The organism is Streptomyces sp. NPDC026062, assembly GCF_055568375.1.
On record NZ_JBVHOQ010000028.1, the window covers coordinates 1 to 84,587 of the forward strand.

An 84,587-nucleotide genomic window follows, 5' to 3' on the forward strand; every position below is an offset into this window, starting at 1 on the left:
GGGCAAGGCCAAAACCCCCGATGCCGCCCGCCCGAGGGCCCCGCACCGAGCCCGTCCGGCGATTGAGGACAAAGACCCCAGCCCCGGACCGGGGCGAGGACAAAGACCCCCGCTGCCGCCCGCCCAAGGGCCCCGCACCGAGCCCGTCCGGCGATTGAGGACGGAACCCCCAGCCCGGACCGAGGCAACAGACGGGGTCCATGAGCCAAAGGAACCCCGCTGCCGCCCGCCCAAGGGCCCCGTCTCAGCAGGCGCCGAGGTCCTGCCAGACTCCCCATTCGCCGGTGGATCCGGGCGTGTCACCCTTCGTCCACCACTTGGCCTTCCACCGGTGCGAGCCGTGGCTCACCGTTGCCCCCGCACCGTACTCGGAGCCCGCGCTCCAGGCCGCCGCAGCGCAGGTACCGCCGCTCGGGTCCGGGCTCGGGCCGGTCGTTCCGGTCGGGTCGGGCGTCGGCGTGCCGCCGGTGCCGGGCTCGACGAGCGTCGCGCCCCGGGCCAGGTCGGCGGCCAGTGCGTAGGACTGCCCGCCGAAGGTCACCGTCCAGTTCGACGGGGTGGACGTCGGCAGGTAGTAGGTGAAGTCGACCTGGACCGAGGCGCCCGGCGCCAGCGTCTGCCAGGCCGGCAGCTTCAGCGAGACGCGGTTGTAGTCGCCCTTCAGCCCGCCGATGTTGTTGGCGGCGGTGTGGTCGCTGCGCACGATCGTGGTGCCGAAGCCCGACTGGTCCTTGGCGTTGGCGGGCGCCGAGGTCGCGTAGTCGAACTGGAACTCCGTGCCGCCGGGCAGCGTCGACCTGGTGTTGTTGGTGATCTTCAGCTTGGGGCTGATCGGGTAGTTGGAGTCACCCAGCGGGAACTGGTCGAAGGACACGTCGATGTCCAGTGCCTGCGTGGGCAGATCGATGGTGGAGCGCTTGGCTCCGTACGGTGCGGCCGACTTGAAGGTGTCGTACATCGTCGAGGTGAGGGTGGAGCCGGGTTCGTACTGGCCCTTCGCGGCGTTCCAGCCGTAGTCGCCCGCGAGCTCCCAGATCATCGTGCCGCCGATGCCCCGGTCGGCCACGTAGTCCGCCTTGGCCTTCACCGACTGCTCGTCCTCGGTGGAGAGGAACACCTTCTTCTCCGCGTTCCACAGCCAGGGCGCGACCAGTGTGGAGTCGTAGTTGCGGACGTAGGTGCCGGTCAGCTTCGTGTCGGCGGAGAATCCGTAGTCCGTGACGTAGTCGCCGACGACGCCCTTCTCCAGGTTCTTCGCGTGCCACATCGGGTTGGAGCCGGCCGGTGCCTCCTTGCCCGCAGTGTCCTGGTCGTGCCAGAGGTTGTCGATGCCGACGGCGCCGTCACCGCACTTGGTGAGTCCGGCGCCGGCCGGGCAGTCGGTGGAGGCGGCCTTGCCCCAGAGCCCGTCGGTGCCGCCCTGCACGTTCTTGAAGCCGCGGGTGTAGTACGGCAGCCCGATGTTGATGCGGCCCGAGGGCATGGAACCGCGGAAGTAGTGGTACGCCCAGTCGGTGTTGAGGTAGCCGGTCCCGCCGTACTGCGAGGTCGAGTACACGCTTGCCTGGGCGAGTTCGGCGTCCTTGCCGTCGTCGAACAGTGCGGCGTTCGGGCCGACGTACTCGTTCCAGGCGCCGTGCAGGTCGTACGACATGATGTTGACGTAGTCCAGGTACTTCTGGACCTGGAAGGTCTCCATGCCGCGCAGCAGATAGCCGGACGAGGGTGCGGCGACGCTGAGCAGGTAGTGCTTGCCGTCTGCGGCGGACGCCCGGTCGAGCTTCTCGCGCAGCGTCTTCATCAGCACGGCGTAGCCCTTGACCAGACCGGCCCGGCGGGCGTTGGAGAGCGTCCAGTCCAGCGGGTTGCCGGCGTCCTTCATGGTGGTCGGGTACTCGTAGTCGATGTCGACGCCGTTGAAGCCGTACTTCTTGACGAAGTCGACCGCGGAGTCGGCGAAGGTGTTGATGCCGCTCTCGTTGACCGAGCCGTCGGCGTTGGTCGCCATGGAGTAGAAGCCGCCGGAGTCGACCCGCTTGCCGCTGTCGTCGAAGTAGCCGCCGGTCTCGGCCCAGCCGCCCACCGACACCATCGTCTTCACGTTCGGGTACTGCTTCTTGAACTTGTTGAGCAGGTTGAAATGACCCTTGTAGGGGAGATCCGGGTCCATTTCGGCACCGGCGACTCCCGGCCATGTCATCCCGGTCGAGGCGTTGTCCGGCCCGTCGGTGCCGACGGAGAGCTTGTTGGCGCCGTCGACGTGGGCGAACGCGTAGTTGAGGTGGGTGACCTTGTCCCACGGGATGTCGGAGGCGAGGTAGGCGGGCTTGCCGTCCTTGCCGGTCCGCCAGTTGGTGAAGTAGCCGATGACCCGCCGAGGGTGGTCGGCGCCCATCTTCTCGCGGCCCTCGGAGTCGTACACGGAGCAGTAGGGGACGGCGACGCCCGGAGTCTGGTAGAGCCCGTCGGGGCGACAGGACTCCTGGTCGGCGGCTTGCGAGGGGGCTGCGGCGAGTGAGCCGATCAGCAGTGCGGCGACACTGGCGCCGGCTGCGAGCAGGGTGGCTCTCGCACGGGTGGGGGACAGCACGTTCGGTTCCTCCTGGGGAGGTCGGCAGAACACAACTGGCTAAGGGGGTGGGTCATGTTGGTCCCCGGGTGTGCGCACGCCCGGGACCGCTCCTCGGAGGTGACGCAGAGATTAAGAGGACTAGACCAGTGCGTCAATAGGTCTGGACCAATAGCGTGCGAGTGTCCGAAAAGAGCCCCAGTCACAGCCCGTTTGTGAGCCACTCCACAGGGTTCGCCCGTATGGGTCACGGTCAGTCGTGGCACACTGATCGTGTACCAGCAGCAGCGCACTCCGGGGTCGGTGCAATTCCGAACCGGCGGTTATAGTCCGCGACCCGTCCGCATCCAGCGGCCGGTTGACCAGGTGGGATTCCTGGACCGACGGTTAAAGTCCGGATGGGAGGCAGTGCGCGGCGGGCCGTTTCGCGGGTACGCCGCCGTCGGCGGATGGGTTTCGGGCAACCGGTCCATCCGTTTTTCGGGCATATCGGCGTTCCTGTTCCGCGTTCCGCTTCATCTGTCGTCATCGACAGGCCCCGGAGTCCGTGCCCGAAGAGGCAGGAGGACCCGGTGGACACCGCAGCCGACACCACCGCCATGCGCCGAGCCATCACGCTCGCCGCCCGCGGTCTCGGCTCCACCAGCCCCAATCCGGTCGTCGGATGTGTCGTCCACGACGCGGCGGGACATCTCGTGGGCGAGGGCTTCCATCAGCGTGCCGGAGGGCCGCACGCCGAGATCCACGCCCTGCGCGCGGCCGGCGAGAAGGCCCGTGGCGGCACCGCCTACGTCACTCTCGAACCCTGCAACCACACCGGACGCACCGGCCCCTGCGCCCAGGCGCTCGTCGAGGCCGGGATCGCCCGTGTCGTGTACGCGGTCGGCGACCCGAACCCGCAGGCCACCGGTGGTGCGGACACCCTCCGCTCAGCCGGGATCCCGGCCGAGCGGGGCCTCCTCGCCGAGGAGGCCGAAGCGGTCAACACGGCCTGGCTCACCTCGGTGCGCCTGGGCCGCCCGCACGTCACCTGGAAGTACGCGGCGACCCTCGACGGCCGGATCGCGGCCGCCGACGCCACCAGCCGCTGGATCACCTCGGCGGAGTCCCGCGCCGACGTCCACCGGCTGCGCGCCGAGGCGGACGCCGTCGTCGTCGGCTCCGGCACCGCCCGCACCGACGATCCCCAGCTCGGTGTACGGGGCGTCGACGGCGCCGTCCAGCCCCTGCGGGTCGTCGTCGACACCACCGCCACTGTCATACGGCCGGGCGCCCGGGTTCTCGACGCGTCCGCGCCCACCGTGGTCGCGGTCGCCGATGACGCCGACGCCGGCCACCTCCCCGGCGAGGCCGTCCTGCGGCTGCCGCGCGCGGCGGAGGGCCCCGGGCTGGACCTTCCCGCGCTGCTCGCCGCCCTCCACGGGCGCGGCGTCCGCTCCGTGCTCCTCGAAGGCGGTCCGACCCTGGCCGGGGCCTTCGTCGCGGCGGGGCTGGTCGACAAGGTCGTCGGCTACCTCGCCCCCGTACTCCTCGGCGCCGGCCCCGCGGCCCTCGCCGACGCCGGAATCTCCACCATCACCGAGGCGTTGCGCCTCGATGTGACCGAGACCGTACGCATCGGCCCCGATCTGCGCATCACCGCCGTCCCCGGCCCTGCCCCGAAGGGAATCTGAGTGTTCACCGGAATTGTCGAAGAACTGGGTGAGGTCACCGCCGTCGAGAACCTCGGCGACGCCTCCCGATTCCGCCTGCGCGGCCCCGTGGTCACCGAGGGCGCCAAGCACGGTGACTCGATCGCCGTCAACGGTGTGTGCCTGACCGTCGTGGACCTCGGTGAGCAGGACTTCACCGCCGATGTGATGGCCGAGACACTGAACCGGTCGAGCCTGGGCGTACTGCGGGCCGGCTCCCGGGTCAACCTGGAGCGCCCGATGGCGCTCGGCGGCCGGCTCGGCGGACACATCGTCCAGGGACACGTGCACGGCACGGGCCGCATCCTCGAACGGAAGATCTCCGAGAACTGGGAGATCGTGAAGATCTCCCTGCCGGCGGACCTGACCCGCTATGTGGTGGAGAAGGGGTCGGTCACCGTCGACGGCGTGAGCCTGACCGTGGTGGACGCCGGACCCGACTACTTCACCATCAGCCTCATCCCCACCACCCTCGCCCTGACCACGCTCGGCATCAAGGAGCCCGGCGACCCGGTCAACCTGGAGGTGGACGTCATCGCGAAGTACGTCGAGCGGCTGCTCGGCAACTCCGCGCAGGAACCCGGGGAGCCGGCGAAGTGAGCGCCCTGCACTGGCTGAACTCGGAGGCCTTCACCGTCTTCGACCAGCACATCATCTGGTCCGACATGCTCGGCAACACGATCGGTCTGATCGCCCTGACCCTGGGCTGGCTCCGCTCGATCTGGACCTGGCCCGCGCAGCTCCTGTCCGGCGTCGTGCTGGTCGCCGCCAACGTCTCCGTGCACCAGGCGGGCAGCGTCGGCAAGCAGCTCATCGTGATCGCCGTCGCCGTGTGGGGCTGGCAGCAGTGGACCCGCGGCCGGCAGCAGGCCCAGGACGGCTCCATCGCCGTACGGTTCGCCACCTGGCGCGAGCGCGGCTACCTGCTCGGCGGCGCCGCCGTCGGCACCCTCGCCGTCGGCGGCCTGTTCACCGCGTTCCCCTCGCTCTCCTGGAGCCCGTGGGCGGACGCGTACATATTCGCGGGAACCCTTGTGGCGATGCTCGCCCAGGCCCGGGGCATGGTCGAGTTCTGGTTCGCCTGGCTCCTCGTCGACCTGGTCGGCGTGCCGCTCAACTTCCACAGCGGTCTCGCCTTCTCCGGTCTCATCTACGTCGTCTACGGGGCCCTCGTCCTGTGGGGCATGCGCGACTGGTGGCTGCGTACGCGGACACCCGCTCTGGAAGGAGCCACGGCATGAATGCCCAGCCCACCTGGTTGCACCGGGAATACACCACATCCGCCGAGGACCTCTCCCTCGACCCCGTCGAGCAGGCCATCCGTGACATCGCCGCCGGCCGGCCCGTCGTCGTCGTCGACGACGAGGACCGGGAGAACGAGGGCGACCTCGTCATCGCGGCGGAGAAGGCCACACCCGAGATCGTCGCCTTCATGATGAGCGAGTGCCGCGGACTCATCTGCGCACCGATGGAGAACGACGAGCTGGAACGGCTCGAACTGCCGCAGATGGTCGAGCACAACACCGAGTCGATGAGGACCGCCTTCACCGTCTCCGTCGACGCCTCGGCCGCCCACGGCGTGAGCACCGGCATCTCCGCCGCCGACCGGGCCGCCACGCTCCGGCTGCTCGCGTCCGGCACGGCCGGCCCCGGCGACTTCGTCCGCCCCGGCCACGTCTTCCCGCTGCGGGCCCGCTCCGGCGGGGTACTCGTGCGCAACGGCCACACCGAGGCCGCCGTCGACCTCGCCCGGCTGGCCGGGCTGCGTCCCGCCGGCGCGATCGTCGAGATCGCGGGGGAGGACGGCGTCATGCTGCGCCTGCCCCAGCTGGTTCCGTTCGCCCGCAAACACGGGCTGACGATCATCTCCATCGAGGACCTGATCGCCTACCGCCGTACCTCCGAGCCGACCGTCCGCCGCGAGGCCGAGGTACGGCTGCCGACCGGCTTCGGCGCCTTCACCGCGTACGGCTACCGCTCCACCGTGGACGGCGTCGAGCACGTCGCGCTGGTCCACGGCGACATCGGGGACGGCGAGGACGTCCTGGTCCGGGTCCACTCCGAGTGCCTGACCGGCGACATCTTCCAGTCCCAGCGGTGCGACTGCGGACCCCAGCTGCACGCCTCCATGCGCCGTGTCACGGAGGAGGGCCGCGGCGTGGTCGTCTATCTGCGCGGCCACGAGGGCCGAGGCATCGGACTGCTGTCCAAGCTGCGTGCGTACGAACTCCAGGAGCGCGGCGTCGACACGCTCGACGCCAATCTGGAGCTCGGCCTGCCCGCCGACGCCCGGGACTACGCGGCCGGGGCCCAGATCCTCAAGGACCTCGGCGTCCGCAGCCTCCGGCTCATGACGAACAACCCCGAGAAGACCGCCGCGATCCTGCGGCACGGTCTGGCCGTCACCGGCCGTGAGCCGATGCCCGTCCAGGCAGGCGAGCACAATCTGCGCTACCTGCGGACCAAGCGCGACCGCATGGGCCACGATCTGCCCTGGCTCGACGCCGCCACCGCGTCGACCTGCGGCAACCAGTAACACCCCAGCACGCATCCGAACGAAGTAGGAGAGACATGAGCGGCAAGGGCGCACCCGAACTGTCCGTACGCAACTGCGGTGACCTGCGCGTCGCCGTCGTCGCGGCGCAGTGGCACGAGAAGGTCATGGACGGACTGGTCGACGGCGCACTGCGCGCGCTGCACGAGCTGGGTATCGACGAGCCGACCCTGCTGCGGGTGCCGGGCAGCTTCGAGCTCCCCGTCGTCGCCAAGGTGCTGGCCGGCCGCGGGTACGACGCGGTCATCGCCCTCGGCGTGATCATCCGGGGCGGCACCCCGCACTTCGAATACGTGTCCCACGGCGTCACCAACGGCCTCACCCAGGTCGCCGTCGACACCGGTGTCCCCGTCGGCTTCGGCGTCCTCACCTGTGACACCGAGGAACAGGCACTCGACCGGGCGGGTCTGGAAGGGTCCAACGAGGACAAGGGGCACGAAGCGGTCACCGCCGCCGTCGCCACCGCCACCACACTGCGCTCGGTCAGCGAACCCTGGCGCTGAGTGCGGGTCCGGGACCCCTTATTCTTGAGGACATCATGGCGAACAAAACCTTTGAAGAGCTCTTCGCCGAGCTGCAGCTCAAGGCCGCCAACGGCGACCCTTCCACCTCCCGTACCGCCGAACTGGTGGACAAGGGAGTGCATGCCATCGGCAAGAAGGTCGTCGAGGAGGCCGCCGAAGTCTGGATGGCCGCCGAGCACGAGAGCAAGGACGCCGCCGCCGAAGAGATCTCGCAACTGCTCTACCACGTCCAGGTGATGATGGTGGCGCGCGGAATCTCTCTCGACGACGTCTACGCCCATCTCTGAGCGCGCCGTCCACGACCTCTGAGCACGGCCGCCGCACCCGCCCGACGCATCCGACCCCTTTCGCAAAGGAAACCCGACCTCATGCTGCGCATCGCCGTCCCCAACAAGGGTGCTATCTCCGGGCCTGCGATGGCGATGCTCCATGAGGCGGGCTACAAGCAGCGCAAGGAGTCCAAGGAGCTCGTCCTCGTCGACCCGGAGAACCAGGTCGAGTTCTTCTACCTGCGCCCCCGCGACATCGCGATCTACGTCAGCTCGGGCCGCCTCGACATCGGCATCACCGGCCGCGACCTGCTGCTGGACAGCGGAGCCGATGCCGAGGAGATCCTCCAGCTCGGCTTCGCCCGCTCCACCTTCCGCTACGCCACCAAGCCCGGCGCCGCAGCGGGCCCGCAGGACTTCGACGGTATGACGATCGCCACCTCCTACGAGGGCATCGTCGCCAAGCACCTGGCCGAGACCGGCGTCAACGCCTCGGTCGTCCACCTCGACGGGGCCGTGGAGACGGCCATCGAGCTCGGCGTCGCCCAGATCATCGCCGACGTCGTCGAGACCGGCACCAGCCTGCGCAACGCCGGACTCGAAGTCATCGGCGAGCCGATCATGAAGTCGGAAGCGGTCGTCATCCGCCGCACCGGAGCCTCCGGCGACGACCCCAAGGTCCAGCAGTTCCTGCGCCGTCTCCAGGGCGTCCTGGTGGCCCGCAGCTACGTGATGATGGACTACGACTGCCGCGTCGAGCACCTGGAGCGGGCCGTCGCCCTCACCCCGGGCCTGGAGTCGCCGACCATCTCCCCGCTGCACCACGAGGGCTGGGTCGCCGTCCGGTCCATGGTCGCCTCCAAGGAGGCGCAGCGGATCATGGACGACCTGTACGACCTCGGCGCCCGCGCCATCCTGACCACGGCCATCCACGCCTGCCGCCTCTGACGGCGGGACACGGAAGAAGACCATGTCTGCCCCCGCACTCCCCGACCTTCCGGTCACCTTCCGGCCCACCCGCACCCGGGTGGTCCTGCTGAGCGTCGGGGCGGTGATGTTCGCCGTCATCACCGTCATCGCCTTCACCCTGGAACAGCTCAGCGGGGGAGAGCGGGCCAGCTTCGTCTTCACCGCACTGCTCTTCTTCGGCGTCCTGGCGCTCCTCAGCCGTCCCCGGGTCGTGGCGGACGACAGCGGGGTGACCGTGGTCAACCTCACGCGTACCCGGCGGCTGTCCTGGGCGGAGATCGTCCGCGTCAACCTGCGCGCCGGCGACCCGTGGGTCTTCCTCGACCTCAGCGACGGGACCAGCATGCCCGCCCTCGGCATCCAGCCCGGAATCGCCAAGGAACAGGCCATCCGCGACGCCAGAGCGCTCCGCGCGCTCGCCGAGGACCGGGGTACCGGCGAGGACAACCGCTGAGCCCCCTGCCCCGCACGGCCTCTTGTTGATTACTCTGGAAGGTGGCGGCGCCCTGTGCGCCCCGCCCCGCACCAGAGGCCTCCGAGGCCCGCGGGGCTTTCCTGCGACCCAAGGAGTGACTCCCTCCAGCAATGGACGGATCGTCCGGTAGTACCTGCGCCGCCCCTTCTGCGGAGGCGGCGGCATGACCACCCCCCTGCTGCTTCTCAGCGCGGCATTCCTTCTCATCCTCGCCAACGGTTTCTTCGTGGCGGCCGAATTCGGTCTCGTCACCGTGGAACGGGCGGACGCCGAGCGCGCCGCCGCCGAGGGCGACCGGCGGGCCCGTACCGTCGTCGACGCCCTGCGCGAGCTCTCCTTCCAGCTCTCCGGCACCCAGCTCGGCATCACCATCACCTCACTGGTGGTCGGCATGCTTGCCGAGCCCGCTCTCGCCCAGCTGCTGGAAGGCCCTCTCTCTCTGACCGGTCTGCCCGACGGTGCCGTCCCCGGCATCAGCGTGGTCATCGGCATGCTGCTCGCGGCCGCCGTCCAGATGGTCATCGGCGAACTCGTACCGAAGAACTGGGCGGTCTCCAAGCCGCTCCAGGTCGCCCGGTTCGTCGCCGGACCCCAGCAGGGCTTCACCCGGGTGCTGCGCCCGGTGATCGGCCTGCTGAACACCACCGCCAACCGGCTGGTGCGGCTGCTGGGCGTCGAGCCGACCGAGGAGCTGGCGTCCGCCCGTACGCCGGGGGAGCTGGTCTCCCTCGCGCGGCACTCGGCCGAGGCCGGCACCCTCGAACAGGACACCGCGGACCTCTTCGTGCGGACCCTCTCGCTCGCCGGGCTCACCGCCCAGCATGTGATGACCCCCCGGGTGAAGGTCAGCGCCCTCCAGTCCTCCGCGACCGCGCAGGACGTCCTCAACCTCACCCGTGCCACGGGCCTCTCCCGCTTTCCCGTCTACCAGGAACGCATCGACGAGGTCGTCGGCATGATCCACCTCAAGGACGCGCTGGCCGTCCCCGCCCGGGACCGCCTGCGGACCCCGGCCGGCCGGATCGCCGTCCCGCCGCTGCTGGTGCCCGAGTCCCTGCCCGTCGAACAGCTGCTCCAGCGGCTGCGCAACGAGCAGCCGATCGCCGTCGTGGTCGACGAGTACGGCGGCACCGCCGGCGTCGTCACGCTGGAGGACATCATCGAGGAGCTGGTCGGTGAGGTCCGGGACGAGCACGACGCCGAAGGCGCCGACCGTCCCGAGCTGGCCGCTGCCGCCCCCGAGGACGGGCGGCCCGCCTGGGACGCCGAAGGCAGCTGCCGGGTGCTGACCCTGCGGCGGATAGGCCTCGACGTGCCCGACGGCCCCTACGAGACCGTTGCCGGGCTGGTCGCCGACCTGCTCGGCCGGATCCCAGCCCCCGGCGACCGGGCCGAACTGCCCGGCTGGCGGATCGCCGTGCGCCAGGTCGGCCACTACCGGGCCGAGAAGGTCCGCTTCGTGCGCCTGGCCGAGTCACCCGCACCGGACGCCGAGCCGCAGGCGTCCCGCCGCGTCCTGGAGGCTGCGCGATGAGCCTGCTCCAGTTGGTCTTCGCCGGACTCCTGGTCCTGGCGAACGGCTTCTTCGTCGGGGCGGAGTTCGCCCTCGTCTCGGTGCGCCGCAGCCAGATCGAACCCCTGGCGGCAGCCGGGTCGGGCCGGGCCCGCAAGGTGCTGTACGGCCTGGAGAACCTGCCGCAGATGATGGCTGCCGCCCAGTTCGGCATCACCGTCTGCTCACTGACGCTCGGCGCCGTCGCGGAGCCGACCGTCGCCCGTCTGCTGGAGCCGGTCTTTCACACGGTTCACCTGCCCGAAGGACTGATCCACCCGCTCGGCTTCGTGCTGGCGCTGGTCCTCGTCGTCTTCCTCCACCTCGTCATCGGCGAGATGGTCCCGAAGAACCTGGCGATGGCCGCCCCGGAGAAGACCGCGCTCTGGTTCAGCCCCGGCCTTGTCGGGTTCGCCCGGCTCTGCCGTCCCGTCACCTCGGCGCTGGGTGCCTGTGCCCGGCTGGTGCTCCGGCTCTTCGGCGTCGAGCCCAAGGACGAGGTGGAGGCCGTCTTCACCAGCGAGCAGCTCAACAAGCTCGTCGAGGACTCCGGACAGGCCGGGTTCCTGGAGCCCGAGGCGCAGGAGCGCCTGGAGGACGCCCTGGAGCTCGGCAGCAGGCCCGTCACCGACGTGCTTCTCCGCCGGGCGAGCCTGGTGACGGTGGACCCCTCCGTCACCCCGCGCCGGATCGAGGAGCTCACCGTACGGACCGGCTACTCGCGCTTCCCCGTCTGCGCGGAGGGCGGCGGCCCCTTCATGGGCTACCTGCACGTCAAGGACGTCCTCGATCTGGAGGACGGGGAGAGGGCCGTTCCGCAGCATGTGTGGCGCCCGATGGCGACCGTACGGGCCGAGCTGCCCCTGGACGACGCCCTGACCGTGATGCGCCGCGCGGCGACGCATCTGGCCCAGGTCGCCGACGCGTCGGGCCGGGTCCTGGGACTGGTCGCCATGGAGGACGTACTGGAAATGCTGGTCGGCGAGGTACGGGACCCGGCCCACCGGGTCTCGGAGCCCCGCCGCACCGAGGAACGGCAGACCGGCGCGGGCGAACGCTCCGCCCTGGTCGGCTAGCGCCTGCCATCCGTGGCCGCCGGACGCCTCGGCTCCGGCGGCCACGGACGGAGCCGCGCCCCCCCAGGCGGCTCGTGCCGGCCGAGCCCCACCGGAGCCGGTGCCCACAGCCCGGGGCCGCGTCACAGCTCGGGCGGCTCCTGCCGGCCGCGGCCCACCGGCCCCCGCCCCGACAGCACCTCGCCGTAGGCCTGCATCAGATCGGGCAGCCGCAGCGTCGCCAGATCGTCCCGCGTCGGCACCGTCGCATAGCCGGAGAGCCGCAGATCGCGGTAGGCGCAGCTCTTCTCGTACAGCGTGCGCAGAAAGCGGCCGTTGCCGAGCTCGTCGAGCCAGCCCTGGTCGATGACGTGGCCGCTGATGGACCGCAGCTCCTCCAGCGACTCCTCGTCCCACACGTCCCCGTTCTCCGCGGCCAGCACCTCCCCGATGGCGGTCAGCTCCAGCGGCCGGTAGCTGGGGAAGTCCACCCGGGTGGTGAAGCGTGAGGAGAGCCCGGGGTTGGTGGCGAGCAGCCGGTCCATGCCCTCCGGGTATCCGGCCAGGATGACGACGAGATGGTCGCGGTTGTCCTCCGCGCGCTTGAGGAGGACCTGCAGCGCCTCGTCGCCGTACGCGTCGCCCTTGCTGTAACCGGTGTTGGACAGGCTGTACGCCTCATCGACGAAGAGCACCCCGCCCAGCGCCGAGTCGATCAGCTCGTTGGCCTTCACCGCCGTCTGCCCCAGGAACTCGCCGACCAGATCCGCCCGCTGGGCCTCGACCAGATGGTCCCCGCCCAGCAGGCCCAGGGCGTAGAACACCCGGCCCAGAATCCGCGCCACCGTGGTCTTGCCGGTCCCGGAAGGCCCCGAGAAGACGAAATGCCGCTTCGGCGGCTGTACGGGCAGCCCCTGGCCCGCCCGCAGCCGTGCCATGTTCAACTGCGCCGAAAGCGCCTTGACCTGACGCTTCACCGGCTCCAGGCCGACCATCCGCTCCAGTTCCGCCAGCGCCTCGGCGAGCAGCGCGGGATCGCTTGGTCCGGCCGGGAAGGGCTGCTGGACGGACTGGCCCGGGACCACCGTCTTCTGCCGCGCCCCGCCCGGTGCGGGGGACACCACGGCGACCGGCGGATCCGGCGGCTCGTCGCCGGGCCGCAGCTCCCGGCTGTCCACCAGATCGGTGCCCAGTAACGCATCGCTGTCCGGCTGCGCCTCCGCGAACGTGCCGTCGGTGTTCAGGCCGGTCAGCGAGACGGCGGCCAGCCCCGACGCCTCTTCGGAGCCGTCCAGCCCGTCGTAGTCCGCGATGGCGGCCAGCCGGGCCGAGGTGTCCATGAACGCCGGGTCGATCCGGTGCACCGCCCGGTACAGGGGCAGCGCCGCCGCGCTGCGGCCCGTGCCCTCGTGCGCACGGGCCAGCCAGTAGCGCAGCTCCTTGCGCTGCGGCTGCTCACTGCGGCAGCGCATCAGAGCGGTGGACAGCAGGGGTTCGGCCTGTCCGTACATCTCCAGCCGGACCCGCGCCATCCCGCCGAAGAGCCCGGCCTCGATGCCGAGCAGCGGATCGTCGATCAGCTGCTCCGTATGGCTGACGAGCTGATCCCAGTCCTTGACGAGGTAGGAGCGGCAGGCGTGCAGGAAGCGGACCTGGGGGTCGGTGTCCACCGGCGGCAGGCCGGCCAACGCCCGGTCGAGCTCGGGGACATGGCGGCCGTCCAGCCAGTGCGAGGCGTGCGCGAGCAGCAGGTCGCGCGGACTCTCCAGCACCGGCTGCACCCACCAGCCCAGCCAGTACCAGGAGTTGAGTGTGCGCCGGTAGCGCCCGCGCTGGTCGCCGAACCGGTCGCGATGGCGGTACATGTGCAGCAGTGCCGTCGTCGTGTCGACCCGCAGCGCATGGAGGCCGAGCCAGGCGTCCGCCATACCGGGATCGAGGCGTACCGCGGTTCTGAACTCCTCTTCGGCCTGCGGGTAGGCGCCCATCGTGCAGGCGTCCACACCGCGCAGCCACGCGAGGTCGGCCGGGGCCTGTGCGCCCTGCGTGCCGATATCCATCAGGTCCCCCACAAACCGTGCCCCCAGGATGTCCCGCCACGCGACAGCCCGCCGAGGCGCGCCGAATCACTGTGCCATGGACGGGAATTGACCGCACCGAGAGGCATCGTACCTGCGCAGGGAGTATGCGACTAAGGGCGCCGCAGGCCGAAGAAGGGTCGTGACCCAGGGTGAGCGGGAGGGGGTGCGGCGAGGCTTGAAACAGGTGTCGAGCACAGAACGAAGCCCCCGGTCACGGGGGAACAACCAGGGGCTTCGCGTCTGCGGGGGCTCCGAAAAGCCGCACATTGAGAACGTAAGACCTGTACCGCCCCCGGGTCAAGCAGAGCTGGGGCACTTCCGGTTCGATTTCCGACTGCTCAGTATGGCCGGGCCGGGTGATCACGGCGGGTGACGGAATCGTTCATTCCTGCTGATGTGGGGGCTCCCTCCAGCCACTCGTACCCCACAGGCAACTGGCGTACCAGGGCATCGGCCCAGGGGCGCGAGGGATCGGCCGAGAAGTGTGCAGCTTCGGCGTCCGTCCAGCCGTCCCAGAACGAGTTCAGCGCCGGGCCGTCCCGTCGCCGGCCCCGCTCCCAGGACTTCTCGGCCGGGAGGTCCATCCACAGCAGATACGCGAGGGAAGGGCGCAGCGCCCGCCGCCCCGCGCCGACGCCCTCGATCAGCACCAGCGGGGCCGGGGCGAGGGTGCGCGGCGGCCCGAAGCCGCGCGCGGTCCAGTCGTACGGCGCGTAGCGGGCGGTTTCGCCGCGCGAGAGCGGGCCGGTCACCTGCTCCCGCAGTCTTCCGGTCCAGCCGAACAGCTCCCCGTGGGTGGCCAGGTCGTCCAGATGCAGTACCGGGGCGTCGTCGAGCGCCGTCGCGAGCCGGGCGGCGAAGGTGCTCTTGCCGGAACCCGCGTGGCCGTCGACGGCGATCAGCCGGACCGGCCCGCAGGAGGGCGGCAGGGTGCGCAGCCGTGCGGCAAGGCGAGAGAGGTCGTTCATGGCCCCAGCCTACGAGCCGGTGGCCGGCGGGAAGCTGTCGCACGTCACGCCAGTGGTCCAGACCCATATTGGTCCGTCGGCGCGAGCCGAATCGCTGGCCGAACCGGGCAGTGACCCGCAATAGTTGGCGCTCTGTCGTGCACCTGAAGCCCCATTCCGCTGACGACCGGGGGTCTCGCCCATGCCCAGTCCGACCTCACGCAGAACCGTGCTCACCGCCGCGATCGCGGCAGCGGCCGGCGCCGGAGCGGTGTCGTCCGCCGCTTCCGCGTTCGCCGCCTCCCCGTCCGCCGCGGCACCGCCCCGTACCCGGCCCGGCTCACCATCGGCGGCAGCCTCTCCCGTGGACAACCGATTCTGGAACACCTACACCGACTGGCGCTGCGGGTCCGGCGCCGGGACCCTTGCCGTGGCGGGCCGCCGGGCAGGACTGGTGATCGGGCACTCCTCGGGGCGCACCGAATACACCGACCCGCACACCGGCACCACCGCCGCATGGGACTACGCCACCTGGACCTCACCGGTCCACCGCTCCACCGTCCCGGCCACCGAGGTGATCGCCTCCTGGAACGCGGACACGCCCGCCGGAACCTGGATCCAGACCGAACTCCAGGGCAGTTACTCGGACGGCACCGAGACCCCCTGGTACGTCATGGGCCGCTGGGCCGCGGGCGACGGCGACATCCGCCGCACCTCCGTCGACGACCAGAGCGACGGCAAGAGCTCCATCTGGACGGACACCTTCTCGGTGGACGACCCGGCGAGCGGTCTGCGCCTGCTGTCCTACCGGCTGAGGCTGACGCTGTACCGCACCCCCGGCACCCGGCTGACGCCCACGGTGTGGCGGCTGGGTGCCATGGCCTCGGACGTCCCCGACCGCTTCACCGTGCCCGCCTCCGTCCCCGGTCTCGTCCGGGAGCTGCCGGTGCCGCGCTACTCGCAGAACGTGCACGTGGGGCAGTACCCCGAGTACGACAACGGCGGTGAGGCGTGGTGCAGCCCCACCTCCTCGCAGATGATCATCGAGTACTGGGGCCGCAGGCCCAGTGCCGAGGACCTCGCGTGGGTCAAGCCGGAACTGGAGGACCCGCAGGTCTGCCACGCGGCGCGCTTCACGTACGACAACCAGTACGAGGGCTGCGGGAACTGGCCGTTCAACGCCGCCTACGCGGCGACGTACGAGGACATGAACGCCGTGGTGACCCGGCTCGGCTCGCTGAACGACCTGGAGACCCTGATCCGGGCGGGTATCCCGGCCATAACGTCGCAGTCCTTCCTCAAGACGGAACTGACCGGCGCGGGCTACGGCACGTCCGGTCACCTGATGACGGTGATCGGGTTCACCGAGGACGGCGATGTCATCGCCAACGACCCGGCGTCCCCGAGCAACGAGGCCGTGCGGCGTGTCTACCTGCGGAACGAGTGGGAGAACATCTGGCTGCGGACGAAGCGGTACGACGCGAACGGGCAGGTCAGGAGTGGTACGGGTGGCGTCTGCTACCTCTACTGGCCGTCCAGCCCGGCGCCGGCTCAGCGCCGTGCTCTGCGGTCGCTCGGCCTGCTGTGAGCACGTAGGCCCGCACGGCCACCTCGACCGCGCGGCGGCAGCGCTCATGGCCGTCCTGTGCGAGGTGGCCGTACCGGTCCCGGCGGTCTTCTTCACCGTGGCCGCGGTTCGCCGAGGCGGCGGTGACGGCCGGGGCAGCGGTGTCGGCCGGGCGGCAGTGTCGGACCGGTGCGCGAGGGTGCCGGGCATGCCGCGTCGCAGTGGCTCCATCTCGTCCGCAGGGGGCGCGGTGCCGACTCCCCGTGCAAGGCCGTCAGTACCGAGCCGATGTCCATCCGCCTCTCAAGACGCGACCGGGCCGGTGGAGTTCGTGGCTCCCGGACGCCGGTCTCGGTCATCGCGGCAGCCGGCCGCACTCGTCATCCCAGGCGGGACACTCGGCCTCCTCGCGGCACGGGGAACGAGAGCGGAGCGGCACGGTCTCCTGGATCAAGCCTGCCGGCCGGCCCGGCGAGGGTGTGTTCAATCAGCCGTCCGGGTTTCCCACCTGGGGTCTCAAGGGCAGCCTCGCGAAAGACCGGGACCGGTACGTCCCCGGCCGCTTCACCGCCTCCCGGCCCCGCAAGGTCCGCAGGGTGGCTTGACCGGCGCCAGAAGGGCAGCGAGGGAACAGGGCCGGTTGAAGGCAGTCGGTCGCTTCGAGAGCGGTGCGCGGAACAGGGAGATCGCGGCCGTTCCGCGGGTCGGTGAACGGTCGGTGGAGCCGGCGCCGTCAGCGGAGTGATTCTGGTGAGGAGGTGTCCGGTCGAAGGGTTCGCCAGGTCGCCCAAGGCTCATCCTCGGCCCAAATGGCGCTGTTTGAGCACGAGTTGGCGCGTGGTCCGCCTGCTCACGGATCCGGCCCGACCCTGATCAGCTGACGCGATCAGGCCGAGATCACGCATTCAAGTTCAGTAAGGGATCTGCCGACCGGCATATTCGCGCGGCACACGATGACCGCCACTTCGAAAGTCGTTTCTCCGGAGATTCCCGCCGGCGAGGCATCGGTTATGGGCGTGACGGAATGCATAACCGGTCTGCCCTTGGGGCTCGTTGGGTGTTCTGCCCGATGCGGACGGCAATGGTGTTCGGTGAAGTCGGGATGCGCTGACCGGAATCCGAACCGATCTCGTTACTCCATCGACGGTGATTGTGACTTGTTGTCACGGATGGCGATGACTTGCCCAATTGTTGCAAGCGGAGGAGTCTGGAAGTCGTGCCCGAAAGGTACCGCCGGCCACAGCTGCGGCGCCGGCACCTATTCATCGCTCGGACATCGGAACCCAATTGCTCAAGGCTGGAGGAAAATCGTCCATGGTGAAGCCCGGCCCCATGCCAGAAACAGCGGATTCGCAAACCGAGAAGGAAGAGACAGATCTGAAAAAGGTGTTTGCCTCGTCGCGCCGTACGGTCCTGCGGGAGCTCGAAGCCGCCCTCTACGCCGTGGACGAGGACAGGGTGGAACGTCTTGCCGAGGAGATCCACCAGGCGGCACGCATCTATGTCGTGGGCGCCGGACGTTCCGGTCTGTCCGTCGAGGGTTTCGCCATGCGTCTGATGCACCTGGGTCACCAGGTGCACTGCGCGGACGAGGTGACGGCCCCGGCGGCGGGGAAGGGCGACCTGGTGATCACCTGCTCGGGGTCGGGCAGCACACCGACCGTGGTGCAGTTGACGGAGGGCGCCCGCAAGGCGGGTGCGCGCATCGTCGCCGTCACCTCGCACACGGAATCCGAGACGGCGCAGCTTGCGGATCTGGTTGTGCCGCTGAAGGAGTTCAGCGCGGACCACGAGGAGGGCCGCTCCGCCCAGTTCGTCGGAACACTGTTCGAGCAGGCTGCTTACCTTCTCTTCGACTGCGTCGTGCTCGCACTGCAGCACACCGACCGGGTGGACGAGGGGGCGATGTTCGACCGGCATACCAACTTGGAGTGACGACGACGCCGGGAGCACCCTGGGCCATCAACCCGTTCACCCAGCAGTGGGCCGGCATGCCGCACGGAGAACGCCGCGTCAGAGCTGCGGCCTGGGCTACGACGGGCTGGAGACAGCCGCGTGCCCCCACCGCCCCGACATGGACGCGCCGCCGACGTCCGGTCCGCCTGGCACGGTTCAAGGCTCTCCTCTGCCGTGGGTGAACACCCCGCCACCGTCACGGACGTGACGTGGTGCGTCCTGATCGACGGCGCCTGCGTTGCCGTCTCAGGACCGGACGACGGCGACCGGTCGGCGAGGGAAGCACCTATGGGCGTGCACCCCGACGACCGCCGAGGACTGCCCCCTGACCGTGAACCCGGCCCTGGCCTCAACGTCGACGACCTGGCCGAACTTCTCCGGCCGGTCACCGCCCACGACGTCCCTGACCGCGATCCGCAGGCCCTCTCCTGAACTCTGGAGGATCCGCGGCGACATCTGGAGCGAAACATGGATGAGACCACCCTTCCGATCAGCCTCACCAGCACCAAGATGAACCTGGGCCGCGACCGGACCACTCGGTGGCTCGAGGAAGTCGTCCTTCCCCACGCGACCACACTGTCGAAGCTGTCGTTCTTCGCCTGTCTCCCCTATCCCCTCATCCCCGGTGCCCTGCGCCAATTGACGGGCAGCGGTGTCTCGGCGGGTGCCCAGAACTGCTGGCACACCGACGGCGCAGTCACAGGAGAAGTCTCGGCCGGCCTGCTTGCCGAACTCGGCTGCGACCGTGTCATGCTCGGCCATGCCGAACGCCGCCGCCTCTTCGACGAAGACGACGTGCTGATCGCCCGTAAAGCCGCCGCGGTCAGCCAAGCGGGAATGACACCGCTGATCTGTGTGGGTGAAAAGGACCATGTCCCCGCCGAGGCCGCAGCTGCCCACGCTGCCCGACAGGCGTACGGCGCCCTCGCCCGACTCGACCCGGAACGCCCTGCCCTCGTCCTCTACGAACCCGTCTGGGCCATAGGAGGCGACCGAGGCGCCGATCCCCACCATGCGGCCGGCGTTCTGCGGTCACTCCACGCAGCCCTTCCACGGCCGGCCACCCGTTTCCTGTACGGAGGTGCCGTCACTCCCGGCACCTACACCGCCCTGCGCACCGCCGCCCCATGGGACGGAGTCGCCGTCGGCCGAGCCGCCCAGGACCCCCACATGCTGCGTGAAGTGACGGCCGAACTCCTGACCGGCACATCCACCCGCCACATCGATACGGGGCGCCGCTGACCGACGACGCTCACGCGCATAAGGGTCGCCGGCCGACCGGCGAGCACGAACGGCCCATCCGAACAGAGGAGAGATTCATGGCGAAGCTTGTGCAATTCGACAGGACCGGCGGCCCTGAGGTGTTGGAGGTCAGAGAAGCCGATGTCGGTGAACCCGGCCCCGGCGAGCTGCGCGTTCAGGTGCACGCCATAGGTCTCAACCGTGCCGAGGTCATGTACCGAGAGGGCGCCTACTTGTACCCGCCCACACACCCCTCCGGCCTCGGCTACGAAGCGGCGGGCCTGGTCGAAGCCGTCGGCGAGGGCGTGTTGGGGTTCGCCGTCGGCGATCCCGTCAGCGTGCTTCCCACCTTCCTGCAGACCGAGTACGGCACCTACGGCGACCATGTCTTGATTCCCGCAGCTGCCGCGGTCGCCCGCCCTCCGGACTCGGCCCCCGAAGAGGCCGCCGCCGTGTGGATGGCCCACCTCACCGCCTACGGCGCCCTCGTGGAGGAAGACCGCACCCGGCCCGGAGACCACGTACTGGTCACAGCCGCGTCCGGCAGCGTCGGGCTCGCCGCGATCCAGACCGCCCGGCGCATCGGGGCCGTCCCCATCGCCACCACCCGCACCCCCGGTAAGAAGGCGCGCCTCCTCGAAGCCGGAGCGGCCCATGTCATCGTCACCGACGACGAGAGCCTGCCCGATCGCGTCCGGGAAATCACCGGAGGCGAGGGGGTGGGGACAGTGCTCGACCCCGTCGCGGGGCCCGGGGTCGACACCCTGGCCGAGACCATCAGCCCCGGCGGACGCCTTTTGGTCTACGGAGCGCTCGACCCCCGCCCGACCCCGCTCCCGAACGCGAAGAACTTCCCGGCCCTGAGCACGCGCACCTACGCCGTCTTCGAGATCACCACCGACCCCGCACGCCTCGCGAGAGGGGTCGCCTTCGTCAATGCCGGACTGGCCACCGGTGCGGTCACCCCGACCATCGACACGACCTTCGATCTGGCCGAGATCGCCGACGCCCACCGGCACATGGAAGGCAACTCCCAGATAGGCAAGATCGTCGTCACTGTCCCTCACTGAGGCCGGACCGAGGCCGGACGGGGATCACAGGACGGTCCGGCTCCGTGCCCCTCCCACTCGCCGACCGGAACTCGCGCGTGCGGGAAACACAGGGTCCGGCACTGGCATCTGCCGGACCCCGCTACGACAGCGCCGTCGGTGAACTCTCCCGCGCAGGCGGGCTTCTCCACGACCGTCGCCCCCCATTCATCGGGGCGTTGACGCCCGGAGACCGCTCCGGGCCTCCACCTCGACCAAGGACGACCGGCGGGGTGGGGCCGATGACCGGTTGCCGGCGCCAGGCCGGACGGGCCGGCGCGTGCGCCGCATCCCACGGGCTGGAAGTGACGAAGTGGGCCAAGGCCTGCCGGTTCCCGTCCCCGCCCAGGCGGGCGGCCATCGGCTCCACCGTCTTACGCGGTCCACCAGCGGGCCCGCGGACAGACCCCGCCGATCTGCCCGCGCCAACGGCTCGAACAACTCCGCTGTGAAGTCCTCCCGATCGGACCGCAGCCGTTTCCCCACTCAGCATTCGGTCGCCGGCACGACCAATCGAGAAGGCGCCTCTGCCGCACGCACATGACCAAGCCCCATCAGGTTCGTATAAGGCCCCATAGATTCGGCCAGGGGAATTCTCTTCTGTGCGAAACCCGCATTTATGGTGAGATCGGGAGGGAGGTACCGGGGCGGCCCACTTGCCAGGCTTCGGTGCCCGAAGGATGAACGTCCCCCAGATACTTCCCGTCTCGCGCGCCCTCATTCCTCCGTCGTACCGAAGACGGTCAGTAAAAGGCGTGAGGACAAAAGAGCTGCGAAAGGTGTGCTCCATGAGACCGGAGGCGACCCCTGACGCCTGAGGTTGCGCCCGGACAGAATTCCGCAGGTGACTGGAACTTCTGTATTTTCGCGCCAGTCGGCTGACAAGCGATCGACAGGTAGATCTTCTCCTCCGTCCGGCTCCCTTCTCGCGCAATCTCCGTATTGCGCGCCGCCTTTCTGCCCGAATTGTGCCCTCTTCCTCCGGAGAACCCATCATGCTGCGTTCCCGTATTCACTCGCTGATCCATCGGGCCACCGTGACTGCGACGGGCGAGAGCCCGCTCGACGCCGTCCTGGTGGACTCGGACGTCCTGGCCGCTGCCGACCTGCAGGTCGGCGACCGCACCACCCTGACTGCCATCGACAGCGGAAGCCAGCTGGAGACGTATGTACTGCCCGCGCCACCTGGCAGCGGGACGGTTCAGACCTTTGGTGCGGCCGCGGTGGTCGCGCCCAAGGGCAGCCGGATCGCGCTGACGTCCCACGCCCTGCTCGACGAGGAGCAGGCGGCCGTCCACACCTCCCACATGGTGTTCGTCACCCCGGACAACCGCGTGCACGGCGCCGGCGGACCGGTGCCGCCGCAGGACGACCGGTCCGTGGCCACCTTGGTGCCGCGCATGCCCGAACCCTGGGCGCTGCGGGTCGCCGAGGCCGGCCCTGTCGACGCGCTGACGATCTCCCAGTGGATGAACGCCCCGCACATCGCCCATGCCTGGGGGCGTGCCTGCCGGCGGACGTCTGGCGCCAGGAACTGGCCCGCCAGCGCGCCCTCGGCGTTTCCTGGCCGTGCTTCGTCTCGTTCCGGGACGCACTGGTCGGCTACATCGAGATCTACCGGGTCGTCGAGGACCCGTACGCCAGGTACATCGACGCGGGTCCCCAGGATGTGGGCGTGCACATCGCCCTGGCCAACCCCGAGGAGCGCGGCCGCGGCCGCGGACCGGCGCTGCTGCGCGCGGTGTCGGACGCTCTGCTGGACGAGGGCCCCCCGGGGCGCCGTGTCCTGGCCGAACCGAACGCCACCAACGCCGCAGCCCTGCGGGCCTTCGAGAAGGCCGGGTTCACCCGCAGGGCCTACGTGCCGATCCCGCAGAAGGTCACCGCCCTGATGGTCAAGGAGCACCGCTCCCCGACGGAGCTGGACGTCTCCTGACTCACCGCACCGCCGGCCACTGTCCCGCTCGCCACGCGGGCCACCACCCGTCCCGGACCGTACGCAGGGAGCCCCGTTCCGCATGGGCGCCCCCGTTCCACGCGGGTGTCCCCTTCTATGCATCCGTCCCGTCCAGCCCGACCGCGCGATCCGACCGAGAAAGTGACCCCCTCATGACCGCACAGCCGATCCCCGACGCCGGAGCCGACCCCAAGGCGGCCGCCGCACCCGGTACCCCTGATCCAGCCGTCTATCGCACGGTCCTGGACTCCGCCCACGCGCACGCCCTGCGCTACCTCGAAGGACTGCCGGAGCGACCCGTTCTCGCCCCGGCCGACGACGCCGAACTGCACGAGCTGCTCGGCGGCCCGCTGCCTCGTACCGGCGCCGAACCCGGCGTGGTGCTCGACCAACTCGCCAAGGGCGTCGACCGCGGACTCGTGCCCTCCGGCAACGGCCGCTACCTGGGCTACGTGGTCGGCGGAACCCTCCCGGCCGCCCTCGCCGCGGACTGGCTGACCTCCACCTGGGACCAGAACTGCATCGTCCACGACATCTCGCCCGCCACCGCGGTGGTCGAGGAGGTCTGCAGGACCTGGCTGGTGGAACTGTTCGGACTGCCCGCCCGCACCTCCGCCGCGTTCGTGCCCGCCTGCACCCACGCCGAACTCCTGTGCCTGGCCGTCGCCCGCCACCACGTTCTGGCCCGCAGGGGCTGGGACGTCGCCGCTCGGGGCCTGCAGGGTGCCCCGCCGGTCAAGGTTCTGGTCAACGACTCCTCGCACGCCGCGGTGATCCGCTCGCTCCAGTTCCTCGGACTGGGCGGCTCCATCGAGCGGATACCCGTCGACGCCGAGTCCCGGATGCTCCTGTCCGAGCTCGACGCCGCCATCCGGGCCGCCGACGGAGCGTCGCTGATCGTCTGTGCGCAGGCCGGCGAGATCAACACCGGCGGCATCGACCACCTGCGCGCGGTGTGCGAGAGCGCCCACTCGGCCGACGGATGGGTGCACATGGACGGCGCGTTCGGCATGTGGGCCGCCGCCTCGCCGACGCTGCGCCGCAACGTCGCCGACGGGATCGAGCTGTGCGACTCCTGGGCCACCGATGCCCATAAATGGCTCAACACCCCCTACGACGGGGCCGTCGCACTGATCGCCGACCCGGACGCCCACCGCGGCCCTGCCCCTGGACGCTTCCTACCTGCAACTGCAGGACGAGCAGCGCCACCCCGTCCAGTGGGGCCTGGAAGTCTCCCGTCGCTCCCGGGTGTTCTCGCTCTGGGCCGCCCTGCGCGCCTTGGGGGCCGACGGCGTCGCAGACCTGGTCGACCGCTGCTGCGCCCACGCCAGGCAGCTCGCCGGCCTGCTGCGCGGCGAGCCGGGCATCACCGTCCTCAACGACGTCTCACTCAACCAGGTCCTGCTGACGTTCGGCCCCCCGGACGCCACCGAACCGCAGGACCTCGCGGCCGTCGACGACCGCACTCTGCGCGTCACCCGCATCCTGCAAGCCGAAGGCGAGAGTTGGGCCTCGCCCAGCACCTGGCAGGGACGGACCGTGCTGCGGCTGTGCCTGATCAACTGGGCCACCGACGAGGAGGACGTCGCCAGGGCCGCCGCGGCCCTGCTGCGCGCTCACCGGACCGCCCGCTGAACGCGGCCGGACGAGCACTGTGGACACCATCGCACCCCACCCGACCGTCGCCGTCATCGGCGCGGGCGCCACCGGCATCATGACGACGATGCGACTGCTCCACCACCACCGGGCGCACGGTCGCGGACGACTGACGGTCCACCTGCTCGACAGCCAGGAACGCCCCGGCCTCGGCGTGGCGTACCGCACCCGGCTGTCCGAGCACATCCTCAACATGCAGGCCAAGACCATGAGCCTGTACCCGGAGGACCCCGACCACTTCCTGCGCGCCCTGCCCGCCTTGCTCGCCGAAGAACGCCGACCGCCTCCCCGGCCTGGCGTACTGGCCGACAGTTACGTGCCGCGCCGCGTCTACGGCGCCTACCTGGAGCGCTGTCTGCTCGAAGCCCTCGCCGCGACGGCGGACGGCACCTGCGTGGAGTTCCTGCGCCACGAGGTCGCCCGGCTGCACCCCGGCCCTTCGGGGCTGCGTCTGGAGAGCGCCACCGGCGCACTCCTGCCGACGCGTTACACCCATGCGGTCATCTGTGTCGGAGACCTGCCACCTACGTCCTACCGCGCACTGATCGACCACCCCCACTACGCCCCCACTCCCTGGGACCCGGACTTCTACCGCGGTATCCCGCCCCACCTCAGCGTGGGCGTCATCGGCACCGGACTGACGGCCGTCGACGCGCTGCTCGCCCTGCGTGCCCACGGGCACCAAGGCCCCCTCTACGCATTCGCCCGCCGCCGCGGCTGGCCCGGCGTCCAGCCCGCCACCCTGCGGCCCCATCACCCCCGCCATCTCACCGCCACCGCCGTCCGCACACTCGGCACCGACGTCCCCCTCGCCCGCTTCGCCACTCTTCTGCGCGCCGAACTCACCGAGCGGATCGGCCCCGACGAACTGCGTTCCCTGCTTGCCGCCGACCGGACGGACCCGCACGAGACCCTGGCACGTGACATCGTCCGGGCCGAGAGCGACCGCCCCCACTGGTATGAGGTACTCGACGCCACCTCACCCCTCGCGCCCGAGATCTGGCACCGCGCCCGTTTCCGCGACAAGTCCCACTTCCTGCGGCGCTCCATGGCCTCCTGGGCGGTCCACCGCCACCTGATGCCCCTGAACAACGCCCGCTTCCTGCACAGCCTGCTCGCCGAGGGCCGCCTGCGCACCCTGGACGGCACCCGCGCCGTCAATCCGTCGGCGGACGGCGGTTTCGACGTCCTGTGCCACAGCTCTGCCGGCGAGGTCCTGCACCACGTGGACTTCGTCATCAACGCCTCCGGACCGGGCACGTCCGCCTGGTCCCTGGAATCCTCGCTGGTCAAGGACTGCCTCCATCAAGGGCTCCTGCGACCGCACCCGCTCGGTGGCATCGACGTCGACTACGTCACCCAGCGGGCCCGCCACCGCGACGGCGCCCACGACGCCCGGCTGCTGTTCGTCGGCCCGCTCACCAGTGGCGTCCACTTCTACACCAACGCCATCGAGACCAACCTCACCAATGCCGACGCCGCCGCCCGGTGGATCACCGCCCACCCCGACGGCACGGCACCGCGATGACACCGAGCCCGGCGGCGGTGGGCACGTAGGCCCGCACGGCCACCTCGACCGCGCGGTGTGCATGCGGGGAGGCCCCGCCGCTTGATCGTCCGCGCCCAGGACCTACGCACCCGGATACGGGTATGAAAGGCCCCCTGGCATTGTTTATGGGCATACGTCCGATGAGCGGCTGAGGGAAATCGGGAACGAGCGCGTCGGCCATTCGTCCTCTGTCCGGTGTCCCGGAAGGCTTTACATGTGTGCGCATTTCCCGCCGGTGTCCTTCCGATTTCCCCGCGGCACGCCGCTCGCCTTCGGACTCTGAGGTTTTCGGCGTGGGAGTTCGCTGGGTGCGCCCTCGGTGATTCCCTTGTGTGGAGCCTGTAGGATGTCAAGTTCCCTGCCGTAGTGGTCAGTTGAGGTCCTGTGGAATGCGGCGGGGTCGCAATCTCCTCGAAACCGGTGGCGTGCGGTGAAAACCCGTGAGGTTGCCTCAGCGCCTTGACCACGGGCATATGCGCACAGCCGGAAATTCCACCGCTGAGGCCCATGTATGGCTCAAAACCGTTTTTCGCCATCCGCTCTCGGCGCGAACGGGTCTATGCACGGCCCCGGATTGCCCCGACAGTGGGATGCCATGACCCGAATCGAACGGTCCGGAGCAGGACGGTCGGGGGAGCAGGAGCGGACGGGAGAGCGGCCCGAGGCGCGGCACGAGGTGGTGCCGATCCTGCGGGCCGCCGGGCTGACGGTCCGTCCGATCGTGCGCGCCGGCCCGACGGATACGCACGCCCTGCGCCGGAGGGTCGCCGCCCGGTCCGGCCCCCTGGTCTGCGACGGCCTGCTGGAGAACTGGCCCGCACGCGGCGCCTGGAACCCGCGGGACCTGGCCGAGGGGTACGGCGACCGTACGGTGACCGCTCTGCTGGACCTCCCCGCCACCGGTGTGCTCTTCCCCCAGGACCAACAACACTACGAGCGCGAACTGACCTTCGCCGAGTTCCTCGACCGGATGACGTCCGCCACCGCGGCCTCCGCCCCCTGCTACCTCGCCTATCAGCGTGCCCACGAGATCTTCGACCCGTCGGACTGCGACTTCGCCTCCTTGCTGCCGGCGGACGGGCACGCCACCGACACCCGGGTGTGGATCGGCTCGGCCGGGACGCGGTCCATGCTGCACTCCGACCTCAAGGACAACCTGTTCTGCCAGGTGTGGGGCGAGAAGAGCGTCGTCCTCATCTCCTGGCACGACAGCCGGGCGGCCTACCCCTTCCCGGACAACCTGGTGAACAGCCGGATCGACCTGGCGGAACCGGACGTGGACCGGTTTCCCAGACTGCGCGACGCCGTGCTGCACCAGGTGCGCATGCGGCCCGGGGATCTGCTGTACATCCCGCGCGGCTGGTGGCACGACATCCGGGCGCACTCACCGTCCATCTCGGTCAACCACTGGTTCGGCGAGCCACTGGGGCTGAAGCAGTACGCACGTCTGCTCGGCCGGTTGGGGCCCGCGTACTGGCGGGCCACCGCCCGCGACTTCGTGTCCCACGGGGTGCTGCGCCGCCAGGAGTCGACGCGCTTCTTCTACAGCCCCGCGTCCACGGGAAGGCGGCTCTACGACGCTCTGCGGACCGGCAGCTTCTCCCACAGCAACGACCCGAGCACCGACGCCTAGCCGAAGGGTTCGCATGCCGAACGACCTGACAGAGCCCACCGCACCGGAGCCGCGTCCGCCACGCAGGGTCCTGGTCACCGGAGGTGCCTCTGGGATCGGTGCCGCCATCGCACGGCGGTTTCTCACCGACGGCGCCCGGGTGGCCGTCCTGGACCGGGACCGTGACGCGCTCGCCCGCTTCGGAAAGGAGACGCCCGACGCGGAACTGCTCCTGGCCGCGGACGTCGGTGACGAGGGAGAACTCCATGTGGCCCTCGCCGAGACCGACGCCGCCTGGGGCGGGCTCGACGTGGTCTGCAACAACGCGGGCATCAGCATACGGAGTCCCTTCCTGGAGACGTCGCTCGCGGACTGGGAGCAGACACTGCGGGTGAACCTCACCGGAGCCTTTCTGGTCGCTCGGGAAGCCGCCCGGCGGATGGTGTCCGGCGGCGGCGGAGTGATCGTCAACACCGCCTCCGTCAGCGGGATGGTGGGCATGCCCCACTACGCCGCGTACAACGTCAGCAAAGCTGGTCTGATCGAATTGACCCGGACGATGGCCCTGGAACTGGCTCCGCGTATCCGGGTGAACGCCGTCTGTCCGGGCTATGTGCTCACCGATATGCAGCGGGCCGAGTACACCGCGGGACAACTCGGTGAACAAGAGCGTTCGCTGCCTCTGGGCAGGCTCGGCTCGCCCGAGGAGATAGCCGGCCTGGTGGCGTATCTGGCCTCCGCCGAGGCCACGTTCGTCACCGGTCAGTCGTTCGTGATCGACGGAGGCGAAACGGCGGGCGGTCTGGCCAGTCGGCCGTTCGGCGCAGCGTGGCGCGCCGAGGCGGCCGGACAGGACGTGCCGGGGGCGCCGGGCCCCGGTCCGAGCGAGGGCGGGGAAGCATGACGGGCGAGGTCGTACAGCCGACGGGAAATCACCACGGGACCGGCGCCTGGCCGGTGGTCAACTCGTACACGGAGTGGGACCCGCTGCGCGAGGTGGTGGTGGGAAGCCTGCTGGGTGCGGTCTTCCCGACCTGGCAGGACTCGATGAAACACACCATGCCGCCGTTCGCCTGGCCGGTGTTCCGGGAACACGGCGGATCACCGCTGCCGGAACGGCACCTCAAGGCGGCCGAGGCCGAGCTGGACAACCTCGCCCATGTGCTGGAGGCCGAGGGGGTACGGGTGCGGCGCCCCGACACCGCCCGCCATCACCGTCCCATCCGTACACCGGCGTGGGAGTCGGACGGCGGCCTGTACGCGGCGATGCCGAGGGACTCGCTGATGGTGGTGGGGGACGCGATCGTCGAGGCACCGATGTCCTGGCGCTGCCGGTACCACGAGAGCGATGCCTTCAGGCCGCTGATCAAGTCGTATTTCCGCGGCGGTGCACGCTGGCTGCCGGCTCCGCGCCCGCAGCTGACCGACGAGCTGTACCAGGACCCCGGGGGCGGCGAGCCGTGGTCGGTCAGCGAGTTCGAGCCCGTTTTCGACGCAGCCGACTTCCTCCGCTTCGGGCAGGACCTGATCGTGCAGCGCAGTCACGTCACCAACTCCTTCGGCATCGACTGGCTGCGCAGCGCCCTGGGACCGGACTTCTCCGTTCATGTGGTGGAGACCGACGATCCCCACGCCATGCACATCGACGCGACCGTCACCCCGCTCGCGCCCGGCAAGCTGCTGGTCAACCCCGAACGCTACGTGCACAGCGCGCTGTTCGACGGGTGGGAGATCCTTCCCGCCCCGGCCCCCGCCCTTCCGGCGGACTGGCCCATGTACTTCTGCAGTCCGTGGGTGAGCATGAACGTCCTGTCCCTGGACCCGGAGACGGTGGTCGTCGAGCGTCAGGAGCGACCGCTGATCGAGGCATTGACCGCCTGGGGCTTCCGCTGCGTCGAGGTGGACTTCCGGCACGTCTACAGCTTCGGCGGGTCGTTCCACTGCGTCACGCTGGACACAGTGCGCGAGGGTGTCTCGGGCCGGTACGTGTCGGTGCCCGCAAGCTGAGTCCGGTGCGTGCGGGGCGGCCGGCCGGTCGCCCCGCACCGCTCAGGAGGTGAAGAGAACCCTGCTGTAGTCGGGGCGGAGGACGACGTTGTTGTCGTACAGGCAGTACCGCACGGCCAGGAGCGCCACGGTCGGGTCCTCCGGCTCCACAGCGGCGCGCGCCCGAGCCAGCACCTCCTCCACGGAGCCGAACCGGGCGGCGAGCCGGGCGCAGACCTCGTAGGCGGTGAGCGCGATCCGGTCGTCCCAGTACCCGGGCAGGCCGATCGCGGCCAGAGCGGCCTGGACGAGGGGGAGTTCGGTGGCCACCACCAGTTCCACCAGGGCCCGGGCCGACGGGTCCTGGTGCCCCGGCCCGTCCGCCGGGGCGAGGAGCCGGGCGACGATCCCCTCGCAGCCGTCGGCCGCGAACTCCGCGCGCAGGCCGCCCATGGACGCGCTCTCCTGTCCGTCACGGGCCAGGAGGGCGCACCAGCCGGCCAGTTCGTCCGCGTCGGTGTGCCGGGCGAGGAAGGCATGCCAGTCGAGGCGTGCACGGTAGGCGTGGGACAGATAGGTCGCCTCGACATGGGCGAAGAACTCGTCCACGGTCCGGGCGTCCCCGAGCGCCTCGACGAGCGCGGGCGGGTAGCTGAAGGTCGGGTACAGCAGATCCACGGTGTCCAGCCTGCCCCGGGGGCCCACCGAGTAGGTCGCGCTCCCCGGCTCCCCGACGGTCCCTTCGCCGAGGTCGAAGACGCGAGTGGCGCGGGTGATCAGTGAGTCCTCGAACCGCTCGGCCAGCCGTAGGTCACTGACCGTGCGCAGGGTCGCCGCCACGGTCTCGGGAGTGGCGTAGGAATTGCCGAGAAACATGTCCAGGCGCAGCGGCGGCAGCGGCAGGCCGTGCGCCCGTCGGTACTCCTGGTCCTCCTCCAGCCAGGAGACCTGCGCCTGCACCGCGTGCCGGGCCCGGTAGGGCACACGTGTGTGTTTGAGGTTGGTGTCGTCGTACGAACCGAACTGGTTCCAGCTGGGCTCGAAGTGTGATTCCAGCAGCATGCGGATCTCGCTGCGTTCGAGCGCCGGATTGGGCAACAGATAGCAGGTCCAGTGCACCGGTCGTGACCGGCCGCGGTTGAGCCGGCGCATCCGGTCGGCCATGTCGAACAACAGTGTGTTGCTGCCGATGTTGATCTCGGAGCAGACCAGCCAGACCCGGGTGACCCCCCGGTCGGCGAGGAAGCGGATATCGGCCATGACCGTGTCCGGGTTCCTCACCCGGTGCCGCCGGCCCTTGACCATCGGCTCGGTGCAGAAGTAGCAGCGGTAAGGGCAGCCGCGCTGCACCTCGACGGGGACATGGACCCGGGGCTCGGGGCCGAGGACGCTCTCGCGGCCGTAGAAGGACAGCAGGTCGTCGAGGATCTCCTCGGTGTACTCCGGGTGGTCGGCGGGAGGCAGGAAGACCCGTTCGTTGACCGCGTAGCCGCCATCGCGGCGGTGGGCCAGATTGGCGATCGTGTCCAGGGCCCGTCCGGTCAGGACGTCGTCGAAGCGGCCGAAGATGCCGTCCGGCTCGCCGACCACACCGTAGTCCGGCCGTAACCGCTCCAGCAGGGCCTGCGGTCTGGTGGTGAAGCCGAATCCGCCGAGCATCACCGGTGTGTCCGTCAGCTCCCGCAGGAGGGTGATGAGTTCCTCGGTCTCGTGCATCGGCCAGTAGCTGTTGCGGCGCACCGGTGGCGCGCCGGGGAGATCGGTGTCGGCGTAGTTCCAGATGAAGATGGAGTCCAGTTGCCGCAGGTGGATGCCGATGAGGCGGGGGGAGGTGTGTTCCAGCGTCGTGGTCAGCGCCGAACGCCACTCGGGCTTGGGCGTGTGCAGCAGATCGAGCCGGGCGGTGGTCAGACCGTGCCGCGCGGCGACTGCCGACACCTGGACGAATGCGTAGGGGTAGATGGGCAGTGCGGGGTAGTTCGAGGCGCTGAGCAGCAGGAGATCCACGCCGCGCCGCCCCGGTGCCCCGGATATGGGGTCCGCCATGCGGGGGATGGTGTCACAGCGCCGGTTCGCTCCACCACCACGCGGTCCGGCGCACTGTCCGGATCGGCGCGCTCGGCCGCAGGCCCTCTTGACCGCATCATGCGTCGGACAACAATGGATTGCGCGCCACCGACCGTCCGCCTTCGGGCGGCACACCCACGAGTTCCCGCGCGCCATCGTGCCATCGTCGCTTCGTTCCCGCGCGCCACCGTGCCACTGTCGCCCCGTTCCCGCGAGACATCCGCCGGGACCCGTGACGACCCACCCTCCCTCCCGTGAGGAGCGCATACGTGACCGTTCCCGTGCTGTCGGCCGACTCGCACGTCGTCGAACCCGTGCGCCTGTGGACCGAAGGGCTGGAACACAGATACCGGGACCGGGCGCCCAAGGTCTCCTGGGACGCCGAACGGAACGGATGGTTCTTCACCTGCGACGACCTGCGGCCGGCGCTCGTCAACAGCCTCTACGCCACCGACGCCACCGCCGAGGGGTTCGTCGCCGACGCCGAGACGGTGGTGGAGGCGGCCCGTGCGGGCGGCAGCGATCCAGCTGCGCGCCTGAAGGACATGGCCCTGGACGGGGTCGCGGCCGAGGTGCTCTACCCCAGCCTGGGACTGCACCTGTTCTGGCTCTCGGACGGGGAATTCCAGCGCGCCTGCTTCCGCGCCTACAACGACTGGCTCGCCGACTACGTCCGCCACGCACCGGAACGGCTGGCGGGCCTCGGGCTCATCTCGCTGTGGGACACCGGGGAAGCCGTACGGGAGCTGCGCCGCTGCCGGGAGCTGGGACTGCGGGGCGCGGCGATCTGGGCCTCCGCCCCCGCCGAGCGCGACTTCGGCGGCCGGGCCAACGACCCGTTCTGGCGTGAGGCCCAGGAACTGGGCATGCCCGTCTCCATGCACTGCCTCACCGGCTACCGCGACAGCCCGAAGCTCTTCGACTACGACAGCCCGCTGGGCCGTATCCGGCGCAACATGGGCTACCCGGAGGAGCTCCAGCACACGCTCACCGACCTGATGTTCTCCGGGGTCCTTCAGCGCTTCCCGGACCTGCAGGTCGTCCTGGCGGAGAACGACATCGGCTGGATCGCCTACCACCTGCTGCACGCCGACCGGATCCACGACAAACTCGGCCCGGCCCTGCGCAGCGACCTCGCCATGACCCCCAGTGCGTACTTCCGCCGTCAGGTGCACGCCACCTTCACCGAGGACGAGGTCGGCGTACTCACCATGGGGCTGCTGGGCTCGAAGAACTTTCTCTGGGGGAGCGACTACCCCCACTACGAGGGAAGCTGGCCGAATTCGCAGGACGTCCTGCGGCGTGGTCTTCAGGACACCGGACCACAGGCATGCCAGGACGTGACCGCCGACAACTGCGCCCGGCTGTACGGGTTCGACCTTGCCGCCCTGGCGACCGGAACCGCCCGGTGATCCCACCGCCCACCGCAGAGGAGCCCGCATGGCGGAGCAGAGCACGAACAGCTGGTATCGCTTCATCGACGAGGACATCGAGCGCAGGACCCGCACGAGCGTCGGATTCACCAACCTGATCTCCGACCGGCCCTACCCGATGGACGATGCGACGCTCCACGGCTTCGTCGGCCGCAACGCCACGATCCGCGAGTACCTGCGGATCACCCGTGACGTCTTTATGGCCAGTGTGCGCGGCGAGGCCGATCCGGCCATCGCCGACACCGTGCTGGCCGGGCAGCCCCCGGAGCGCGACCACGCGTACCACAAGGGTCTGACGGAACGTCAACTCGCGCTTCCTCGTTATTTCCGCACCGACGAGCCGGCCCCCGGACGGATCGCCGAGGTGCAGTGTCCCGCCTCCGGCTGGGAGATCGCCGATCAGGTGCACGGGCTGTACCAGGCCTTCCCCGCCGACTTCGGCGCCCCGGTGCGGCGCCTGGGTTCATCGATCGACAACCTCGCCGACTCGCTGCGCGACGGCTTCGGCGACGACCTGGTCGTACACCACCTCACCGGCAACGCCTCCAGGCCGCACGGCGTCCACTACACCGTGCAGCGGCTGCGTGAGCACGGCATCCGGCACTTCGCCTTCGACCAGGTGCACTGGAAGGACTGCGGGCTCGTCCGAGGCCACGAGTTCTACGACCTTCGCTACAACGGCTTCTTCGACCAGTGGATGGACGCGTGCGAGCGCGGCGAGGTCTTCTTCGACCACCCGCCGACCCCCCTCTACGACGCCAAGGTGACCATGGCCTGGCCGTTCTGGGAAAAGACCCGGCAGTACTACTCCGACGAGATCCGCGGCCTCTTCCCGCACACCGAGATCATCACACCCGACGGGTTCCACCTGCCCGACGGCAGCTGGATCGGACTGGACGAGTACTGCGCGCTCGGGCAGGGCAAACGCCGTTACTACATCAAGTTCGGAGGCCACCATCCGACCCTGAACTGGGGCAGCCGTGCGGTCTATCACTCGGGCAGCTTCTCCCGCCCGGCACTGCGCGCGCTGTTCGACCGGGTACGGGTTGACACGGCGGCCGGCCACCTCTGGGTGGCGCAGGACGCCTGCCTGCTCTCCGAACCGGCCTCGGGCGTCACCCGGGGCGGCGAGCAGGTGGCCTTCGACGCCTACACCAAGATCAGCGGCTTCTACACTCCGGAGGGCCTGGCCGGCGTGATGGTCATGCAGGAGCGCGCCCACAAGGTGCACGGCTCGCCGCAGACCGTGCTGAGCATCGTTCACTGACGCATCCGACCTGGGGAGTGCCACAGCCATGACCGAGGCGAGCTCCGATCCGTCGACGACTCCAAGCCGGACGGACACCGAGTACTTCCGCTTCCTGGAACGCGACGGCGTGGACTGGGACGCGTGGTGGGAGGTGCTGTGCGGCCGGGTCGCCGGTGCCGTCTTCCGAGGCGCGCTGACACCGGAGACCTGCGAGAGCACCTGCCGCAGGTTCTGGGACAGCCCCCTGCTCACCAGCCCCCGTGCCACCCGCAGCAGCGAACGCGCCGTGGGCCCCCTCCTGGTGTCCTCCGACACCCTCGACACCTACCTGACCGACTCCGAGCGCACCCGAGCCGGTCTCGGCGAGATCTGCGACGGGCCGGGTCGCACCCTGCCCGCTCTGCTGGAGGAATGGCGCGACCACCTGGCAGGCCGCGGAGTGCCCTTCCGCCTCGCCGAACACGACGGACGGCAGGCCGGCGCGTACAAGCTCCGTTCACGCGCGGACTCCGAAAGCTTCGGGCTGCTGCCCCACGACGACGCCATGCACCACTGGAAGCTCCCCCACCTGCTCGACTTCGAGATCCAGGGAGTCACGCGTGTCTGCAACGCGCTGGTATGCCTGGAGAACGGTCCCGGCGGTGAACTGCTCTACTGGAACACCGCGTTCGGCCTGGAGGACCGTCAGGCACTGGGCGTGCCGCCCGGCAGCTACGGATACCCGCTTGAGGCACTGGCCGACGCGGAGCGGATCACGCTGCCGGTCCACGCCGGAGACATGTACGTCTTCGACGGCGCGAACGTCCACGCCGTCGCTCCCAGCGGTTCCCCGGACGTGCGCCGGACCGTGGCCCTGTGGATCACCGGCCCGCTCGACGACGGGACCGTCCTGCAATGGGCCTGAGCCGGCCCCGACCGACCGGAGGGGTGAACCGCATGGCAGCAGGAACGGAACACGACCCCGCGGTCGGAGTCCGGAAGATCGCGGGCCGCATCGGCGCCGAGATCACCGGGGCCGACCTCGCCGCACCGCTGTCCGACCTGAAGATCAGTGCCGTCCGCGAGGCGCTGCTGCGCCACAAAGTGATCTTCTTCCGCGGACAGCGGCTCGACCACGCCGGCCACGTCGCCTTCGGGCGGCGCCTCGGGGAACTGACCCGGCGCCCGGGCCGCAAGCACGGCGTCCACCCCGAGGGACACCCCGAGATACTCACCGTCGACCCGGACGTGGAGGACACCCGGCACGGACAGCGGTTCGAGGAGCGGCTGCGGCCCAAGTCCCTCACGCCCTACTCCGACTGGCACGTCGACCTGGCCGCCGCCGTCAACCCGCCCGCCATGTCCGTACTGCGGGCCGAGACCGTTCCCCCGTACGGCGGCGACACCCAGTGGACCAGTCTGGTCGCCGCCTACCAGGGCCTCTCCGCCCCGTTGCGCGCTCTTGCCGACGGGCTCAGTGCCGAGCACACCCTGTACGCCGCCACCAGGCTGCTGCTGTCCGACAAGGAGGACACCGAGGCCCTGCGACGGCTCACCGAGGACACCCTGCTCTCCGTCCACCCCGTCGTCCGCGTCCATCCCGAGACCGGCGAACGCGCCCTTTTCGTGCCGCCCGCCTCTGTCACCCATGTGAGGGGGCTGCTGCCGTGGGAGAGCCGGCACCTGCTGGAGATCTTCCACGGGCACATCGGCAAGCCCGAGTACGGCGTGCGCTGGCAATGGGCCCCCGGTGACGTGGCCATCTGGGACAACCGGGCCGTCGCCCACCTCCAGCCCGCCGACCTCGACCACACCGGTCACCGCCGCACCCTCTACCGGGTGACCGTGCTCGGCGACCGTCCCGTCGGCCCGGACGGCTTCGTGTCCGAGGCCGTCCGAGGGGAACCGCTCACCGCATACGGCGACCACTGACCGGAAGGGACCCGACGACCACATGCCCGGCACCCGAGGCGTCTACTTCGTGGCCAACGACCGCGTGCTCGAACTGGCCACCGTGTTCCTCAACAGTTTCCGCAGCAACAACCCCGACATCCCGCTGCGCCTGATCCCCTTCGACGACGATCACCAGCGGATCGCCTCGCTCGCCGGGCGCTACCGTTTCGACGTCTGGGCGGACGACGGACTGCTGGCCCGCTGCGACGAGGTCAGCCTGTCGTTCCACGACCGCCCGAAAGGACACTTCCGGAAGCTGGCCGCCTGGGAGGGAGAATTCGACGAGTTCCTCTACATCGACAGCGACACGGCCGTCCTGCGGAACATCGACTTCGTATTCGACCGGCTCGACGGATACGGATTTCTGACCGCCACGTCCCACCTTCCCGGGCGGGCCTGGAAGGACAGCATCGAGGAATCGGGAATTCTCACCCCGGAACAGTACGGCTACCGGGCGAACACCGGGTTCGTCGCCTCCCGGAAGGGCGCGCTCACCTTCCCGGGAATCATCGACGCACTGCCGGCCGCCCGCGAACTGACCCCGCACATGAAGCTCGGCTACGAACAGCCCTTCCTGAACTACCTGATGGTGACCTCCGGCCACCGCTGCACCAGCCTGCACCAGCTGCGGACCACCACCGGCGACCAGTCCCTCCCGGCCGAGGTCTTCGCCTGGACACCGGGCATCGAGGCGAAGGACGGCGGGATCGTGCACCCCGCCGTCCCGCCGACCCTGCTGGTGCACTGGACGGAGCCGGTGAAACCGACCCAGCGGGCGCCCGAGGAGGTTCCGCTCTATGACCTGTGGTGTTACTACCGCGACCTGCGCGCCATGACGTAGAGCGACTGCTCGTCATCGTGCCGGGGCGGGAACTCCGGATGCGCGGTGAGCAGTTCAGCCTCCTTGACCTGCTTGACCATGCCGAATCCGGCCTGGGCGAGGGCCCAGGCGAGCAGATCGAAGTCGAAGAGGTTGCGGTGCCGGCCGCGCGCCTGGAAGAGGTCGTTGACGAACTGCTGCACCGGGGCGCCGCCCAGCGAGTAGTCCGGGTAGCGGCTGCACCGGTCCTCCTTCAGTGCCTGGCCCCGGTCGGCAGCGTAGCCCGCGCAGACCTTGGCGAGATCCGGACAGGAAAGCCACAGCACCCCGTCCGGCGTGCACACCCGGCGCAGCTCTCGCAGCAGGGGTATCAACTGCCCGTGCAGCTCAAGGTGTTCGACCACGTGCTGCATCACCACGGTCTCGGTCGAACCGTCGGGGAACGGCAGCGACCCGACTGCCAGGTCCACATCGAACTCCGAACCCGAGACGTCGCAGTTGAGCCAGCCCGGAACACGTCGCCCACCGCAGCCCAGATGAAGCCGCCGGGACGGCGGGAACCCGCCGCCGAGAGCCGCGCGGCGCGAGCGGCGGCGGGCGGACAGCCGGGCAAGGTCATGTCTGATGAATGCCACGGTCCGCGGATCGAAATTCAGCCTGCGCAATACCCAATTCATCACACATCTCACGATGGCCGGGAAAATAATCCCGGTCAACCCCGCGTCCCCTCAAGTTCTTCGATCATCATTTTCGGTCATCGCTCCTGGAAATCGCTTCGGTGACTGTCCGTGCCCTGTCCGGCGATGCTGAATTCCGCGATGATGGGCGAAAGAGAACCCAGAGGAGGAATACATGCGAGCGGTGGTCCTGACCGGCCCGGGACAGTGTGAGTTCGTCGACCGGGAGGAGCCGCCGGGCGGCCCCGGGCAGGTCGTGGTGGACCTGAGCGTGAGCGTGATCAGCCCCGGCACCGAGCGCGCCATCCTGCTGGACCTCCCGAACGCCGGTGCCCGTTACCCCGAACACCCCGGCTACCAAGGCGCCGGAACGGTCCGTAGCGGATCCTCGTTCCCCGCGGGCACCCGGGTCGCGGTGCGCCGGGCCCGGCACGCCGAGGTCGCCGCGGTCCCCGAGCGCTGCGTCCGGCCGGTGCCCGAGCGCGTCGCACCCGCCGACGCCGCGGTCTGGCAGCTCGCCCTCACCGCTCTGCACGGCCTGGAGACGGGCGGGCAGTGCCCGGGCGAACCGGTCACCGTGGTCGGTGGCGGGCTGCTCGGCGTCATCACCCGCCGTCTGGCCGCGGCACGCGGCGCCTCCCAGGTCCGGTCGTTCGCCGCCTCGACCGCCAAGGCATGGGCCCTGCGGGCCGAACCGCTGACCGTACGTCACGAGCCCGGCGGACCCGGCGGCGGCACCCCGCTCGTACTGGACGTCACCGACAGCGGCCCCGGCCTGGCCGTCGCCGTCGCCACAGCCGCGCCCGGCGGCCGGGTCGTCCTGCTCGGCTCGCCCCGCACCGAGCGTGCCGACGTCCCCCTTCAACTGCTTCACGACCGAGGTCTCGACCTGCGCGGCGCCCACGTCGGCGGGCTCGGCGAAGCCGACGAGGACCGGCTGAGCGACGAGTTCTTCGCACTCCTGGAACAGCGACGCTTCACCGTGCGCGACGTCCTGTCCGACTACCCCGCCCACAAGGCCCCGCACGTCTACCACCGGCTCGCCACGGACCGTACGTTCATCAGCGCGGCCCTGCGCTGGGACGCGCCTCGTCCGGCCGCCCGCCGCCACGCCGCGTCCGTGCGCCCGCTGCGCTTCGGCCTCATCGGCTGCGGAGACATCGGCATCGAGGACGCCAAGGCCCTGGCCGCCGCCGACGAGGCCGAGCTGGCCGCCTGCTTCGACCCCGTCGCCGATCTGGCCGAGGAGACCGCCGCCCGCTTCGGCGGCAGGCGGACGCCGGACGTCCCCGCCCTGCTGGCCCTGGACGACGTGGATGCCGTGATCGTGGCCACCCCGCACGACACCCACGAGCAGTTGTTCGCCGCGGCGCTGGCCGCGGGTAAGCACGTGCTGCTGGAGAAGCCCGTCGCCCAGAACCTTGTCACCGCCCGCCGTATGGCCGAACTCGCCCGTTCCACAGGACCGTTGCGTACCGGTGTGCTCTTCCCGACCCGTACCGACCCGCGATTCGAGCAGGCCCGGGCAGCCATCGCGGCCGGAGAGATCGGCGAACCTCTGGGCGTGACGGCCACCTACTTCACCGACAAACCGGCCGGATACTTCCAGGGCGGCCTCAGCGGCCGGTCGCCGTCCAGCTGGAGGCTCGACCGCGACCGGGCGGGCGGCGGCTTCCTCATCATGAACCTGATCCATCAGATCGACACCGTCCGTGCCCTGCTCGGCCGTGAGGTGGACCGCGTCTACGCCGAGACCGCGCCCTCCGCGGTGGCCGACGCCGAGGGGATCGAGGACGCGGTCAGCCTCGTCCTGCGATTCGGTCCGATCGTCGCCACCCTGATCGGCAGTGCCGGTGTGGTCGGCGGGACCGGCATGCGCACCAGCGTGTGGGGCGAGAAGGGCGAAGTGGCCCTGACACCCGGGTTCCGGCTGGTCCACCGGACCCCGCTCGGCTCCGCACCGCCCGAAAGCCTTCCGGCGCCCACCGCGATCGACCTGCGGACCACGGCGTTCACCCGCTTCGCCCGCGCCGTGCGGGACGGCACACCGGTTGACGTCAGCATCGCGGACGGACTGCGTACCCAAGCCGTCGTGGCCGCCGGCTACGAGGCCGCGCGCCTCGGCCGCGCCGTCGAACCCGCGCGGCTGCTCGACGGCGGTGAACGGTGAGCGGCCCGTCGCGTGTCGTCCGTTCCGCAGGAGGCGGACATCTGCCGCCTGCCGGAACCGACCCGCACACGGTGTGGTTCGTCGACGACTGCGCCGCCGAGGAGACCTGGGCGGTCGGCCACCGGGAGCCGGACGCCGCGGTGTGCGCTGCCCGTGGCTGGGCGGCCACCGCGATCGCCGTCGCCGATGCCGCGAGGGCTGCCGCGGAGGGGGCGCCGGTGCTGGTACCCGGCGACGGCGCGCTGGCTCGGCTCGTCCGGCTCGCGCTCACCGACGAGACCCGGCCCTCGGATCACGAGGCACCCGCCGTGGTCGTCGAGACGACCGGCACCGGCAGCGGGATCCTCGACGCACTCGCCGCAGCCCGCGCCGGCGGATGTGTGCTCCTCGCCGTCCGTCCCCTGCACTCCGTCACGGCACTGCCCACCTACCGGGCCATCCACCATCCGGGGCTTCGCGTACGGCCCGTGGGCTGGGCCGGCCCCGGGGGCGACGTGCCGGAGCCCCTTGTGGCCTGGGCTCTGGCCCAGTTGACCCGGACGCGCCCCGGACAGGCCGTCACCCCGGCCGACCGACGACGGCCGGCACCCGGACCCGAGGCTGCCGACGGCCGAACGCAGGGCCCGTGAGTACCGGCAGCCGAAATCGTCGCCACAGCCGCGTGCCCGCCGTGGAACCATCTCTCCGCCCGGCGCCGGGCCCCGGCGGCCGTCGGGATCCGCTGACGCGGTCCGGCCGGCGCCGGGGCAGTGACGCATGTCTCCACCCCGGCGGCCCGTCGGGGTGGCATGGTGGTCGGGTCCTCGGGGGACAACGACTGCCGGCCGACCGAACGGGATGCCCATGACCGCCACCGCCGCCTCCTCCCGCCGCCGCGCACGGACGGGCGGACCCGAGGACCGCTCGAAGCTGCTGGAGACCGTCCTGGGCTGGACACTCGTCGTGGTCGTCGCCATGTTCGTCACCCAGCTCGGCCTGATGTAGCGCCCGGTCCGGTCCCGTCACCGGAGCCGGGCGGCCCGGTGGTCCTGCCCGGGCCCCGGGCGGTCGTCCGGGGCCCGGGCACCCAGGAGGGGAACCCCGTCACTCAGGAGCGGCACGTCACCTCCATCTGTGCCGCGGCGTGGTGCGCGTTCTTCCACCCGTCGGACCAGTCGTCACCCCGGTCCAGGAGCTTCACCCCGATCGTGGAGCCCTTCATCGCGAAGGTGCCCGCGTTGACCCACTGCCCCCGGTGGCTTGTCTGGTCGATCGAGAAGCTGTCGTACTTGGTCGTGCGGTCGTTCGCGTTCACCAGCACGTGGTACGTCGTCGGGTGCCCGCCCACGTACAGCGTCGTGTTGCTGTTCGGGATGAACACGGAGATCTGGCAGGTGCGTGCCTGTGTGCCGGGCTTCCACCACCACTTGACGCGGCCTTGCGCGTCGGTGCCGGTGTCGCCGGACATCGGGACGGCGAGATAGCCCCCGCCGCAGCCGCTGCCCGTCCAGCCGCCGGAGGTCCGGGTGTACCAGCCCGAGGTGCCGGAGGTGAAGAAGCCGTCGCGCTGGAATCCGCCGCCCGAGGGCGTGGGGCAGCCCTCGCCGACGATGCCGGTGTAGACCACGCTCGACTTCGTCGCCGAGCCGGACGTGCCGGTGGCCGACGAGGTGCCGGACTTCTCGCCCGCTGCCACGGTCTGGCCACCCGTGCCGGTGCTCTTGTCCGTGGCGGTCTTGGCCGCACCGGCGGTGCTCGAAGCCGTGGCCGACTTCTTCGTGCCGGCTCCCGCAGCCGGCGATCCCTTCTTCGCGGCGATGTCCGCACCCTCGTGGATACCGCCCAGGACCTGCTCCTTCTCCTTCGCGCCGGCGGAGGTGCCGCCCCCGGCGGAGCCCTTCGTACCGTCCTTCGCGCCGTCCTTCAGCGTGCCCGAGCCGGGCGCCGTCCGCTCACCGGGGACGAGGCCCGCGACCGAGCCCTCCGGGCCGATGGGGCTTCCGGCGGGCGCGTTGGCGCCGGACGGGGCGTCGCCCTTGTCGTGCGGCCCGGATATCAGGAACGGCACACCGATCAGGACGAGGCCGCCGATGACCGCCGCGGCGATCATCGGCTTGCCCGGCCGCCCCAGCGGCAGGCCGGCGGTGCGACGGGACACGGTGGCGGGCCGGGAGGCGGCGGCGGGCTGCGCGTTCGCCGCGAGCACACCCTCGGCCTCCGCCGACCCGCGTGCCTCTTCGGCCGCCCCGCCTTCCCCGGCGGCCGCCGGAGCCGGAACCCGGCCCGCCTCCGCCTCCCCTTCGGCTTCCGCCCGGGCCTTTGCCTTTGCTTCCGCTTCCGCCGAGGGCTCCTTCGAGGCTGGTGCCGGGTTCTCCTCTTCCTTCTCCTCCGCGGACTGCCGTGTCGCGGTGCTCTCCGGGGTCTCGGCGGCCGGGGAAGCGGCCGACGACACCGTGGAGACCGAGGAGGAAGAAGATGAGGCGGCCGGTGGCACCGATGCCGCCGGCTTCGCCGCCGGGAACAGGCCGGTGGCGGGCTCCTCGGCCAGTACCGCCAGGGCTGCCGCGCGCGGGACCGGGGTGCCAGGAGCGCTGCCGGTCCGGCCGGCGGGAGTGGACTCGCTGGTTGTCATGACGTGTCTCTCTCTGGGCTGGGGCGAAGCGGGGTGGTGGACGAGCCGTTCAGCGGGCACCAAGGGTGTGGTGGAACGGACCGGTGCAGCGATCGGGCCAAGGGGGTTCCGCCGGCCCGGCCGCACGGCAGACAGCCGCGTCGAGCCGGGCGACGGTCTCCGCCGACGGGTCCCGGAACCGCGCCAGGGGCGGCACCTCGGCGAGCAGGACGCGGGCCGGCATGCCGCCCTCCGCCTCGTGCCGGGCCAGGACGGTGAACGCGGTGCCGGAGCCGAACAGCGCCGTTGCACTGCTCATGTCCCGCGCCAGCACCGATGCGCGACGGGCGGTCAGGGGGCGTACGGCATAGCGGACGCAGCCGTCCGGCGGCAGCGGAGCGTTCCGCGCCTCCAGATGGACGACGTCCAGCGGGGCGTCGCAGCGCAGTTCGGCCCCCGGCACGATGTCGTCGGGGATGTCCGGGCCGGGCACCGCGCGAGCCAGCGTGCCGCGCAGCACCGGCAGCCTGCTCAGCCCGGAGGCCAGACACGCGGCGTACGCGCGCAGCTCGCCCGCCCCCGCGTCGGACGCCAGCGCGAGCGCGCCGAACGGGCCGTCGGGCGGGGACTGGAGATAGAGGTGCACGGCCACCAGGTCGGCACGTGCCGCCTCCTGTGCCGCGCCGCGCAGTCCCGGCAGTCGTACGAGCGTCTGGCTCACCGGTCCGCTGTGCGCCTCCCAGACGTCGGAGGCCAGGTCCCGGAACGCGGCCCGGTCCGCGTCGCTGCTGAACCCCCCGGTCGCGGCTGCGGCGCCGGCCGGCCGCGCGGGGCGCGGGGCCACCGGTGTGCGCGCGGGAGCGGCGGGGGCCGGAGGGTGGGCCGCCGAGGGCGCCTCCGGGGACGGGGCGGAGGGGGCGTCAGGGGGAGCGGTTGCGGGAGTGACCGGGGGAGGGGGCGTGCCGGGGACAGCCGAGGCGGAAGGTGTGCTGCTCGTTGCCGGGCGGCCGGACACGGTGGGCCACGCCGGCGTATCCGCCGAAACCGGGGCCAACGGCGGTGCGGACGCGGGCGCGGCGGCCGGAGTTGGTTCTGCTTCTGCTTCTGCTTCTGCTTCTGCTTCCGGTGCCGCTTCCGCTTCCGGTGTCGGCATGGCGGCGGGGGCGGCGGCGGACGTGGCTTCGTGCTCGGGGGCCGGCTCGGGGGCGGCCGGATGCGCGGTTGTGGTGGCCGGGGCGGGCGCGGCGCCGGTCGCCGAGGCGTAGGTGAGACCGTTCCGCACGGCGAAGCGGCGCAGCTGCGTCACGGCTTCCGGGGCCGCGCCGTCCGGTGCGGCGAGCTCCGCGTACGCGAGCAACTCCTCGTCCAGTTCGGCCAGTAGCCCGGACAGCGCCTCCAGGAGGGCGGCCCGGCTGTCGCCGTCATCGACGGACGACGGTTCCAGGTCGATGCGGCAGGCCCTCGCCTCCGCGAGCCGGTCGCGGACCGAGGCCGGTGGCTCGGGCGTCCGCCCCAGCCAGAGTCCCGCGCGCACCGCCACCGCGTAGTGGACGCCGTCCGGCAGGCGCAGCGCGGCCCCCTCCGCAACGTCCGATCCGGCCATGACGGGCAACTGCCAGTGCGCGGGGCGGGGAGACGGACGGCGGCCGTCCGCGCCGGCGGGCGCGCAGAGCACGGTGGTGAGCAACGCGGGCCAGGTGCACTCGCCCGTCGCCGACACCACCCGTACCGATTCGGTGTGCGGGGCGGGCGTAACACTCGTCCGCGCCCCCGAGACCGTGAACGGCAGGCCGGTACAGCATGCGACGTCCGTGCCGAGCAGGTCGGCCACGCCTTCGGCGAGCGGCAGCAGGTCCTGCCCCTCGCCCGGGACGAGCCGGAGCGAGCGGCGCAGTCCGGACGGCATACCGGCGAGGAGGCCGGCCACGTCCTCGATCAGCTGCGGCCCGCAGGGAACCGCGCCCACCAGGACGCTCAGCCGCTCCGGATGGACGGACAGGGCGAACGGCAGCAGGCCGGGGCGCGGCGGCGCCGTCCCCGTGGGCCGCAGCAGCAGCCCGGCGGGAATCTGACCGACCGTGCAGGCGCCGAGCTCACCGAGCGGCACGCGGGACAGGGCCCGCTGCCAGCGGGGTGCGGGGATGCGCGCGCCCAGCGCCTCGGGCTCGGCGTCAGGGCCGAAGCGCCACCAGCCGCCCGAGGGGGTGGCGGGTGCGTCGACGTACAGGATGCCGCCGGGAACGAGAACGGCGGCGGCGTCCGGCGCCTCCAGTTCGAGCTCCCAGGCGTCCGCCAGCCGCCGCGCCAGGGGGCTGCGGTCCTCTGCCGGGGCCGCCGCGCCCGACATCACGAGCCGGACGGCATGGCACTCCTCGTCACGGAGCCTGGCCAGCAGGCCGCCCAGTTCCTCGCCCAGATTCCCTGCCGCGTCCGCCGCCACGTCGACCACGACGACCGGCCGGGCGGGATCGGCGGGGAGACCGTCGGCCAGCTCCCGGACCGAGGTGCGACGGTCGGCGGAGGAGCGCAGCAGGAATGTCCCGCCGTTCTCCTCCAGCACCGTGCGGGGTGTCGGCCCGGACGTCCCGCCGGCGGTCTCTCCCGGGGCCGAGGCGCCGCCGCGGCGCCCGAGCCACCGCGTCAGACGCGGGGGTATGCCGTTCACCGGACCCCCTGCCGGGCCCCGCTACCGCAGTGCTGCACTGATCCTCCATCGATGACCGGCTGACAACATGGCGTTGACCATAGCTTTTGTCGTGTCATGCACGGTCGCTGGCGAGTATTGCCATGACCTTGTTGGAGAGTGGGGACGGGGAGTCTGCGTCGTTGTCGCCCTGGGGCGCGGGGAAGGTCTGCCAGTCGGTGCCCTTCGGGGTCAGCAGGCCGAGCTGCACCGGGCGGCCGAGCTGTTCGGCGAGGCGCTTGGCGATCTCCTTGGCATCCCGGATCCTCTCCTCTTCGGTTCCGCTCCATGTCTCGTCCTCGCGGAGGTCGAGCCACAGCTCCGCCCCCGGCCCGGTGGGTTCGTGATGTGTGATGCGTTCTGCGAAGAAGTCGGCCATCTGCTGAGGGTCACCGGTCGTCAGGGGATCGCTCCCCTCGTGCTCCCGCATCAGTGAAGCGCCGTCGAAAACGTGTTGCGTGACGTGGCCGGGCAGTACGCCGAGGCCCAGCAGGTCGCGTTCCGGCAGCCGTACCTGTGCTGTGCCCATGACCTGGTGCTTCTCCGTCGGTCCCTGGACGGTGATCACTGTCTCGACGTCGACCAGATGCGTCTGCCAGAGGCGCTGGTCCGTCGGTTCAGAAGTGACGCCCTGCCGCTGCCAGCTGCGGTCGGTCGTCGCGTGGGAGCCGCCGGGCGTCGGGTGCTGCTTCTGACTCTGGACCAGCGGTGCCACGGTGCCCAGCGCGAATGTCTTCGCCTCGTTCGCGTCGTACTTGGTCTGAATGTTTACCGCGTCGCTGTTCGAACGGGTCACCGACGACGAGGCGAGGTCCGTCTCGATGTACACCCGGTCCATCGCCATGGAGCCGGTGTGCGAGAGCGATACCGGGCGCAGCAGGTCGACGGAGAACGTGACCTGCTCGTCGGAGGATCCGAGAGCCACGGAGCCGAGCAGATTCGCCATCTGGAGCCCGTTCAGCGTCACCGATTCACTCTGTACCAGCTCCGTGAACTGCACGGCGGCCAGCTCGCCGGCCTCCGATCCCTGTCCGGCGTCATCGGCCGTCAGCTCCGCGACGAAGCCCAGCGCGGGCGCCACCTTGTTCACCGCGGCCCGCAGATCATCGACCCCGGTGAACGAGTGCACCACCACACGTCCGTTGCGCGGCAGTTTCCGGGGCGGACCGACGCCCAGCGAGCGGTCGGCGTTCGCCTGGTGCGCGTCACTGCCGGTGAGCCGCAGATCGACCTGGACGCGCACCGAGGGGGTGTCCGGGATCGGCGTGGCGGCCGGGTACTCCCAGAGCCCGTCCAGCCACTTGGAAACCTTTGTCGCGGACAGGGTGTTGAGGGCGTCCTGGAACAGCGCCACGACCTGGACCGGCAGGACTCTGGTCCGTACGGCGGCGTGGTACTCGTACGTGAGCCGGAACTCGGCGGCGTTGTCGGTCCGGAGCCAGAAACGCTGGTCCGAGGATGTTCCCTGGGTCGTGATGATCGCGCTGCTGCTGCTGAGCACGCCCTGGAGGGCCAGGGTGTCGGCGTGCTGACCGACCGGAGTCCGTGGATAGGTGGTGCCCGACGACCCCGTGAGCGTGTGCTTCTTGGTGACGCTATGGGACACCAGGGTGTTGCCTGGCACCTGGCTGAACGCGTTCTCCTGCCCCGACCCGGTGTCGGCCTCGGTTCCCATCAGAGTGTTCAGATCGTCGGTCGAGGTGGCCCAGACGGACACCTCGACGAGCCTGGTGAGTCCGTATCGCGTATGGATGAAGTGGACGCGCACCGGGTTCCCGTGGCCGTGGGAGGGGAGCGTGCGCATGCCCGCCGTGGACGTCAGGTTGCTGATGCGTGCCCGTACTCCCGGACTGTAGGAGTCGCCGGGTGTGAGCAGTCCGGGCGCCGCGTTCTCCACCAGGTCTTTGATGATGTCGCCGAAGCGGTCGCGTTCCGTGTCGGGCACGTTCGGTGCGGTCTCGGAGGTTTTGGGGGCGAGCGGGACCGCGTTGAGGACCGTGCCGACGCCGAGGAGACGTCCGTCCCGGAGCGTCGGAGGGAAGGCGATGTCCTTCTCCCCGTCCTCGGGAAGGACCAGGCCGTCGATGTCCGGCAGGAACTCCCGGTTGCGCCGCAACTGGCCCGGTGTGGTCAGGAACTGGAGTCCGCCGGGCACCTCCACCGCCACCTGTGTGAGGGTCGGTCCGAGGCTTGCGAACGGCTGGAGCATCTGCGGCGTCGCGTTGAGGAGGAGATTGCGGTTGCCGCGCCGGATCGTGATCACGTAGGTCGCGTCGGCCTCGATGCGCAGAAGTCTCATCGACTCGGCGGGCGTACGGGTGACGGTGTTGGACGTGGTCAGGCTCTCGCTGTGGTCCTTGCGCTTGTTGTAGGCGTGCCCGAAGGAGGGCCGGAACCACGGCACGGCCTCCGGCTTCACCGTGAACGTGGTGGCGTGGTTGTGCGAGGTGGCCTTCGACTTCTGGAGGGCGTGCGACGCCGAACTCGCCGCACCCGTCTCGATGTACTGGGCGTGCCCCTCGGGGTCCGACAGCAGCTTCGGCCGGGTGGCGTACCCCTGGATCTCCACGGAGTACTCCGTGTCGCGGGCGCTGCCCGGCAGGATCAGGCCCTCGATGACGTAGCCGCCCTTGAAGATCTGGTGGCCGTGGGCAGCGAGCTGACCGGCGTTGATGGCGATCTGCAGTTGCTCGGCGAGGGGCGTGGTGGGGTCGTGGGCCTCGTTGCCGATGAGGGACCGGCTGAGCCTGTTGCGCCCGGAGGGGGCGGGCACAACAATCTCATCCGAAGCGTTCGGATTCGCGTCCGTGTTGGCTTTGATGAGCTTTTCCAGGCGCGCGAGCACGCCGTTGCGCAGAAGGTGCGCCTCTTTGGCGAGATCCACGAACGCGTCGTCCGGCAGGCGCAGGGGCTTGATCTGGGTGGGGTTCTCGTTCCCCAAGGGCACGAAGGAGAGCAGAGCGGTATCGCTGTTCTGCCCCGTCGTGGTGACCTCACGTATCCGGCCGGGCCGCGGCGTCGGGAGTTCGGCGTCCAGGGCCGAGGTGCGGTCGAAGGGCACCGCTATCACGACCTTGGGGGATTCGGCGGATTCCCTGTCCATCTGGATGGTGATCCTGTCCGCCGGGGGTGCCGTGGTGAACGGAGGGACAGGACTCTGCCCGTTGCTTTCGGTGATCGTCAGCACGAAGTCCGCCGGTATGGAGAACACTTCGGTCGGCTTGTTCCGCGTGAGCACCAGCTGATCGTGGCCGAGCCCTTCGGTGTCGGTCGCCGTCTCCGTCGTCTGCGGGAATTCGTACGCGTACGTGTAGCCGAGCGCAGCGCTCAACGGCGCGCCGAGGGGGACCGGGAACGAGGCGCCGACGCCCCCCGTCCATCCCGAGCTCTCCGCCTTCTGCTCGGAGCCCGGCAGGAGCAGCCCCGACATGTTGATGGTCTCGACGTCATCGCGGGATTTCAGATGCTCGATCGCCTCCTGCGTCCGGCGGATCGCTTCGAGGGAGAGCTGCACGCGACGCTCGGACGCGAATTGTCCGCCCGGGAGGGTGAACCAGACACGGTGGCCGCCCGCCGTCATGTCCTCGAGTGTGGCGCGCAGGCCCAGTTGCGAGCGCATCTGCTCGAACAACCGCAGGTTGGCCAGGCGTGCCGCGACCGTCTTCTCGTCGGGACGCGTGGTGACGTCCTTCAGCCACTGGCCGACCTGCTCGCCCAGGGACTGTGCCCCGCTCCGGGGAAGGGGCGGCAGGAAGCCCTCGCTACGCAGCCAGCTCTCGGCAGCGTCGAAGATCTCCTTCGTGCCGTCGATCCGCAGCGGCGTGGCCGACCGGCCGATCGCCTGGAGTGCGGCGATCTCCGGAGCCGGCTTGCGGCTCTCCGCGTCGACTCTGTGCGGGTCGGGCAGCATCCGAATCCTGACCGCGCTCGTACCCAGGTCGAACTCGGGTGTGCTGGAGCTGTCCCGGCCGATCAGATGGGCGGTGTAGCTGACGGTGGCAGGTACGAGCCGGTGTTCCTTCGTCGTTCGGAGCGTGTGGTTCGTGATGGTGGAACCACCTGAATTGTGTCCGTACGTCCAGAGCTTCTTCCGGTTGGCCTTGCCTCCACCGGACGCGCTGAGATCCGTCAGGCCCACGGCACGGAGGAGTTGCGACGGCAGGTCGCCCAGTATGTTCACGGCGGCTTCGAGGCTGATGCCCGAGCTGACCTTCACCGACGTGTCGAGCTTCATCGTGCGGGTGAGGTGGCTCTCCAGGAAGAAGCTGTCAGGAACCTTGGAGATGGCCGCGTTCTCGACGGATTCGATACGTGCGTCAAGGCGCAGCATGCCCACGACGTTGCCGTTCGGCGCGTACAGAATCGGGGTGTACTGGCCGCCCTTGCCGTCCGGGCCGACCCGCTGGAGGGGCAGTGCGCCGCGCTGGTTGGGCTCGCTGAGGAGGGTCAGAACCTCCTTGCGCGAGTCCTCGCTGAGCGAGGCGAGCAGCTTACGGAAGGCGGGGTCGGCAGTCGCGGCCCGCAGGAGGGATCCGGGATCCTTGATCGAGTCGACGCCCCAGAGCGGCAGGGCGTCCAGGGCCTCGTTCAGCGTCGCGGAGTCGCCCCCGGAGTTCTCCGGGTGCGTCTCGGTGCTGTCCGGCGGGACTGTTTCCTCGGCGACGGCCACGCGGTCGGGGAAGTACACGGTGAGCGGGCCGAGGTCCTTGCCCTGCCCCTGCTGCTGATCGTGAGCGGTGTCACCGGAGCCGCTACCGGTCCGGTCGCTCACCCGTACCTGCCAGTGGGAGGTGAAATCGACCGGATGCGAAGGGGTGTTGTTGCGCATGACCTGCGTCTGCCCGACGGAATCACCGATCGTGGAGGCGAAGCTTCGCTGATTGTGCGTGACGTTCAGCGATGCGCTGAACAGCAGACCGAGGGCGGAGCCCTTGATCGACTTCAGGGCGAGGCTCGCGATCGGGAACAGCAGCGAGCGCGGGTTGACCGACCCCGATGCCGAACTGCTCTCGAGAGCGCTCGTCGACCGCTTCTCGATACGCCGCTGCGGGTCCTCCAGCGTGTAGCCGCTGTACTTGGTCGAAGTGACCGGGTCGGAGAGGGTGAGCAGGACGTCCACGGTGTGCGAGCCGTCTTTGAGCACGACGGTCACGGCCAACCCGTGTTCACCCAGCAGATAGGGCATCTGCGCGTTCAGCTCGGCGGCTCCGAACTGGGCAGCGACCTGCGCGTGCACCGCGGCGGTGTCGGAATCGGAGAGCTGACGGCCGCGGCCGAGGGCGGCGATGAACTCGTCGGCGAGCGCCTTCACCTGTGCCGACGACAGGGGATCGAACTGTTCCATGCCGACACCGGCGAAGCCCGTTCCCCGGACACCGTAGTTCCTGACGTACTTCGACAGGTTCACGGTCGGGGGCGCCGCGCTCGCCGGCCACGAGGACGCGTCGTCGTCCTCGGAGGGGACCAGCCGGTCCGTCGCGGGGACGACGGGCAGGGGCAGGGAGGAATCGGCGGTGTGCAGCGGGATCACGGCGTGCATGCTGACCCGCTCGACGGTCCGCAGATACTCCTCGGGCATGGTCAGCAACGAGGCCTGGTCGGCGTGGACCATCAGGCCGTCGGAGTGGACGCCGGACGCGTGCTCGTTCCGGCGGAAGATGAAGGGATCTCCCTGGTTCGTGTCGGTGTACTCGTCGGCGAGACCCAGATAGTGCAGGACCTCGTGGAGCAGCACGGCGTCACTGTGGCCGACGTCCCAGTGGCGCTGGTCGGCGCGGGCCGGCGAAGCAGCCCGTGCGAGCGTCACCGCTTCGCTGTGATCGGGTTTGTCCACGAACTCCGCCGTGACGTACAACTGGTCGCCCGAGTCCGGGAGCCGGTAGCCGATGTTGACGTGGGCGTCGAGCGCGGCCTGGACCCGCTCCTGCACAGCGGCGAGGTCCTGCGCGTTCAGCCCGTTCGTGAGGGCGACGGGCAGTGTCACGAAGAAGTGCCGGACCGTCCGCCCGTCTGGCAGCCGCTCCCGCCGGACGTGGTTGCGGATGAGGGTCATCGCGCCGTTCAGCCGCCCCGCGGCACGATGGTCCTGTCGCGTCAGCGGGTCGAACCGCTCGGTGTGCACCGCGGCGGTGCCGGTCCCCATGAACCGTCGCATCTCGTGCGGCAGTACCGGGTTGTCGACCAGTTCACCGACCGGGCGGGGGGCGGGAGTGACGGTGCCGGAACCGTTGCGCCGCGCCGCCTGCTCAGGAGGCGGGATCTTCTCCTCGGACGGGACGCTGCCCGGGGGACCATCGGGTGCTTTCGAGGTCGGCCAGGTCGGAGGCAGGGACGCCAGGGATTCCGTCAGAGGGTCGGTCGGCGGCGGAATCCGGAAGCCGCCGGCGGCGACCGGCTCGGGGTTGGCGTGGCCGCCGGGCCCATGGGCCGACGCCAGCGCCTCGGCGGATGACCGCCACTCGTCCGCCACCGCGTCGAACTCCAGCTGCGCCGCCTCTGCTTGCCGCAGAAGTTCCGCGTTCCGACCGGCGACCCGCAGCTGTTCGGCAGAGGTCCGGGCCCGCCCTTCCGCCTCGGCCACGGCGACGACGAGTCCGGGGCGCCGCTGTTCGGCCGCGGCACGACTCGCGGCGGCGTGCGCGAGTTCGGCCTGAAGGGCATTCCGCTCGCCCTCGATCACCAGCGCGCGCTGACGGAGCCGGTGCGCGGTGTCCGGGTGCGGCGCGGCATCGAGACGCCGACGGACCTTGTCGAGCTGTCCGTCCAGATCGTGCAGGTACGGCCGAAGGTCCGCCTCCGTCGTGTCCAGTAGCGCCAACTCGGTTTCGAGCGAAGCGAGTTCGTTGGATGCCGACTCGACCGCCAGTTGGTTCTGCTCGTGTGCGGTCTCCGACTCGGTGAGCAGGGCCGACGGGTCGCTCTCGTTCTCACCCCGCGACAGGGCACCCTGCGCTTGATTGGCCCGGGCATCACTCAGGGCGAGAGCCGCCTCGTCGTACCGCGTGAACAGATCGGTCCCCCTGAAGGGCGCACCGCCCTCGGACCAGGTGAACTGGACTCCCTCGTGCCCGAACGTCCAGAACCGTGTCCCGTCGCCGTCCCGCAGCGCCAGCTCCACGGTGAAGGCGCCGGTCCTGGCGATCCGGGCCGCCCGGTGCAGCGCCTCCATCCGGGCGCCGGCGGAGGGCGTCTCGCCGAGGTCGAGCCAGAGCTGCGTCACGTTTCCCGAGGGGGGAGTGCCTGCGGCGGCGATGCGTCCGTCCAGCGCCGCGGAATCGGAGGGCTCCACCGCGGACAGGTCCCAGACCCCGTCGCCCCGGTCGGGTTCCGTGAACATCCCGAGCCCGAGGAGGTCGCGCTCGGGTACCCGCATCACCGCGGTCCCCGTGACGTAACGCACGGCGCCGTCCGGGCCGGTGACCGTGGTGACGGTGTCCACCTCGACCTCGTGCGTCCGCGCCCCCCTTTCGGCGTCGGGACTGCCGGGTGTGCCGGTCTTCTCCCAGCGCCGGTCCGCGGCGCTGATGCCGCCGCCCTGACCCCCGGGAACCGACTGGTACTGGACGACCGGCAGGGAGAAGCCGAGGCTGTGGGCGTCCCGGGCGCCGGACACCGACAGTGTGAAGGCGGTGGACCGGGTCTTCGACGAGCTCGCCGACGTACTGAAACCGACGGTGCGTACCCGGTCGACCGCCACCCCCAGGGTGCTGTCGACCGGACGGGGCCGGAACACCTTGGTGGTCATGGTGACCTGCGGGTGCGAACCGGTGCCGGCCAGCGGACCTCCGAACCCGGCCGCCGCGCGCACCGGGTCGAGTGTGATCAGCCCGCCGTGCAGGAGCTCGGTGAGCAGGATGGCAGCGCCCTCGTGCGTGCTGCCGGAGCTGAGGCCGCCACCGGCCAGGGCAGGCGCCACCTGCTGCACGGCGTCCAGCAGCTGACGCTGGTTGGACAGGGCGTAGACGACCTCCTGGCCGGTCGCCCGCAGGGGCTTCGCGCCGGACACCTTAGTGTCGGGAACGGTGGTGTGTACGTCGTCCGCCAGCGGTTCGTGCGTCGGGTCCTGCTGGTCGCGGTCGCCGGAGAACCGGAGGACGACCTTGGCATCGACCGGTTCGGCGAGGGTGTGGGTCTTCCCGTCGACCGTCACTTCGGCGGTGTAGAGGTAGGCGAGCGTGAACTCGTCTCCGCTGTCGGTGCGTTGCCAGACCCGGTCCTCGGCCGTGGTGGTCGTGACAGTGGAGTCGGCACGGTTGGTCGAGTTCGAGAAGCCGGGGCCGACGGTCACCCGGTCGGTGAACAGATGGGGCGTCGGCACCGTGAAGATGCTCGGCACGCTGATTCCCCAGCGGGTGGTCCGGCCGGTGCTCTTCGTGATGTTGGCGGGCGAGTGCGTGGAATAGTTCTCCAGGGCCGAGCCGGGGCCGGCCTTCCGCCCGCGTACGAGCTTCATCTGATCGGCGTCCCAGGCGGGCCGGCCGTGCAGCGAAACGGTGACGATCTTGGTCTTCACCCCACCTGAGTACGGGAAGGTGAACGACAGCGGCTGGTCCCTGCCCCTGCCGGGCATGATTCCGAGAGCGGCGGGCGAGGTGTAGTCCGCGATGCGCTGGTACAGGCCGGGCACATAACCGGCCCTGCCCGGGGTGAGACTTCCCGGGGCGTGTTTCTTGACCAGGGCGACCAGATCGGTGCGCAGCCGGTCGTGGTCGGGAACCGGGTCGGGAACCGGGCCGTCCACCGGGTCGGCCGACGGTGGGGGCAAGGGAGAGGCGAGAGGAGTGGCTTCGAGAACCGCTGCCAGTCCGAGCGCGGCGAACCTGCGGAAGCGGTAGGGGAGCCGCGCGTTCTGCGGCCGGGTGTCCCCGGCCGGTCCCGCGAACTCGATGAGCGTCGCGTGGCCGCTGCGACGGAGCTGATCGGGGGTCGCCAGGAACTGCATGCCATTGGGAACCGAGAAGGTGCGCGTCTTGGCTGCGGCACTGATATTCACCGGAGCGACCCCTCGGGTGCCCCGGCGGATCGTCACCTCGTAGGTGACATCGGCCAGGATCCGGACCTGGGTTCCGCTCTCGGACGGCACACGCGTCATGTTCGTCTGCGACGAGCTCGTCATGGACGTGCTGCTGCCTTTGCCCCAGACCCCCTTCACTCCGGAGCCTCCCCCCGCGGCGGGAGTGCTCTGCGGATCGGCGGCCGAAGCTTCGGCATCTTCCGTGTTCTGCCCGGACTTCAGCCCGACGCCGAAGGGGGTTTCGTGCGAACTGTTCTTGCTTACCTGGTGCGAGGCGCTGTCCGTGACACCGAGGTCCGTCTCCCCGTACTGCTTCACCTCACCCAGCTTCCTCGGGTTCGTGAAGACGGTCCGGACCTCGATCACCAGGTCGGTGTCGGCCAGCGCGCCGGGTACGAAGAGGTCATCGATGACGTACACACCCTTGTTCAGCTGGTGCGCGCGCGACAGCAGGGCGGCGGGGGAGAACTGGGCGTGGATCACCTCGTGCAGAAGCAGCCCCTGGTCCGCGCGATCGCTCCCGAACAGGGTCTGCTTGACGACGGACCCGGCGTGCAGGACGTAGTTCCCGACGGACTGGGCCGCACTGGCCGCTGACGACCACCACAGGTCCGGCCGCTTGGCAACCGGGGATTCCGTGGGTTGTACGGCCCGGCCGGAGGACGTGAGAGGGACCAGCGGGATGTCGCCGGGCTGTTCGGGGATCGGCTCCTCCGGCTGGGACGCCTTCTGCTCCAGCTGCCCGGCGGCAGCCGGGTCCTGCGAGAGGTCCCGCAGCATCGCGTCGATCGCCTTGAACGCCCCTCCGCTGCCGCGCATGACGTCGACGAGGGCACTGTCCGGCACGGTGAAGGCATCCGGCCGCTTCTTCAGGTCCGCGAGCGGAACCTCGCCCGCCGCGGCGGGCACCGTCAGGTCGTAGGGAAGGGCGGTATTCGGGCCGTCGAGGGCACGGCTCTTCGGCACGGCCAGGTCGACGAAGACCTGCGGCGTGTTGTCCGCCGAGTCGCGGCCACGGGAGTCGTAGAGGTGCTCGGTCCCCGTACCGGTGCCCTCGAACACATCCAGCGTGAGCACGGCGGGTATCCGGAACACCTCCGTCTGCCCGCTCGTCAGGATGAACTGAGTGTGTGCCACCGATGCGGACACGGACGAGGTCTCCGTGGACTGCCCCATCCACTTGTAGCCCCCGTTTCCGCTGATCCGGACAGGGCCCAGCACGGGAGCGGTGAGCTCGAAGCCGGTTTCGAAGGATTTCGTACTGGTGGTCGACTTCTGGCTGATGCCCGGAACGGTGAGACTGCTGGCGCTGGGCATGTGCACACCGGACAGTGTCTTCACATGCACCACCTGGGCCGCGTGGTCGCGTTCCAGGCCCAGGAGGAGATGCACGCGGCGCACGCCGCCGCCCACCTGCGGTTTGTTGAAGTAGACCGCGAGACCCCCGTCGACCATCTCGTCCACCGTGCCGGCCAGCCCGTTCGCGGAGGCGAGCATCTCGAACTTGCGCAGGTTCTCCATCCGGGCCTTGACCAGGCTCTGATCGGTGAAGGAGGTCGCCTCACCGGGGCGGGGCAGGAACCCTTCGTCCGTGAGCCACTTCCTGGCCTCTTGGATGACACGCGCGACGCCGTCCCCGTGGACGGCCAGGGGAGTGGCGGAGACGCCGATGGCTTCCAGCTCGGCATGCTCGGGGGGCGGCTGGGACGTCCCGGACGGCGGTGTTCCGTTGACGGTCTCAGGGGCGAGGGTCCGTATCCGCACATCCGTCGGAGCGGCGGACCAGGGGGTGCTCCGCGTCCCGTCCGCCGCGACGAACTCGACGTGGTACGTCACCGCGGCCGGAGTCAGTATGTGCCCCGCGTTGGTGCGGAGATTGTGTATCACGTTGTGCGTGGCTCCAGCGCCGAAGCCGTGGTCCCACTGCTTGTTGTAGCCGACCTTGACATTGCCGGACAGATCCGTGCCGATGTCCCCCAGGATCCCCTCCAGTTCGTCGGGCCGGAGGTTCAGCGCGGCGGCGACCGAGAGGTCCCCGCCGAGAGAACTGGCCACCTTGGACAGGGAGCCGGTCTTCAGCTGCCGGTCCATGAAGCGTTCGAGGCTGTACTTCTCGCCGACCTTGATGTCCCGCAGGTTCCGGCCCGCCCGGGGAGAGACGTCCGCGACGACGTGGAACATGCCGAGGACGCTGCCGGCGTCGTCGAGCAACGGGGGCGACCAGGTTCCCGTCGTCAGCTCGCCCGTCGCGGCGGTCCGCCGTTGCAGAGGCAGTGCCCCCAGCAGATACTCGCCGCCGAAGAACAGCTCGGCCGCCTTGCGCGACTGCGGTGACAGCGTGGCCAGTTGTGTGCCGAACTGCTGGGCCACCTGCCTGGACAGCGCTCCGGGGTCCGACATCGAGTCCATCGCCCACAGAGGCAGTACATCGAGGTGCTTGTCGAAGGCCTCCGGGTCCCGGCTGATGACATGAGGGGGGCCGGAGTCCGTCGAGGGCAGGGCCTGGTGCTCGGGGAACCACGCGGTCACGATGCCCCGGTCCTGCTTGTTCGCCCACTCCTGCTGCGTGGAGGAACCGACGCCGTCGCCCTCCGAGCCCGGCACGGGGGCCCGCCGCACGGACCACGACGCCCGGTAGTCGAAGGGAACCGCCGACTCCGTGCTGCGCAGCAGGCTGCTGGAGTTGAGCACACTGTCGACCGTGGTGGACGTGCTCCTCTGCTGGCGCGTGAGGGTGACGCTGGGGTTGAGCGAGATCCCCGTCAGTCGTTTCACGGCGCCCTTGAACAGGGTGGCGACGTACGACCCGGAGACCGTGCGGACCGTCGAAGTGGTCCCGGTCGAACTGCTGGAGAAGGCTGCGGCCTGGCGCTGCTCGTTGTTGTGCGGAGGCTTGCGGTTCCCGCTTCCGTACAGCGTGGAAGGCGTCGCGTCCGACAGGTTCAGCCGTACGTCGACATCCTGGGGCTTGCCGCCGACGGTGACGGTGATGCGGTGCCCGTCCTGGCTGAGCAGCATCAGCCGGTTGTCGTGCAGGGCCTGCGGGCTGAGGAGCCCCCGCAACTGCTCACGGACGCCGGCCTTCTCGGAGTCGGTCACGGCGAGGTCGTCCAGCACCTGCGCCTGGAGCCCGGCCGCCACCTCGTCGTGGATGGGTTCCAGCTGGATGCCTCCGATACCCGAACTCTGCGGGGTGCCGAAGGTGTTGACGTCGGTGGAGAACATGGACTGGCGGACGGACAGCGGCAGCGGCGGCAGCGGCGGGGGTGTAGGAGGAGGCGGTGGCTGCGATGTCTGGGGCATCGGCGGTTGTGGGGCGACCATGACGGGCGGCGGGGTGACTGCGGTCGGCTGCTCTGCGGACGATGACGTGGGATCCAGCCCGACGTGGTCGGTCTGCGCGACGAGGTCCGGTGCCGGGTTGTTGAGGTTCGTGGTCCGGCTTGCGAGGACCGGCTCCTGCCCGGTGGGGTCAGGTGCCTTGCTGGGGGACCAGGTGCTGGCCTCGTCGTTGTCGTCACGAGCGAGGCGGTCGTGCGCCGCGAGGGAGTCGGACCCGGGCAGTGGAGTCTGCGAACCGGTCTGCACCTGCTGGTTCTTCTCCCCCTCGGTCTGCGGGGTCGTATTGCTCTCGGTCGTGATGCTCGGCGTGGTGAGCTTTTCGTCCGCCGGCGTAACCTCCGGCGTGAGGTCCGGCGTGAGGTCCGGCGTAACGTCCTGGTCGGGCCCCGCCGTGAAGCCGGCCGCCTCGGCGTCGTTGGCCGTCTCCTGTCCGGCGTCAGGGCCCGGGCCTCCGGACATACCGAGGCGTGACGGCAGGTTCAGGTGACCCAGCTTGTCCCGCAGCCCGGCGCCCAGGCGCTCGCCGCCCGACTCCAGGAGGTGCCCGACCCGGCCCTCGACCATGCCGGAGCCGAACGTGAGTCCCGACGTGGTGAAGGTGTGCTCGTCGGAGAAGACCAAGTTGTAGGTGCCCTCGGAGACGGCGGCGTGCACGCCCTCGAACGTACCGGTGACGGTGGACCGCACCGTCGTCTGGAGGAAGTTCTGCGCCAGCATGTCCGCCGTGCCCTGGCCGAGGACCCGGGCGACGGGAGCGTCCAGCTGGTGGGCGATCGGCTTCAGCGTCTGTTCCAGCGCCTGGGGCAGATCCTTCTTTCCCGTACGGTCGAGCACCGTACGGGCCCACGCACGGCCCGCGTCCTTCGCCTGACCGCCTCCCAGATGCTTCTGGAAGGTGTTGCCGACGGCGTTGACGAACGCGTCACCCGCCTCCTTGGCCGTCGGGCCCGCCGTGCCCGGGATGTGTGTCTTGAAGGCGGCCGCGATGTCGGTGCCGAACGAGGTGACGGCCTTGCCGCCGCCCGGGCCCTTGGCCGGAGGCATGACCAGGTCCAGCTGTTTGCCCAGGTTCGCCCCGCCGTCGGTGCCGAACACCTTGGCGAGCCGCTTGCCGAAGGCGTTGCCCAGCCCGTGGAACGGGCCCGCCATCAGGCCCTGCACCGCCCCGGACAGGGCGGCGGCCGTGGTGAGCTTGGCGTCGTAGCCGTCCCGCGTACCCCGGTTGAGCTGCGTCCACTGCACCATGGAGTCCATGGCCACACCCATGCCGATGTTGATGACCTCGTGCATCAGCACGGTCCCCAGCAACTGGGCGAGGCGGGAGCGGATGATGAACTGGGCGATGGCCTGCCGGGTCAGGTAGGCCTGGATCGAGGCGCCGAAGAAGAAGGCGAGTGCGGCCGCCACGGCCGCCTCGACCAGCAGCTCCACGAGCTGCGCGATGATCATGTACTTCGTGTACTGGAGCTGGGTCGCACTCTGGCGCGTGAAGTCGGACAGCAGCTGCGCCTGGTCCGTCACCGCGTTGAAGTAGTCGAGCCCCTCCTGGCCACCGAGGAAGCTCTTCATGGCGTCCTGGTACACGGTGGAGGCATCGCCGCCGAAGTTCTGCCGCGTCATCCCCATGGCTTCCGCGACCTGCCGCTGGATGTCCTGGGTGAGCTTGCCGTGGAGGCCGCGGTGCACCTCGGCCAGCTCGAACATCTTGTCCTCGTCGCCGTTCGGCGGCACTTCACCGGTCAGGGCGGCGAACAGCCAGGCGGCCTCCGGCGGAAACTCCAGGGACACGGCTCAGTGCTGCTTCGTGCCGTGGCTCTGCAGCGCGTCGAGCACCTGGCCCTGCTGCGCACGGAAACCGCTCGCCGTGTCGGTCAGACTCGCGGCGCTGCCGGACAGCGCCGAGCTGAGCTCGCTGATCCCGGCCCTGGCGAACTCGACCCCTTCGAGGTACATCGAGGCGAAGAGGTCACCGAACGCGTCGTCCCCCCAGCAGCCGTGGTACGAGGTGACCTTGTCCAGATAGTCGTCCCGGACGAGAACGAGCCTGTCGGCCACCTTCTCGACGGCCTGCCCGCTCTTGCCCAGTCCCTGGGTGTCGACATCCAGTCCCATCACCGCGCCCCTTTGCCGTTGCCGGATTCGTATGTGCTCTCGTCGTCATCGTCGACCAGCTCGTCCAGCAGCGCGCCGGACGAACGCGCCGGCGGCTGCTCGGGGGGCACCGGAAGCCCCTCCTCGCGCAGCGGGGCGAAGAGTTCGTCCCAGCTGAGCTCCCCGAAGGAGCCCGCGTCCGGTGTCTCCCGGGTGCCGTCCTGCTTCAGCCCGGGGATCGGCCCGAACGGCCGGTACACCTCGGCGAGCGCGCCGGCCGCCTCGGCGCGGGCCGCTCCGATCGTGGACATCAGTACGCTCGCGAGCTCGGCGGGGGCCATCGTCCGGTACCGGGCCGTGGGGAAGCGCAGCCGGGTCAGCTCGCCCTGCGCCCCCACGGTCGCCTCGACCGAGCGGTCCTTCGCCATGACCGTGGCGGAGATACGGGCAGCGGCCGACGCGGCCTCACCGAGCTTCGCCCGGGTCTCCTCGAACTCCGCCAGCGCCTCGGCCAGCCGCTCCTCCATCGGATTGCTCATCCGTCCACCGCCGCCTTCGTCCGTATCGCTGGAACCGCTGCCGCACACCCGGGCCGGATCATCGCCCGATCACCCCGGCCACGCCGCCCTCGTCCGTGCCCCACACGTCCTCGTCCTCGCTCACCCAGGTGTGCCGCTCGCGCTCGTCGCTCTGGGTGCCGCCGCTCATTCCGCCGGCGCCGCCCATCGGCGGCATCATCGGGGTACCTCCCGAGGAAGTGGTGGCCGGGCGCCTGGCCGCTGCCGCCTCCTCCGCGGCGAGCTGCGCCGTGCGGGTGCGGGCGCCACTGGCGTCGGTGAGCCCGGTGCGCAGCCGTTCGGCGGCGGCGCCCGTGCCCGTCGCGGCGGCGCCCGTACCGCCCATCGGGTTGAGTCCCTGTGCGCCGAGCGGGTTGGCGCCGAGAGGGATGCCGGAGCCGGACGCGGCCCCGCTGCCCCCGGACCCGGCGCCGCTCAGGGGTGAGGCCTGCTCGTCGCCGTCCGGGTAGTCGTAGTAGTCGTACAGCGAGGAGCCCAGGCCCGAACTGCCGCCGGTGGAAAAGTCGTTGAGGCCGAGCAGGCTGCTCCGGGCGGCGGTCGTGAGGCCGTTGGCGTCGGTGGTGACCGTCCGCCCGTCCGGGTAGCTGATCTCGTGCCCGCCGTCCTTCAGCTGCTTGTCGACGGTTCCGTCGGGGTACGTCGTCACGGTCGAACCGTCGGCCTGGTGCGTGGTCCGGGCCCCGGCGTCGCCGCCGAGCGTGTTCAGATGCTCCGTGGTCTTGTGCCCCTGGGCGTCGGTCGTGGTGAACGTGCCGTCCGCGCCGAGCTTGGTGGTGCTGCCGTCCTTGTAGGCCGTCGTCACCGAACCGTCCGCGCCCACCGTGGCGACGGACCCGTCCGCGTACGTGACGGTGGACGTCCCCTTGCCGAGGTGGGCGACCGTCCTGGTGCCGTCGGGGTCGACGGTGGTGACGGTTCCGTCGGCCGACACCGATGTCCTGGTGCCGTCCTCGTAGGTCGTGACGGTCGTTCCGTCCTTGCCGAACTCGGTACGTGAGCCGTCCGGGTTCTGCACCGTCTGCCCCGGGCCGGGGTGGGTGGTGGTGCTGTTGCCCTGGGCGTCGGTCGTGGTCAGTGTGCCGTCCGCGGCCGTTCTGGTCGTCGTACCGTCCTGGTACTGGGTGACCGTGCTGCCGTCCGGCTTGATGGTGGTCCTGGTGCCGTCCTGGTACGTGACGGTCTCGCTGCCGTCCTTGTTCAGTACGGTCCGGCTGCCGTCCGGATTGACCGTGGTGACCGTGCCGTCCCGGCCCACGGTGGTCGAGGTCCCGTCCTTGTGCGTGGTGGTGCGCGAACCGTCCATGTTGTAGGAGGTCGTGCTGGAGTCGGGGCCCTTGACCGTTTTGAGGGCGGATCCCGTCATCCCGCCGGAGCCGGTGGTCAGCTGACCCGGGTTCAGCGGCAGCATCGTGTTGCCGCCGGCCGGTGTGGTCACCTGGGTGCCGTCGGGATAGGTCGTCACCGAGGAGCCGTCCGCCTTGCTCACGGTGGTGGAACCGTCCGGGTTGTACGTCACGCCGTCCGTGCCGGCGAGCCCGGAGCCGGCCGCGCCGGTGCCGCCGGTCTGGTTGAGGTTCAGTCCGGCGGGCAGCTTCGGCGAGTCCGCCAGGGGGTCCGTACCGGCATCCGTTCCGGCGCCCGGCACGAGGCTGTCGGTATCGGTGTCGCCCACCGCGTTCGGGCTGAGCGGTGACTGGTCGCTCGCGGCGGGGTTGGAGAGCTTCTCCTTCAGCGCGTCGCTCTCCTTCTTGGCCTCCTCCTTCTCCTTGAGAGCGTCCTCCTTCTCCTGCTTCGCCTCGTCCTTGGCCGTCGCGTCGGCCAGGCTGGATATACCCGGGCGGAAGACGAAGGAGGTACGGCCCTTGCCGGCGGCGGAGAGGGCCTTGTTGAGGGTGGCGGCCGCGGCGGTGGCGGGCGCGTCGAGCTTCACACCGATGTTGGCGGTCCACTCGTTGTACGCCGCGTCGGCGATGTTCTGCCATGCCTGGGCCTGCCGCAGGTCACCGTAGGGAGGCATGCTCACCTGATAGCCGGCCTGACGTACCCAGTTCAGGCCCGACCCGTCCATCTGGCTGATGTTGTTGGCGTTGATCCACTCCGCGACCCGGTCGAGCACCTTCAGCAGCACCGCGGTGGGCAGCCACTCCTGGCCCGGCTGCGAGGTCCAGTCCTGCCAGGCCGCGTAGAGGGTCGTCGCGCACTCGTGCAGGGCCTTCTCGGCGGAGATCAGGTTGTTCCCGATGCCCGTCCCCGCCTTGTAGGAGGAGTGGGAGGGGGAGACCTGCACCGTGTCGACGGGATCCAGGTCGTGGGCGAAGTTCTTGTACCCGGTGTTCAGGCCGTCGATGAGATTCCGGAAGACGCCCGCCGCCTTGCCCCGCAGGGCCGCGTTCTCCTCACCGAGGTCCAGGTGCCACTGTTCCAGGGTGCGCGCGCGGGAGGAGAAGAAGTCCCGCACCCGGTCGAACGCCATCGACGTCTGGACGAAGCTCTTCAGGTTCAGGCCCGCCTCCGCGCCGACGCTGCGCGAACCGTAGGTGAAACCCACGGTGTCGAACTTCGTGCTCAGCTGTTCGAGGGCCATGCCGTAGCCCCAGTCGAAGGCGCTGGCGGTGCCGTCCTTGCCCCAGTCCCAGTCCATGCCCGTCTTCAGCCAGGGGAAGGTGATGCTCACCTGGTAGGTGTCGATCTGGGCGTCGCTGCCGGGGCCGTCGTTCGCCCCGTAGAACTGGATGAGGCGTTCGGCCTTGCCCGGAGACGGGGCGCCGCCCGTCGGCGTCGTCCCGTTGATCTTGGTGATCGTCGGCGTCATCCACCGGGTGTCGCCCGCGGCCTGTTCCTCCGTGGACGGATTGGCGCTCCCGTTGCCGCTGTCCTTGCCCTTGATGCCGCCGACGTCTTCGCGGGTGCCGCCGTCGAAGCCGGTGAGCTGCTTGACGATGGACTCCCACAGGGCGGGCGAGGGAGTGGTCATAGGGGCGCTCGATCTCCGTACGGTGGGTGGGCTGGAGGGCGGACCGCCCGGGTCAGACGGTCGTCCTCGTGGTCAGGTCGTCCTCCACGTTGTGCAGGTCGTTGAGGAACGTCGCGCTGTCGACCTGCTCCAGGCTGTCCTGCTGGGCCTTCTTCATCTCCGCGATCGTGGTGCCGAGATTCAGCCGGATGTCCCGGAACAACTGCTCCTGGGAGGATTCGACGGGGTGGAGACTGGTGGCCGCGCTCTTCACGAAACTGAGCAGCACACCGCCCGCGAGGGCACCCGACTGCTGGTTCAGGAGCCCGATCTGGAGCCCGCCGGCGCCGAACGGGGCCGAGGGCGTGGCGAGGGCGTCCGACAGCGTCTTCATCGACATGACCGGGCCGTCGGCCGAGCTGCCGTCCAGATCGGTCTGAAGTTCCACCAGGGCGTCGATGACCCCCTGGACGCCCTCCGTCGTTCCGTCGCCGCCCTTGCCGTCGATGAACTTCTGGAGGTTCTCCGGATCGAGGTGGGACAGATCGAAGGAGGTCGCCATGACTTCTCGCAATCGCTGGGAGCGGGACGGGCCGGGCAGTGTGGTGCGGACAAACCGTGCGGGACGGTCAGCCGCCGATCCGCACGTTCGACCACTGGTCGGCGCTGCGGTTCTCGTGCTTGCGGTACAGGTCCGAGATCTCGTTGAGCGTGCCGCTGTGGCGCTCGAGAACCGTGCTCAGCTGGTTCGACGCCTCGTTCCACGCGGACTGCTTGCCCTGGTAGGTCGCCGCGTCCTGCCCCTGCCAGGCGCCGCGCAGACCGGCCAGTTCCTCGTTCAGGGCGGTGATCGTGTTCTGGATCGCCTTCGTCTGCAGGCGCATGTCCTCGGCGGCACGGTCGACATGGCTGTACTCGACGTGGATGATGCCGTCGGTCTTGTTGGAGTAGTCAGGCACGGGAGCTCCTTGAGCGGTCGGAGGCGAAGGAGGGAGGCAGTACGGGAAGCCGCGTCACTTGCCGGTCAGGATGCCGAAGACGCTGTTCGACTTTCCGGCGGCGGTGATCGTGTCGGTCGTCTGCGCCTGGAGGCCACGCTGCTGGACCCCGGTCTCCTCCAGCTTCTGCATCATGTCGCCGACGTTCTTGGTGATCAGGTCGACCTGCTGGCTCCAGTCCGCGAGCAGCCGCTGGAAGGCGCCGCCGTCCTGGCCGCCGTACGCGCTGATCAGCCCCTGCATGGTGGTCTTCACGTCTTCCTGCGCGCGCTGGACGCCTCGCTTGGCCTGGTCCAGGGCCTGATAGCCCTTCACGTTCTCGGCCTGCGACGAAGTCTGGAGATTGCCGGGCGGGGGAGGCGTCGACATGGTGGGTTCCTTGTCTGAGCGGGGGCGGTACCCGGCCGGCGGCCGGGTGAATCCCAGAGCGGTGCGCGTCGCGAAGGCGAACATGCATCCGTCAAATATCAATGCTAAAGAAGCTTGTGTGGCCCATGCAATCCAATGCGGTGAAATCTGAGCTGCTATTGATCTTCGGGACCCGGTCCGTCCGATATGTCGGGGCGTGTGGACAACGGCCGCCCTCCCCCGACATGACGTGCCATCAAGGTGACCGGGGAGTACGGACTCAGCCGCACCGCGTGCCTGCCGCCCCCGGCACAGCCGGCGGCGCGGGCCGTTCGCCCGTCGCGGCGGCCACGTCGAGCACCGGCCCCGTGGGCAGCATGTCGAGGAGCCTGGACGGCACGGCCTGGGCGTGAGCGCCCTTGAGGCCGAGACGGCTCACGGAATCCGCGTCCGGCAGCCGGTACTTCACCCCGACATCGGTCACCAGATACGTGGTCGTCCCGATCACCCCGCCCCCGGCCCCGAGCGCCTGCACGAGCGCACCGCCTCCCGGCCGGACCGCTACCCCGTCCACGGGCAGGCAGGCTCCACCGATATCCGCGCCCGTGGCGGGCGCGGCGACCGGCGCGGCGTCCGGCAGCAGAGCCAGGCGTACCCGGGGCGTGTCCCCGTCCGGCTGGAGCTGCGCGCACACCGCCGTGCCCTCGGCGATCACCTGAGCCGCGGGCGTGCGCACCGGCCACCCGGCGGGGTCCCGGCCGGCCTTGCCCGAGGGCGCCTGGTGCCGTGCCAACTGGTCGGCGGTGAGGGGGACCGCGGCCGGGACGGCGCCGCGGTAGGCCCGCTCGGCGGTCCGGTCGTCGGCCAGGACGAGCGCTGCGGCGGGGGAGCCGAGCGGGCGCAGGCCCGCCTTCTCCAGCAGGAAGTACTGGGCCGCCGCACCGGGCGAGGAGAGCATGAAGACCTGCCCGATCCGGCTGGGCCTGCCACCGATCTCCGGGCCGGCCCCGCCCCGCCCGTCGATCTCCGGTGGTGCCAGGTCCGCGCCCGCCGGCACGCTGTCCAGGAACGCCGCCGACACCTGCGCGGGCGTCGCTCCCGCGTAACCGAGCGCCTGCGCGGCACCGTGTCCGCCCAGCCGCAGCCGGTGGTTGCCCCACAGGAGGTACTGCGTGGAGTCGGGGCCCTGGACGAGCAGCGCCCGGCCCGCCGCGGGGGAGACACCCTCGGCGTCCGCCCCCAGACGCAGGGAGGTGACGGGCCGCCGGCCGGAGCCGTCCGGCCCGGTGTGCTCCGGCTCCTGCGCGCACACCTGCCAGGCCCCGTGCTCCAGATCGCCTGCCGACGGCAGCGCGTCCGGCGCCCCGGGTATGCCCACCGGCGTCCCGTGCGCCTCGCCGCTCAGCGAGGCCGCCGAGGCCGACACGGTCGTGAGCGGGTCGGCCGTGATCAGCCGGGCCGAGGCGTAGTTGCGTACCGGCCGCAGCACCCCGTCCAGATAGAGATAGCGGGTACCGGTGTCCTTCTGCACGATCAGCGCGTCCGCCTGCCGCCAGGACTTCGTACCGGCCGGCGAGATCAGCCCGAACAGCAGGAACCCGACGACCATCACCACCCCGAGGCCGATGCCCCACGCCATGCCCCGGTTGGTGCGTCCCACGGGGCTCTCGGGCGAGTCCGGATCACCTCGCAGCATGCCGCTGGTGAGCCGCCCCATGACGAACATGTGGGCCTGGACCTGGTCCTTCCTCGACTGCATGACTCCCCCTGTCAGCCGGTCACGGTGCGCAGGGCGGAGTACACGCCCAGCACCCACAGCGTCAGCGGGATCAGCGCCACGGCCGCGAGCGAGTGCAGGATGTCGGCGGCCCGCCCCCAGTACGGCAGCAGCCGCCGCCCCGGCACCGTCCACGACGCGATCGCCGAGACCGCCGCGGCGGCCAGCAGCCCGGCCAGCAGCGCGGGCCGCTGCCCGGCAGGCAGCTCGACGGCCGCCCGGACCGCCATCAGGACCAGCCCGTACAGGCCCGGCAGCATCACCGCGGGCCGCTGCCACACACTGCCGATGCCGCGGGCGTGCAGGAGCAGGAGCAGACACAGCACGCCGGACGTCACCAGCGCCGCGGTGCCCGGCCTCTCCAGGACCAGCACGGTCAGCACGCCCGCGCACACCACACCGACCGCGGCGTAGAGCGCCGTCATCCACTCGTCGGCCAGCGCGCTCCGGCTCACCACACCCGCGTGCGGATGCGGCTCGATGCCCTCCTGCAACTGCTCCGCGTTGGTGGGCAGGGCGGGCAGGCGCAGCCCCGACAGACGCAGGGCGAGCCCCGGCACCAGAGCGCCGAACACCACCACGACCACCGCGACGATGCTCGCCGCGTGCGAGGCGGGCACGTCCATCGTCAGCATCAGAGTGCCCCAGACCACGCCCGCCACGGCGATCACCGCCGTACAGAGCAGCAGGGGAACGAACGCGGCGACCGCCGCCACCGCCAGGACCGCCCCGCCGGCCGCGGCAGCCGAGGCGGCCAGCAGCCGGGAGCCCAGCAACTGCCCGCCCGCGTCGGCGTCCCCGACCGGGAGCAGCGCGCCCGCAAGGGCCAGATACGGAGCCACCAGAGACCCCAGGGCCGCGCCCGCCGCCGAGTCACCGACCGCGCGACTGGCCGAAGCGGCGCCGAGCAGCACGAGCAGCGCGGTGCCCGCGGCGACCGAGGCACGCAGCGGCGCGGACCCGCCGGGCAGCGCCAGAACCAGCAGTCCCGCCACCAGCAGGACCACCGCGGTCCCCCGCAGCAGCCATCTGCTGGTGCGGGCGTTCCAGCCGTGCGGGCGCTCACGCATCGTCGTGGCGACGCCGTCGACCAGGTCGTCGAAGTGGATCGCCGGCAACGCCTCGTTACGGGGACGCAGATGCAGCGTCTCGCCGTCGCGCAGGGACAGCGCCTCGGGGGTGCCCTCCTCGTCCAGGGGGTCCTCCCCGAGGCGTTGCAGCACCCATCCGCCGTGCTCGATGCCTTTCTCCGCCAGGTCGTCCCCGGCGTTGTCGAGCAGGATGGGCAGCAGGTCGGCGACCGGTACGTCGGCCGGCACGGCGAGGTCGACGACGCGCTGCGGGGTTCTTACCGTGAGCCGGCACAGGCCGGAGCCCGATATGTCTGTCATGGCGGCTGGCCACACCTCTCCGAGGGGCCCGGAATACCGAAGTTGATCAGCGCACACTACCGTTGAGCGGGCGTCGGGCACCAAGCAGCCCGTGCCGCACTCCGCGGCGCCCCACCGCCACCCGGACGCGCCACCGGCCCGGCCACGGCAAGCACCGCGCCCGCACCCGGGGTCCGGACGCGACGAGCCCGAGGAGACATCCAGCGTGAGCACCGTTCTGTTCCGCAGGCCCGCCCGCCGGCGCGGCCCCGACATGCCCGACGGCGAACTGGCCCTCCAGGAGCCGCCCACCCTGGCGGAGGCCGAACCGAACACCTCCGCCATGTGGATGTACCTCCCCATGGGCCTCACCTCGCTCGCGATGCTCATGATGTTCATGAGACCGGGCCAGGCCACCACGTTCAGTTATGTCGCCATCGGCCTGATGCTGCTCTCCTCCGTCGGCATGATCGTCGGCCAGCTGATCCGCAGCGCGGGAGACCGCAAGCGCAAACTCAAGGGCGAACGCCGGGACTATCTCCGCTACCTGGCGCAGAGCCGGCGCCGGATCCGCCGCAGCGTCGCCGCGCAGCAGAAGGCGCTGGCGTGGCGGCACCCCGAACCGGGCGCTCTGTGGGCCCTGACCGGCACCAGCCGCCAGTGGGAGCGCCGGCCGGCGGACGAGGACTTCGCGGAGGTCCGGGTCGCCGTCGGTGACCAGAAACTCGGCACCCGTCTCGCACCGCTGTCCACCAAGCCCGTCGAAGACCTCGAACCGCTGTCCGCGCACGCGCTGCGCAGCTTCATCCGCGCCTACGCGACCGTCCCCGACCAGCCGATCGCGCTCTACCTCCGGGCCTGGTCGAGGATCCTGGTGCACGGCGAACCGGAGCGTGCCCGCTCCCTGGCCCGTGCGCTGATCGCCCAGCTCGCCGCGTTCCACGCGCCGGAGGAACTCACTGTCGCCCTCTGTGTCGACGACGAGCGACGAGCCGACTGGGAATGGGTCAAGTGGCTGCCGCACGCCCAGCACCCGTACCAGCGCGACGGGGCGGGCCAGGCCCGGATCGCCGCCGCCGGGCTCGTCGAGCTGGAGGAACTGCTCGGCGCGGACTTCACCGAGCGCCCGCCGTTCGACCCGGAGGCCCCGCCGGGCCGCGAGGAACCCTTCACCGTGATCGTCGTCGACGGCGGGCAGGTACCCGCCGGCCACCGGCTGGAAGGCCCCGGCTACCGCAACGCCGTCGTCCTCGACCTCTCCACCGCGTTCGCCTGGAAGGCCGCGCGCGGCACGCTCCGGCTGCGCATCGACGACGACGGCGTGCATCTCGTGCGCACCGACCGCGAACGCAAGGAGCAGAGCACCCTCCTCGGGCGCCCCGACACACTCGGTCCGGCCGCCGCCCGCACCCTGGCGGCCCGGCTCGCCCCGTACCGGCTCGGCGGCGGGGCGAGCGTCAGCGAACCCTTCACCACCGACACCGAACTCACCGGTCTGCTCGGCATACCCGATCTGCGCCGCCACGACCCGGCACGGCTGTGGAACCGGCCGCTGGAGGGCCGGGAACGGCTGCGCGTACCGATCGCCGTCGGCGAGGACGGCACACCGGTCGAACTCGACATCAAGGAGTCCGCGCAGGGCGGCATGGGCCCGCACGGGATGCTCATCGGCGCCACCGGCTCGGGCAAGAGCGAACTGCTGCGCACACTGGTGCTCGGCCTCGCGCTCACCCACTCCTCCGAGACGCTGAACTTCGTTCTCGTCGACTTCAAGGGAGGCGCCACCTTCCTCGGCATGGACGAACTGCCGCACACCTCGGCCGTCATCACCAACCTCGCGGACGAGACCGCGCTCGTCGGGCGCATGCAGGACGCGCTGCACGGTGAGCTGATCAGGCGTCAGGAACTCCTGCGCCGGGCCGGGAACTACTCCTCCGTCCTGGAGTACGAGAAGGCCCGCGCCGCCGGCACCCCGCTGGCGCCGCTGCCGAGCCTGTTCGTCGTCGTCGACGAGTTCAGCGAACTCCTCGCCGCACACCGCGAGTTCATGGACCTCTTCGTGATGATCGGACGCCTCGGCCGGTCCCTCGGCGTCCATCTGCTGCTCGCCTCCCAGCGGCTGGAGGAGGGCCGTATGCACCAGTTGGAGAGCCATCTGTCCTACCGCATCGGCCTGCGCACCTTCTCGGCCATCGAGAGCCGCGGCGTCCTCGGGGTTCCCGACGCCTACCATCTGCCGCCCCAGCCGGGCAGCGGCTACCTCAAGAGCGGCGTCGAAGCCCTCACCCGGTTCCGCGCCGCCTATGTCTCCGGCGCGTACAAGCCCAGGCGCGGCAGTGTCCAGCAGGCCCGGATCGCCCGCCAGGTGGTGTCGTGGGGCACCGGCTGGGTGGTGCCGCGCACCCTGCCGGCCGCCCCGGACCCGGACCCGGTCGCCGAGCCGGCGACCGGTGAGACACCGCTCGGCCTCGCTCTGGAACGGCTCCGTGACAGCGGCCCGCCCGCCCACCAGGTGTGGCTGCCGCCGCTGGACACCCCGCCCAGCCTGGACGCCCTGCTGCCGCCGCTGGTGCCGGACCCGGAGTTCGGCCTGACCACCGCGGGCTCCGCGGACCGGGGGATGCTGCGGGTGCCCGTCGGCATCGTCGACAGGCCGTTCGAGCAGGTACGCGATCTGCTCACCGTCGACCTCTCCGGCGCGGGCGGCCACGTCGCCGTCGCGGGCGGTCCGCAGAGCGGCAAGAGCACCCTGCTGCGCACCCTCATCACGGCCCTGGCCCTCACGCACAGCCCGCGCGAAGTGCAGTTCTACTGCCTGGACTTCGGCGGCGGAGCGCTGGCCGGACTGGCCGGACTGCCCCATGTCGGCGGCGTCGCGGGCCGCCTCGACCGCGAACGTATCTCCCGCACCCTGGCCGAGGTGACCTCGCTCCTCAACCGCCGTGAGCTGTTCTTCCAGGAGGAGGGCATCGACTCGATGGCCGCCTACCGCAGGCGGCGGGCGGCGGGGCACTATCCCGACGAACCGTTCGGCGATGTCTTCCTCGTCGTGGACGGCTGGTCCACGGTCCGCGCCGACATGTTCGACGACATGGCCCTCTTCAACGGCCTGGCCGTGCGAGGTCTCAACTACGGGGTGCACCTGATGGTCAGCACCCCCCGCTGGGTCGAACTGTCCGCGGCGCTTCGCGACCAGATCGGCAACCGTGTGGAGCTTCGCATGGGCGACCCCATGGACTCGGCCGTCGACGTCCGCAAGGCCGGCTCCGTTCCCGCCTCGCCGGGCCGAGGGCTCAGCCCCGACAAGCTGCACTTCCTGGCCGCGCTGCCCCGGATCGACGGCCAGGAGGAGACGGAGGACCTGAGCGAGGCGCTCGCCGACCTGGTCGACGCCGTCGCCGAGGGCTGGGACGCCCCGCCCGCACCCCCGGTGCGGATGCTGCCGACGCGCTTCACCGCCGACGAGCTGCCCGCGTCCGAGCAACCGCTGCGCATTCCGATCGGCCTCGACGAGGCCGAACTCGGCTCGGTCTGGCACGACTTCGCGCAGAGCCCGCATCTGATGCTGGTCGGCGACACCGAGAGCGGCAAGACCAGCGCGCTGCGGCTGATCGCCCAGCGGATCATGGCCACCCACACCCCGGACGAGGCCCGCATCCTGGTCGTCGACTACCGCCGCGAACTGGTGGAGGCGGTTCCCGAGGAGTACCGCCTGGGCCATGCCGTCTCCGCGGACCCGCTGCGCGAACTCATCGACGGTGTCTCCCGGGCGATGGCCGTCCGGACCCCCGGCGAGGAGATCTCGCCGGCCCGGATGCGGCGTGCCGACTGGTGGACGGGCCCACGCCTGTTCGTCCTGGTCGACGACTACGAGATGATCGGTACCGGCTTCGACGGGCCCTTCGAACCGCTTCTGCCGCATCTCGCGCTCGGCTACGAACTCGGACTGCACCTGGTGGTCGCCCGCGCCGCCACCGGAGCGGCCCGCCTCGACCCCTTGATGCGCAAGCTCCAGGAGGTCAACTCGCCGGCCCTGCTGATGTCCTGCCCGCCGTCGGAGGGGTACGTCTTCGACAACGTCAAGCCGCGCATCCTGCCGCCCGGCCGGGCTCTGCGCATCGCCCGGCGGAAGGCGGCCCTCGTCCAGCTGGCGCTGCCCTCGGACCCGCCGGAGGCACCCGGGAAGGAGTGAGGCGGCGGACGGCCCGCGCGCACCCCGGCGACCGCGCTCCGCCCACGTGGACGGATCCGGCCACGCTCAGTGGGCGCGCGGGCCGTCCGGGCCCAGCCGGCCGGGCCGCCAGCGGCGGGCCCGGCCACGCGGTACCACCACCATGAGGAACGCCACCAGCACGACTCCCGCACCCGCACCGGCCGCGACCAGCCAGGCGGTGGCACGCGCCCCGGCGGTGTCGGGCGGCACGGGCAGCCGCACCGGCCGGGGCGCCTCGGCCCGTGCCGGCGCGGAGGCCGGAGTGACGCCCGACACCGCACCGTACGGGTCCAGGGCGGGAAGGTCGCCGGGGTAGGCCGAGACAAGCAGCCGGTCGCGCACCTGGGCCGCCGTCATTTCCGGCTGGTACGCGCGGACCAGGGCCGCCGCCCCGGCCGTCACCGCGGCCGCCAGTGAGGAACCGGAACCCGTCCACTTGCCGTCGCCCACCGGCCCCGGCCCGACCAGCGCGTCGCCCGGGGCGGACAGGTCGGCGCGCCGGTAGCCGGGCGCGTCGTCGGCCCGGCCGCCCTGCGGTCCGGTGTCGAGGACCGCGAGGGCGCCGGGCGGCGGCGCGGGCGCAGGCGGCGGGGTGCCGGTGCCCTGCGGCACGCTGTCCGCCGCCGCCGGGACGACCACCAGGGCGTCCTCCCGCGCGGCCACGGCCATGGCGGCACGGACCGCCTTGGCCGCCCCGTCCAGCGGTGCCGTCACCGTGATGACGTCCGCACCCGCCTCGGCCGCCTCGCGCACCCCGGCGGCCAGCCGCTCCGCGTCGGGCTCGCCCCGGACCCCGGTGCCCCGCACCGCCAGCACCTCCGCCTGCGGGGCGACCCCGGAGAACCCCTGCCCCGTGGTCACCGCCCCGGCCGCCAGCCCGGCCTGGAAGGTGCCCCGGCCCACACAGTCCCGGTCCGCGTCACCGAGCGCCTTCACCCGGCCACGCAGCACGGCGGGGGCGTCGCTCACCCCCGTGCCGACGACCGCGATGCGCACGCCCCGGCCCTGCGAGAGCCGCCACACCTGGTCCAGACCCAGCACCTGCCGGGTCCACGGCGCCTGGGAGGTGGCGTGACCGCGGTGCGCGGTGCACTTCTGTCCGGCGGCCAGCCGCTCGGGCATGCCCGGCAGCGTCACCGCTCCGCCCTCGTCGGCGTACGCGAGCGGCCCGGTCAGGACGGCGGCGACGGTGGTGGCGCACAGCAGCAGACGGGTACGGCGACGCATGGGAAGGTCCTCGGTTGGGGCCGCTCGGCGGAAGGGGGTGGTCGTCAGTGGCTGGACAGGTCCTCGGGCAACAGCAGCCGCAGATCGTCCAGGCTCGGCGCCGCGACGGCGCTCAGCCGCCCCGCCTGCCTGGTCATCATGAGCTCCAGAGTCTGCCGCGCGAGCCGCGCGTTGCCGAAGGTGCGGCCCCTCGGCACGGTGTCGAAGTGCGCGCGCAGCGCCGAAGCGGTGCCCGGCGCGCACTCGTAGCCGTTGTCCACGGCGTGCTGCCGTACGATCGTGACGAGTTCGTCCGACGAGTAGTCCGGGAACTCGATGTGCCGGGTGAAGCGTGAGGCGAGCCCGGGGTTGGAGTCCAGGAAGCGGTCCATCTCGGCGGTGTAGCCCGCCACGATCACCACCACCTCGTCGCGGTGGTCCTCCATCAGCTTCAGCAGGGTGTCCACGGCCTCCTGGCCGAAGTCCGACGAGTCCCCGCCCCGCGCCGGGGTGAGGGTGTAGGCCTCGTCGATGAACAGCACACCGCCCAGAGCGCGTTCGAAGACCTCCCTGGTCAGCTGCGCGGTGTGCCCGACCCAGCGGCCGACCAGCTCCGCGCGGGACACCTCCACCAACTGGCCGCGCGGCAGCACCCCCAGTGAGGCGAGCAGCTCGCCGTACAGCCGGGCGACCGTCGTCTTGCCCGTGCCCGGCGGACCGGCGAAGACCAGATGGTTGCTGATGCGGGGGGTCGGCAGACCGGCCGCGGCCCGCCGCCGGGTGGTGGCGAGCAGGTTCACCAGATCGCCCACCTCGCGCTTGACCGCGGACAGTCCGACCAGACCGTCCAGTCGCAGCAGCGGATCGTCGCCTGTGCCGCCGGCCGGGGTTCCGGGTCCGCTCATGGGCCCCAGGTCCTCGGCCGTCAGCACCGCCAGGTCCCGCTCGTTGACATCGGGCTGTGCCGCGAGCCGGGACGCCTGCTGGTCCACCATCTCCTCGAACACCTTGCGCGCCGCGCGGCCGTTGCCGAAGCCCGCGTCGCGCGGCATCCGTTCGAAGTGGGTGCGCAGCGCGGAACGCGCCGCCGCGTCCAGTTCGTAGCGGTGGGCGGTGCACATCCGCTCCGTGATGGTGACGAGTTCGTCCGAGGTGTAGTCGGTGAACTCCACGGCACGGGTGAAGCGTGAGGCGAGCCCCGGGTTGGATGCCAGGAACCCGTTCATCTCCTTCGGGTAGCCGGCGGCGACCACGACGATGTCCTCGCGGTGGTCCTCCATCAGCTTCACCAGGGTGTCGATCGCCTCCCGCCCGAAGTCCGCGCCCGAGCCGCCGCCGTCCGACAGCAGCGTGTACGCCTCGTCGATGAACAGCACGCCGCCCAGCGCCTTGGTGAAGGTCTCGGTGGTCTTGATGGCGGTACCGCCGATGACCTGCGCCACCAGGTCCGCGCGTGACACCTCCACCAGATGCCCGGAACGCAGCACCCCGAGCGAGGCCAGGACCGAGCCGTACAGCCGTGCCACCGTCGTCTTGCCCGTACCGGGCGGGCCGGCGAAGACCAGATGGCGGCTCATCGGAGGAGCGGGCATCCCGAGGCTGATCCGGCGCTGTGCCATCCGGTTGAGGTTGATGAGGGTCAGCACCTGCTGCTTGACGTCGGCCAGGCCGATCAGGGACTCCAGCTCGGCCACTGGTCCGGTTCCGTCCGCCGGCCCCGCCGCCGTCGGCACCGCCCCGCCCGGCAGCCGCCCGTCGCCTGCCGCCTCGGCGCCCGCCGCACTGCCCCACGCGTCCGGGGCCCCGTTCTCCGTGCTGCTCAGGCCTTCCACCGCCAGCCGGTCGCCGGCCACGGCCTGACGCAGCCCGCTGCCCCGGTTCTCGCGCACCGTGCAGCCGATCAGCGAGACCGCGTCGGTGCCCTCCACCCGTACGCCGTCGGCTGCCGACCCCGTCACCTCGCAGGCGTTCAGGGAGGTCCGTGCGCCCGCTGCCACCAGCACGCCGTGCTCGCCGGAACCGCTCACCCGGGCCCGCGCGGCGCTCAGTTCGCCCTCCGCGTCGACCTGCACCCCGACGGCGCCGGAGTCCTCCACGGACGTGTCGCGCAGGGTGAGCGTCCCGAGAGCGCCCACCTGGACACCCGCGCCCACCGATCCGCGCAGCCGCCCCCCGCCCACGTACAGGCTGCCGTGGCCCGACACATGGACCGACGATCCGGCGGACTCCTCCACCACGCAGTCCTCCAGACGGCCGCGGCCGTCCTTGGAGACCTCCACACCGTGGGCACCGGACCGGGCGACGGTGGCCCGCCGCAGCAGCGGGTTGGCACCGCTGCGGATCACGATCGCGCTGCCCGCGCAGTCCAGCACCTCCAGCCGGTCGAGTTCGGCGGCCGAGTCCTCCTCCAGCAGCAGCCCGGCGCCCTGGGTGTCCCGTACGGCGGTGCCGGTCAGCACCGGGGAGGAGAAGCCGCAGACGCGCACCGCCGGTTCCCCCGCGCCGGTGAACACACAGTCCTCGATCAGCCCGCGGCTGCGCTCGGTCACCAGGAGTCCGTGACCGTGGGTGCGTTCGCTGCGGCAGCGGCTGAGTGTGGGAGAGCTTCCGGCACCCAGGACGAAGCCGTGCCCGGAGATGTCCCGTACCGTGACGTCCTCCAGGACGGTGGGACCGGTGCCGCTCACGAACACTCCGACGGCGGACTCGCGGACGATGCCGCGTACCACCCTGACCGAACTGTCCTCCTCGGCGGCGATGCCGGGTTTGTCGGCCGCGGATATCTCGCAGTCCTCCACCAGCACCTGTGCCCGGCCGTTGGCGAGGACGCCGTTGCCGCGGGTGTCACGCAGCCGGCCGGAGCGTACCGAGATCCGGCCGGTCTCCCCGGCCACCACCGCGGACGAGCCCAGGTGCTCGATGACGCAGTCCTCCAGGAAGCTCTCGGTGGCGGAGGTGGCCACGACTCCCGCCCCCGACGGATTGCTGATCCGGCACTCGCGCAACGCCAGCGAGCCGCTGCCACGGGCGAACAGCGCCGCCCAGGCCGAGCCGTGCACGTCGCAGCGGTCCAGGGCGATCTGCCCGCGCGGCGCGTCCACGACCGGCACCTCGTCGTCGTGTCCGCGCAGGATCAGGTCGCTCACCATGACGGCGTCCCCGGTGAGGATCAGGGCGGACCCGCGTCGCGGCGCGAGCTCGACGGTTCCGCGCCCCTCGGAGGCGGTCAGCGTGATGGCGACCGCGATGCTGACGCTCTCCTCGTACCGCCCCGGAGCGATGCTGACGACGGCTCCCGTACGGGCCTGGGCGACGGCCTGCGCGACGGTGAGGCAGTCGCCTGTTCCGTCCGCTGCGACGGTGAGCAACTGGCGAGACACGTGTCGACCTCCCGGACCCCGGGGGCCTCTGGGGGAGGACGGGGACGTGCGGCATGTGGGGCGTGTGGAACTGGTGTGCCCATCATGCCTGTTGTTGCAGGTGACACGCCACAAGGGTACGGAAAGGGGCGGGAGCCCGGACCGGCTCCCGCCCCTTGCCGCCGCCGGGCAGGCGGCCATTCCGGACGGGCCCTAGTTGATCGCCTTGATCAGTTCGCCGTCGGTGGTGTCACCGCTGAGCTCCCAGAAGAAGGTGCCGCCGAGCCCCTGCTGGTTCTTGTACGCCATCTTGGTGCCGATGGTGGCGGGGGTGTCGTAGCTCCACCAGTTGGTGCCGCAGTGCGCGTACGCCGTGCCGGCGACGGTGCCGGTCGTGGGGCAGCTGTTCTTGAGGACCTTGTAGTCCTCGATGCCCGCCTCGTACGTGCCGGGAGCCGCACCGGTTGCCGTGCCGCCCGGCTCGTCCTGGGTGACGCCGCTCCAGCCCCGGCCGTAGAAGCCGATGCCGAGCAGCATCTTGGAGGCCGGGACGCCCTGGGCCTTCAGCTTGTCGATGGCCGCCTCGCTGTTGAAGCCCTCCTTCGGGATGCCCGTGTAGGACGTCAGCGGGGAGTGCGGGGCCGTCGGGCCCTTCGCGTCCCAGGCGCCGAAGAAGTCGTACGTCATCGGGTTGTACCAGTCGACGTACTTCGAGGCGCCGCCGTAGTCGACCGCGTCGAGCTTGCCGCCCTCGGAGCCGTCGGCGCTGATGGCCGAGGTGACCAGGTTGTCCGTGCCGAACTTGGAGCGGAGCGCCGACAGCAGGTTGCCGTAGGCGTCCCGGCCGCTGGTGTCGCAGGTCAGCCCGCAGGCGTTGGGGTATTCCCAGTCGATGTCGATGCCGTCGAAGACATCCGCCCAGCGCGGGTCCTCCACCAGGTTGTAGCAGGACTCGGCGAACGCGGCCGGGTTCTGGGCCGCCTCACCGAAGCCGCCGGACCAGGTCCAGCCGCCGAACGACCAGATGATCTTGAGGTCCGGGTGCAGTTTCTTCAGCTTGCGCAGCTGGTTGAAGTTGCCGCGCAGTTCCTGGTCCCAGGTGTCCGCGACCCCGTCGACCGACTGGTCGGCCGTATAGGCCTTCTCGTAGTCGGCGTAGGAGTCGCCGACCGTGCACTTGCCGCCCTGGACGTTGCCGAAGGCGTAGTTGATGTGCGTGAGTTTGTCGGCCGAGCCGGAGGTCTCGACATTCTTGACGTGGTAATTGCGCTGGTAGACACCCCAGTTGGTGAAGTATCCGACCACCTTGTCGCCGGCCACTGTGGGGGTGGCCGGTGCTGCTGCCGGTGCGGCGGCCTGCGGGGCGGCCGGGGCCGCTCCGGCGGACCCGGTGCCCGCGACGCCCAGCAGGGCGGCGCCCAGGGCGGTGGTACAGGCGACTGCGGCGAGAGCCCGCATGCGGGCCCCCGGGCGATGCGGTCCGTTCATGGTTGCTCCTCGTGGGGGAGGGGACGTGCCAGTGGACGACCGGCTTCCGGCGGCCATGCGAACTTGGCATGAACGCGGAAAGCGGGTTCGCTGGGAACCGTAGATGGACTAGACCAGTGGGGTCAATGGTTCGGACCAATTCCCGTGATCGTCGCGGTCGTCATCGCTCGTTTCCGGGCGCGTTCTGTCAACCGGTGACGGATGCCGTCCGATCGGGCATACTCAACGCGCCACGGCCGCCTGCCTGCGCCTCTCGTAATCCGGAAGGGCAGCATCGGCTGGGCATCAGTGTTCTCCGGGCCCCGTCCGGAGACCCCCCGGCGGCGCCGCTCACACCCCGCGCGCGCGACCGTCGCAACGCCCGACAGGGAGGAGAGCGCCGTCATGTCCGACCGTGCCCCGCAATTGGTGGAACGCCGTCTGCCCACCGAGGAGTCCAGGCAGCTCATCGCGCTCGTCCGCGACATCGCCCAGCGGGAGATCGTGCCCCGGGCCGCCGCGGAGGAGGACGCGGGTCACTTTCCGCGCGAAGTGTTCACCCTGCTCTCCGAGTCCGGACTGCTCGGCCTGCCCTACGACTTGGCCCACGGTGGCGGGGGCCAGCCCTACGAGGTCTACCTCCAGGTCCTCGAAGAGCTCAGCTCCGCACGGCTCACCGTCGGGCTCGGCGTCAGCGTCCACTCCCTCGCCTGTCACGCGGTCGTCGGCTACGGCACCAAGGACCAGCAGTCCGAACACCTCCCGGCCATGCTCGGAGGCGGCCTGCTGGGCGCCTACTGCCTCTCGGAGCCCGCATCGGGCTCCGACGCCGCCTCGCTGCGCACCAAGGCCGTGAGGGACGGTGAGGACTGGGTCATCACCGGCACCAAGGCATGGATCACCCACGGCGGCATCGCCGACTTCTACACGGTCCTGGCCCGCACCGGTGTCGAGGGCCCCCGCGGGATCACCGCCTTCCTCGTCCCCGGCGACGCCCCCGGCCTGAGCGCCGCCGTCCCCGAGAAGAAGATGGGGATGAAGGGATCGCCCACCGCCCAGCTGCACTTCGACGGTGTACGGGTCCCCGACGCACGCCGGATCGGTGAGGAGGGGCAGGGCTTCGCCATCGCCCTGTCCGCGCTCGACTCCGGCCGGCTGGGCATCGCCGCCTGTGCCATCGGCGTGGCCCAGGCGGCGATGAACGAGGCCATCGCCTACGCCACCGGCCGCCGGCAGTTCGGCCGCCCCATCGCGGACTTCCAGGGGCTGCGGTTCATGCTCGCCGACATGGCCACGCAGATCGAGGCGGGCCGCGCGCTCTATCTGGAGGCGGCCCGGCTGCGGGACGCGGGGAGTCCCTTCTCGCGGCAGGCCGCGATGGCCAAGCTCTTCTGCACGGATGCCGCGATGCGGGTCACGATCGACGCCGTCCAGGTCCTCGGCGGGTACGGCTACACGCTGGACTTCCCCGTCGAGCGGCTGATGCGTGAGGCGAAGGTGCTGCAGATCGTCGAGGGCACGAATCAGATCCAGCGGATGGTCATCGCCCGCCACCTCGCAGGTCCCGAGACGCGCTGATCCGCAGCGGCCGGTCCGACCGCACGGGCCTCGTCATGATCCGGTTCCCCTCCTGGCCATGGCGGCCCGGCAGGGTCCTGCCGGGCCGCCGCCCGTGCCGGAGCGGCGCCCGGTGGAGGGGCGGATCGGCCGAGTGGGGCGCCGCACGCGGAGCGGGGCGGGCCGGCTCCTGCGGCGCCGATGGCGTACGGGACCGCGGAACCGATTCTTCGGGGGCCGGAGCGGCGAGACGGCGGCGACCGGGGCCGGCCGTGTCATGCGGCGGGGTCATGCCGGACCAACGGTACGGAGCCGGCCCGGGTCACCGCTCGGTCCATTCGAGCGGATGTTCACCAAGGTCTCGTGGTGTGCCGCACCCCGCGGTTCACCAGGGTCTCGTGGTCTGCCGCGCCTCGCCGGTGCGGGCAGTCCGCCCCCGCACGTCGGCGCGCTTCGGCGGCGCCGGCCTCAGGCGGCGTCGCGACGCGGCTGGTGGGGCACCCGGAGCGGGCGCGAACCGGCACCTCCGGCGTGCGAGAACGGCTGCATCCTCCAGTCGAGTCCCTGGGGGAGCGTCAGCAGCAGGGCCGTCTCCTGCTCCTGGGCACCGGCCGACTCGTCGGCGGGCCGGGCCTCGGACGCGGCGCGGCCGGTACCGGCACACACCGTCAGGACGAACGGATTCCACGGAGTGGGGCACCGCGCGTGCTCGGGCAGCACGTCCTCGTCCGCCAGGAGCGCGATGGGCTGCGCGCAGTCCGGGCAGACGACCCGGTACATCTCGAACATGTCGTACGCGTCGGGAGCGGAGTCCTCGAAAGGATCAACGGGCTCCGGTTCGGTACGTGCGGTGAGTTTCAGGCTCTGCATGGGAAATTCCCCCCTCGGGTGGGCCGACAAGGCGCCACGGCCTCGACCACAGCAAGCACTTCCCATCGGGAATTCGCGGTAACCGTGAGGGGCTTGGCTACTGGCGCGTAAACCTGTGGCATTCGTCACATGGCTGCCGCAGCTGTCTCCTGCCGCCCCTCCATGGCTGTGCCTGGACGGCCCGGGGCCATAGATTGATCCATATGGAGGAGCTGGACCGTCAAATCGTGGAGTTGCTCGTCAAGGACGGGCGGATGAGCTACACCGACCTGGGCAAGGCCACCGGCCTGTCCACCTCGGCCGTTCATCAGCGTGTCCGCAGGCTGGAGCAGCGTGGGGTGATCCGGGGCTACGCCGCGGTCGTCGATCCCGAGGCCGTCGGCCTGCCGCTGACCGCGTTCATCTCGGTGAAACCCTTCGATCCGAGTGCGCCGGACGACATCGCGGAGCGGCTCGCGGGCGTGCCGGAGCTGGAGGCGTGTCACAGCGTCGCGGGTGACGAGAACTACATCCTCAAGGTGCGGGTCGCGACCCCGAGGGAGCTGGAGCATCTGCTCACCCGGATCCGTACCCTCGCCGGCGTCTCCACCCGCACCACCGTCGTCCTGTCCACGGCCTACGAGGCGCGCCCGCCGCAGATCTGAGGGGGGCGCGCACGGCGCGTGCCCCGGCAGGCGGGAGACTGGTCCTCATGACCGAGAGCACCGCCCCCCAGAGCGAACACCGCACCGTGCTGCTGCGCGGTGGAGACGTCCACAGCCCCGCCGACCCCTTCGCGACCGCCATGGTGGTCGAACGGGGCCATGTCGCCTGGGTGGGCTCCGAAGGGGCCGCCGACGCCTTCGCGAGCGGTGTCGACGACGTGATCGACCTCGACGGGGCACTGGTCACACCCGCGTTCACCGACGCGCACGTCCACACCACGTCGACCGGTCTGGCCCTCACCGGCCTCGACCTCTCCGGCGCCCGCACCCTCGGCGAGGCGCTCGCCCTCGTGCGGACGTACGTGGCGGCGCACCCCGCCGACCGGGTGATTCTCGGCCACGGCTGGGACGCCACACGCTGGCCGGAGCGGCGCCCGCCCACGCGCGGCGAGCTCGACGCGGCGGCGGGCGGACGGCCGCTCTATCTGCCCCGGATCGACGTCCACTCGGCGGTCGTCACGACCGCGCTGCTCGACCTCGTCCCCCTGGTCGCCTCCATGACCGGCTACCGGCCCGACGCGCCGCTGACGGGCGCCGCCCACCACGCGGTGCGCGCGGCTGCCCACGAGGCCGTGTCGCCGCGTCAGCGTGCCGAGGCCCAGCGGGCCGCGCTGGCCCACGCCGCGTCCCTCGGGATCGGTACGGTCCACGAGTGCGGCGGCCCCGACATCTCCGACGAGGAGGACTTCACCTCGCTGCTGAAGCTCGCGGCGGGGGAGCCGGGTCCGCGGGTCTTCGGCTACTGGGCCGAACAGGTCGGCGACGCGAACGACGCCCGGCGCATCCGGGAGCTGGGTGCGGTGGGCGCGGCGGGCGACCTCTTCGTCGACGGGTCGCTCGGTTCGCACACCGCCTGCCTGCATGAGCCGTACGCCGACGCGCCCGTCCGGGGCACCGCCCACCTGGACGCCGCGCAGATCGCCGCCCATGTGGCGGCCTGCACCGAGGCCGGACTCCAGGCGGGCTTCCACGCCATCGGCGACGCGGCGCTCTCGGCCGTCGTCGAGGGCGTGAGGGCGGCGACCGAGCGGGTGGGCCTCGGCCGGGTCCGGGCCGCCAGGCACCGTGTCGAGCACGCGGAGATGCTCACCCCCGAGACCGTGGCCGCTTTCGCCGAACTCGGCCTCACCGCCTCGGTCCAGCCGGCCTTCGACGCCGCCTGGGGCGGTGAGGAGGGCATGTACGCCCACAGGCTGGGTGCCGGGCGGGCGAGGACCCTCAACCCGTACGCGGCGCTCCTGCGGGCCGGTGTGCCCCTCGCGTTCGGCTCCGACAGCCCGGTGACCCCGCTGGACCCGTGGGGGACGGTGCGGGCCGCAGCCTTCCACCGGACGCCCGAGCACCGGATCTCGGTACGGGCCGGCTTCACCGCCCATACCCGGGGCGGCTGGCGGGCGGTGGGCCGTGACGACGCGGGCACCCTGGTGCCCGGCGCCCCGGCCGACTACGCGGTCTGGCGTACCGAGGAACTGGTGGTCCAGGCCCCGGACGACCGGGTGGCGCGCTGGTCGACGGATCCCAGGTCGGGAACGCCCGGACTGCCCGGCCTCAGCCCCGGTGGCGAACTCCCGGTCTGCTTGCGCACCGTAGTGTTCGGACAAACTGTCTACGTACGACCGAACGAGTGATGTGCGGATATTTCGTACCGCCGATCGAAGAAGCCCCCGTTCTGCCGCGACCTGGGGATCTTCAGGACTGACCAGGCAAGTTCGCTAAACGATGCAGGTCAGGCATCTATTGACAGAATGCGCCCACCGGCCGGTAGGTTCGGCCGAGTCCACCACAGGACGTCCGACCGGTTAAACCTCCACGCAGTCGTCGAACGCCGCTGGGTCATGGGGTGGTGTGCCGCACCGGCGCACCATCACTGACAGCCAGGTTCAGCGCCCGCGCCTCGGGGGCGAGGGAAGGTTTCAGCCGGGCGGAGGGTGCGACCCGGGTGGGGCCCGGACGTTCAGTAGACAACGGCTTTAGGTCGACCCGCAGCCAGCGGGTCCCAGGTCGGCCCGAAGGGCGCCGGGCCCCGATCCGCAGTTCTGTCCGTACTTCCGCTCTTCTGTCCGTCACCGCCTGCCACGCCGCCCGACCGGGTCGGTCGGGCGGCGTGCCGCGCTCGATATGGTGTGCACCTGCGTACGGACTTAAGGGGCAGTAAGTGAACGACGGCGGTCAGAGGCGATACGGCCCGCTCGGCAGAGCATTGGTGATCATTCCGACCTACAACGAGGCCGAGAACATCAAGCCGATCGTCAGCCGGGTGCGCGCCGCCGTGCCGGAGGCTGACATCCTGGTCGCCGACGACAACAGCCCGGACGGCACCGGAAAGCTCGCCGACGAACTCGCCGCGGCCGACGACCAGGTCCACGTGCTGCACCGCAAGGGCAAGGAAGGGCTCGGCGCCGCCTACCTCGCGGGCTTCCGCTGGGGCATGGACCACGACTACGGCGTCCTCGTCGAGATGGACGCCGACGGCTCCCACCAGCCCGAGGAGCTGCCCCGCCTGCTCACCGCCCTCAAGGGCGCGGACCTGGTGCTCGGCTCCCGCTGGGTTCCCGGCGGGCGGGTGGTCAACTGGCCCAAGTCCCGCGAGATGATCTCCCGCGGCGGCAGCACCTACTCCCGTCTGCTGCTCGGACTGCGGACCCGGGATGTCACCGGCGGCTACCGGGCCTTCCGCACCGAGACGCTGGAGGGCATCGGCCTGGACGAGGTCGCCTCGCAGGGCTACTGCTTCCAGGTGGACCTGGCCCGCCGTGCGATCGAGGCCGGGTTCCACGTCGTCGAGGTCCCGATCACCTTCGTGGACCGGGAGGTCGGCGACTCCAAGATGAGCCGCGACATCCTGGTCGAGGCTCTCTGGCGCGTGACGGCGTGGGGGGTCACCACGCGTGCGAACCGGGTGCTCGGCCGCCGGGCCACCTGACCGGGGCGGGACCGGCCTCCGTCACCCCCCTTACCTCGTTCGGACGCCGTTCCAGGCACACTGGGGGCATGACGACCGGCACACCGCCCCCGACCGCCCGCAAGCGCTCTCGCGCCCGGACCTTCGTACCTCTCGCCATCGCCGTCTGGGCGGTGCTGGAGATCTGGCTGCTCATCGTGGTGGCCGATGTGGCGGGCGGGTTCACCGTGCTGCTGCTCCTGGCCGCGGGCGTCGTCCTCGGGGCTGTGGTGATGAAGCGGGCCGGCCGCCGCGCCTTCCGCAATCTCACCGAGACGCTTCAGCAGATGCCGGGACAGCCGGGGGCCGGTGGCTCGTCCCCCGCCCCCACGAGCACCCGCGGCAACGGATTCCTGATGCTCGCCGGGCTCCTGATCATGATCCCTGGGATGATCTCGGACGTGGCCGGGCTGCTGCTTCTGGTGCCGCCGGTCCGGTCGGCGCTCAGCGGGTTCGCGGAGCGTTCACTGGAACGGCGGATGAGGGCTGCGGGCCCCGGCAGCTTCTCGGACGCCTTCCAGCAGGCGCGTATCCACCGCCCGGACGGAAAGGTCGTCCAGGGCGAGGTGATCCGCGAGGAGCCCTCCTCCCGCCCGGACGACAATCCGCGCCCGCCCCTGACGCCGTAACCGGCAGGCTCGGCCTCCGCCCCGGCGGGCCGCACGGCGGCGTGCGCGGAACGGCACGGCATCGCACCGGCACCCGCCCGCCACCGCGGCAGGTCCGCCCGAGGACACCGCAAAGAGCCGTGGGGGGGGGCGCCCCCCCCGGGGGGGGGCCCCCCCCCCCGGGGGGGGGGGGGGGGCCCGAACAACAACCAGTACTGGTAGGCCCCGGGGGCCCCGGCCATATAAGTGGCCCGCCCGCGCGACGCACCCCC

56 protein-coding genes, 4 pseudogenes and 1 riboswitch are annotated in these 84,587 nt (G+C 70.8%); of the genes and pseudogenes, 38 read left to right on the top strand and 22 right to left on the bottom strand.

The genetic code is table 11. From position 1 onward, the window contains the following. Positions 1-244: 244 nt before the first annotated feature. Positions 245-2,590, bottom strand: a complete 2,346-nt coding sequence (locus ACZ4LX_RS24250) for a chitinase C-terminal domain-containing protein (protein ID WP_467643594.1) — start codon at positions 2,588-2,590, stop codon at positions 245-247. A 264-nt stretch (positions 2,591-2,854) separates the two neighbouring features. Further along, a riboswitch (FMN riboswitch) is annotated at positions 2,855-2,985 on the top strand. A gap of 156 nt (positions 2,986-3,141) precedes the next feature. On the opposite strand from ACZ4LX_RS24250, the gene ribD reads away from it, so the two are divergent. The 10 genes from ribD to ACZ4LX_RS24300 all read left to right on the top strand — a co-directional run bounded on the left by ribD (position 3,142) and on the right by ACZ4LX_RS24300 (position 11,679). Continuing rightward, positions 3,142-4,242, top strand: a complete 1,101-nt coding sequence (gene ribD, locus ACZ4LX_RS24255; protein WP_467643597.1) for a bifunctional diaminohydroxyphosphoribosylaminopyrimidine deaminase/5-amino-6-(5-phosphoribosylamino)uracil reductase RibD — start codon at positions 3,142-3,144, stop codon at positions 4,240-4,242. Then, positions 4,243-4,860 carry a riboflavin synthase gene (locus tag ACZ4LX_RS24260; protein WP_467643600.1) on the top strand — a complete coding sequence of 206 codons (618 nt, stop codon included), beginning with the start codon at positions 4,243-4,245 and terminating at the stop codon, positions 4,858-4,860. Further along, positions 4,857-5,501 (top strand): nicotinamide mononucleotide transporter family protein, encoded by a 645-nt coding sequence (locus ACZ4LX_RS24265; protein WP_467643602.1) that lies wholly within the window; start codon positions 4,857-4,859, stop codon positions 5,499-5,501. Before ACZ4LX_RS24260 ends, ACZ4LX_RS24265 begins: the two co-directional genes overlap by 4 nt. Continuing rightward, the gene (locus ACZ4LX_RS24270) at positions 5,498-6,796 is read left to right on the top strand and encodes a bifunctional 3,4-dihydroxy-2-butanone-4-phosphate synthase/GTP cyclohydrolase II (protein WP_467643605.1); all 1,299 of its coding nucleotides are present in this window, start codon (positions 5,498-5,500) and stop codon (positions 6,794-6,796) included. Before ACZ4LX_RS24265 ends, ACZ4LX_RS24270 begins: the two co-directional genes overlap by 4 nt. Before the next feature lie 35 nt (positions 6,797-6,831). Then, positions 6,832-7,317 carry a 6,7-dimethyl-8-ribityllumazine synthase gene (ribH, locus tag ACZ4LX_RS24275; RefSeq protein WP_467643607.1) on the top strand — a complete coding sequence of 162 codons (486 nt, stop codon included), beginning with the start codon at positions 6,832-6,834 and terminating at the stop codon, positions 7,315-7,317. 35 nt (positions 7,318-7,352) lie between these two features. Further along, positions 7,353-7,625, top strand: a complete 273-nt coding sequence (locus ACZ4LX_RS24280) for a phosphoribosyl-ATP diphosphatase (protein ID WP_018524273.1) — start codon at positions 7,353-7,355, stop codon at positions 7,623-7,625. Positions 7,626-7,706: 81 nt separating this feature from the next. Beyond that, the gene (hisG, locus tag ACZ4LX_RS24285; RefSeq protein WP_467643611.1) at positions 7,707-8,555 is read left to right on the top strand and encodes an ATP phosphoribosyltransferase; all 849 of its coding nucleotides are present in this window, start codon (positions 7,707-7,709) and stop codon (positions 8,553-8,555) included. Positions 8,556-8,577: 22 nt separating this feature from the next. Continuing rightward, positions 8,578-9,030: a PH domain-containing protein gene (locus ACZ4LX_RS24290; protein ID WP_467643614.1), complete on the top strand. Its 453-nt coding sequence runs from the start codon at positions 8,578-8,580 to the stop codon at positions 9,028-9,030. Between the two features lie 184 nt (positions 9,031-9,214). Then, positions 9,215-10,585, top strand: a complete 1,371-nt coding sequence (locus tag ACZ4LX_RS24295; RefSeq protein WP_467643617.1) for a hemolysin family protein — start codon at positions 9,215-9,217, stop codon at positions 10,583-10,585. Then, a complete protein-coding gene (locus tag ACZ4LX_RS24300) occupies positions 10,582-11,679 on the top strand; it encodes a hemolysin family protein (RefSeq protein WP_467643620.1) in 1,098 nt (365 codons plus the stop codon). Before ACZ4LX_RS24295 ends, ACZ4LX_RS24300 begins: the two co-directional genes overlap by 4 nt. Before the next feature lie 122 nt (positions 11,680-11,801). On the opposite strand, the gene ACZ4LX_RS24305 is transcribed toward ACZ4LX_RS24300, so the two are convergent. Further along, positions 11,802-13,718, bottom strand: a complete 1,917-nt coding sequence (locus ACZ4LX_RS24305; protein ID WP_467643624.1) for an AAA family ATPase — start codon at positions 13,716-13,718, stop codon at positions 11,802-11,804. Positions 13,719-14,077: 359 nt separating this feature from the next. Then, the gene (locus ACZ4LX_RS24310; RefSeq protein ID WP_467643627.1) at positions 14,078-14,707 is read right to left on the bottom strand and encodes a uridine kinase family protein; all 630 of its coding nucleotides are present in this window, start codon (positions 14,705-14,707) and stop codon (positions 14,078-14,080) included. 181 nt (positions 14,708-14,888) lie between these two features. Between ACZ4LX_RS24310 and ACZ4LX_RS24315 the strand changes: the two genes are divergently transcribed. The 6 genes and pseudogenes from ACZ4LX_RS24315 to ACZ4LX_RS24340 all read left to right on the top strand — a co-directional run bounded on the left by ACZ4LX_RS24315 (position 14,889) and on the right by ACZ4LX_RS24340 (position 20,521). After that, positions 14,889-16,274 (top strand): peptidase C39 family protein, encoded by a 1,386-nt coding sequence (locus ACZ4LX_RS24315; protein WP_467643630.1) that lies wholly within the window; start codon positions 14,889-14,891, stop codon positions 16,272-16,274. A 580-nt stretch (positions 16,275-16,854) separates the two neighbouring features. After that, positions 16,855-17,110, top strand: a pseudogene (locus tag ACZ4LX_RS24320) (IS630 family transposase); the annotation flags it as partial. A gap of 457 nt (positions 17,111-17,567) precedes the next feature. Further along, a complete protein-coding gene (hxlB, locus tag ACZ4LX_RS24325; RefSeq protein WP_467643633.1) occupies positions 17,568-18,188 on the top strand; it encodes a 6-phospho-3-hexuloisomerase in 621 nt (206 codons plus the stop codon). Positions 18,189-18,383: 195 nt separating this feature from the next. After that, entirely contained in the window at positions 18,384-18,641 is a 258-nt protein-coding gene (locus tag ACZ4LX_RS24330; protein WP_467643636.1) for a hypothetical protein, read from the top strand. Between the two features lie 36 nt (positions 18,642-18,677). Beyond that, a complete protein-coding gene (locus ACZ4LX_RS24335) occupies positions 18,678-19,451 on the top strand; it encodes a triose-phosphate isomerase (protein WP_467643640.1) in 774 nt (257 codons plus the stop codon). A 77-nt stretch (positions 19,452-19,528) separates the two neighbouring features. Next, positions 19,529-20,521 (top strand): zinc-dependent alcohol dehydrogenase family protein, encoded by a 993-nt coding sequence (locus ACZ4LX_RS24340; RefSeq protein ID WP_467643643.1) that lies wholly within the window; start codon positions 19,529-19,531, stop codon positions 20,519-20,521. Between the two features lie 238 nt (positions 20,522-20,759). On the opposite strand, the pseudogene ACZ4LX_RS24345 reads toward ACZ4LX_RS24340, so the two are convergent. Beyond that, positions 20,760-21,025 (bottom strand): annotated as a pseudogene (locus ACZ4LX_RS24345) (transposase); the annotation flags it as partial. Positions 21,026-21,534: 509 nt separating this feature from the next. Between ACZ4LX_RS24345 and ACZ4LX_RS24350 the strand changes: the two are divergent. Next, positions 21,535-21,816 (top strand): annotated as a pseudogene (locus ACZ4LX_RS24350) (aspartate 1-decarboxylase); the annotation flags it as partial. On the opposite strand, the gene ACZ4LX_RS24355 reads toward ACZ4LX_RS24350, so the two are convergent. Further along, a complete protein-coding gene (locus tag ACZ4LX_RS24355; RefSeq protein ID WP_467643645.1) occupies positions 21,741-21,941 on the bottom strand; it encodes a hypothetical protein in 201 nt (66 codons plus the stop codon). The pseudogene ACZ4LX_RS24350 and the gene ACZ4LX_RS24355 sit on opposite strands and share 76 nt — an antisense overlap. 63 nt (positions 21,942-22,004) lie before the next feature. Between ACZ4LX_RS24355 and ACZ4LX_RS24360 the strand changes: the two genes are divergently transcribed. From ACZ4LX_RS24360 to ACZ4LX_RS24390, 7 genes and pseudogenes are all read left to right on the top strand, one after another. After that, positions 22,005-22,475 (top strand): GNAT family N-acetyltransferase, encoded by a 471-nt coding sequence (locus ACZ4LX_RS24360; protein ID WP_467643648.1) that lies wholly within the window; start codon positions 22,005-22,007, stop codon positions 22,473-22,475. A gap of 173 nt (positions 22,476-22,648) precedes the next feature. Next, positions 22,649-23,557: pseudogene (locus ACZ4LX_RS24365) on the top strand (pyridoxal phosphate-dependent decarboxylase family protein); the annotation flags it as partial. Between the two features lie 106 nt (positions 23,558-23,663). Beyond that, positions 23,664-24,131 (top strand): pyridoxal-dependent decarboxylase, encoded by a 468-nt coding sequence (locus ACZ4LX_RS24370; protein WP_467721277.1) that lies wholly within the window; start codon positions 23,664-23,666, stop codon positions 24,129-24,131. Between the two features lie 19 nt (positions 24,132-24,150). Continuing rightward, positions 24,151-25,680 carry an FAD/NAD(P)-binding protein gene (locus tag ACZ4LX_RS24375; protein ID WP_467643650.1) on the top strand — a complete coding sequence of 510 codons (1,530 nt, stop codon included), beginning with the start codon at positions 24,151-24,153 and terminating at the stop codon, positions 25,678-25,680. Positions 25,681-26,296: 616 nt separating this feature from the next. Further along, positions 26,297-27,334: a cupin-like domain-containing protein gene (locus ACZ4LX_RS24380; protein WP_467643652.1), complete on the top strand. Its 1,038-nt coding sequence runs from the start codon at positions 26,297-26,299 to the stop codon at positions 27,332-27,334. A 13-nt stretch (positions 27,335-27,347) separates the two neighbouring features. After that, complete coding sequence (locus tag ACZ4LX_RS24385) at positions 27,348-28,217, top strand: SDR family NAD(P)-dependent oxidoreductase (protein WP_467643656.1); 870 nt, start codon at positions 27,348-27,350, stop codon at positions 28,215-28,217. After that, complete coding sequence (locus ACZ4LX_RS24390) at positions 28,214-29,320, top strand: amidinotransferase (RefSeq protein ID WP_467643659.1); 1,107 nt, start codon at positions 28,214-28,216, stop codon at positions 29,318-29,320. Before ACZ4LX_RS24385 ends, ACZ4LX_RS24390 begins: the two co-directional genes overlap by 4 nt. Positions 29,321-29,362: 42 nt before the next feature. Here ACZ4LX_RS24390 and ACZ4LX_RS24395 read toward each other — a convergent pair whose 3' ends face one another. Next, positions 29,363-31,345, bottom strand: coding sequence for a B12-binding domain-containing radical SAM protein (locus ACZ4LX_RS24395; RefSeq protein WP_467643660.1), 1,983 nt, complete (start codon positions 31,343-31,345; stop codon positions 29,363-29,365). 290 nt (positions 31,346-31,635) lie between these two features. On the opposite strand from ACZ4LX_RS24395, the gene ACZ4LX_RS24400 reads away from it, so the two are divergent. Genes ACZ4LX_RS24400 through ACZ4LX_RS24420 form a run of 5 tightly spaced genes read left to right on the top strand, consistent with a single transcriptional unit; the run spans position 31,636 to position 36,821 of the window. Further along, positions 31,636-32,778, top strand: a complete 1,143-nt coding sequence (locus ACZ4LX_RS24400; protein WP_467643662.1) for an amidohydrolase family protein — start codon at positions 31,636-31,638, stop codon at positions 32,776-32,778. Positions 32,779-32,806: 28 nt separating this feature from the next. Beyond that, positions 32,807-34,066: a hypothetical protein gene (locus ACZ4LX_RS24405; RefSeq protein ID WP_467643664.1), complete on the top strand. Its 1,260-nt coding sequence runs from the start codon at positions 32,807-32,809 to the stop codon at positions 34,064-34,066. A gap of 28 nt (positions 34,067-34,094) precedes the next feature. Next, positions 34,095-34,952, top strand: coding sequence for a hypothetical protein (locus ACZ4LX_RS24410; RefSeq protein ID WP_467643668.1), 858 nt, complete (start codon positions 34,095-34,097; stop codon positions 34,950-34,952). Between the two features lie 32 nt (positions 34,953-34,984). Beyond that, positions 34,985-35,959, top strand: a complete 975-nt coding sequence (locus ACZ4LX_RS24415) for a TauD/TfdA dioxygenase family protein (RefSeq protein ID WP_467643671.1) — start codon at positions 34,985-34,987, stop codon at positions 35,957-35,959. Between the two features lie 22 nt (positions 35,960-35,981). Then, a complete protein-coding gene (locus ACZ4LX_RS24420; RefSeq protein WP_467643674.1) occupies positions 35,982-36,821 on the top strand; it encodes a glycosyltransferase family protein in 840 nt (279 codons plus the stop codon). Here the strand turns inward: ACZ4LX_RS24420 and ACZ4LX_RS24425 are convergent. Continuing rightward, positions 36,794-37,435 (bottom strand): class I SAM-dependent methyltransferase, encoded by a 642-nt coding sequence (locus ACZ4LX_RS24425; protein WP_467643677.1) that lies wholly within the window; start codon positions 37,433-37,435, stop codon positions 36,794-36,796. The two genes, ACZ4LX_RS24420 and ACZ4LX_RS24425, sit on opposite strands and share 28 nt — an antisense overlap. Before the next feature lie 217 nt (positions 37,436-37,652). On the opposite strand from ACZ4LX_RS24425, the gene ACZ4LX_RS24430 reads away from it, so the two are divergent. From ACZ4LX_RS24430 to ACZ4LX_RS24440, 3 genes are all read left to right on the top strand, one after another. Further along, entirely contained in the window at positions 37,653-39,647 is a 1,995-nt protein-coding gene (locus tag ACZ4LX_RS24430) for a Gfo/Idh/MocA family oxidoreductase (RefSeq protein ID WP_467643679.1), read from the top strand. Then, positions 39,644-40,276, top strand: coding sequence for a hypothetical protein (locus tag ACZ4LX_RS24435; protein ID WP_467643680.1), 633 nt, complete (start codon positions 39,644-39,646; stop codon positions 40,274-40,276). The genes ACZ4LX_RS24430 and ACZ4LX_RS24435 overlap by 4 nt, the downstream gene beginning before the upstream one ends. 214 nt (positions 40,277-40,490) lie before the next feature. Next, positions 40,491-40,631, top strand: coding sequence for an SCO1431 family membrane protein (locus tag ACZ4LX_RS24440; RefSeq protein WP_467643682.1), 141 nt, complete (start codon positions 40,491-40,493; stop codon positions 40,629-40,631). A 103-nt stretch (positions 40,632-40,734) separates the two neighbouring features. Here ACZ4LX_RS24440 and ACZ4LX_RS24445 read toward each other — a convergent pair whose 3' ends face one another. The 11 genes from ACZ4LX_RS24445 to eccD form a co-directional block, all read right to left on the bottom strand. Next, positions 40,735-42,258, bottom strand: coding sequence for a hypothetical protein (locus ACZ4LX_RS24445; RefSeq protein ID WP_467643684.1), 1,524 nt, complete (start codon positions 42,256-42,258; stop codon positions 40,735-40,737). Positions 42,259-42,307: 49 nt separating this feature from the next. Continuing rightward, a complete protein-coding gene (locus ACZ4LX_RS24450; RefSeq protein WP_467643688.1) occupies positions 42,308-44,902 on the bottom strand; it encodes a hypothetical protein in 2,595 nt (864 codons plus the stop codon). Positions 44,903-44,996: 94 nt separating this feature from the next. After that, complete coding sequence (locus ACZ4LX_RS24455) at positions 44,997-59,063, bottom strand: WXG100-like domain-containing protein (protein WP_467643692.1); 14,067 nt, start codon at positions 59,061-59,063, stop codon at positions 44,997-44,999. 3 nt (positions 59,064-59,066) lie between these two features. Next, complete coding sequence (locus ACZ4LX_RS24460; protein WP_467643694.1) at positions 59,067-59,387, bottom strand: hypothetical protein; 321 nt, start codon at positions 59,385-59,387, stop codon at positions 59,067-59,069. Continuing rightward, entirely contained in the window at positions 59,387-59,905 is a 519-nt protein-coding gene (locus ACZ4LX_RS24465; RefSeq protein ID WP_467643696.1) for a YbaB/EbfC family nucleoid-associated protein, read from the bottom strand. Before ACZ4LX_RS24465 ends, ACZ4LX_RS24460 begins: the two co-directional genes overlap by 1 nt. A gap of 58 nt (positions 59,906-59,963) precedes the next feature. Next, on the bottom strand, positions 59,964-62,918 hold the full coding sequence (locus tag ACZ4LX_RS24470) for an AAWKG family protein (RefSeq protein ID WP_467643699.1): 2,955 nt from the start codon (positions 62,916-62,918) through the stop codon (positions 59,964-59,966). A 52-nt stretch (positions 62,919-62,970) separates the two neighbouring features. Further along, a complete protein-coding gene (locus ACZ4LX_RS24475; protein ID WP_467643702.1) occupies positions 62,971-63,459 on the bottom strand; it encodes a type VII secretion system-associated protein in 489 nt (162 codons plus the stop codon). Positions 63,460-63,526: 67 nt separating this feature from the next. Next, a complete protein-coding gene (locus ACZ4LX_RS24480) occupies positions 63,527-63,856 on the bottom strand; it encodes a WXG100 family type VII secretion target (RefSeq protein WP_467643705.1) in 330 nt (109 codons plus the stop codon). A 54-nt stretch (positions 63,857-63,910) separates the two neighbouring features. Continuing rightward, entirely contained in the window at positions 63,911-64,264 is a 354-nt protein-coding gene (locus ACZ4LX_RS24485; protein WP_467643708.1) for a hypothetical protein, read from the bottom strand. A 259-nt stretch (positions 64,265-64,523) separates the two neighbouring features. Further along, the gene (eccB, locus tag ACZ4LX_RS24490) at positions 64,524-66,002 is read right to left on the bottom strand and encodes a type VII secretion protein EccB (protein ID WP_467643710.1); all 1,479 of its coding nucleotides are present in this window, start codon (positions 66,000-66,002) and stop codon (positions 64,524-64,526) included. Positions 66,003-66,013: 11 nt separating this feature from the next. After that, positions 66,014-67,411, bottom strand: coding sequence for a type VII secretion integral membrane protein EccD (eccD, locus tag ACZ4LX_RS24495; RefSeq protein ID WP_467643716.1), 1,398 nt, complete (start codon positions 67,409-67,411; stop codon positions 66,014-66,016). Between the two features lie 205 nt (positions 67,412-67,616). On the opposite strand from eccD, the gene eccCa reads away from it, so the two are divergent. After that, positions 67,617-71,582, top strand: coding sequence for a type VII secretion protein EccCa (gene eccCa, locus ACZ4LX_RS24500; RefSeq protein ID WP_467643719.1), 3,966 nt, complete (start codon positions 67,617-67,619; stop codon positions 71,580-71,582). Between the two features lie 66 nt (positions 71,583-71,648). Here the strand turns inward: eccCa and ACZ4LX_RS24505 are convergent, their stop codons facing one another. The 3 genes from ACZ4LX_RS24505 to ACZ4LX_RS24515 all read right to left on the bottom strand — a co-directional run bounded on the left by ACZ4LX_RS24505 (position 71,649) and on the right by ACZ4LX_RS24515 (position 77,656). Continuing rightward, entirely contained in the window at positions 71,649-72,830 is a 1,182-nt protein-coding gene (locus ACZ4LX_RS24505; protein WP_467643722.1) for a S8 family serine peptidase, read from the bottom strand. Between the two features lie 44 nt (positions 72,831-72,874). Next, positions 72,875-76,189 carry a right-handed parallel beta-helix repeat-containing protein gene (locus tag ACZ4LX_RS24510; RefSeq protein ID WP_467643725.1) on the bottom strand — a complete coding sequence of 1,105 codons (3,315 nt, stop codon included), beginning with the start codon at positions 76,187-76,189 and terminating at the stop codon, positions 72,875-72,877. Between the two features lie 192 nt (positions 76,190-76,381). Continuing rightward, positions 76,382-77,656 carry a glycoside hydrolase family 18 protein gene (locus ACZ4LX_RS24515; protein ID WP_467643728.1) on the bottom strand — a complete coding sequence of 425 codons (1,275 nt, stop codon included), beginning with the start codon at positions 77,654-77,656 and terminating at the stop codon, positions 76,382-76,384. Positions 77,657-78,040: 384 nt separating this feature from the next. Here ACZ4LX_RS24515 and ACZ4LX_RS24520 point away from each other — a divergent pair, with 384 nt between their 5' ends. Further along, positions 78,041-79,213, top strand: coding sequence for an acyl-CoA dehydrogenase family protein (locus ACZ4LX_RS24520; protein WP_467643731.1), 1,173 nt, complete (start codon positions 78,041-78,043; stop codon positions 79,211-79,213). Positions 79,214-79,660: 447 nt separating this feature from the next. Here ACZ4LX_RS24520 and ACZ4LX_RS24525 read toward each other — a convergent pair whose 3' ends face one another. After that, the gene (locus ACZ4LX_RS24525; protein ID WP_467643733.1) at positions 79,661-80,062 is read right to left on the bottom strand and encodes a hypothetical protein; all 402 of its coding nucleotides are present in this window, start codon (positions 80,060-80,062) and stop codon (positions 79,661-79,663) included. Positions 80,063-80,265: 203 nt separating this feature from the next. Here ACZ4LX_RS24525 and ACZ4LX_RS24530 point away from each other — a divergent pair, with 203 nt between their 5' ends. The 4 genes from ACZ4LX_RS24530 (at position 80,266) to fxsA (ending at position 84,336) form a co-directional block, all read left to right on the top strand. Continuing rightward, on the top strand, positions 80,266-80,706 hold the full coding sequence (locus ACZ4LX_RS24530) for an Lrp/AsnC family transcriptional regulator (protein ID WP_326735040.1): 441 nt from the start codon (positions 80,266-80,268) through the stop codon (positions 80,704-80,706). A 47-nt stretch (positions 80,707-80,753) separates the two neighbouring features. Further along, entirely contained in the window at positions 80,754-82,394 is a 1,641-nt protein-coding gene (locus tag ACZ4LX_RS24535; RefSeq protein ID WP_467643735.1) for an amidohydrolase, read from the top strand. A gap of 527 nt (positions 82,395-82,921) precedes the next feature. Then, a complete protein-coding gene (locus ACZ4LX_RS24540) occupies positions 82,922-83,689 on the top strand; it encodes a polyprenol monophosphomannose synthase (RefSeq protein ID WP_467643737.1) in 768 nt (255 codons plus the stop codon). Between the two features lie 68 nt (positions 83,690-83,757). After that, the gene (gene fxsA, locus ACZ4LX_RS24545; protein ID WP_467643740.1) at positions 83,758-84,336 is read left to right on the top strand and encodes an FxsA family membrane protein; all 579 of its coding nucleotides are present in this window, start codon (positions 83,758-83,760) and stop codon (positions 84,334-84,336) included. Positions 84,337-84,587: the final 251 nt, after the last annotated feature.

What these genes read in the sequence shown, in the direction of transcription:
- ACZ4LX_RS24270 (WP_467643605.1), top strand. Translation starts at nt 5,498, where the DNA reads ATGAATGCCCAGCCCACCTGGTTGCACCGGGAATACACCACATCCGCC.
- ribH (WP_467643607.1), top strand. Translation starts at nt 6,832, where the DNA reads ATGAGCGGCAAGGGCGCACCCGAACTGTCCGTACGCAACTGCGGTGAC.
- ACZ4LX_RS24280 (WP_018524273.1), top strand. Translation starts at nt 7,353, where the DNA reads ATGGCGAACAAAACCTTTGAAGAGCTCTTCGCCGAGCTGCAGCTCAAG.
- hisG (WP_467643611.1), top strand. Translation starts at nt 7,707, where the DNA reads ATGCTGCGCATCGCCGTCCCCAACAAGGGTGCTATCTCCGGGCCTGCG.
- ACZ4LX_RS24290 (WP_467643614.1), top strand. Translation starts at nt 8,578, where the DNA reads ATGTCTGCCCCCGCACTCCCCGACCTTCCGGTCACCTTCCGGCCCACC.
- ACZ4LX_RS24295 (WP_467643617.1), top strand. Translation starts at nt 9,215, where the DNA reads ATGACCACCCCCCTGCTGCTTCTCAGCGCGGCATTCCTTCTCATCCTC.
- ACZ4LX_RS24300 (WP_467643620.1), top strand. Translation starts at nt 10,582, where the DNA reads ATGAGCCTGCTCCAGTTGGTCTTCGCCGGACTCCTGGTCCTGGCGAAC.
- ACZ4LX_RS24305 (WP_467643624.1), bottom strand. Translation starts at nt 13,718, where the DNA reads ATGGATATCGGCACGCAGGGCGCACAGGCCCCGGCCGACCTCGCGTGG.
- ACZ4LX_RS24310 (WP_467643627.1), bottom strand. Translation starts at nt 14,707, where the DNA reads ATGAACGACCTCTCTCGCCTTGCCGCACGGCTGCGCACCCTGCCGCCC.
- ACZ4LX_RS24315 (WP_467643630.1), top strand. Translation starts at nt 14,889, where the DNA reads ATGCCCAGTCCGACCTCACGCAGAACCGTGCTCACCGCCGCGATCGCG.
- hxlB (WP_467643633.1), top strand. Translation starts at nt 17,568, where the DNA reads ATGGTGAAGCCCGGCCCCATGCCAGAAACAGCGGATTCGCAAACCGAG.
- ACZ4LX_RS24335 (WP_467643640.1), top strand. Translation starts at nt 18,678, where the DNA reads ATGGATGAGACCACCCTTCCGATCAGCCTCACCAGCACCAAGATGAAC.
- ACZ4LX_RS24340 (WP_467643643.1), top strand. Translation starts at nt 19,529, where the DNA reads ATGGCGAAGCTTGTGCAATTCGACAGGACCGGCGGCCCTGAGGTGTTG.
- ACZ4LX_RS24355 (WP_467643645.1), bottom strand. Translation starts at nt 21,941, where the DNA reads ATGCGCGGCACCAAGGTGGCCACGGACCGGTCGTCCTGCGGCGGCACC.
- ACZ4LX_RS24380 (WP_467643652.1), top strand. Translation starts at nt 26,297, where the DNA reads ATGACCCGAATCGAACGGTCCGGAGCAGGACGGTCGGGGGAGCAGGAG.
- ACZ4LX_RS24385 (WP_467643656.1), top strand. Translation starts at nt 27,348, where the DNA reads ATGCCGAACGACCTGACAGAGCCCACCGCACCGGAGCCGCGTCCGCCA.
- ACZ4LX_RS24390 (WP_467643659.1), top strand. Translation starts at nt 28,214, where the DNA reads ATGACGGGCGAGGTCGTACAGCCGACGGGAAATCACCACGGGACCGGC.
- ACZ4LX_RS24395 (WP_467643660.1), bottom strand. Translation starts at nt 31,345, where the DNA reads ATGGCGGACCCCATATCCGGGGCACCGGGGCGGCGCGGCGTGGATCTC.
- ACZ4LX_RS24405 (WP_467643664.1), top strand. Translation starts at nt 32,807, where the DNA reads ATGGCGGAGCAGAGCACGAACAGCTGGTATCGCTTCATCGACGAGGAC.
- ACZ4LX_RS24410 (WP_467643668.1), top strand. Translation starts at nt 34,095, where the DNA reads ATGACCGAGGCGAGCTCCGATCCGTCGACGACTCCAAGCCGGACGGAC.
- ACZ4LX_RS24415 (WP_467643671.1), top strand. Translation starts at nt 34,985, where the DNA reads ATGGCAGCAGGAACGGAACACGACCCCGCGGTCGGAGTCCGGAAGATC.
- ACZ4LX_RS24420 (WP_467643674.1), top strand. Translation starts at nt 35,982, where the DNA reads ATGCCCGGCACCCGAGGCGTCTACTTCGTGGCCAACGACCGCGTGCTC.
- ACZ4LX_RS24430 (WP_467643679.1), top strand. Translation starts at nt 37,653, where the DNA reads ATGCGAGCGGTGGTCCTGACCGGCCCGGGACAGTGTGAGTTCGTCGAC.
- ACZ4LX_RS24440 (WP_467643682.1), top strand. Translation starts at nt 40,491, where the DNA reads ATGACCGCCACCGCCGCCTCCTCCCGCCGCCGCGCACGGACGGGCGGA.
- ACZ4LX_RS24445 (WP_467643684.1), bottom strand. Translation starts at nt 42,258, where the DNA reads ATGACAACCAGCGAGTCCACTCCCGCCGGCCGGACCGGCAGCGCTCCT.
- ACZ4LX_RS24460 (WP_467643694.1), bottom strand. Translation starts at nt 59,387, where the DNA reads ATGGGACTGGATGTCGACACCCAGGGACTGGGCAAGAGCGGGCAGGCC.
- ACZ4LX_RS24465 (WP_467643696.1), bottom strand. Translation starts at nt 59,905, where the DNA reads ATGAGCAATCCGATGGAGGAGCGGCTGGCCGAGGCGCTGGCGGAGTTC.
- ACZ4LX_RS24470 (WP_467643699.1), bottom strand. Translation starts at nt 62,918, where the DNA reads ATGACCACTCCCTCGCCCGCCCTGTGGGAGTCCATCGTCAAGCAGCTC.
- ACZ4LX_RS24475 (WP_467643702.1), bottom strand. Translation starts at nt 63,459, where the DNA reads ATGGCGACCTCCTTCGATCTGTCCCACCTCGATCCGGAGAACCTCCAG.
- ACZ4LX_RS24485 (WP_467643708.1), bottom strand. Translation starts at nt 64,264, where the DNA reads ATGTCGACGCCTCCCCCGCCCGGCAATCTCCAGACTTCGTCGCAGGCC.
- eccB (WP_467643710.1), bottom strand. Translation starts at nt 66,002, where the DNA reads ATGCAGTCGAGGAAGGACCAGGTCCAGGCCCACATGTTCGTCATGGGG.
- eccD (WP_467643716.1), bottom strand. Translation starts at nt 67,411, where the DNA reads ATGACAGACATATCGGGCTCCGGCCTGTGCCGGCTCACGGTAAGAACC.
- ACZ4LX_RS24505 (WP_467643722.1), bottom strand. Translation starts at nt 72,830, where the DNA reads ATGCGTCGCCGTACCCGTCTGCTGCTGTGCGCCACCACCGTCGCCGCC.
- ACZ4LX_RS24515 (WP_467643728.1), bottom strand. Translation starts at nt 77,656, where the DNA reads ATGAACGGACCGCATCGCCCGGGGGCCCGCATGCGGGCTCTCGCCGCA.
- ACZ4LX_RS24520 (WP_467643731.1), top strand. Translation starts at nt 78,041, where the DNA reads ATGTCCGACCGTGCCCCGCAATTGGTGGAACGCCGTCTGCCCACCGAG.
- ACZ4LX_RS24525 (WP_467643733.1), bottom strand. Translation starts at nt 80,062, where the DNA reads ATGCAGAGCCTGAAACTCACCGCACGTACCGAACCGGAGCCCGTTGAT.
- ACZ4LX_RS24530 (WP_326735040.1), top strand. Translation starts at nt 80,266, where the DNA reads ATGGAGGAGCTGGACCGTCAAATCGTGGAGTTGCTCGTCAAGGACGGG.
- ACZ4LX_RS24535 (WP_467643735.1), top strand. Translation starts at nt 80,754, where the DNA reads ATGACCGAGAGCACCGCCCCCCAGAGCGAACACCGCACCGTGCTGCTG.
- fxsA (WP_467643740.1), top strand. Translation starts at nt 83,758, where the DNA reads ATGACGACCGGCACACCGCCCCCGACCGCCCGCAAGCGCTCTCGCGCC.